The 110833-nt window shown below is 66.5% G+C and carries 113 protein-coding genes and 1 pseudogene (2 of these 114 running past the window's edge); 55 read left to right on the forward strand and 59 right to left on the reverse strand.

Going from position 1 to position 110833, the window contains the following annotated elements:
* A protein-coding gene (locus tag ACTJLD_RS05200) for a histidine-type phosphatase (protein WP_440658203.1) crosses the window boundary here: on the forward strand, positions 1-648 show its final stretch. The gene continues 972 nt to the left of window position 1, outside the view; the window shows 648 of its 1620 coding nt (coding positions 973-1620); its start codon lies beyond the left edge, outside the window; its stop codon occupies positions 646-648.
* 17 nt (positions 649-665) lie between these two features.
* Here ACTJLD_RS05200 and ACTJLD_RS05205 read toward each other — a convergent pair whose 3' ends face one another.
* The 3 genes from ACTJLD_RS05205 to ACTJLD_RS05215 all read right to left on the reverse strand — a co-directional run bounded on the left by ACTJLD_RS05205 (position 666) and on the right by ACTJLD_RS05215 (position 2473).
* Positions 666-908, reverse strand: a complete 243-nt coding sequence (locus ACTJLD_RS05205; protein WP_059695169.1) for an energy transducer TonB family protein — start codon at positions 906-908, stop codon at positions 666-668.
* A 79-nt stretch (positions 909-987) separates the two neighbouring features.
* Positions 988-1284 carry a transcriptional regulator gene (locus ACTJLD_RS05210; RefSeq protein WP_226128255.1) on the reverse strand — a complete coding sequence of 99 codons (297 nt, stop codon included), beginning with the start codon at positions 1282-1284 and terminating at the stop codon, positions 988-990.
* Positions 1285-1534: 250 nt separating this feature from the next.
* Positions 1535-2473 carry a sterol desaturase family protein gene (locus tag ACTJLD_RS05215; RefSeq protein ID WP_124673158.1) on the reverse strand — a complete coding sequence of 313 codons (939 nt, stop codon included), beginning with the start codon at positions 2471-2473 and terminating at the stop codon, positions 1535-1537.
* 95 nt (positions 2474-2568) lie between these two features.
* Here ACTJLD_RS05215 and ACTJLD_RS05220 point away from each other — a divergent pair, with 95 nt between their 5' ends.
* Positions 2569-3615: an AraC family transcriptional regulator gene (locus ACTJLD_RS05220; RefSeq protein WP_124533712.1), complete on the forward strand. Its 1047-nt coding sequence runs from the start codon at positions 2569-2571 to the stop codon at positions 3613-3615.
* Between the two features lie 74 nt (positions 3616-3689).
* The gene (locus tag ACTJLD_RS05225; RefSeq protein WP_091924890.1) at positions 3690-3995 is read left to right on the forward strand and encodes a hypothetical protein; all 306 of its coding nucleotides are present in this window, start codon (positions 3690-3692) and stop codon (positions 3993-3995) included.
* Between the two features lie 34 nt (positions 3996-4029).
* On the opposite strand, the gene ACTJLD_RS05230 is transcribed toward ACTJLD_RS05225, so the two are convergent.
* Together ACTJLD_RS05230 and ACTJLD_RS05235 are read right to left on the reverse strand one after the other, a co-directional pair.
* Complete coding sequence (locus tag ACTJLD_RS05230) at positions 4030-4326, reverse strand: hypothetical protein (RefSeq protein ID WP_027790034.1); 297 nt, start codon at positions 4324-4326, stop codon at positions 4030-4032.
* Between the two features lie 287 nt (positions 4327-4613).
* Positions 4614-4889 carry a hypothetical protein gene (locus ACTJLD_RS05235; RefSeq protein WP_162269108.1) on the reverse strand — a complete coding sequence of 92 codons (276 nt, stop codon included), beginning with the start codon at positions 4887-4889 and terminating at the stop codon, positions 4614-4616.
* Here ACTJLD_RS05235 and ACTJLD_RS05240 point away from each other — a divergent pair.
* Complete coding sequence (locus tag ACTJLD_RS05240; protein WP_222213354.1) at positions 4792-6360, forward strand: EAL domain-containing protein; 1569 nt, start codon at positions 4792-4794, stop codon at positions 6358-6360. The genes ACTJLD_RS05235 and ACTJLD_RS05240 overlap by 98 nt on opposite strands.
* Positions 6361-6451: 91 nt before the next feature.
* Here ACTJLD_RS05240 and ACTJLD_RS05245 read toward each other — a convergent pair whose 3' ends face one another.
* From ACTJLD_RS05245 to ACTJLD_RS05260, 4 genes are all read right to left on the reverse strand, one after another.
* A complete protein-coding gene (locus ACTJLD_RS05245; protein ID WP_440658206.1) occupies positions 6452-7372 on the reverse strand; it encodes a hypothetical protein in 921 nt (306 codons plus the stop codon).
* Positions 7369-7743 carry a hypothetical protein gene (locus tag ACTJLD_RS05250; protein WP_440658207.1) on the reverse strand — a complete coding sequence of 125 codons (375 nt, stop codon included), beginning with the start codon at positions 7741-7743 and terminating at the stop codon, positions 7369-7371. The genes ACTJLD_RS05245 and ACTJLD_RS05250 overlap by 4 nt, the downstream gene beginning before the upstream one ends.
* Before the next feature lie 317 nt (positions 7744-8060).
* Positions 8061-8558 (reverse strand): hypothetical protein, encoded by a 498-nt coding sequence (locus tag ACTJLD_RS05255; protein WP_124533708.1) that lies wholly within the window; start codon positions 8556-8558, stop codon positions 8061-8063.
* Between the two features lie 256 nt (positions 8559-8814).
* Positions 8815-9189, reverse strand: coding sequence for a nuclear transport factor 2 family protein (locus ACTJLD_RS05260; RefSeq protein WP_059489619.1), 375 nt, complete (start codon positions 9187-9189; stop codon positions 8815-8817).
* Positions 9190-9292: 103 nt separating this feature from the next.
* Between ACTJLD_RS05260 and ACTJLD_RS05265 the strand changes: the two genes are divergently transcribed.
* From ACTJLD_RS05265 to ACTJLD_RS05280, 4 genes are all read left to right on the forward strand, one after another.
* Entirely contained in the window at positions 9293-10273 is a 981-nt protein-coding gene (locus ACTJLD_RS05265; RefSeq protein ID WP_440658209.1) for a LysR family transcriptional regulator, read from the forward strand.
* A gap of 120 nt (positions 10274-10393) precedes the next feature.
* Positions 10394-12790 (forward strand): DNA polymerase II, encoded by a 2397-nt coding sequence (locus ACTJLD_RS05270; RefSeq protein ID WP_440658210.1) that lies wholly within the window; start codon positions 10394-10396, stop codon positions 12788-12790.
* A gap of 155 nt (positions 12791-12945) precedes the next feature.
* Complete coding sequence (locus ACTJLD_RS05275) at positions 12946-13269, forward strand: DUF4148 domain-containing protein (RefSeq protein WP_027790041.1); 324 nt, start codon at positions 12946-12948, stop codon at positions 13267-13269.
* 108 nt (positions 13270-13377) lie between these two features.
* Entirely contained in the window at positions 13378-14505 is a 1128-nt protein-coding gene (locus ACTJLD_RS05280; RefSeq protein WP_440658212.1) for a J domain-containing protein, read from the forward strand.
* A gap of 68 nt (positions 14506-14573) precedes the next feature.
* Here ACTJLD_RS05280 and ACTJLD_RS05285 read toward each other — a convergent pair whose 3' ends face one another.
* Both ACTJLD_RS05285 and plcR read right to left on the reverse strand, forming a co-directional pair.
* Entirely contained in the window at positions 14574-15950 is a 1377-nt protein-coding gene (locus tag ACTJLD_RS05285; RefSeq protein WP_027790043.1) for a pectin acetylesterase-family hydrolase, read from the reverse strand.
* Positions 15951-16016: 66 nt separating this feature from the next.
* Positions 16017-16736 carry a phospholipase C accessory protein PlcR gene (plcR, locus tag ACTJLD_RS05290; protein ID WP_440658213.1) on the reverse strand — a complete coding sequence of 240 codons (720 nt, stop codon included), beginning with the start codon at positions 16734-16736 and terminating at the stop codon, positions 16017-16019.
* Positions 16737-17166: 430 nt separating this feature from the next.
* Here plcR and ACTJLD_RS05295 point away from each other — a divergent pair, with 430 nt between their 5' ends.
* The 5 genes from ACTJLD_RS05295 (at position 17167) to ACTJLD_RS05315 (ending at position 23509) form a co-directional block, all read left to right on the forward strand.
* Complete coding sequence (locus ACTJLD_RS05295; RefSeq protein ID WP_440658215.1) at positions 17167-18393, forward strand: amino acid deaminase/aldolase; 1227 nt, start codon at positions 17167-17169, stop codon at positions 18391-18393.
* Positions 18394-18458: 65 nt separating this feature from the next.
* Entirely contained in the window at positions 18459-19871 is a 1413-nt protein-coding gene (locus tag ACTJLD_RS05300) for a D-arabinono-1,4-lactone oxidase (RefSeq protein ID WP_247039937.1), read from the forward strand.
* The gene (locus ACTJLD_RS05305) at positions 19868-21052 is read left to right on the forward strand and encodes an MFS transporter (RefSeq protein ID WP_440658216.1); all 1185 of its coding nucleotides are present in this window, start codon (positions 19868-19870) and stop codon (positions 21050-21052) included. The genes ACTJLD_RS05300 and ACTJLD_RS05305 overlap by 4 nt, the downstream gene beginning before the upstream one ends.
* Positions 21053-21189: 137 nt before the next feature.
* Complete coding sequence (locus tag ACTJLD_RS05310; protein ID WP_021158030.1) at positions 21190-22386, forward strand: porin; 1197 nt, start codon at positions 21190-21192, stop codon at positions 22384-22386.
* Between the two features lie 100 nt (positions 22387-22486).
* Positions 22487-23509, forward strand: a complete 1023-nt coding sequence (locus tag ACTJLD_RS05315) for an AraC family transcriptional regulator (protein ID WP_027790048.1) — start codon at positions 22487-22489, stop codon at positions 23507-23509.
* Between the two features lie 82 nt (positions 23510-23591).
* Here ACTJLD_RS05315 and ACTJLD_RS05320 read toward each other — a convergent pair whose 3' ends face one another.
* From ACTJLD_RS05320 to ACTJLD_RS05330, 3 genes are all read right to left on the reverse strand, one after another.
* Positions 23592-29081, reverse strand: coding sequence for an AAA domain-containing protein (locus ACTJLD_RS05320; protein ID WP_440658217.1), 5490 nt, complete (start codon positions 29079-29081; stop codon positions 23592-23594).
* Positions 29078-30274 (reverse strand): M48 family metalloprotease, encoded by a 1197-nt coding sequence (locus ACTJLD_RS05325; RefSeq protein WP_060172404.1) that lies wholly within the window; start codon positions 30272-30274, stop codon positions 29078-29080. The genes ACTJLD_RS05320 and ACTJLD_RS05325 overlap by 4 nt, the downstream gene beginning before the upstream one ends.
* Before the next feature lie 198 nt (positions 30275-30472).
* Positions 30473-31198 (reverse strand): GntR family transcriptional regulator, encoded by a 726-nt coding sequence (locus tag ACTJLD_RS05330; protein ID WP_060172406.1) that lies wholly within the window; start codon positions 31196-31198, stop codon positions 30473-30475.
* Between the two features lie 183 nt (positions 31199-31381).
* On the opposite strand from ACTJLD_RS05330, the gene ACTJLD_RS05335 reads away from it, so the two are divergent.
* The 4 genes from ACTJLD_RS05335 to ACTJLD_RS05350 all read left to right on the forward strand — a co-directional run bounded on the left by ACTJLD_RS05335 (position 31382) and on the right by ACTJLD_RS05350 (position 37972).
* The gene (locus tag ACTJLD_RS05335; RefSeq protein ID WP_060083029.1) at positions 31382-32602 is read left to right on the forward strand and encodes a pyridoxal-phosphate-dependent aminotransferase family protein; all 1221 of its coding nucleotides are present in this window, start codon (positions 31382-31384) and stop codon (positions 32600-32602) included.
* Between the two features lie 196 nt (positions 32603-32798).
* Positions 32799-34073, forward strand: a complete 1275-nt coding sequence (locus ACTJLD_RS05340) for an MFS transporter (protein WP_440658218.1) — start codon at positions 32799-32801, stop codon at positions 34071-34073.
* Between the two features lie 52 nt (positions 34074-34125).
* Positions 34126-34887: a 2-keto-4-pentenoate hydratase gene (locus ACTJLD_RS05345; protein WP_440658219.1), complete on the forward strand. Its 762-nt coding sequence runs from the start codon at positions 34126-34128 to the stop codon at positions 34885-34887.
* Positions 34888-34939: 52 nt separating this feature from the next.
* Positions 34940-37972, forward strand: coding sequence for an FAD-binding and (Fe-S)-binding domain-containing protein (locus ACTJLD_RS05350; protein WP_440658220.1), 3033 nt, complete (start codon positions 34940-34942; stop codon positions 37970-37972).
* A 17-nt stretch (positions 37973-37989) separates the two neighbouring features.
* Here ACTJLD_RS05350 and ACTJLD_RS05355 read toward each other — a convergent pair whose 3' ends face one another.
* From ACTJLD_RS05355 to ACTJLD_RS05380, 6 genes are all read right to left on the reverse strand, one after another.
* Positions 37990-38895 (reverse strand): LysR family transcriptional regulator, encoded by a 906-nt coding sequence (locus tag ACTJLD_RS05355; RefSeq protein ID WP_027790054.1) that lies wholly within the window; start codon positions 38893-38895, stop codon positions 37990-37992.
* A gap of 76 nt (positions 38896-38971) precedes the next feature.
* A complete protein-coding gene (locus ACTJLD_RS05360; RefSeq protein ID WP_119338677.1) occupies positions 38972-40216 on the reverse strand; it encodes an acyl-CoA dehydrogenase family protein in 1245 nt (414 codons plus the stop codon).
* A gap of 33 nt (positions 40217-40249) precedes the next feature.
* Positions 40250-41008, reverse strand: coding sequence for an SDR family NAD(P)-dependent oxidoreductase (locus ACTJLD_RS05365; RefSeq protein WP_059684867.1), 759 nt, complete (start codon positions 41006-41008; stop codon positions 40250-40252).
* A 7-nt stretch (positions 41009-41015) separates the two neighbouring features.
* Positions 41016-41780 carry an SDR family oxidoreductase gene (locus ACTJLD_RS05370; RefSeq protein ID WP_440658221.1) on the reverse strand — a complete coding sequence of 255 codons (765 nt, stop codon included), beginning with the start codon at positions 41778-41780 and terminating at the stop codon, positions 41016-41018.
* 43 nt (positions 41781-41823) lie between these two features.
* The gene (locus ACTJLD_RS05375; RefSeq protein WP_060318355.1) at positions 41824-42855 is read right to left on the reverse strand and encodes a phosphotransferase; all 1032 of its coding nucleotides are present in this window, start codon (positions 42853-42855) and stop codon (positions 41824-41826) included.
* A gap of 19 nt (positions 42856-42874) precedes the next feature.
* The gene (locus ACTJLD_RS05380) at positions 42875-43549 is read right to left on the reverse strand and encodes a histidine phosphatase family protein (RefSeq protein WP_440658222.1); all 675 of its coding nucleotides are present in this window, start codon (positions 43547-43549) and stop codon (positions 42875-42877) included.
* 200 nt (positions 43550-43749) lie between these two features.
* On the opposite strand from ACTJLD_RS05380, the gene ACTJLD_RS05385 reads away from it, so the two are divergent.
* On the forward strand, positions 43750-43905 hold the full coding sequence (locus tag ACTJLD_RS05385; RefSeq protein ID WP_021158044.1) for a DUF3309 family protein: 156 nt from the start codon (positions 43750-43752) through the stop codon (positions 43903-43905).
* A 184-nt stretch (positions 43906-44089) separates the two neighbouring features.
* Here ACTJLD_RS05385 and ACTJLD_RS05390 read toward each other — a convergent pair whose 3' ends face one another.
* The 3 genes from ACTJLD_RS05390 to ACTJLD_RS05400 all read right to left on the reverse strand — a co-directional run bounded on the left by ACTJLD_RS05390 (position 44090) and on the right by ACTJLD_RS05400 (position 47007).
* Entirely contained in the window at positions 44090-44905 is an 816-nt protein-coding gene (locus ACTJLD_RS05390; RefSeq protein WP_060172422.1) for an alpha/beta hydrolase, read from the reverse strand.
* Between the two features lie 13 nt (positions 44906-44918).
* Complete coding sequence (locus ACTJLD_RS05395) at positions 44919-46211, reverse strand: MASE1 domain-containing protein (protein ID WP_027790065.1); 1293 nt, start codon at positions 46209-46211, stop codon at positions 44919-44921.
* Positions 46212-46506: 295 nt separating this feature from the next.
* Positions 46507-47007, reverse strand: coding sequence for a lipocalin-like domain-containing protein (locus ACTJLD_RS05400; RefSeq protein ID WP_440658223.1), 501 nt, complete (start codon positions 47005-47007; stop codon positions 46507-46509).
* Positions 47008-47169: 162 nt separating this feature from the next.
* Here ACTJLD_RS05400 and ACTJLD_RS05405 point away from each other — a divergent pair, with 162 nt between their 5' ends.
* Together ACTJLD_RS05405 and ACTJLD_RS05410 are read left to right on the forward strand one after the other, a co-directional pair.
* Positions 47170-48075, forward strand: coding sequence for a LysR substrate-binding domain-containing protein (locus tag ACTJLD_RS05405; protein ID WP_060318348.1), 906 nt, complete (start codon positions 47170-47172; stop codon positions 48073-48075).
* Positions 48076-48205: 130 nt separating this feature from the next.
* Positions 48206-48643 (forward strand): GNAT family N-acetyltransferase, encoded by a 438-nt coding sequence (locus ACTJLD_RS05410; RefSeq protein ID WP_371142631.1) that lies wholly within the window; start codon positions 48206-48208, stop codon positions 48641-48643.
* Positions 48644-48668: 25 nt separating this feature from the next.
* Here ACTJLD_RS05410 and ACTJLD_RS05415 read toward each other — a convergent pair whose 3' ends face one another.
* The 3 genes from ACTJLD_RS05415 to ACTJLD_RS05425 all read right to left on the reverse strand — a co-directional run bounded on the left by ACTJLD_RS05415 (position 48669) and on the right by ACTJLD_RS05425 (position 53629).
* Entirely contained in the window at positions 48669-49508 is an 840-nt protein-coding gene (locus tag ACTJLD_RS05415; protein ID WP_027790068.1) for a peptidylprolyl isomerase, read from the reverse strand.
* A 341-nt stretch (positions 49509-49849) separates the two neighbouring features.
* Positions 49850-51784: an SMP-30/gluconolactonase/LRE family protein gene (locus tag ACTJLD_RS05420; RefSeq protein ID WP_440658225.1), complete on the reverse strand. Its 1935-nt coding sequence runs from the start codon at positions 51782-51784 to the stop codon at positions 49850-49852.
* 540 nt (positions 51785-52324) lie between these two features.
* Positions 52325-53629 (reverse strand): dicarboxylate/amino acid:cation symporter, encoded by a 1305-nt coding sequence (locus ACTJLD_RS05425; RefSeq protein ID WP_060083017.1) that lies wholly within the window; start codon positions 53627-53629, stop codon positions 52325-52327.
* 639 nt (positions 53630-54268) lie between these two features.
* Between ACTJLD_RS05425 and ACTJLD_RS05430 the strand changes: the two genes are divergently transcribed.
* From ACTJLD_RS05430 to ACTJLD_RS05440, 3 genes are read left to right on the forward strand one after another with little or no spacing between them, the layout of a single operon-like run.
* Complete coding sequence (locus tag ACTJLD_RS05430) at positions 54269-55414, forward strand: glycosyltransferase (protein ID WP_060172432.1); 1146 nt, start codon at positions 54269-54271, stop codon at positions 55412-55414.
* Positions 55414-55980 carry a hypothetical protein gene (locus tag ACTJLD_RS05435; protein ID WP_226113248.1) on the forward strand — a complete coding sequence of 189 codons (567 nt, stop codon included), beginning with the start codon at positions 55414-55416 and terminating at the stop codon, positions 55978-55980. The genes ACTJLD_RS05430 and ACTJLD_RS05435 overlap by 1 nt, the downstream gene beginning before the upstream one ends.
* A gap of 23 nt (positions 55981-56003) precedes the next feature.
* Positions 56004-56738: a polysaccharide deacetylase family protein gene (locus tag ACTJLD_RS05440; protein ID WP_136470042.1), complete on the forward strand. Its 735-nt coding sequence runs from the start codon at positions 56004-56006 to the stop codon at positions 56736-56738.
* Positions 56739-56764: 26 nt separating this feature from the next.
* On the opposite strand, the gene ACTJLD_RS05445 is transcribed toward ACTJLD_RS05440, so the two are convergent.
* From ACTJLD_RS05445 to ACTJLD_RS05460, 4 genes are all read right to left on the reverse strand, one after another.
* Entirely contained in the window at positions 56765-58000 is a 1236-nt protein-coding gene (locus ACTJLD_RS05445) for an MFS transporter (RefSeq protein ID WP_440658226.1), read from the reverse strand.
* A 363-nt stretch (positions 58001-58363) separates the two neighbouring features.
* Positions 58364-59302: an alpha/beta hydrolase gene (locus ACTJLD_RS05450; RefSeq protein WP_440658227.1), complete on the reverse strand. Its 939-nt coding sequence runs from the start codon at positions 59300-59302 to the stop codon at positions 58364-58366.
* Between the two features lie 2 nt (positions 59303-59304).
* Positions 59305-60189: an alpha/beta fold hydrolase gene (locus tag ACTJLD_RS05455; RefSeq protein ID WP_440658228.1), complete on the reverse strand. Its 885-nt coding sequence runs from the start codon at positions 60187-60189 to the stop codon at positions 59305-59307.
* A 32-nt stretch (positions 60190-60221) separates the two neighbouring features.
* The gene (locus ACTJLD_RS05460; RefSeq protein WP_440658273.1) at positions 60222-61277 is read right to left on the reverse strand and encodes a sugar phosphate isomerase/epimerase family protein; all 1056 of its coding nucleotides are present in this window, start codon (positions 61275-61277) and stop codon (positions 60222-60224) included.
* 110 nt (positions 61278-61387) lie between these two features.
* Here ACTJLD_RS05460 and ACTJLD_RS05465 point away from each other — a divergent pair, with 110 nt between their 5' ends.
* The 5 genes from ACTJLD_RS05465 (at position 61388) to ACTJLD_RS05485 (ending at position 65097) form a co-directional block, all read left to right on the forward strand.
* The gene (locus tag ACTJLD_RS05465) at positions 61388-61993 is read left to right on the forward strand and encodes a TetR/AcrR family transcriptional regulator (protein WP_027790077.1); all 606 of its coding nucleotides are present in this window, start codon (positions 61388-61390) and stop codon (positions 61991-61993) included.
* A gap of 100 nt (positions 61994-62093) precedes the next feature.
* A complete protein-coding gene (locus tag ACTJLD_RS05470; protein WP_440658229.1) occupies positions 62094-62294 on the forward strand; it encodes a hypothetical protein in 201 nt (66 codons plus the stop codon).
* Between the two features lie 226 nt (positions 62295-62520).
* The gene (locus tag ACTJLD_RS05475; RefSeq protein ID WP_027790078.1) at positions 62521-63498 is read left to right on the forward strand and encodes a chromate resistance protein ChrB domain-containing protein; all 978 of its coding nucleotides are present in this window, start codon (positions 62521-62523) and stop codon (positions 63496-63498) included.
* Positions 63495-64673 carry a chromate transporter gene (locus tag ACTJLD_RS05480; RefSeq protein WP_060172438.1) on the forward strand — a complete coding sequence of 393 codons (1179 nt, stop codon included), beginning with the start codon at positions 63495-63497 and terminating at the stop codon, positions 64671-64673. Before ACTJLD_RS05475 ends, ACTJLD_RS05480 begins: the two co-directional genes overlap by 4 nt.
* Before the next feature lie 22 nt (positions 64674-64695).
* The gene (locus ACTJLD_RS05485) at positions 64696-65097 is read left to right on the forward strand and encodes a hypothetical protein (RefSeq protein ID WP_440658230.1); all 402 of its coding nucleotides are present in this window, start codon (positions 64696-64698) and stop codon (positions 65095-65097) included.
* Positions 65098-65253: 156 nt separating this feature from the next.
* Here the strand turns inward: ACTJLD_RS05485 and ACTJLD_RS05490 are convergent, their stop codons facing one another.
* The 6 genes and pseudogenes from ACTJLD_RS05490 to ACTJLD_RS05515 form a co-directional block, all read right to left on the reverse strand.
* Positions 65254-66153: an MBL fold metallo-hydrolase gene (locus ACTJLD_RS05490; protein WP_440658231.1), complete on the reverse strand. Its 900-nt coding sequence runs from the start codon at positions 66151-66153 to the stop codon at positions 65254-65256.
* Between the two features lie 15 nt (positions 66154-66168).
* Positions 66169-66276, reverse strand: a complete 108-nt coding sequence (locus ACTJLD_RS05495) for a hypothetical protein (RefSeq protein WP_319001180.1) — start codon at positions 66274-66276, stop codon at positions 66169-66171.
* Between the two features lie 155 nt (positions 66277-66431).
* On the reverse strand, positions 66432-66740 hold the full coding sequence (locus ACTJLD_RS05500) for a transposase domain-containing protein (protein ID WP_440658233.1): 309 nt from the start codon (positions 66738-66740) through the stop codon (positions 66432-66434).
* On the reverse strand, positions 66740-67651 hold the full coding sequence (locus ACTJLD_RS05505) for a LysR family transcriptional regulator (protein ID WP_440658234.1): 912 nt from the start codon (positions 67649-67651) through the stop codon (positions 66740-66742). The genes ACTJLD_RS05500 and ACTJLD_RS05505 overlap by 1 nt, the downstream gene beginning before the upstream one ends.
* 129 nt (positions 67652-67780) lie before the next feature.
* A complete protein-coding gene (locus tag ACTJLD_RS05510) occupies positions 67781-68476 on the reverse strand; it encodes a PqiC family protein (RefSeq protein ID WP_440658235.1) in 696 nt (231 codons plus the stop codon).
* Positions 68473-69180, reverse strand: a pseudogene (locus tag ACTJLD_RS05515) (MlaD family protein); the annotation flags it as partial. The pseudogene ACTJLD_RS05515 and the gene ACTJLD_RS05510, both read right to left, overlap by 4 nt.
* A 77-nt stretch (positions 69181-69257) precedes the next feature.
* Between ACTJLD_RS05515 and ACTJLD_RS05520 the strand changes: the two are divergent.
* Complete coding sequence (locus ACTJLD_RS05520; RefSeq protein ID WP_166742277.1) at positions 69258-69413, forward strand: hypothetical protein; 156 nt, start codon at positions 69258-69260, stop codon at positions 69411-69413.
* Positions 69414-69542: 129 nt separating this feature from the next.
* Complete coding sequence (locus ACTJLD_RS05525) at positions 69543-69827, forward strand: hypothetical protein (RefSeq protein ID WP_230942819.1); 285 nt, start codon at positions 69543-69545, stop codon at positions 69825-69827.
* Between the two features lie 222 nt (positions 69828-70049).
* Here the strand turns inward: ACTJLD_RS05525 and ACTJLD_RS05530 are convergent, their stop codons facing one another.
* Both ACTJLD_RS05530 and infA read right to left on the reverse strand, forming a co-directional pair.
* Positions 70050-70334 (reverse strand): hypothetical protein, encoded by a 285-nt coding sequence (locus ACTJLD_RS05530; protein ID WP_027790082.1) that lies wholly within the window; start codon positions 70332-70334, stop codon positions 70050-70052.
* Between the two features lie 73 nt (positions 70335-70407).
* Complete coding sequence (gene infA / locus ACTJLD_RS05535) at positions 70408-70674, reverse strand: translation initiation factor IF-1 (protein ID WP_027790083.1); 267 nt, start codon at positions 70672-70674, stop codon at positions 70408-70410.
* A 158-nt stretch (positions 70675-70832) separates the two neighbouring features.
* Between infA and ACTJLD_RS05540 the strand changes: the two genes are divergently transcribed.
* Positions 70833-70988, forward strand: a complete 156-nt coding sequence (locus ACTJLD_RS05540; RefSeq protein ID WP_175898571.1) for a hypothetical protein — start codon at positions 70833-70835, stop codon at positions 70986-70988.
* A 230-nt stretch (positions 70989-71218) separates the two neighbouring features.
* Here ACTJLD_RS05540 and ACTJLD_RS05545 read toward each other — a convergent pair whose 3' ends face one another.
* Entirely contained in the window at positions 71219-71422 is a 204-nt protein-coding gene (locus ACTJLD_RS05545) for a cold-shock protein (RefSeq protein WP_011548695.1), read from the reverse strand.
* Positions 71423-72146: 724 nt separating this feature from the next.
* Between ACTJLD_RS05545 and ACTJLD_RS05550 the strand changes: the two genes are divergently transcribed.
* Together ACTJLD_RS05550 and ACTJLD_RS05555 are read left to right on the forward strand one after the other, a co-directional pair.
* Positions 72147-72386 carry a hypothetical protein gene (locus ACTJLD_RS05550; RefSeq protein WP_440658237.1) on the forward strand — a complete coding sequence of 80 codons (240 nt, stop codon included), beginning with the start codon at positions 72147-72149 and terminating at the stop codon, positions 72384-72386.
* A 68-nt stretch (positions 72387-72454) separates the two neighbouring features.
* The gene (locus tag ACTJLD_RS05555) at positions 72455-72694 is read left to right on the forward strand and encodes a hypothetical protein (RefSeq protein WP_059699232.1); all 240 of its coding nucleotides are present in this window, start codon (positions 72455-72457) and stop codon (positions 72692-72694) included.
* A gap of 271 nt (positions 72695-72965) precedes the next feature.
* Here ACTJLD_RS05555 and ACTJLD_RS05560 read toward each other — a convergent pair whose 3' ends face one another.
* Both ACTJLD_RS05560 and ACTJLD_RS05565 read right to left on the reverse strand, forming a co-directional pair.
* Positions 72966-73226 carry a transcriptional regulator gene (locus ACTJLD_RS05560; protein ID WP_440658274.1) on the reverse strand — a complete coding sequence of 87 codons (261 nt, stop codon included), beginning with the start codon at positions 73224-73226 and terminating at the stop codon, positions 72966-72968.
* A gap of 147 nt (positions 73227-73373) precedes the next feature.
* Entirely contained in the window at positions 73374-73691 is a 318-nt protein-coding gene (locus ACTJLD_RS05565) for a hypothetical protein (RefSeq protein WP_060083184.1), read from the reverse strand.
* Positions 73692-74229: 538 nt separating this feature from the next.
* On the opposite strand from ACTJLD_RS05565, the gene ACTJLD_RS05570 reads away from it, so the two are divergent.
* The 4 genes from ACTJLD_RS05570 to ACTJLD_RS05585 all read left to right on the forward strand — a co-directional run bounded on the left by ACTJLD_RS05570 (position 74230) and on the right by ACTJLD_RS05585 (position 75460).
* The gene (locus tag ACTJLD_RS05570; RefSeq protein WP_059685030.1) at positions 74230-74427 is read left to right on the forward strand and encodes a hypothetical protein; all 198 of its coding nucleotides are present in this window, start codon (positions 74230-74232) and stop codon (positions 74425-74427) included.
* 62 nt (positions 74428-74489) lie between these two features.
* Positions 74490-74762: a hypothetical protein gene (locus ACTJLD_RS05575; RefSeq protein WP_027790088.1), complete on the forward strand. Its 273-nt coding sequence runs from the start codon at positions 74490-74492 to the stop codon at positions 74760-74762.
* 48 nt (positions 74763-74810) lie between these two features.
* A complete protein-coding gene (locus ACTJLD_RS05580) occupies positions 74811-75098 on the forward strand; it encodes a hypothetical protein (RefSeq protein ID WP_027790089.1) in 288 nt (95 codons plus the stop codon).
* A 77-nt stretch (positions 75099-75175) separates the two neighbouring features.
* Entirely contained in the window at positions 75176-75460 is a 285-nt protein-coding gene (locus ACTJLD_RS05585) for a hypothetical protein (protein WP_059699230.1), read from the forward strand.
* A 533-nt stretch (positions 75461-75993) separates the two neighbouring features.
* Here the strand turns inward: ACTJLD_RS05585 and ACTJLD_RS05590 are convergent.
* The 3 genes from ACTJLD_RS05590 to ACTJLD_RS05600 form a co-directional block, all read right to left on the reverse strand.
* Positions 75994-76203 carry a hypothetical protein gene (locus tag ACTJLD_RS05590; protein WP_226150733.1) on the reverse strand — a complete coding sequence of 70 codons (210 nt, stop codon included), beginning with the start codon at positions 76201-76203 and terminating at the stop codon, positions 75994-75996.
* 391 nt (positions 76204-76594) lie between these two features.
* Complete coding sequence (locus tag ACTJLD_RS05595) at positions 76595-76861, reverse strand: DUF1488 domain-containing protein (RefSeq protein WP_059684822.1); 267 nt, start codon at positions 76859-76861, stop codon at positions 76595-76597.
* A complete protein-coding gene (locus ACTJLD_RS05600) occupies positions 76862-77047 on the reverse strand; it encodes a hypothetical protein (protein WP_027790092.1) in 186 nt (61 codons plus the stop codon).
* 457 nt (positions 77048-77504) lie between these two features.
* Here ACTJLD_RS05600 and ACTJLD_RS05605 point away from each other — a divergent pair, with 457 nt between their 5' ends.
* Together ACTJLD_RS05605 and ACTJLD_RS05610 are read left to right on the forward strand one after the other, a co-directional pair.
* On the forward strand, positions 77505-78122 hold the full coding sequence (locus tag ACTJLD_RS05605) for a LysE family translocator (RefSeq protein WP_048021269.1): 618 nt from the start codon (positions 77505-77507) through the stop codon (positions 78120-78122).
* Between the two features lie 107 nt (positions 78123-78229).
* Positions 78230-78478, forward strand: coding sequence for a hypothetical protein (locus ACTJLD_RS05610; protein WP_027790093.1), 249 nt, complete (start codon positions 78230-78232; stop codon positions 78476-78478).
* A 59-nt stretch (positions 78479-78537) separates the two neighbouring features.
* On the opposite strand, the gene ACTJLD_RS05615 is transcribed toward ACTJLD_RS05610, so the two are convergent.
* From ACTJLD_RS05615 to pobA, 7 genes are all read right to left on the reverse strand, one after another.
* A complete protein-coding gene (locus ACTJLD_RS05615; RefSeq protein ID WP_060083163.1) occupies positions 78538-79896 on the reverse strand; it encodes an MFS transporter in 1359 nt (452 codons plus the stop codon).
* Positions 79897-80195: 299 nt separating this feature from the next.
* Positions 80196-80582 (reverse strand): 4-carboxymuconolactone decarboxylase, encoded by a 387-nt coding sequence (gene pcaC / locus ACTJLD_RS05620; protein ID WP_021157590.1) that lies wholly within the window; start codon positions 80580-80582, stop codon positions 80196-80198.
* 10 nt (positions 80583-80592) lie between these two features.
* On the reverse strand, positions 80593-81378 hold the full coding sequence (pcaD, locus tag ACTJLD_RS05625) for a 3-oxoadipate enol-lactonase (protein ID WP_027790095.1): 786 nt from the start codon (positions 81376-81378) through the stop codon (positions 80593-80595).
* 14 nt (positions 81379-81392) lie between these two features.
* Positions 81393-82751, reverse strand: a complete 1359-nt coding sequence (locus ACTJLD_RS05630) for a 3-carboxy-cis,cis-muconate cycloisomerase (RefSeq protein ID WP_222214361.1) — start codon at positions 82749-82751, stop codon at positions 81393-81395.
* 88 nt (positions 82752-82839) lie between these two features.
* A complete protein-coding gene (locus tag ACTJLD_RS05635) occupies positions 82840-83496 on the reverse strand; it encodes a CoA transferase subunit B (protein WP_006482308.1) in 657 nt (218 codons plus the stop codon).
* Between the two features lie 13 nt (positions 83497-83509).
* Positions 83510-84226, reverse strand: a complete 717-nt coding sequence (locus tag ACTJLD_RS05640) for a 3-oxoacid CoA-transferase subunit A (RefSeq protein WP_021157587.1) — start codon at positions 84224-84226, stop codon at positions 83510-83512.
* Positions 84227-84369: 143 nt separating this feature from the next.
* Positions 84370-85602: a 4-hydroxybenzoate 3-monooxygenase gene (gene pobA / locus ACTJLD_RS05645; protein ID WP_440658240.1), complete on the reverse strand. Its 1233-nt coding sequence runs from the start codon at positions 85600-85602 to the stop codon at positions 84370-84372.
* Positions 85603-85718: 116 nt separating this feature from the next.
* Here pobA and ACTJLD_RS05650 point away from each other — a divergent pair, with 116 nt between their 5' ends.
* The 3 genes from ACTJLD_RS05650 (at position 85719) to ACTJLD_RS05660 (ending at position 88170) form a co-directional block, all read left to right on the forward strand.
* Positions 85719-86645 carry a LysR family transcriptional regulator gene (locus ACTJLD_RS05650; protein ID WP_059489708.1) on the forward strand — a complete coding sequence of 309 codons (927 nt, stop codon included), beginning with the start codon at positions 85719-85721 and terminating at the stop codon, positions 86643-86645.
* An 89-nt stretch (positions 86646-86734) separates the two neighbouring features.
* Positions 86735-87367 (forward strand): GTP cyclohydrolase I FolE, encoded by a 633-nt coding sequence (gene folE / locus ACTJLD_RS05655; RefSeq protein WP_021157584.1) that lies wholly within the window; start codon positions 86735-86737, stop codon positions 87365-87367.
* Complete coding sequence (locus ACTJLD_RS05660) at positions 87367-88170, forward strand: SDR family oxidoreductase (protein WP_060318624.1); 804 nt, start codon at positions 87367-87369, stop codon at positions 88168-88170. The genes folE and ACTJLD_RS05660 overlap by 1 nt, the downstream gene beginning before the upstream one ends.
* 35 nt (positions 88171-88205) lie before the next feature.
* On the opposite strand, the gene epsC is transcribed toward ACTJLD_RS05660, so the two are convergent.
* Together epsC and ACTJLD_RS05670 are read right to left on the reverse strand one after the other, a co-directional pair.
* A complete protein-coding gene (gene epsC / locus ACTJLD_RS05665) occupies positions 88206-89126 on the reverse strand; it encodes a serine O-acetyltransferase EpsC (RefSeq protein WP_021157582.1) in 921 nt (306 codons plus the stop codon).
* A gap of 137 nt (positions 89127-89263) precedes the next feature.
* Positions 89264-89497 carry a hypothetical protein gene (locus ACTJLD_RS05670; RefSeq protein WP_011356723.1) on the reverse strand — a complete coding sequence of 78 codons (234 nt, stop codon included), beginning with the start codon at positions 89495-89497 and terminating at the stop codon, positions 89264-89266.
* 278 nt (positions 89498-89775) lie between these two features.
* Here ACTJLD_RS05670 and ACTJLD_RS05675 point away from each other — a divergent pair, with 278 nt between their 5' ends.
* The 3 genes from ACTJLD_RS05675 (at position 89776) to fnr (ending at position 92086) form a co-directional block, all read left to right on the forward strand.
* Positions 89776-90186 carry a DUF3005 domain-containing protein gene (locus ACTJLD_RS05675; protein ID WP_059684808.1) on the forward strand — a complete coding sequence of 137 codons (411 nt, stop codon included), beginning with the start codon at positions 89776-89778 and terminating at the stop codon, positions 90184-90186.
* A 582-nt stretch (positions 90187-90768) separates the two neighbouring features.
* The gene (locus ACTJLD_RS05680) at positions 90769-91236 is read left to right on the forward strand and encodes a universal stress protein (RefSeq protein ID WP_059699216.1); all 468 of its coding nucleotides are present in this window, start codon (positions 90769-90771) and stop codon (positions 91234-91236) included.
* Positions 91237-91339: 103 nt separating this feature from the next.
* Positions 91340-92086 (forward strand): fumarate/nitrate reduction transcriptional regulator Fnr, encoded by a 747-nt coding sequence (fnr, locus tag ACTJLD_RS05685; RefSeq protein WP_059523493.1) that lies wholly within the window; start codon positions 91340-91342, stop codon positions 92084-92086.
* Between the two features lie 56 nt (positions 92087-92142).
* Here fnr and ACTJLD_RS05690 read toward each other — a convergent pair whose 3' ends face one another.
* Positions 92143-93036, reverse strand: coding sequence for a LysR family transcriptional regulator ArgP (locus tag ACTJLD_RS05690; RefSeq protein WP_440658241.1), 894 nt, complete (start codon positions 93034-93036; stop codon positions 92143-92145).
* 110 nt (positions 93037-93146) lie between these two features.
* Between ACTJLD_RS05690 and ACTJLD_RS05695 the strand changes: the two genes are divergently transcribed.
* Positions 93147-93767: a LysE/ArgO family amino acid transporter gene (locus ACTJLD_RS05695; protein ID WP_440658242.1), complete on the forward strand. Its 621-nt coding sequence runs from the start codon at positions 93147-93149 to the stop codon at positions 93765-93767.
* A 63-nt stretch (positions 93768-93830) separates the two neighbouring features.
* On the opposite strand, the gene ACTJLD_RS05700 is transcribed toward ACTJLD_RS05695, so the two are convergent.
* From ACTJLD_RS05700 to ACTJLD_RS05715, 4 genes are read right to left on the reverse strand one after another with little or no spacing between them, the layout of a single operon-like run.
* The gene (locus ACTJLD_RS05700; protein ID WP_226150728.1) at positions 93831-95555 is read right to left on the reverse strand and encodes a T6SS phospholipase effector Tle1-like catalytic domain-containing protein; all 1725 of its coding nucleotides are present in this window, start codon (positions 95553-95555) and stop codon (positions 93831-93833) included.
* A 36-nt stretch (positions 95556-95591) separates the two neighbouring features.
* Positions 95592-96269, reverse strand: a complete 678-nt coding sequence (locus tag ACTJLD_RS05705) for a DUF3304 domain-containing protein (RefSeq protein ID WP_440658243.1) — start codon at positions 96267-96269, stop codon at positions 95592-95594.
* 56 nt (positions 96270-96325) lie between these two features.
* A complete protein-coding gene (locus ACTJLD_RS05710; RefSeq protein WP_060371766.1) occupies positions 96326-97228 on the reverse strand; it encodes a DUF4123 domain-containing protein in 903 nt (300 codons plus the stop codon).
* A gap of 13 nt (positions 97229-97241) precedes the next feature.
* Complete coding sequence (locus ACTJLD_RS05715; RefSeq protein ID WP_440658244.1) at positions 97242-99692, reverse strand: type VI secretion system Vgr family protein; 2451 nt, start codon at positions 99690-99692, stop codon at positions 97242-97244.
* 409 nt (positions 99693-100101) lie between these two features.
* Between ACTJLD_RS05715 and ACTJLD_RS05720 the strand changes: the two genes are divergently transcribed.
* The 4 genes from ACTJLD_RS05720 (at position 100102) to ACTJLD_RS05735 (ending at position 104953) form a co-directional block, all read left to right on the forward strand.
* On the forward strand, positions 100102-101049 hold the full coding sequence (locus ACTJLD_RS05720) for an aldo/keto reductase (RefSeq protein WP_124535758.1): 948 nt from the start codon (positions 100102-100104) through the stop codon (positions 101047-101049).
* Between the two features lie 220 nt (positions 101050-101269).
* On the forward strand, positions 101270-102058 hold the full coding sequence (locus ACTJLD_RS05725) for a hypothetical protein (protein WP_440658245.1): 789 nt from the start codon (positions 101270-101272) through the stop codon (positions 102056-102058).
* Between the two features lie 203 nt (positions 102059-102261).
* Positions 102262-103242: a helix-turn-helix domain-containing protein gene (locus ACTJLD_RS05730; protein WP_027790110.1), complete on the forward strand. Its 981-nt coding sequence runs from the start codon at positions 102262-102264 to the stop codon at positions 103240-103242.
* A gap of 145 nt (positions 103243-103387) precedes the next feature.
* Positions 103388-104953 carry a GMC family oxidoreductase gene (locus tag ACTJLD_RS05735; RefSeq protein WP_440658246.1) on the forward strand — a complete coding sequence of 522 codons (1566 nt, stop codon included), beginning with the start codon at positions 103388-103390 and terminating at the stop codon, positions 104951-104953.
* 91 nt (positions 104954-105044) lie between these two features.
* Here ACTJLD_RS05735 and ACTJLD_RS05740 read toward each other — a convergent pair whose 3' ends face one another.
* On the reverse strand, positions 105045-106025 hold the full coding sequence (locus ACTJLD_RS05740; RefSeq protein WP_021157569.1) for a helix-turn-helix domain-containing protein: 981 nt from the start codon (positions 106023-106025) through the stop codon (positions 105045-105047).
* Between the two features lie 184 nt (positions 106026-106209).
* On the opposite strand from ACTJLD_RS05740, the gene ACTJLD_RS05745 reads away from it, so the two are divergent.
* From ACTJLD_RS05745 to ACTJLD_RS05765, 5 genes are all read left to right on the forward strand, one after another.
* A complete protein-coding gene (locus ACTJLD_RS05745) occupies positions 106210-106743 on the forward strand; it encodes a 2,4'-dihydroxyacetophenone dioxygenase family protein (RefSeq protein WP_021157568.1) in 534 nt (177 codons plus the stop codon).
* 18 nt (positions 106744-106761) lie between these two features.
* The gene (locus tag ACTJLD_RS05750) at positions 106762-108066 is read left to right on the forward strand and encodes an MFS transporter (protein WP_440658247.1); all 1305 of its coding nucleotides are present in this window, start codon (positions 106762-106764) and stop codon (positions 108064-108066) included.
* Between the two features lies 1 nt (position 108067).
* Positions 108068-109189, forward strand: coding sequence for a 2,3-butanediol dehydrogenase (locus ACTJLD_RS05755; RefSeq protein ID WP_027790115.1), 1122 nt, complete (start codon positions 108068-108070; stop codon positions 109187-109189).
* Complete coding sequence (locus ACTJLD_RS05760; RefSeq protein WP_440658249.1) at positions 109167-109889, forward strand: SDR family NAD(P)-dependent oxidoreductase; 723 nt, start codon at positions 109167-109169, stop codon at positions 109887-109889. Before ACTJLD_RS05755 ends, ACTJLD_RS05760 begins: the two co-directional genes overlap by 23 nt.
* 194 nt (positions 109890-110083) lie before the next feature.
* Positions 110084-110833: the 5' portion of a porin gene (locus tag ACTJLD_RS05765; RefSeq protein ID WP_440658251.1), read on the forward strand. The gene runs 342 nt beyond the window's last position; the window shows 750 of its 1092 coding nt (coding positions 1-750); its start codon is at positions 110084-110086; its stop codon lies off the right edge, out of view.

The following is a 110833-nucleotide window of genomic DNA, read 5'->3' on the forward strand; positions in this document are numbered from 1 at the left end:
GCGTTCACGTCGTCGGACGGCAAGTTCACCAACACGCTGAAGGGCGACGGCAAGACGAAGATCGCGACGGCTGTCGATGCGGTGAACGTGCTGTACAACCTGTTGCAGGTCGCGCCCGCGATGACGGCGGAAACGGGCGGCGTCACGATGGAGAAGTACATCGGCGCGGAGCAGGCGCAGTATCTCGCGTATCTGCAGGATGCCGAGGACTACTACCAGAAGGGGCCCGGCATCCAGGAAGCGAACCCCGTCACGTACCGGATGGCGAAGGTGCTGCAGGACGATTTCTTCGGCGAAGTCGATGCGATCGCGCGCGGCGACCTGACCCGCGCCGCGAAGCTGCGCTTCACGCATGCGGAGATCATGATTCCGTTCGCGTCGATCATGAACCTGAAGAACGTGTTCGTGCCGACGCCGCAAGCGCAGACGTACACGTACGCGAACAACCCGTGGCGCGGCGATCAGGTGTCGCCGATGGCCGCGAACATGCAGTGGGATGTCTATCGCAACGGATCGCGGCTCATCGTGAAGATGCTGTACAACGAGCGCGAAACGGATTTCCAGGCTGCGTGCGATGGCGCGAAGCTCGCGCCGGGCAGTCACTTCTATGACTACGTGGGGTTGAAGCGGTGTTACGGGTATCCGTGACGGACAGCGGCGCGCCGTCAGTCCACCGGATAGTTGAGATCGTGCCAGCGCTTGGCGGATTTCCCGCCGGAGCCGAGGTGACCGGCGGGGAAGCGCATCACGGCAATCGCGTGGAGCGCTTTCTCGTCGAGCGCGGAATCGCCGCAGCTGCGCCGGACCTTCAGATCGCGCACGCGTCCCTGTTCGTCGAGCCACACGCGCACAGTCACCTGCCTTCGCGACGAGGTGTTCGGCACGCCACGTGACAACAAGCGATCCATGAGCGACACGATGTTCTCCGTAACCGTCGAATGCTGCGATTATCACCGAGCGCGCGGCAGTGCGGCGCGCGGCGCGGCGTCAATGCTTCGACACTTCAGGCCGCACGACCGTACCCGTGCGTACCGCCCGTACGCGCTGCGGATTCGCGGCGGTTTTCCGTTTCGGGTCGGTACGCCCCGCCTCCTGAGGCCTCCGCACCTTGGCCGCAGCCGGCTGCGACTTGGCGGCAGGCTTCGCGTCGGCATGCGCGGCGACCGGGCCGGTCGCGCGCGAGCGAACGGGCTGCCGAACCGGCTTTGCGGCTGTCGCACTGCTCGCCGCCACGGCCGGATGCTTGACCTGCCGCGCGTATTCCTTCACGTCGCCGTCGCTCATCCACGCCTCCGTGTAGACCGCTGACGCAGGATGTGCAAGATTGAGATAGGCGAACGAGGCCACGAGAAATGCACGCACGTGTGTGCGACGAGTCGATGCGGTAATGACGAATGCTCCTTGCGATCTGGCTCGACGCCCCTGTGTCGGGGCCGTCGTGGCGGCACAATAAAGGAGGGCCATGCACATCGCAAGCATCCAACCGGCGATCCAAACTATTCTTAACGTTTGGATCGCCCCGCCGGCCCGAATCTCATTCCCGTCCGTCGTCACCCTTGCGTTCGACGCTCCACGTATGGATCGGCCGATGCCCCGGCCGCTCCCATTCGGGCGGCATCCACAGATGCTTCAGCCGCTGCAGGATCGGCCCCGGCGCGAATACGTCACGCCACATGTCGACGAATTCGTGCAGGTTCAGCACCAGGAAGTTGTACGAACGAATCTGCTGCGTGATCCCGTAGTCGACCGGCTCCGTTTCCTCGACATAGGTGCCGAACAGGCGATCGAAGACGATCAGCACGCCGCCGTAGTTCCTGTCGATATAGCGCGGATTGCGGCCGTGATGCGCGCGATGGTTCGACGGCGTGTCGAACACGTACTCGAACCAGCGCGGCAGCCGCCCGATCGCTTCGGTATGCACGAAGTACTGGTACACGAGATCGACCGCGAGCAGGAACAGCACGACCGCTGGCGGGATGCCGAGCCAGACTGGCGGCAGGTAGAACAGGAACACGCCGACGAACGCGTTCAGCAGCGACTGCCGCATCGCTGTCGTGAAGTTCATCACTTCACCGCTGTGATGCGGCACGTGCGCGGCCCAGAACCAGCGCACGCGGTGCGACGTGCGATGAAACCAGTAGTAGCAGCATTCCACGACGACGAAGATCGGCACGATCGTGAGGCCGTTCACCGGCACGTCGAACAGCCGGTGCCGGTAGACCCACGCGAAGATCGCACCGGTGAACAGGAGCCCCATCACGGTCTCGGCCACCTGATAGCCGGCGCCGAGCGACAGGTTCGCGACGATCTCCTTCCAGCGAAACGGCTCACGGCGCCCGCGCCCGGTCATCACCGCGTATTCGATCGCGAACGCGATCAGGAAGACCGGCGTCATGCCGATCAGCAACACCTGCTTCCAGTCCACGTCGTTACCCAGGAACGCATGGAGCCACGTCATCAACTCGGTCGGCATGTTCGCATGCCTCGATCAGGAACTGGCCGGCAGTATGGTCGCGCGCGGGCCGCTCCGCGTTGACACTTGCCGACGATTACTTGACACTTTCCGCCATGCCCGCCGCCTCCCCGCTTTCGACGCAGCGCGTCTACTACTCGAGCACCTACGTGCGGCTGCTGTTCGACTATCTGTCCGAGCAGGGCAAGGATGCCGCGCGCGTGCTGGGCGAGGCGCGGCCGCCCGAGGACGACCGCGGGCTCACGCTGTACGCGAGCGCGCACTGGCGGCGCCTGCTCGAATGCGCGGTACACGTGCTCGACGATCCGCTGCTCGGCCTGCACGTCGGCCAGCGGATCACGCCCGCCCATCTCGGCGCGCTCGGCTATGCGCTGCATGCGTGCCGCGATGCCGGCGCCGCACTCGCGCGCTGGCAGCAATACGAGCACCTGATCGCGAACGTCGCGCGCATGGAAGTGCGCGTCGAGGCGGCGTCGGTCGCGATCGAATGGCACGATGCGCCCGAGCCGCTCGGCCCGCTCGTCGACGAAGTCGCGCTCACGGCCATCGTCCAGTTCGCACGCAACATCACCGGCACGCGTGACGGGCCCGACGAAGTCTGCTTCGTGCACCCGTCGCCCGGCGACGATCGGCCCTACGTCGATTATTTCGGCTGCCCGGTGCGGTTCGGCCAGCCGGTGAACCGCCTCGCGTTCCCGCTGCACCTGCTCACACAGCCGCTGCGCCAACCGGACGACGCACTGCTGCGGATGATGGAACGCCAGGCAAGCGCGCTGCTGGCCGAGCTGCGGCAGACGGACGATCTCGAACAGTCGGTGCGCGAAGCCGTCGCGCGCCTGCTGACGCAAGGCAAAGCGAGCATCGAACAGATCGCGTCGGACCTGCATGTGTCGTCGCGCACGCTGCATCGGCGGCTTGCCGAACTCGGGCTCAACTTCCGGACACTGCGCGAGGACACGCGGCGGCGGCTCGCGATCGACCACCTGAACGATCCACGGCTGACCCTCGCGGAAGTCGCGTGGCTGCTCGGGTATTCGGAACACAGCGCATTTACGCGCGCCTTTCGGCGCTGGGCCGGCGAATCGCCGCAGCAGTGGCGCAGCCGGCAACCGGCGCGGGCGGCGAGCGTCGCGCGCGGCTGAGCGCGGTGCGCAACCGCGCCGCCGACGAACTCGCGTCCGCCCGCGCGGTCGAACGAGCATCGCCGGAGAATCCCATGAAACGCGTTGCCGCTGTCGCTGTCCTGACCCTGCTTGCCGCCGTCAGCTTGCCGGCAGCCGCCGGTGCAACATCCGGCAGCGCCGGGCCGGCGCCCGTTCAAGCGCACGCGAACAACTGCGTGCCGTCCCGCAATGCCACGCCCGACGCGCGCTCGCCGTCGAAGGCGCCGCCGATCCGCGTATGCGTCGGCGATTCCAATACGCAACTGAACCTGCCGTGGTTCCTGACTGACGTCCTCACCGCCGTGGACACGCATCAGTCGGGCGGTGACCTGCTACGCAAGATGCGCGACGATTTCTGAACGCGGCCCGCGCGACGCGCGGGCACCGCATCGTTCACTCATCTTCGGACGCCTGCAGCACCTGCGTGAACGTACCGACCATGTCGGCCCACATCGCGGGGTCGGCAATGCTGCGCAGCAGCGCAAGCACTTCCTTTCGTTCGCCTTTCGAAAGCGGACCCTGTGCGCCGCTGATGGTGTTGTAGCGCGGCGTGCCGCGCGAAGCGAGCGCGCGATCGAGCACGTAATTGCGGGCCTGCCCGTTTACGTCGATCCGGATCCACAGCGAACCGCCGTCGGCTGCGGCTGCACCATCGATCACGATGACCGTGGGCACGGTATTTTCTTCCATCCCGAAGCTCCGGCGAGACGTGCGACCGTATCGCGCGGCGACCGAACGCAGGCCGTCGGCAGGTCGGCAAAGACAGCATCCCGAAAGAATGTTTCCTGTCGAGACACAATGACAAAATTACACCAATTGTTGAATAACAATATTTCGTAATCTCTCGTCACATCTTATACTTGCCGCGCACCATCCTCGTGCCAAGAGACGGTGTTTTTTCGTCCCGGCCGCAAGACCATGCGGCCGGGGATTTTTTCGGTACGTTCCGCCAATTCATATGCGCCGGATGCGCATGTTCATGGAGGCAAGCCTCGGAATGAACGGCCAATTGCGACGAGGCTGTCACGGATGTCCGTCGCGACCGTAGAATCGATCGCATCGAGATGGCGGCGCGCATGACGCAGGCGTGCCGTCGATGTATCGACCGGTTCGACTTGCCTCTCCCAACACACAACACCAAAGGCGACCGCGGGAATGTCGGCGTTCACGCCAGGCTCGAAACCAGTTTTCCAGCGCAGCGGCGCCTGGCCGCGGGTCGTCTTGTTCGTCGCCGTTATCGTTTGCGTACTCATGCCGGCATTCGCGATCGCGCTTGCCGACCGCTATGCGCGCGATACCGTCATCGAACATGAACGCGTCGTGGCGAACGACATCGTGGCATCGGTCGACCGCATCCTGGACGGCGCGCGCCTGCGGCATGTGGATGAACTCACCGCACTCGTCGGGCGGCCATGCGCGACGGTATTCCGGACGCTCGCCGAGATAGGCACGCGCCTGCGCTACCTGCGCGCCGTCGCGCTGGTGTACGACGGCCGTGTCATGTGCTCGTCGGCGCTGGGGGCAATCGACTTGCCGCTGGGCGCGTATACGCACGAGCCGGAGCCGGGTTCGACGCTCGTCACGCTGCTGCGCCAGACGCCGTTCCAGCAGGGCATCCCGGTGCTGCCCGTGTTTTACGCCACCGCGCCCGGCGCGGGCGTGCTCTACCTGGTCGAAGGCGACTACGTGGCCGACGCACTCGCGCACGGTGCCCGCTACGGGACGGAAACCGCGACGCTGTCGATCGCGGGTTCGGGCCATCTCGATCAGTACGGGAAGTTTGCGCCGGAATCGGCCGCGGAACCCGCAGGCGGCAGCACGATCGTGTCGCCCCGCTGGCCGTTCACGGTGTCGGTTGCGGCATCCCCTCACTACGCGTCGCAGGTTCGGCACCACTATCGGCTGATCGGCATCACGATCGTGCTGCTGGCGGATGGCCTTGTGATGGCGGCCTACCTGCTGGCGATGGCACCGCGCCGGCTGCTGCTGAAGGCCGTGCGCAACGCGCTCAGGCGCGACGAACTCCATGTCGTGTACCAGCCGATCGTCGAGGTCGGGACGCGCAGGACCGTCGGCGTCGAGGCGCTGCTGCGCTGGCAGCATCCGAAGTGGGGGGCCATCAGCCCGGCGGTGTTCATCCCGCAGGTCGAATCGAGCGCGGTGCTGCCGAAAGTGACCGAATTCGTGCTGCGGACCGCCGTGTCGGAACTCTCCGCACTGACGCCGTCAATGCCGCTGCGCATCGCCGTCAACATCGCGCCGAAGGATCTCGAGCGCACGCGGTTCGTGTCCATCGTCGAGAATGCGATTCGCGCACTGCCGCCCGGCTTTACGCTGGTGCTCGAAGTCACCGAGCGCATCCTGCTCGAGAAGAACGCGCGGACCACCGCGATCTTCCATGCGCTGAGAGCGAAAGGCGCGAAATTCGCGATCGACGATTTCGGCACGCATCACAGCAATCTCGACATGCTGTCGCGTTTTCCGTTCGACTACGTGAAGATCGATCGCCAGTTCGTCTCGCAACTGAACGGCGGCAGCGCGGGATTGATCGAGGGAATCGCGTCCGTCGCGCATCACTACGACCTGAAGATCATCGCGGAGGGCGTGGAAACGGAAGCGCAGCATCGCGCGCTGCAAACGGTCGGGATTCAGTATGCGCAGGGATATCTGTATCAGCGGCCGCAACGGGCAGAGCACTTGAAGCAGGATGTCGCGTGGGTGTAGGGCGCCGGTGCGTGCGCCGATGCGCACGCTGCCGAATCGCCGCGGGTCGTCTTGTCGTGCACGCGGATCACGCCATATCCGCTTGCGGGTTTCACGACGTCGGCATGCCTTGCGACGGTCCAGCGGTCTCGCCACGCGCAGCGGCATAGAACACGCGGAACCACACCCAGTAGGCCGCGCCGGTTGCGGCGAGAACGACGACCGGCATGATGCCGGACATCAGGCTGGCTATTCCGAGCACGTCGCCCACGAGGCGCAGCACCGCATAAGCCAGCAGCAGGACCGATGCCATCGACGCAAGCGACGCCCCCAGCAGACGCCGGACGTGAAGTCGACCGAGATCGCGAGGCAGGCCGAGCATCGCGCCTGCGAAGACGATCGCGGCGGGAACGACGATCCCCCCGACGTAGTTCAGCATCACGAGCTTGAGATCGTCGTCGAAATAGTCGAGCAGGATCATCACGGCCTGCGTCATGAAGAGCAGCAATACGCTGGCAAACAACCAGGCCGCGAGACCCGCAATGCGCCGCCGCGCATTGCCGCGCGGCGCCCCTTGCAACGCGTCGTTGCGAAACAGGTGGGTGACGAACCACCACGCAAGCCAGGCGACGAGCGCATAGAGGACGGCATTCACCGGCGCGATGAGCGTCACGATGTGCGTCAGGCTGAGGGAACCGCCGCGCAACATGCCCACGAGCGCCTGGAATACCAGTACCTGCGCGGCCTGCCAGACCAGCAGGCACAACGCAAAGGCCGTCAGCGGCAACGCGGGGCGACGGAATGCAAGCTGGTCCCGATACTCTCCGTGCCAGCGGACGATCAGGAACACCAGGCCGCTTCGAAACACCAGGCTCCCGATGAAAGTGGACAGTTGCACGGCCAGCATATTCACGGACGGCGAAGACTTCGTCGACCACACGTAGAGGCCGATCAGAAATTGCGCCGTGGTAATGACCGCCGCGAAGAGCGCGGCGATACCGGGTAAAGAAATTTGCCGGGAGGAGGCGTTCATGGGGAGTCCGGGGTAAATGGGTTCATCGGCAATGCGTGCGGCGCCGCACTTCCAGGCAAACCGAACAGCCGCGCCATCCCCGCAGCAACAGGACGGCCGGGCATCCGCCGGGAAAATGCGCGTGTGCGTTTCGTGCGGTGCTTCCGGGCAGCGACCCACGGCCCCGACCGGGGCGACACACCGGTTGCGACCGTTTCCGGCGCACCGGCTGTCCGGCCAAGACCCTCGAGCGTGTCGCGGAGAAGGGCCCGCCCCGGCAGCCCGAGGACGAGCGACAGCGAGTCGAATGCAAGCGGGATCAGTGGATGCGTGCGGTTCTGCGGTCGATTGCCTTCGCTCAGGTCGAGCGACAGGCCGGTCGACTGCGGCATGGAGGCTTTCACCAGCGGCGACTGGAAACGAGGCAGGCGAAGTCAGGTCGGCATGCGTCATGCGCTCCCACGCAGCTTGCGCGATGTGTCGGCACGTCATCGCGACCGATGCAGGGCTGCCCGGCCCTGCGGTGGGGAATCGGAGCACGATTGCCAAGCCGGGAATGGAACGCGACAAGCAATGCTTGCCGAGCCGGCCGTTCCGCAATTGCTTCCATCATGCGGTGCGCATTCATGGCGCCTCTCTCAGAATGATGTTGTTCTTGACCGGCGATTCTACGAATGATGATTCCGTGACGTCAATCGGGCCGGATTCGTCAGCATGCCGGTGGATGATCGGGATCGGACAGGCATGTGTCCCGATAGGCGTCGTCGACGGCACGCAGAAACGCCTTCCGTCCGTTCTCCAATGCCGTGGCCGTGTGCGCGTCCGGCGAGACAGGCATCACGCGGCCGTCAGGCGACATCGAATATCCGAGATCGACGAACGCATCGTCCGGCGCGCGCTTCGTTCCGATCCAGTAGCCGATCGAAACCGAGCCGGCGACGCCGGTCGCGCCGTTGTAACCCACTTCGAATCGTCCGGCCTTGAAGATGCGCGGCCTCATTTTTTCCGCATAGGCCAGCACTTCGGCAACCGTTGCGCCATCTTTTGTCCGATGCTGCCTGACCGCCTGTATCCAGTTGGCTTCCGTGGTCGCCGGCAATGCCTTCACTTTCGGGGAAGCGCATATCGCCCGCCCGCTTCCACACAGGCAGGCCGCAACGACGACGCAGCCGGCAACACGTGCGACGCGATCAATCGCGAGTTTCATTCAATGATCCTTGATGGGTTCAATCGAGCCCGAATCTTACGATCATCGGCCCGGATGCCGGAACGGTATCGCGCACCCCGTCTCGGCACTGCCCCGCCCAAGCGATGAAATCGGCCGCCCGGGCATCCACGACGAGCGGGCGTCTCGACAACGTTCGAGCAGGGTCCCATATGGATTCACCCCGTCGATGCCGCGACACCGCATTTCGTCGGCGCAAAAAACCCGGGAACCCGATGCGCATCTGCCGCGCGGCGCTTCAGTCGAACGTACGCACCACGGCGGACGCCTTGGTTGCGATCAACCAGCTGCCATCCACCTTGTGCATGACGAAGTGATCGTTGAACAACCGGTTGCCGATCCGCACCCGCACCGTCGCCGTTGAAAGGCCATCCGACACATGCGCCATCGAGAGGATCGCCTCGTCCCTGGGCGCGCCGGTCGATCGCGGACTCGGCCTCCCGTTGATGAGCGCCGCATACTCGTGCGACGCCAGCGTGCGAAACCGGCCTTCATCGAGCCACTGAATCACGCAGCTCGGGTGAAAAACCTTGTCGAAGTCGCGGCTCTTCGGCTCATAAGCCAAATTGAAGTAGTCGTCGATCAACGCGACTACGGCCTGGGTCTGGGTCATGGCTGGCTTTCCTCGATAGTGAACCGCTCGTATAGTGAGCGATCGCCCCCGCCCTCGGCTACGGCGACCCGGTTATCGCTGCCATTACAGGAACACATGGATCATGGAAGACCTCGACGGAGGACTGGTAAGCGGCTTGCTTGTCCTTGCGGCCCTGGCCGAATCCGGGAGCTTCGGTCGAGCGGCCTCCCGCCTGGGTAAGACTCAGCCCGCGGTCAGTCGCGCGATCCAGCGGCTGGAGGATCGCCTGCGCGCGAAGCTCGTGCATCGCACCAGCCGGCACGTCGAAGTGACGGACGCGGGCCACGACCTGTTGTCGAAGGTGCTGCCGTTACTGCAGGGGATCGAGGAGGCGACCGCCGGCACGTCCGGCCAGGCCTCGGTCGCCAGCGGCACGCTCCGTGTGGCGTGCGATGCCGCATTCGCCCGCCTTGTGCTCGCGCCGGAGCTGGCCCGGTTCATGAAGGAACACCCCGCTCTGCACCTGAAGCTGGAGACCCGGAACGACCTCTCGGACCTCGTCAGCGACGGCTTCGATCTCGCCATCCGCTTCGGCCCCCCATCCGTTTCCACCTTGGTCTGTCGAAGGCTGTACAGCCCGCGGGTGCTGACGGTGGCCGCGCCGTCCTACCTGGAGCGACGCGGCCGGCCGAGGTCGCCGCAGGATCTGGTCGACGACGGCCACGAATGCATCCTGGCCATCGACCCGGCTACCGGCCGCCCCTTCGACTGGGAGTTCTGGCGTGACGGCGAAAAAATCAAAGTGGCCGTAACCGGCAGCCTGACCGTCACGGATGCGGGCACCAAGATCGGCGCCTGCGTTGCAGGCTTCGGGATCGCCCAGGTGATCGACCTCGGAATCGACATGCACCTGCGTGCCGGCACACTGGAGCCGGTGCTGACGGACTGGTGCGACGAGACGTTCCCGCTTTATGTCTACTACCCCAGCCGGAACCACGTTCCGGCCAAGGTGAGAACGTTCATCGACTTCGTCGTCGGCATGATGCCCAAGCTGCAGTCCAATGGCTACGGCGCGTGCCAGCGACCGCCAACCACCTTGCTCGAAACGCTGCGGCGCGAGTAGTCGCCTTCTTTCCGTCGCGCGCCGGCTTCCTGCCACCTGTTGCCACGCGCGCCCCCGTCGGCACGGCCGCCATTCAAGCGCTAAAATCCGCCGCCTGGGCATTCACGACGAGCAAGCGTTTTGACGGCGTTCGAGCAGGGTTTCATCCTCACCCGCCACTGGCGGGACACCGCATCCGGCATCGAGATCGAGTTCTGGCTGGCAACCGAACACGGTCCGCGCCGCGTGCGCCTGCGCCCGCAGGAAGCCGTCGCGTTCATCCCCGCCGAACAGCAGGCGCTCGCCGAACGCGCGCTGGCGGGCGAGCACGACGCCGAGTTGCGCCCGCTCGCGCTGCGCGATTTCCGGCAGCGCCCCGTCGTCGGCCTCTATTGCAAGCGCTATCGCCATCTGTCCGGGCTGCAAAAGCGCCTCGCCGCAGCGGGCGTCGACGTCTACGAAGCCGACGTGCAACCGCCCGACCGCTACGCGATGGAACGCTTCATCACGGCATGCGTGCAGTTTCGCGGCCGGGCCGGCCGCGACGGCACGCTGACCGGCACCGAGCTGAAATCCGCGACCGGCTATCGTCCGGCCCTGCGCTGCGTGTCGCTCGACATCGAAACCAGCGTCCACGGCGAACTGTATTCGATCGCGCTCGAAGGCTGCGGGCAGCGGCAGGTCTACATGCTCGGCCCGCCGAACGGCGATGCAAGCAGCGAAGCAGGCAGCGACGCGGGCACGCGGGACTTCGCCCTCGACTATTGCGACAGCCGCGCCGCGATACTCACGCGGCTCAACGACTGGTTCGAGACATACGATCCCGATGCCGTGATCGGCTGGAACCTCGTGCAGTTCGACCTGCGCATCCTGCATGCGCATTCGGAGCAGTACGGCGTGCCGCTGAAGCTCGGGCGCGGCGGCAGCGTGCTCGACTGGCGCGCGCACGGCCAGCAGCCCGACCACTTCTTCGCGGGCGCGGCCGGCCGGCTGATCCTCGACGGCATCGACATGCTGAAATCCGCGACGTGGACGTTCCCGTCGTTCAGCCTCGAATACGTGTCGCAGGCACTGCTCGGCGAAGGCAAGTCGATCGACAATCCGTACCAGCGGATGGACGAGATCCAGCGCCGCTTCGATCACGACAAGCCGGCGCTCGCGCGCTACAACCTGAAGGACTGCGAGCTCGTCACGCGCATCTTCGACAAGGCGGACCTGCTGTCCTTCGCGCTCGAACGCGCGAGCGTGACGGGCCTCGCGGCCGATCGCACCGGCGGGTCGGTCGCGGCCTTCACGCACCTGTACCTGCCCCGCATGCACCGGCTCGGCTACGTCGCGCCGAACCTCGGCGACGTGACGGGGCAAAACAGCCCCGGCGGCTTCGTGATGGATTCGCGCCCCGGGCTGTACGACTCGGTGCTCGTGTTCGACTACAAGAGCCTCTATCCGTCGATCATCCGCACGTTCCTGATCGATCCGGTCGGGCTGATCGAAGGGCTCGCGAATCCCGGCGACGACGCATCGGTGCCCGGCTTTCTCGGCGCGCGCTTCTCGCGTACCGCACACTGCCTGCCCGATATCGTGCGCCGCGTGTGGGAAGGCCGCGACGATGCGAAGCGGCAGCGCAACGCGCCGCTGTCGCAGGCGCTGAAGATCATCATGAATTCGTTCTACGGCGTGCTCGGCTCGACGGGCTGCCGCTTCTTCGACCCGCGCCTCGCGTCGTCGATCACGATGCGCGGGCACGAGATCATGCACCGCACGCGCGAGCTGATCGAAGCGCAGGGCTACGAAGTGATCTATGGCGATACCGATTCGACGTTCGTGTGGCTCGGCCGTGCGCACGACGACGATGAAGCCGGCGCCAAGGGCCGCGCGCTCGTCGAACACGTGAACCGCTGGTGGCACGCGCACCTGCGCGACCACTTCGGGCTCGAGAGCGCGCTGGAGCTGCAGTACGAGCGGCACTACCGCCGCTTCCTGATGCCGACCGTGCGCGGTGCGGAAGAAGGCAGCAAGAAGCGTTACGCGGGCCTCGCCGCGGCGGCCGACGGCGGCGAGGATCTCGTGTTCAAGGGGCTCGAAACGGTGCGCACCGACTGGACGCCGCTCGCGCAGCAGTTCCAGCGCGAGCTGTATCGACGCGTGTTCAGCCGCGAGCCCTACCAGGATTTCATTCGCGACTACGTGCAGCGCACGCTGGCCGGCGAATTCGACGACCAGCTCGTCTACCGCAAGCGCGTGCGCCGGCCGCTGCGCGAATACGAGCGCAACGTGCCGCCGCACGTGCGCGCGGCGCGGATCGCCGACGAGTTCAACCACGCGCAGGGCCGGCCGTTGCAATATCAGCGCGGCGGCTGGATCAGCTACGTGATGACGACGGCCGGCCCCGAGCCGCTCGAGACGATGCGCTCGCCGATCGACTACGCGTTCTACCTGAGCCGCCAGTTGCAGCCCGTGGCCGACGCGATCCTGCCGTTCCTGCGCGACGATTTCGAACGCGTGATCTCCGGGCAGGGGCAGTTGTTCGGCGATTGACGACGTGGCGGCACCGCGGCATGGCACGCCTGTCGCCCACTGTGGCGCATTCCGGAAACACAGTTCACCCGGAATCGGCATTTATCCGGCCGGCACGGATTCCTAAACTTGCTTCGTCGGTTCGCTGAACCGCCACGCAACCGTCTGAGGAAATCATGAAATCGATCATCGCCACCGTCGTCGTCGCCACCGCTGCCGCGACTGCCCTGCTCGCCGCGCCGGCCGTGTCGTACGCGCAGTCGTCGCACTCGACGCTCACGCGTGCGCAGGTACGCCAGGAACTGTTCGACCTCGAAGCCGTCGGCTACGACCCGGTCGCCAGCAACGGGGACAACTATCCGGGCGACATCGTCGCCGCGCAGGAGCGCCTGACCGCCAAGCGTCTCGCGGCACGCAACAACGCCGCTGCCGCCTATGGGCCGGGCGGCACGCCGGGCACGGATGCGGGCGCACCGGCGGTCGCGGCGCCGCGGCCGTAACGCGCAGCCGGAAGCGCCGGCGAAGCAGGCCGTTGCGCGCCGCCGGCCGCACATCCGGCTAGAATACCGGCCTGCTGCGCGTCCTGCCGCGGCCGGAGGACATTCATCATGACCGCACGACGCGGTGCCGCGGTCGTCATTGCGCCCGGCCACGAGACAGCCAGCCTGTCGAAAGCCCATAAGACGTTCAATACGCTCGTCCAGCAGATCGAAACACGGCGCGAACGCCTCGGCGCATGGGACGCCGTGACGCCGGCCTTCCACAAGAAATTCGTCGACGGGCTGCTGCCGCTCGAGCAGGCGGCGACGGCGTTGCGGATCAGCCTGCTCAACCGGCTCGACGACGCGTTCCTGCAAAAGGGCTTGAGCAAGGCCGAGCAGCGCACGCTGTCCGACGTGATCGCGAACATGGCGCGCGACCTGCTCGACGTCAGCGACGACGCGCAGTTGAAGATCATCTACAACCGGCACCGCGCATCCGGCGACGACGACCGTACGGCAGCCGATCGCGCACGGCCGAAGCAGGCACCGGAGCCTGCGCCCGCCCCCGCGCCGGAAAACGATCTCGACACGCTGTCGCCCGACGAACTCGCCGAGCGCATGCAAGCCGAGCTGGACGAACAGTTCAGGCGCGACATGGCCGAGCACGAGGCCCGCGAGGCGCAGCGCGCGAAGCGCAAGAAAGCGCCCCGGCAATCGGCGGCGCAAGCGAGGCGCGAAGCCGAGCAGGCCGAATCGAGCAAGTCGATCCGCGACGTTTATCGCAAGCTCGCGAGCGTGCTGCATCCCGATCGCGAAACCGATCCGAAGGAACAGGAACGCAAGACCGTGCTGATGCAGCGGGTCAACCACGCGTATGCGAAAGGCAACCTGCTGCAGCTGCTGGAACTGCAGCTGGAGATCGAGCAGATCGACCGTCGCGCGATCGACGGCCTCGGCGAAGACCGGCTGATGCGCTACAACGGCATCCTGGAGGAACAGGTGCGCGAGCTGGACCAGGAGATCCGGCACGTCGAAACCCACTTCCGCCGAACCTACGGCATCGCATCGTCCGTCAAGATCGCGCCCGATACGGTCATGCGGATACTGACGCGCGACATTGCCGGCATGCAGCGCAGCAACCAGGATCTGGCCATCGCGGTGCGCGAATTCGACGACCCGGACAACGTCAGGGAATGGCTGAAGGAGATGAAGCGCCGGCCGGCATCGTCCCGCTTCGACGACGATTCGTACTGAACGCGCACGCCCGGCGCAACGTCGGCGCAGTGCAGCGCACCGCGCCGCGCCGCGCCTCCGTCACCCGTTCACGCCCGGTGCCCCGAGATCGGCCCCGCTTCGCCGGTCAGGTTGAACACGCTGTCGATCCACGCGAGAAACGTCGAGAACGTGAAATCCGACCACTGCTGCGTGCGGAACGCCTTCATCACCGGCGTCTCGGCCGGGTCCTGCTGGTTCAGCAGGTTGTCGACGAACGTGCCGATATCCGCGTCGGTGCCGTTCTCGTGGATCCCCGACCCGGTGAAGCTGACCGCCGTCACCTGATGGTTGGCGATGAAGTCGTTGCGCGCCCACGGCATGAAATAGCCGAAGTTCGGCAGCGGGTTCAGCGTCTGCTTCAGCCCGTCCAGCTCCTTCCCGAACATCGCGAGCGACAGCGCATCCTTCGTCGCGTCGTCCGGCGCCGCGATCACGGCCGGCACGAACGCGCGATAGTGATACGCGGCGATGATCTTGTCGCGCTGGTAGCTGGAAAAACCGAAGCGATCATGCGGAAAGGTCGCCGACAGCGCCGCGTACGCGCTCCCCATGTTGCCGGGGTCGAACCGGCTGGTCAGGCGGCTGTTCACGGTGATCATCCCGTCGGGGCCCGTCATCCCCCACTCGGTGCGCACGCGGTCGTACAGGCCGACCGACGGATGCGTGGCCGCGTCCGCATCGAACGGCGTGTTGAACACCGTGCCGGCGTCGTCGAGCAGCGAACTGTGCGCCTGCGGCTGCAGCGTGTTGCGCAGCGTCGCGTAGTTCGCGAGCGTGCCGTAGCCGCCCGCGCTCATCCCGTACACGAGCAGCCGGTTCGGCTTGCCGAAGCCGTGCGACGTCAGCCACTGCGCGACGGCCTGGATGTTCTTCAGCCCGCTGTAGTGCTGCAGGCGCCAGTCGCCGGACGGCGACGTGTAGTTGCGCACCGCGCTGCCCATGTGGATATCTCCGGTGCAATAGGGCACGAAAACCTGTGTCCATTGCTGCGTTTCGACCTTCGGCTCGCCGACGAGAATGTGCGCGAGATCCATGCGCGTCAGCAGCGGCGACAGGAACGACGACAGCAGGCTCTCGTTCGCGGTGCCGTTCATGTAGTTGTGCGGGATGCCGTCCGGATTGAAGCCGCCGAGGCCGGCCTCGGCACCGGTCGACGTCTGCGTGCAGGTGCCGTAGTCCCAGCACGCGCCGCCCGGCTCCATCATGTACAGCAGGTTGTCCGACTGCGCGCGATTGATGTAGAAGCGCATCGGCGTGCCGTTGCCGCACGATGCACCGGTGCTCTCCGGCAACGTCACTTCGTACCACGAATAATAAGGAACCGACGGATCCGGCATCGTCGTATCGGCCGCGTGACCGTTCAGTGCCGCGCAACCGAGCAGCGCGGCAACGGCCGCGCGCAGCAGGCATCGTGCTGTGGACATCTCCCCTCCTTGTCGATGGACATGACGCGGCCGCCGGGCGCCGCCCCGGCCGCGCGGATTCGGCGCTCAGTGCACGCCGCACGGTGAAGCGCCGTCGAACAGCTGGACGCGCAGCGCCTGCAGGCGTTGCGCGATGACGGCTTGCTGCTGGTCGGGATCGGGAATGCTCGCCTGAACCTGCCGGACGACGTCGCGGCTCTGCTGTTCGTACGAGAGATAGCTCGGGTCCTGCGCCGGCGACGGGCCGACCGTCCGCTGCGCATAGGTGTCCCATTGCGCGCGCATCGACCGGATCGCCGCACTGCGCGTCGCGGGGTCGGCCTCGGTGTCGGTCAGCAGCGCCGCGCTCAGCGCTTCGGCCTGCACGGGCACGATCTCGTTGCGCGCGACGTGGTCGGGAAGTTCGTCGAGAATCCGGCGCGCGAGCGCGTCGCGCTCGGTTGGCGGCAGGCTGTTGCGGCGATCGCCGTAAGCGGCGACCTCGTCGCGGAAGCGCGCGAATGCGACGATGCGCTTCACTTCCGCGTCCGCATCGGGGCGCCCGGCAAGGCTGCGGCGCAGCGCGTCGACATCGAGCCGCCGCTCCTCGGGGCCCGGTGTCGCGGCGCCGGTGCCGGTGCCGAACGTATCGGCCGCGCCGGACCGTGTGCCCGCCGTCGCGACCGGCGTGCCGGACGACGCGGCTTGCGCCGGTGTCGCCGCTTCGTATCGCCAGATCGCGACGACGGCCACGCCGATCGCCGCGATCGCGCCCGTGCGTCGCCAGAGTGCCCTGTTCTTCTTCACGTCGCCTCCTCGTCACGTCATGCCGTTCTTCGCCGGTGCATCCGCGAGTAGGTTCTAGGTCGAATCCGGCATGCAGTCAAAAGCGGCACTAGAACGCGGGCACTAAACCTGCGCGCGTCGGCGATGGCCGGCAAGACGTTTGAAACGCATTTCGTTGTCGCATCGGCACGCGCGTGATGTCGAGCGTCGTGCCCGTCCGGCGGTGGTTCGCGCCGGCACACGCGATGTGCGCCGCGACACCAAGCAAGCAACGATCCACCTTCACGGGGCGCGACGCTCACGCTTGCGCGTGGCCGATACGGATGGCCGGATAAGACCCGTCGAACGACCCGCTGAGCGCTTGGTCGTCATTTTGGCCGGCCCTATGCTGGTTTCCGACACGCGCCGAACGGTCGGCGCGGCACACACCCCACCCAGCCGAGCCCGTTCCATGAGCCGTGCAGACCTTCCGCATCGCGCACCCGCCGCCGTCCACGACTATCCGACCTACCGCGACGCGCTCGCGGGCCGCCGCCTTCCCGCCGCATTCGTCGATCTCGACTGCCTCGACGCGAACCTCGCCGACCTGAAGCACCGCGCGCGCGGCCTGCCGATCCGGCTCGCGACGAAATCGGTACGCTCGCGCGAACTGATCGGCGCGGTGCTCGCCGCCGGCCCGTTCATGCAGGGGCTGCTGTGCTATTCGGCCGCGGAAGCCGCGTGGCTTGCGGACGGCGGGTTCGACGACATCGTCGTCGCCTATCCGACCGTCGAGACCGACGACCTTCGCGCGGTGGCCGCGCAGTTCGGGCGGGGCCGCTCGATCACGCTGATGGTCGACGATGCCGCCCAGGTCGACGCGATCGACCGCCTCGCACGCGCGGAAGGCGTGACGATCCCGCTCGCGATCGATCTCGACATGTCGTCCGCGTATCCGGGCCTGTATTTCGGCATGTACCGCTCGCCGGTGCGCGACGTGGCCGCTGCACTCGCCCTCGCGAACCGCATCGGCGAGCGGCAGCACGTGCGGCTCGACGGGCTGATGGGTTACGAAGGACAGATCGCCGGCGTGGCCGACACGGAGCCGGGCAGCGGCGCGCGCAACGCGCTGGTGCGCCACCTGAAGCGCCGCTCGGCGCGCGAGATCAACGCGCGCCGCCACGCGGCCGTGCAGGCGCTCGCGGCGGCGGGCCACACGTTGCGCTTCGTGAACGGCGGCGGCACCGGCAGCTTCGAAAGCACGCTGGGCGACGCATCGGTCACCGAGCTCGCCGCCGGCTCCGGCCTCTACGCGCCGGCGCTGTTCGATCACTATGCGGCGTTTCATGCGCAACCCGCCGCCGGCTTCGCGCTGCCGGTCGTGCGGATTCCGCAGCCGGGCATCGTGACCTGCTCGGGCGGCGGCTATATCGCGTCGGGCCCGGCCGGCAAGAGCCGGCTGCCCCGCCCGTGGCTGCCGGCCGGCTGCACGCTGATCGACAACGAAGGCGCGGGCGAGGTGCAGACGCCCGTGCGCGTGCCGCGCGGCGTCGCACCGGCGATCGGCGATCCGATCCTGTTCCGTCACGCGAAGGCTGGCGAACTGTGCGAACGCTTCAACACGCTGCTGCTGATCCGCGGCGGCCGCGTGGTCGGCGAGGCGCCCACCTATCGCGGCGAAGGCAAGAGCTTTTTCTAGCGGGCCGCGCGGCCCGTCGCTCAGACCGTTCAACTCATTCGATCGACAACCACGGAGACAATGCCATGTGGCGTAACTGGTCGGGATATGTCTGCAGTCCTGATGCAACCGTGTCGACGCCCGCGTCGCACGCCGCGCTCGCGGCGGTGCTGCGCGACGCGGCGGCAGCCGGCGCCACCGTGCGCGCGGCCGGCGCCGGGCACTCGTTCTCGCCGCTCGTGCAGACCGACGACGTGATCCTGTCGCTCGACGCGATGCAGGGCGTGATCGACGTCGACCGCGACCGGCGCGTCGCGCGCGTACATGCCGGCACGCGGCTGTGGGCGCTGGGCCCGGCGCTCGCCGCGCACGGCCTCGCGATGGAGAACCTCGGCGACATCAACGTGCAGTCGATCGCCGGCGCGACCAGCACCGGCACGCACGGCACCGGCATCACGCTCGGCAACCTGGCGACGCAGATCGACAGCCTGACCTTCATGTGCGCGGACGGCAGCGAGATTCGCGCGAGCGCCGACACGCATCCCGAACTGTTCGCCGGCGGCCGGATCGGGCTCGGCGCGCTCGGCGTGCTGACCGAGATCGGCCTGCGCCTCGTGCCCGCGTTCAAGCTGCGCCTCGAGCGCGGCGGCATGCGGCTCGACGATTGCCTCGCTCAGGCGGACACGCTGATCGCCAAGCATCGCTCGTTCGAGTTCTACTGGTTCCCGCACACGGACACCGTGCTGACCAAGGCGTGGGACATGACCGACGAGCCGGCCGACGCAGTGCACTGGGCGAGCCGCGCGTCCGAGTCGTTCCTCGAGAACACGGTGTTCGGCGCGCTGTGCGGGCTCGGCCGGCGCGTGCCGGCGCTGTGCCCGGCGCTGAGCCGGCTGTGCGCATCGACCGTGTCGGCCGGCCGGCACGTGGATGCGAGCTACGCGATGCTGTCGACGGTGCGCCGCGTGCGCTTCAACGAAATGGAGTGGTCGGTGCCGGCCGACCGCGGCGCCGACGCGCTGCGCGAAATCCGCGCATTCATCGCGCGCCGCAGCTTCCCGCTGATGTTCCCGCTCGAATACCGCTGGGTGCGCGGCGACGACATCTGGCTGAGCCCCGACTACGGGCGCGACAGCGTACGCATCTCGGCGCACCAGTATCGCGGGATGCCGTTCGACGCGTATTTCTCGGGCGTGCAGGCCATCTGCCGCAATCACGGCGGGCGGCCGCACTGGGGCAAGGTGCACGCGATGAAGGCCGCCGAGCTGGCGGCGTGCTACCCGCACTGGGACGATTTCCTCGCGCTGCGTGAGCGGATGGACCCGCACGGCCGCTTCCTGACGCCGTACCTGCGTACGCTGTTCGGCCTGCCGCAAAGCGCAGGCGCAAACGCAAGCGCCACCGCTCGCGCCACGCCGGCCCACCGGGGGACACACCCGATGCACGAAACGGCCGGCGCCGCGCAAGATCGGCCGCGATCCAGCCAGGAGGCCTCATGAGCACAGCCACGCTGCACGCGGCCGCGCCGTCGCGTCCCGATCCGTCGACCGGCGCCGTCGTCCGCCTTGCGCTCGCGTTCGCGGCCGCCACCAACGGCCTGATCCTGTCGCCGTTCCTCGTCGCGGCGGTGATGACGCGCTTCCGGCTCGACGAAGGCACCGCGACCGCGCTCGTCAGCGCCGAGATCCTCGGCATCGCGATCAGTTGCGCGCTGCTGTCGCACCGGATCGCGCGCGCCGCGCGGCCGTTCACGCTGGCCGGCCTGATCGGCACGATCGCCGGCCAGGCCCTCGGCGCGGTCGCGCCCGGCATCGTGTCGGCGGCGCTCGCACGCGGGATGACGGGGCTGTTCGAGGGGATGCTGTTCGTCGTCGTCGCGTCCGGCGTGTCGCAACGCGCATCGACCGACCGCCTGTGGGGGCAAATCAACCTGCTCGCGGGCGTCGTCAACGGCGGCATCCTCGTGCTGATCTCCGCGCTGCCGGCCGCGTGGCTCGGGCGCTGGGTGTTCGCGCTGCTGGCCGCCGTCGTCGCCGTGCTGGCGCCCGCGATCCGCGGCATCGACGCGTTCGCGAGCGCGCCCGCGCAGGCCCGCTTGCGCGCCGGCACGCTGCCGTGGCGGCCGGTGATCGCGATCTGGGTCGTGACGGCGCTCGTCTATGGCGTGCAGGCATCGCAATGGGCGATCGCCGGTTTCGTCGGCGAGCGTGCCGGGCTGTCGCCCACGACGATCGGCGTGCTGCTGTCGGTGTCGTCCCTGCTCGGCTTCGTCGGCGCGGCGATTCCGTCGCATCCGGCCAGCCACCGGCACCGCCTCGCGCTGATCTGGGCCGCGCAGCTCGCGATGATCGCGTCGATCGAATGGTTCTTCGGCGCGCGCGGCGGCAGCGCGTACTTCCTGAGCCAGTTCGTGCTGAACAGTGCGTTCTTCGTGATCGTGCCGTTCCTCTCCGGCATGCTGTCCGACGTCGACCCGGACGGCTCGCTGGTCGCGCGCACGCTCGTCATCACGTTCTTCGCGGCCGGCATCGGCACCGCGCTGTCGGGCGCGCTGCTCGGCCGCTTCGGCGGCACGCGCGTCGCCCACGTGCTGTGCGTGGCCGTGCTGGCCGCCGCCCCGTTCGTGCGGCTGGCGCTGCGCCGCGCGGCACCCGCTGCCGTGGCCGGCGCGGCGCCCTGACCGCAGTGCGCCATGCCGTGGCCGCGACGCACCACGAGAATGGCCGCCGCGGCCTTGGCTCGCGCAAATTTGGCTTTCTACAGTCGTTCCCGACGGCACGAGCCGTCCGTCCCCAGTTCGATGCGGAGTCCAGAAGAATGAATCGTCACGATAGCGTTCGCGCCGCGTGCTGCGCGATGATGGTCCTGGCCGGTACCGGTGCGCACGCGCAAGGCAACGTGACGCTGTACGGCGTGATCGATGCGGGCATCCGCTACGAAACGCACGGCGTGTCCTACGGCGCCGACGGCACACCGGTGTCGACGGGCCGCAAGATCTCGATGGCCGACGGGGGCGGCCTGACGGAAAGCTACTGGGGGCTCAAGGGCAATGAAGATCTGGGCGGCGGGTTGTCCGCGCAGTTCAACGTCGAAAGCCACTTCGGCCCCAACAGCGGCGCCATCGTGCCGGCCGGCTCGCCGAATTTCTTCCAGGTCGCGTACGTGGGGCTGACGTCCACTACGCTTGGCCAGCTCTCGCTCGGGCGCCAGTACAACGTGCCGTTCGAGATGGCGTCGCTGACCTTCGGCTCGAACCTGTGGGCCGGCCCGCAGGACCCGTACTTCAACCTGTTCAAGCCGGAGCAGACGATGCTCGCGGGCGCGCGCACCAGCAACATGATCCAGTACGGCGCGCAGCTCGGCAGCTTCTACCTGCTCGCGCAATACGCGCCGGGCGGCCACGCGGGCGGCGGCGTGCGCGGCGGCCAGCTCGGCGCGGCCGCCGCGTATGCGCCGGACAAGGGGCCGTTCACGGTCGGCGCATCGTTCATGCGCAGCTGGGACGACGTCACGCACGGGAAATTCGACATCTACACGGGCGGCGGCTCGGTGACGATCGGCAACGCGACCGTCAACGCCGGCTACATCGAGAACGCACGCGACAATGACTTCACGTCGTTCGAGAACGGCCCGTTCAGCCCGACCGATCTGGCGGGGCTCGGGATCATCTCGCCCGCGCAGGTCGTCGACCCGACCGTGCCCGGCGGGTTCCGCCGCCGCAAGATGGCGCTCGCGGGGCTGACCTACCGCTTCACGTCGGCGTTCACGGCGGCCGTCAACGCGTGGTGGACGCAGCAGTCCGGCTATACGGCTGATTTCGACGGCCGTGCGCGCCAGTTCCAGGTGATCGCCGGCTACAGCCTGTCGAAGCGCAGCATGCTCTATGCGGAAGTCGACTACGCGATCTACCGCGGCGGGCTGGTCGGCGCGCAATTGGTCGGCGTGAACGGGCAGGCGCCGAGCACCGGCACCACGCAGCTCGGTGCGACGGTCGGCCTGCGTCACTACTTCTGAAGCGGGGCCGCGCGGGATGTGGGCGATCGCGGCCGGGGCGGCGCCGGGTCTCCGGCCGGGCGGGACGAGTACAATCCATGGAAAAAAATACGGAGCATCCATGGACGATACCGACCGTTATACGACGGCGAATCTGCCGGTCCATCTGTTGCGGTGCCTCGCGGAGACAAGCAAGGAACTGGGCATCGACCCCACGCGGCTGTGCCTCGGGCTCGGCTTCGACGTCGCCGACCTGTCGAATCCGTCGTGCCGGATTTCATTGCGCCAGGCGAGCACGATGATCCGCCGCGCGCTCGAGATGGCGCCGGGGCGGGCGCTCGGCCTCGAACTCGGCACGAGCGAGACGATCGCGTCGATCGGGCTGGTCGGCTATGCGATGCTGACGAGCCCGACGCTGAAGGACGCGATCGTGACCGGTATCGGGCTGCAGCGCCACACGGGGCCGCTGATGCGCTTCGACGTGATGTCGGATGCGCGCACGCTGTCGGTTCGCGCCACCAACGTCTTCCTCGAGCCCGACATCGAGGCGTTCCTCGTCGAGGAGGCGTTCGGCAGCTTCATGAAGATCGGGCGCTCGCTCGTCGGCCCCGCGTTCCAGCCGAAGGTCGTCGATCTCAGCTACCCGCCGCCGGCCTATGCGGAGCAATACGCCCGCGTGTTCCCGTGCCCGGTGCGGTTCGAACAGGAGCAGAACCTGTTTTCGTGCGACGCCGCGCTCGGCAACCGCCCGATCGCGACCCACGATCCGCTCGCGCATCGCCAGGTGCTCGAATTCCTGCAGGACGCGCTGCCGCCCGAACCCGAAGGCACCGAATTTCTCGAATCGATCGAACGGATCATGCGGCGCGACCTGCGGCATGCGCCGTCGCTCGCCGAGATCGCCGCGCAGCTGTGCATGAGCGAGCGCACCCTGCGACGGCGGCTCGCCGACCAGGGCGTGTCGTACCAGACGGTGATCGACACGATCCGCCGCAAGCGCGCGTTCACGCTGCTGAGCAATCCGCGGCTGTCGATCGAGGATGTTGCACACGAAGTCGGGTTCAGCGACGCGCACAACTTCCGCCGTGCGTTCAAGCGGTGGACGGGGCACGGGCCGAGAGAGGGGCAGCGGGCGGCGATGTAGCGGCGCGGCCTGCCGCGGGGCCGCGCCGCCTCATTCGGCCGGGTCAGACGGCCACTCGTGCCCTGCGAGCGTGCGCCGGCTGTCACCCGGCCGGGTCTTCGACATAACCCTTGCGCAGTTTCTCCGCCACCAGCTTGTCCATTTCGCGGCGCGCGCGTTCGACGCTTTCGAATTGCTTCAGGTTGACTTGCCCGTTCGTGCCGATACGACCGTACGTCACGCTCAACTCGGTACCGCGCAGGCTGGCGCGCCAGAACTTGCTGGACGCGCCCTGCATGTATCGCAGCGACCGCACCCGCTCCGTCGGCGCACTGGCCGCTGCCACCGCTTCCTCGTCGACCGCGGCGGCCTCCCGGGCCGGGGTCCGGACGGGAAGCACCGGGAGCTCGATTTCCTGGTCCAGCGCGCGATCTTCCCCGTCCGCGAGCATCGCCTCGATGCGTGCAAGCACCCCCGCCGAGTCATCCAGCCAGTCCTTTCCGGGAATGTCGAGCACACGCCAGCCGAATGCGCGCAGAATGCCGGTCCGGAACACGTAGCGCTCCGCGGTATCGGCCACGATGCTGGACGGGTTGTCGAGCAGGATCGCCAGCGAATAGCCCTGCTTCGTCGCATCGACGATCGCCAGGTCGCAGCGGAATTGCGATCGACCGACGTCGACGTCGACCCGATGGCCGCGTGCGCGCAGCGCGTCGGCCAGTGCGTCGCGAATGGCGTCGGGCGAGGTCCGCCGCGTGAAGGCATCGCGCGCGCCCTGATTCAACGCACCGAGCACCGCCTGCGCACGATCGAACTGGCCCGTGGCACTGGCCTGGGCAAACTGCAGGAACGCTCGCAACGCGGCCGCGCCATCGTTGTGCACGTTGGTGATCGCGTCGGCTTGGATCGTCGACACCACGGCCATCCGATGCCTCGCGCGGCTAAAGATGACATTGAGGCGCTTCTCTCCCCCGCGCTGGTTGATCGGCCCGAAATTCATCAGCATCCTGCCGTCGGGACCCGGTGCGTAACAGATGCTGAGGATGATCACGTCGCGCTCGTCACCCTGGACGTTTTCCAGGTTCTTGACGAACAGGCCATTGAACTGGTCGTCGTCTTCGCGCACGTACTCGCGCTCGAGTCGCGCGGCAAAGTCGGCGTCCTCGGCAGCCAGCGCCTCCAGCGCCGCTTCGATCGCGCTCTGCTGCGCCTCGGAGAACGCGACGATACCCAGGCTCAGGCCGCCCTCCCGGCGCAGGAGCTCGCGCACGACCCGCGCGATATAGCGCGCTTCGGGCACGTTTCCGCGCTCGACGTATACGCCGTCGTCGAGCCGGTGAAAACTGATCGGCCGCGCCAGCAGCGCATCGGCACCGACGACGCCTGCATCGTCCTGATCCGATCGCAACGACTGCACGCCGTCCTCGTTTTGCTCGAGCACGCGATCGGGAATCGTGACGAGGCGGCCATCGTAGAACGCCGCATTGGAAAAGCTGATCAACGCTTCGTGTCGGCTGCGGTAGTGCCATGCGAGCAGCGTCGCGGGCAAATTGCGCGCCGCCTGATTCAGCAGGCTGTCGGAGTCGAGACTGATTGCGATGCGCTCGCCCTCTTCCTCGATCACGATCTCGTCCTCGCCTTCCGCGCCCGCCGCCGTGAAGAAACTCGTGGGCGGCAGCTGCATTTCGTCGCCCACGACCACGACCTGCCGGGCGCGGCTGAGCGCCGGTACGGATTCCTCGGTGGGAATCTGGCTGGCCTCGTCGAAGATCACCACGTCGAACAGGTCGGGCGACAGCGGCAGCGTATCCGACACGGAGAGCGGGCTCATCAGCCAGATCGGCTTCAGGTCGTTGACGACCATGCCCGTTTCGTCGTCGGCGAGATCGCGAATCGAGCGGTGCCGCATGCTCTTGCCGAATTCGTGTTCGAGCTCGCGCCGGCCGGTCGCGTAGCGCTTCTTGAAGGTCTTGCCGTCCGCATCGAGCTGCGTGGCCGACAACGAAGACTGTCGTACGTGCTCGGCGAACTGCCGGTGCAACGTCGAGCTCACCACCTGCGCGTTCACGGCCAGCAGTTCGCGCTGAATCCGGGCGGCGGCGCGCGCGGCCTGGGCAAGCGCCGCACCGCCAAACCGTGCGAGCACCGGGTTCTCGCGCTCGAGCCGGCGCAACGCCTCGTCGGCAATCAGCGCCTCCAGCTCGGCAGGCGCATGATCGGCAGACTGAAGCGTGGCCGCATACGCGGGATCGGCCGCGTGCACCGCGCGCAACAGCGGCAACAGGTCGGGCAAGTCGTCCAGGCCTTCCCGCAGATCGCGCAGCGATTCGGCGATATCGCCCAGCGACGCGTCGTCGCTCATCACGAGGTTCTCGCGGATGCGCCCCGCCAGCTTGTCAAGCGCCTCGCGGGCGCCGGCCTCGACACGTGCGGCAGCAAGCGGATCGACGGCCCGGCGCAGATGAGCGATCCGTTCGCGCAAATCATCGTCCGATGCCAGACGTGCTTCCAGCTCGGCCAACGCGCGCAGGAAGGCGCCCATTTCGCTCACGCCGTAGCGCTTGCGGCATTCGACATCGGCCGAGTCGAGCGCAGCGGCAGCCGCCTGCTCCGCGGCCAGCTGCTCCAGGACCTTGACGTAACCAGGATGCACCGCATGCTGCCCGAAGTCGTAGCGACGCCGGAGTTCGCCGCGCAGCCGCCACCATGCCGGCTGCAGCCATCGCAGCGCCGACGTCTCGAACCGGCGCGCGAGCGCCAGGGCGGACGCCGTATCGCCCGGCGACAGCTTGTCTCGCCAGTGCACGGTCGCGGCCTGCGCGGCCGTCAGCGCGTCGGCATGTGCAGCCAGTGCGTCGCGGTCGTCGCGCAGCGCCGCCTGAGCGGACGATGCCGGGTCGAGCACGTCGAGGTGCGCGGCGAGGCCGGTGTCGACCAGCCACTGGCAGTCGGTCGCGATCGTGCGGGCGCGCGCCAGTGCGGTTTCGTGTCCGATCGACGCCGCCGTGTTGTCGAGCACCGGATCGAGCGCGTCGAACAGCGCGTCGGCGTCCCGGCACAGCTGCTCGGCCCGTCCGAATGCGCGTTCGTCGGCCAGCAGCCCTGCCGACAGCCGTGCGAACGGTTGCGAAGCGAGACTGTCCGCGCCGAACCGTTCGCGCATCGCGCGATGCACGCGCTGGGTCAGCTCGCCATGCCGATCCCAGACAGCGAGCGCCGGCAATCGCTCGCGCAACGCGAAACCCGCTTCCGGTGCGACCGGCAGCGCGACCAGACGGCGCAACAGTGTGCGTACGCTCGCACCCAGCGCGTCGGGCGCCGCGGCCATCGCCGCTTCGAACGCGTCGATGCGCTGCTGGTGCAGGTCGAGCGCATCGATCAGTGCCGCCCGCCGTGCGTGCAACGATTCGCTGTCGTGCGATTGCGCGATCCAGCGCTCGTAACAGGTCTTCAGATCGGCAATGAACGCCCTCTTGTCGGTCTGAGAATCGTGGATCAGGCAACACAGTGCGTCCAGCCCGCTCTGCTTGAGCCGATGGAACACCACGTCCAGCGCCGCGCGCTTCTCGCACACGAACAGCACGCGCTTGCCGCGCCCCGCGTAATCCGCGATGAGGTTGGTGATGGTCTGTGACTTGCCCGTGCCGGGCGGCCCTTGAATGATGAAGCTGCGCTGGCTGCGAGCCAGACTCACCGACGCATTCTGGGTCGCATCGGACGCCACCACGTTCCACTGTTCTCCCGCCGGCAGCGGAGCAGGGGCGATCGTTTCCACCTCGCGCGGCTCGATCGAGAACACCCTGTCGAACGCAGGGTTCGCGCCGGTTTCGTCCAGCAGTTGCGCGTAATCGCGCACCAGCGACATCTTCCGGTAGTTGAAGTTGGCCAGCGTGACCTGCGTCAGGTCGAGATCCCACGCATAGCGATGGCCCTCCGCCTCCTGCAGCACGTAACCTTGCCGCTCGTCGACGCGCTCGGCCGCCGTGTCCGCCATCTGCGGACGACGCAGGCTGGCACCCGGTGCGGCACCCGCCTCGAAGCGCTGCGGCAGCTCGCTCGGCCGCACCCATTCCTCGAACAGCGCGCGGCCGAGCGGGCGATAGTCATCCTGGCTGTAGCTGAACGACGGCAGCCGGCTGCCGCGCGACTCGCCCGCGCGCGCCGCGGGCTTGCGGCGCCGGTACTGCTGCATGCGCTGCAGCGCCTTCTGACGCACCAGCCGAACGGACGCCTTGTCGACGAGCCGTAGCTCGACCGCCGGTTCGGAGCGCCGGATCTGCGCGAGGATATCCGCGTGAATCTCGGCCAGCGTGATCTTGCCCAGATCGACCGTCTCGGGCAGCCGGATGTCGTAGAGCTGACTCAGGTGGTGCCGCAACACCGGATTGAATTCGGCGTCGCCGCCCGTGCACTGGATCACGTACTGATCGCGCACGCCCTTGCGCTTGACGAGTTCGACCGGCAACCAGAGCAGCGGCGACACGATGCGGTCGTCGGGTGTCTCTTTCAGATTGTGCCAACGCAGGAACGCGACCACGAGACGCAGGTTGCTGAAGCCGAACTCCGCACGTTCGCGGCGCGTATCGGCAATCAGCCGGTCCAGCGACGCCGGCAAGTAGGGCTGGTCGTCGAAGCGCAGCCATTGCTGCAGCGGCACGGCCTTGCCGGCCACCAGGTCGGCCGCGAACGGTCCGCCCCACGTGCAGATGTGTTCCGGACGCACGCTTTCGATCTGCAGCATCAACGGCACGCTGGCCACGGTCAGGTTGACGGTCGCGGCGGTCGGGCGGAAATGCAGCAGCCGGTTGCGACGCGACAAATCGAACAGGCGGTCGCGCAGATGCGTCAGCACGGCGCCGCGACGCGATGCCGCGCCGGTCGTCCCCGCCAGCGCGCGCTCGACGTCGAGGCCGAGCGGTTGCTCGCGCCACGTGCGCAAGCGCATCGCGAGCGCCGCCACGTCGGTCGCGCGGTCGTGGCGATTCACTTCGGTCATCTCGACGATCACCGCAGCGACGATCGGATGCAGCCGTTCGTGAAGCACGAACAGATTGCGCCGATGCGCGACGAACCCGTTCAGGTCGCTCCCGGTCTCGAAGTTCAACCCGCATGCGAGGCTGGCGAGCACCATGCCCAGCAGGAAAACGTCTGTGATCTCGTCATGATGGCCGAGCGATCGCTCCCAGCTCGCATACCCGGGCAAATAGACGGGGCGCTCGATGGGGGCTGCCGCATCCGTCTGCAGCGCGAGGTCGGTCTGATCGTGGCGGCCATCCGGTGTGTGTTCCAGCCGCAGCGCGCCGACGATGTTCAGGCCCGAAGCAGGGTGCGGCTGCACGCGATGCACGGCGCCGATGTCCATCTGCGGCGTTTCGCCCTCGGGGTGTCGCAGCGCCAGCCCGCCCTCTTCGCCGATCACGATGCTGTCGGCGTCGAGCCGGGCCACCTTGCCCCGAGCATGCAGCGCGGCCACCTGTCCGAACAGCGGCAGCACCAGCACGAGTACGTCGTCGGTCGGCAGTGCCGCGCCGGCCTGCGCGGCGATCAGTGTGCGCAGCGTGCGCGGCGCACCGTCGTCGATCGTGTCGTTCATGCGTCCTTCTCCCCGGTCAGTTGCCGCTTGTAGCGTTCGAGATCGCGCTTGCCGAGGCCCGCGTCGCGCCGAAGGTTGAGTTGCAGTGCGTCGAGGCTGCCGAGCGACCGGGCGACCTGCCCGGCGCGCAGCAACGCCACGTCGCGCTGATCGGGGTCCGCCAGTGCAAGATCCATCATCAGCGCGTTGAGATAGCCGCGCACACTGTCGTCGACGCCTGCCGCCGCGAATGCGTCGGGGCCGACGACGGGCTCGTCGTCACACCAGTCCGGAAACAGCATGCGCACCTGGGCCAGCACGGCGTCGCTCGCCAGCGACGCGCCGTCGAGATAGTGCGCAATGAACCCGCGCGTCAGCGCCTGCAGACGCGCCTGGCCGGGCAGGTCGAGACGCTCGAGCGAAAGCGGGCCGTGCAGGCGCGCGTCGATCCAGTCGTCGAGACCGGCCTCGCCGTCCCACCACAGAGCAAGCGCACGTGCGCGGATGAAGGTCTCGGGATGGCTCAATGCGGCACTGGCGCCGGACTCGTTCGATTCGATTTCAGCGGCCTGACGCAGATACGCGGCGGCATCGACCGTGCTGATACCCGTCTGCACCTTCACGAGCGTCGATACGGCGGGCGCCACCGCGCCGGCCGCGATGGCGCCGCCCCGATCCGCGAAGAGTTCGGTATGCAGCGCGTAACGCCGAAAAGTCTCGCGATGACTGTCGGCTCCGGCCGGGTTGGCCACCGCGTCGTTGAGAATCCGGTCCGCCGTCAGGAAGCGGCCGTCGGCGCGCGACCACAGCAGATGGTGCGCGAGTTCGTGCCCGAGGATCGCCAGCAGTTCCTGCGAAGACAATCGCTCCAGTACGGATCCTTGCAACAGGATGTGGATCTCGCCCGGCACGAAAACGAGCGACGCATTCATCTGGTTGCCCGGCGACTGGTAGAGCGTGGCCGGTATATCGACGATACCGAGTCGCTCCATGGCCAGTGCCAATGCGGCATGGACATCGCCGTGCGCGTCGGCGTCGATCCGGTAGGTTTCGCGCAACAGCGACGCGCGCAGCGATTCGAGCTGTTCGGTGTACGTTTCGCGCTCGCCGGTCCAGCGCCAGACGTCCGGCTCATGCCGGCACAAATAATCCGCTACGGCTTCGTGGTAGACGAGGGGCGCCAGCGCGCCGCGGTTCGGGGCGTGAGAGTCCATGCGAGGCACTCCGGTTGGGAAGTGCCGATTCTACCGACGGAATACGGCGCCGCAACTGTCGAAAAGAGGCCGTCGCGACCATCCGTTCGGGACTTCGGGACAGGACGCTCGTCGAGTCGACTCGACGGCGAGCGTCACGCATGACACCGGGCCGCATCCGGCGTCCCGGCGTGTGTCCCGGCGCCCGGACCGTCGGCGTTACGCCGGTTCGTGGCCGGTGTGCGGCGCTGCCTCCCCCTGCTGCAACAACACCGCGTCGCGCTTCTCCAGCAGATGCCGCCGCAGGATCGCCGCGAGCGCCTTGCCGTCGCGCGCCTCCAGCGCCTTGATCATCTCCTCGTGATCGTGCACCGCGCGATCCCATTTCTCGACGTGCTGGTTCGAGCGGAACCGCATCGACATGATCCGGCGATTGATCGACTGGTACGTGGCACGCAGCGCCGAGTTGCGCGCGGCCTCGTTGATGCGGTCGTGGATTTCCTGGTTGCGGCTGTAGTAGCCGGGCAGGTCGTTCTGCAGCCGGCACGCGAGCATCGAGTAATGCAGCGCCTTGATCTCCGCGAGCTCCGCTTGCGTGATGCGCTCGCAGGCCAGCTCGCCTGAAAACGCCTCCAGCCCCGACATCAGCTCGAACGTCTCGCGGATCTCCGATTCGCTCATCCGGTACACGCTCGCGCCGCGATTCGGCGACAGCACCAGCAGCCCCTCGGCCGCCAGCACCTTGAACGCCTCGCGCAGCGGCGTGCGCGAGATGCCGAGCGTCTCGCACAGCTCGCGCTCGTTCAGCCGCATGCCCGGCGCGAGCACGCCTTCGACGATGAATTTGCGCAGGTGCTCGACGACCGTGTCGTGCAGCCGCTGCCGCTCCAGTTTCGGCAGTGCCGGCGCGCCGCCGGCCTGCTCCAGATCATTCAAATCTTGCATGCAAAATCCTTCCTTCTTGCTTCACGCGATTCTACTTCAACTCGCCCGACCCGAATATCTCCCCGCCAACGCCGGGTAAACACCGGCATTTTCGGCGAAATCAGTCCTTGGGTTTGCCGTGGCCACTCTGCTAAAGTATTTTGCATGCAAAATTCAAAATGCAACCAAGGAGACAGAACAATCATGCTGCAACTCGACTTTCATCCGTCCGGCCGCCATTTCCTGCAGATTCCGGGGCCGAGCCCGGTACCCGACCGCATCCTGCGGGCGATGAGCTATCCGACCATCGACCACCGTGGCCCCGAATTCGGCGCGCTCGGCCTCAAGGTGCTCGCCGGCATCAGGAAGATCTTCAAGACCACGCAGCCGGTGATCATCTATCCGGCGTCGGGTACCGGCGCATGGGAGGCCGCGCTGACCAACACGCTGAGCGCCGGCGACACCGTGCTGATGTACGAGACCGGCCACTTCGCGACGCTGTGGAAGAAGATGGCCGACGCGCTCGGCCTGAAGCCCGAATTCCTCGGGCTGCCGGGCATCGAAGGCTGGCGCCGCGGCGTGCAGCCCGACATGATCGAGGCGCGCCTGCGCGCCGATACCACGCACGCCATCAAGGCGGTGTGCGTGGTGCACAACGAAACCTCCACCGGCGTCACCTCCGACATCGCGGCCGTGCGCCGCGCGATCGACGCGGCCGGCCACCCGGCGCTGCTGATGGTCGACACGATCTCGGGGCTCGCGTCCGCCGACTACCGCCATGACGAATGGGGCGTCGACGTGACGGTGTCGGGTTCGCAGAAAGGGCTGATGCTGCCGCCCGGCATCAGCTTCAACGCGGTGTCGCCGAAGGCGCTCGCGGCGAGCGGGCACGCGACGCTGCCGCGCGCGTTCTGGGGCTGGCACGAGATCATCGAGGCGAACAGGAACGGCTACTGGCCGTACACGCCGAACACCAACCTGCTGTACGGGCTCGCCGAAGCGCTCGACATGATCCTCGGCGAAGGGCTCGACGCGGTGTTCGCGCGCCACCAGCGGCTCGCGGAAGCCACGCGCCGCGCGGTGCGCGCGTGGGGCCTCGAGATCCAGTGCGCGGACCCGGCCGTCTACAGCCCCGTGCTGACCGGCGTGATGATGCCCGACGGCGTCGACGCGGACGCCGTGCGCAAGCTGATCTACGAACGCTTCGACATGTCGCTCGGGCAGGCGCTCGGCAAGATGCGCGGCAAGATGTTCCGCATCGGCCATCTCGGCGACTGCAACGACCTCACGCTGATGGCCACGCTCGCCGGCTGCGAGATGGGGCTGAAGCTCGCCGGCGTGCCGGTTGCCGCGAGCGGCGTCGTCGCGGCGATGGACACCCTCGCATCGAACACGCACGCCCCCGCGCTGCGCGCGGCGGCCTGAGCGCCGGCGGGCGGCGCGCATGTTTCCCGCACGCCGCCTGACGCGCCCTTTCCGCTTCACGGGCGGCCGCGCGCGGTCGTCGCGACACGCACCGGCCGCTGCCGGCGCCCGCCCCGCTTCATCGGCACGACCCATCTCGATGCCGGCCTCGACGCCGGCACGGGCAGCAAGCCAGACAACATCCAGGAGACGAAACATGAAGCTGTTCCGAGCGACCGGCATCGTGCTGGTGATGCTGTGCGTGATGTACTTCATCACGTACCTCGATCGCGTGAACGTGAGCACGGCCGCTGCCGGGTTCGGCAAGGAATTCGGGCTGAACAGGACGGAGATCGGCCTCGTGTTCTCCGCGTTCGCGTATCCGTATCTCGTATTCCAGATCATCGGCGGCTGGGTCAGCGACCGCTTCGGCGCGCGCCGCACGCTGCTCGCCTGCGGGCTGCTGTGGGCCGTCGCGACGCTGCTCACCGGGATGGCCGGCGGCCTCGCGTCGCTGCTCGCCGCGCGCCTGCTGCTCGGGCTCGGCGAAGGCGCGACGTTCCCGGCGGCCACGTCGGCGATGTCGCGCTGGGTGCCGCGCGAGAAACGCGGCTTCGCGCAGGGCATCACGCATGCGTTCTCGCGCGTCGGCAACGCGGTCGCGCCGGCCGCCGTCGTCGCGGTGATGGCCGTGTACGGGTGGCGCGAATCGTTCTACATCTGCGGCGTGATCAGCATCGTGTGGGTCGCGGTGTGGGCGCTCGTCTATACCGAACACCCGAAGGACCACCCGCGCATCACGCAGGCCGAACTCGACGCGCTGCCGCAACCGAAGCCGAAACCCGCCGCCGTGCCCTGGGGCCCGTTGTTCCGCCGGATGATGCCCGTCACGATCGTGTACTTCTGCTACGGCTGGACGCTGTGGCTGTTCCTGAGCTGGATTCCGCAGTATTTCCTGCACAGCTACGACCTCGACCTGAAGAAATCGGCGGTGTTCGCGTCGGCGGTGTTCTTCGCGGGCGTGATCGGCGACACGCTCGGCGGGATCGTCACCGACCGCATCCTCGCGCGCACCGGCAGCCTCAAGCGCGCACGCAGCCGGATGGTGTCGATCTGCATGCTGCTCACGCTGCTGTCGCTGTTGCCGCTGCTGTTCACGCATCACCTGTACGTGTCGATGGCGTGCCTCGCGGCCGGCTTCTTCTTCGCCGAAATGACGATCGGCCCGATGTGGGCCGTGCCGATGGACATCGCGCCGGAATACTCGGGCACCGCGAGCGGGATGATGAATTCCGGCTCCGCGCTCGCGGCGATCCTGTCGCCCGTGATCTCCGGCTTCGTGATCGACCGCTTCGGCAGCTGGGAGCTGCCGTTCATCGGCAGCATGGTGCTGATGGGCGTGGGCGTGCTGCTCGCGTTCCGCATGCAGCCGGAAAGCCGCTTCGCCGACGCACCCGCCGAACAACCGGCCGCCAATCGCTCGCCGGCCTGATGCCAACGGGGCGCTGCCGCCCGCGGCGCCCGCCTTTTCCCCGACTGCAACGATGACCCAGGCTACTCACGACCTCGCCGTCCGGCTCGCCGCCGGCTGGCAACACGGCATCGCGTTCGCCGCGCTGCCTTCGGCCCTCGTCCCCGCCGATGCCGACGCCGCCTATGCGGTGCAGGCGCAACTGCTCGCCGAGCGCCGCGCCGCGATCGGCGCGTGGAAGGTCGGCGCGAAACAGCCCGACGGGCCGATCCAGGGCGCACCGCTGCCGGACGACTGCTGCCATGCGAGCGGCGTCACGCTGCCGCGCGGCGCGTTCCGGCCGCTCGGCCTCGAACTGGAGATCGCGTTCCGCTTCGGCCGCGACTTCGCGCCGCATGCGCCCGCCTATGCCGACGATGAAGTGTTCGACGGTATCGCGCAGATGGGCGCCGCGATCGAGATCGTCGCGAGCCGCTTCCGCGAATGGCCGGACGTCGCGCCTGCCGCCCAGCTCGCCGACCTGCAGAACCACGGTGCGCTCGTGCTGGGCGAGATGACCGGCTATCGCGCCGATTTCCCGTTCGCCGCGCCGGCCCCGGCGTTCACGTTCGACGGGCACGACATCGCCGGCACAGCACCTGGCACCAACCCGGCCGGCGACCCGCGCCGCCTGCTGCCGTGGCTCGTGAATCACGCGGCGCGACGCGGCATCGCGCTGCCGGCCGGCACCGTCGTCACGACCGGCTCGTACACGGGCATGCATTTTCCGCAGGCCGCGGGCACGGCCGTCGGCCGCATCGCGGGGCTGCCGCCCGTCAGCGTCACGCTCGCCTGATCCCTCATCCGATCCTCGCCCGATCCGTTCCCATCCGATACCGACCGCCGCCATGACATCCGCCGTCTCGCCTTCGCTGGTTCGCCCTGTCCATCTCGTGCCCTCGCAAGGCGCCGCGCTGTCGCCGCTGTTCGAGCGGCTGCGGCGCGAAATGCGCGGCGACGTCTACGCCGATCGCGCGAGCCGCGGTCGTTATGCGACCGACGCGTCGATCTACCAGATCATGCCGCTCGGCGTGGTCGTGCCGCGCGACCAGGACGACCTGCGGATCGCGCTCGACATCGCGCGCGACCGCAAGATTCCCGTGCTCGCGCGCGGCGCCGGCACCAGCCAGTGCGGGCAGACGGTCGGCGAGGCGCTCGTCGTCGACACCAGCAAATGGCTGAACCGGATCGTCGCATTCGATGCGCAGGCGCGCACCGTCACCGTCGAGCCCGGCATCGTGCTCGATCACCTGAACGCGTGGCTGAAGCCGCACGGGCTGTGGTTTCCGGTCGACGTGTCGACGGCCGCGCAATGCACGATCGGCGGGATGGCCGGCAACAACTCGTGCGGGTCGCGCTCGATCGAGTACGGCAACATGGTGCACAACGTGCTCGCGATCGACGCGATCCTTGCCGACGGCAGCGAATGCCGGTTCGGTTCGCTCGCGCAGCCCGTCACCGATCGCCGCACGCTCGACCTGCTGCACGGCGTCGAACGCATCGCGAAGCGCGAGCGCGACGAGATCGTCGAGCGCGTGCCGAAGGTGCTGCGCCGCGTGGCCGGCTACAACCTCGACCTGTTCGACTGCCAGAACCCGCGCGCTTACACCGACGACGGTCACGCGAATCTCGCGCACCTGCTCGTCGGCTCGGAAGGCACGCTCGCCTACAGCCGGCAGATCACGCTGAAGCTCGCGCCGCTGCCCGCGCACAAGACGCTCGGCGTCGTGAACTTCCCGACCTTCTACCAGGCGATGGACACCGCGCAGCACATCGTGAAGCTGAAGCCGGTGGCCGTCGAGCTGGTCGATCGCACGATGATCGACCTGTCGATGGAGAACCCGGCGTTCCGGCCCGTGATCGAACGGGCGCTGGTCGGCCGGCCGCAGGCGATCCTGCTCGTCGAGTTCGCGGGCGAATCGCGCGACGCGCAACACGCGCAGCTCGACCGGCTCGCCGAACTGATGGCCGATCTCGGCCTGCCCGGCAGCGTCGTGAAGATGACCGATGCCGGCGCGCAGAAGGCGCTGTGGGAGGTGCGCAAGGCCGGGCTGAACATCATGATGAGCATGAAGGGCGACGGCAAACCGGTGTCGTTCATCGAGGATTGCGCGGTGCCGCTCGAACATCTCGCCGAATACACGCGCCGCCTGACCGACGTGTTCCACAGGCACGAGACCGAAGGCACGTGGTACGCGCACGCGAGCGTCGGCACGCTGCACGTGCGGCCGATCCTCGACATGCGGCGCGACGGCGCGACGCGCATGCGCGAGATCGCCGAAGAGGCGGCGGCACTCGTGCGCGAGTACAAGGGCGCGTATTCGGGCGAACACGGCGACGGGCTGTGCCGCGGCGAATGGGTCGCGTGGCAGTACGGCCCGCGCCTGAATGCGGCGTTCGCGGAGATCAAGAAGCTGTTCGATCCCGACAACCGCTTCAACCCGGACAAGATCGTCAATCCGCCGAAGATGGATGCGCGCGAGCATTTCCGTTTCGCGCCCGGCTATGCGGCGCTGCCGCTGCGGCCCGCGCTCGACTGGTCGGCATGGAACGTCGCGCGCAATCCGCTGACCGGCGAAGAAACCGCCCCCGGCTCGGGCACCGACATCACGCACGGGCTCGCATCGGCCGTCGAGATGTGCAACAACAACGGCCACTGCCGCAAGTTCGACGCGGGCACGATGTGCCCGAGCTACCGCGTGACGCGCGACGAACAGCACGTGACGCGCGGCCGGGCGAACACGCTGCGGCTCGCGGTGACGGGCCAGCTCGGCGCCGACGGCCTCGCCGGCGACGACGTGAAGGCCGCGCTCGACCTGTGCGTGTCGTGCAAGGGCTGCAAACGCGACTGTCCGACGGGCGTCGACATGGCGCGCTTCAAGATCGAGGCGCGGCATGCGTGGAACCGCAAGCACGGCACGACGCTGCGTGAACGGCTCGTCGCGTATCTGCCGCGTTATGCGCCGTGGGCCGCGCGCATGCGCGGCGCGATCGCGTTCGTCAATGGCGTGCCGGTCGTCGCGTCGTCGATCAAGCGATGGATCGGCCTCGCGCCGCAGCGTGCGCTGCCCGGGTTCGCGCGGCCGTTTCTGGCGGATACGGGTGCGGGTGCATCAACGCCCACGCAAACCGGATCAGCCACCCGCGAAGTGCTGCTGTTCGTCGATACGTTCAGCAACTACCAGGAGCCGGACAACGCGCGCGCCGCGCAGGCCGTGCTCGAAGCGGCCGGCTACACCGTGCATTTCAACGTGCGCGCAGGCGCGCGGCCACTGTGCTGCGGCCGCACGTTCCTCGCGGCCGGGCTCGTCGACGAAGCGAAGTCCGAGGCCAGGCGCACGCTCGATGCGCTGCGGCCATACCTCGAACGCGGTATCGCAATCGTCGGGCTGGAGCCTTCGTGCCTGCTGTCGATGCGCGACGAGTTTCTTGCCTACGGTTACGGCGACGAAGCCACACGGCTCGCGAGCCACGCGTTCCTGTTCGAGGAGTTTCTCGTGCGCGAACACGAGGCCGGCCGGTTGTCGCTGCCGCTGCACGCGATCGATGCGAACGAAGCGCTCGTGCACGGCCACTGCCATCAGAAGGCGTTCGGCGCGTTCACGCCGGTGCAGACGGTGCTGCGCTGGATCCCGGGGCTGAAGATAACGCCGGTCGAATCGTCGTGCTGCGGGATGGCCGGCAGCTTCGGCTATGAAGCCGAGCATTACGCCGCGTCGCAGGCCATGGCCGAGCTGTCGCTGCTGCCGGCCGTGCGTGCGCGGGCGGAAGGCGCGATCGTCGTCGCGGACGGCACGAGTTGCCGGCATCAGATTCAGGACGGCGCGCAAGTGCAGGCCGTGCATGTGGCGAAGGTGCTGGCGCGGGCATTGCGAAGCTGACCGTCGCCGCGTGCGCATCACCGCGGTTCGCCGATCCCGCCCATCAGCGTCACCAGTTGCTCGCGCAGCCACCGGCTGCCCTGATCCTGATCCGCGCTGCGATGCCAGTAGCAGAAGTATTCGAGCGCCGGCATCTCGAACGGCAGTTCGAGAATCCGCGCCGGATAACGCTGCAGCAGCCGCAGCGGTGCCGTCAGCGCCAGGTCGCCGCGCATCGCGATCAGCGGCGCGACCATGTAGTGCTGCACGCGCATCTGGATGGTGCGGCGCAACCCGAGGCGCGTCAGCTCCGCGTCGACGTGCCCGCTGCCCTTGCGGCGGCTCGACACGTGGATGTGCCCCATCGACAGGTAGTCGTCCATGGTGAGCGTGTCGCCCTTGAACGGGTGATCGTCGCGGATCATGCACGCATAGCGGTCGCGCACGAGCAGCGCCTGATGCAGGTGCGGATCGCCGATCAGCGGCGCGTCGATCGCGATGTCGACGGAGCCGTTCGCGAGCGCGGTCGCGACTTCACGGCGATCCATCGTGTAGCTGCGCACGTGCATGCCGGGCGCATGCTTCTGCAGCAGTTCGCCGAGCGCGGGCAGCAGCAGCGCTTCGGTCAGGTCGCTCATGCTCATCCGGAACACGCGCGTCGACGACGCCGGATCGAACACGTCGCCTTCGTGCGCGCTCGAATCGAGCAGCTGCATCGCCTCGCGCACACGGCCGACGATGTTCTCGGCCAGCGGCGTCGGCATCATCCCGGCCGGCGTGCTGACGAACAGCGGATCGTTCAGGGTCTTGCGCAGCCGCGCCAGCGCGTTGCTGACGGCCGGCTGCGTGAGATTCAGCACCTCGGCCGCGCGCGTCAGGTTGCGCTTGGTGTAGATCGCGTCGAATACGACGAACAGGTTCAGGTCAATCTTCGAAAGGCGCATCGCCGGATCTCCTTGCCGGCATCTTACGGCGTGCGCCACCCGCTCGTCCACGGCCCTGCGCATCCCGGCGCGACGCTCAGGCGCGCAGCGGCGGCGTCAGGTACGGCGCCGTCGAACCCGGCTCGCCGTCCTTGATTTCCATCCGCGCGATCGCCTGCAGGTGCACCTCGTCCGGGCCGTCGGCGAAGCGCAGCGCGCGGCCCCAGGTCCAGAGGTCGGCGAGCGGCGTATCGGGGCTCAACCCCGCCGCGCCGAACACCTGCATCGCGCGGTCGCAGACGTTCGCGTACACGGTCGGCACCAGCGCCTTGATCATCGCGATTTCCTTGCGCGCGGCCTTCGCGCCGACCTTGTCGATCATCCACGCGGCCTTCAGCACGAGCAGGCGCGCCTGCTCGATCTCGATGCGCGAGCGCGCGATCCATTCGCCGACCGTGCCGTGCCGGTTCAGCGGCTTGCCGAACGCGACGCGCGACTGCGCGCGGTCGACCATCAGCTCCAGCGCGAGCTCGGCCGCGCCGATCGACCGCATGCAGTGGTGGATGCGGCCCGGCCCGAGGCGGGCCTGCGCGAGCGCGAAGCCGCTGCCTTCCTCGCCGAGCAGGTTGCTCGCCGGCACGCGCACGTTGTCGAACGTGATCTCGCAGTGCCCTTCCGGTGCGTAGTGATTGACCACCGTAATGTTGCGCACGACCGTCACGCCCGGCGTGTCGCGCGGCACGAGAATCATGCTCTGCTGCCGGTGCGACTCGGCCTCGGGATCGGTCTTGCCCATCACGATGAAGATCTTGCAGTTCGGATGCGCGGCGTTGGTGATGAACCACTTGCGGCCGTTGATCACGTACTCGTCGCCCACGCGCTCGATGCGCGTCGTGATGTTCGTCGCATCCGACGATGCGACATCGGGCTCCGTCATCGCGAACGCCGAACGGATCTCGCCGCGCAGCAGCGGCTTCAGCCACTGCTCGCGCTGCCCGGGCGTCGCGAACATGTGCAGCAGCTCCATGTTGCCGGTGTCCGGCGCGTTGCAGTTGAACACTTCAGATGCCCAGCCCACGCGGCCCATGATCTCGGCGAGCGGTGCGTATTCGAGGTTCGTCAGGCCCGTGCCGGGCTCGTCGTCCTTCAGGTGCGGCAGGAACAGGTTCCACAGCCCTTCCGCCTTCGCGCGCTCCTTCAGTTCCTCCATGAACGACACGGGATACTGGCCCGCGTGCACTTCCTCGTTCCACTGGCGGATGCGCGGCACGATGTGTGCATCCATGAATGCGCGCACGCGGCTGCGCAGTTCTTCCACTTTCGGGGTGTAGCCAAAGTCCATGATCGACTCCTCGATTCCGTTCGTTCGGTTCCGTCAGAAGGCCGAGACACCGCCGTCGACGGCGACGGCCTGCCCGGTCAGATAAGTGTTTTCCTTCGCGCACAGCGTCAGCATCGTCGCGACGATTTCCTCGGGCCGGCCGAGCCGCTTCATCGGCGAGCCCTGCGCGAGAAAATCCTGGCGGTCGCCGATATCGCTGTCGGTGACCATCGGCGTCGTGCTGTAGAACGGGCACACCGCATTCACGCGAATGCCGTGGCGCGCGTATTCGATGGCCGCCGTCTTCGTGAGCCCGACCACCGCATGCTTCGACGCCGCGTAGGCGGCCAGCTTCGGCGCGCCGCCGAGCCCGGCCATCGACGCGACGTTCAGGATCACGCCTTCGCGCTGCGCGAGCATCTGGCGGATCTGGTGCTTCATCCCGAAGAACACGCCCTTCGCGTTCACCGCGAAGCTCAGGTCGAGATCGGCTTCGTCGGTGTCGATCAGCGCCTTCATCGGCGGCGCGATGCCCGCGTTGTTGATGCCCACGTCGAGCCGGCCGAAACGCTCGGCCGCCGCATGCACCAGCGCGGCGACGTCCGCTTCGACACGCACGTCGCAGCGCCGCGCGATCACGTCGGCGCCGGCCGCGCGCAGCGGCGCGGCCACGCGTTCGAGCGCCTCGCCGTTCAGGTCGCCGAGCGCCAGCCGCGCGCCCATCGCGGCGAGCTCGCTCGCGAGCAACGCGCCGAAGCCGCTCGCGGCGCCGGTGATCATCACGGCCTGCCCGGCGTAGCTGTCGATCTTCATCGCGCGCTCAGATCGTCAGGCCGCCGTCGACGACGATGCATTCGCCGTTCGTGTAGCTCGCCGCGTCCGACACGAGGTACAGCACGGTGCCGGCCATTTCGCGCGGTTCCGCGTGGCGGCGCAGCGGGATCTTCGCCTTCCACATCTCGTAGATGTCCTTGTCGGCGAACAGCGCGCCCGCGAACTTCGTCTTCGTGAGCCCCGGCAGCAGCGCGTTCACGCGGATGCCGAACGGCCCGCATTCCTTCGCGAACGCCTTCGTCATGTTGACGACGGCCGCCTTCGTGATCGAGTAGATGCCCTGCCGGTCGCCCGGCTGCAGCGCATTCACCGACGCCGTGTTGACGATCGCGCCGCCGCCGTGTTCCTTCATCAGCTTGCCGGCCTCGACCGACATGAAGAAGTAGCCGCGGATGTTCACGTCGACCGTCTTGTCGTAAGCGGCGAGATCGGTATCGAGGATGTGCCCGAAATACGGGTTCGCGGCCGCGTTGTTCACGAGGATGTCGAGCCGCCCGTGCTTGCCGCGGATATGCTCGAACGTCGCGGCGATGTCTTCCAGGCGCCCGACGTGGCAGGCCAGCGCCTCTGCGCGGCCGCCCGCCGCGACGATCGCGTCGGCCACGGCCTGGCAGTCGTCGAGCTTGCGGCTCGACACGATCACGTGCGCGCCCTGCTCCGCGAGCAGTTTCGCGATTTCCTCGCCGATGCCGCGGCTCGCGCCCGTCACCAGTGCGATCTTGCCCGTCAGGTCGAACAGATTCGTTGCCATGTTGCTGTGCTCCTCCATTGATGTGGTGTCGTGCCCGGCGATGTCAGCGCTGCGCGTCGATCACGCCGACGGCCATCTCGGCGAGACGCCCGGCCATCGCGCCGACGCGCAGCGCCTGCTCGCTCGATGCGTTGCCCTGCAGCGCGCGCGCCTTCACGCCCTGCGCGATCGCCGCGAGCCGGAAGAAACTGAATGCGAGGTAGAAATGCCAGTCGCGGATCGGCTCGATGCCGCGCAGCTCGCAATAGCGCGCAACGATCGCCGCTTCGTCGGGAATACCGAGTTCCGCGCGGTCCTGGCCCGCGAGCCCGCGCACCTGCCCGCCCGACGGCAGCCGCAGGCACATGCAGAAGTACGCGAGATCGGCGAGCGGGTTGCCAAGCGTCGACAGTTCCCAGTCGAGCACGGCCTGCACGCGATAGCTGTCGCGCGCGAACATCAGGTTGTCGATCCGGAAATCGCCATGCACCAGCGTCGGCCGGCCCGTGTCGGCCGGGCACGCCTTCGGCAGCCAGTCGATCAGCGTTTCCATCGCGTCGAGGCGCTCCGTTTCCGCCGCGCGGTACTGCTTCGTCCAGACGCCGATCTGGCGCTCGAAGTAGTTGCCGGGGCGGCCGTAGTCGGCGAGGCCCACCGCGTCGACATCGACGTCGTGCAACGCGGCCATCGTCTGCAGCAAGGCGTCGTAGCACACCGCGCGATCGGCCTTCGGCAGTTCCGGCAGCGCGGGATCCCAGAAGATCCGGCCGTCCTCGAAGCTCATCACGTAGAACAGGCTGCCGATCACGTCGCGGTCTTCGCAGAGGTGATACGGATGCGCGACCGGCACCGCGGTGCCCGACAGCGCGCTCAGCACGCGGAATTCGCGGTCGACCGCGTGCGCGGATTTCAGCAGTTCGCCCGGCGGCTGGCGGCGCAGCACGTAGCGGCCGCTCTTCGCATGCAGCAGGAAAGTCGGATTCGACTGGCCGCCGGCAAACTTCTCCGTGTCGACCGGGCCTTCGAAACCCGGCACGTGCGCTTCCAGATAGCGCGTGAGGCGGGCTACGTCGAGTTGCTGGGTAGGATTCGTCATCGTCGCGATCGTTCGTGGGTCAGCCGTAGGTTCGCAGCGCGTGTCGTTCGGGATCCTCCAGATGCGGGATGCCGTTGAACGACGCGAGGTGGAATGCATCGGCGTTGAAAAAAAACTGCGAAAGGCTGCTGTTGCGGATCTGCAGGTTCAGCGCGATCGCGCTCGACGGCGGGGCGGCCAGCACCTGCTGCACGGTGACCGCGATCGGGCCGCCGGAGCTCACCGTCAGCACGCGCTGGCCGCCGCCGTGGCGGATGGCCGCGCGGGCATCGGCCACGCGCTGCTGGAAGTGCGACCAGGTCTCGGGGGCCGAATCGCCGAGCTTGTCTTCCGACCAGAGCTGCAGCACCTGCCGCAGCGCGCGGAAATGCTCCTTCATCGAGCCGGCCGCGAGGCGGGCGATGTCCGGGTAGTCGTGCGCGGCGGCGGCGAACAGGCCGTGGAAGTCGTATTCGTTCAGGCCGGGATGGCGGTCGATCTCCGCGCCCTCGCGGCCCATCCCGCGCAGGATCGCGTCGACCGTCTGCGCGTGGCGGTTCATCGTGCCGCAGATCACGCGGTCGAACGCCAGGCCTTGCTGCGCAAAGTATTCGCCGAGCCAGACGCCCTGCCGCTCGCCCGCCGGGGAAAGCCGGTCGTAGTCGTCCGTGCCGAAGGACGCCTGCCCGTGCCGTACCAGAAAAAGTTCAGCCATCGCATGCCCGCCAGATCAGAAGGATTCAGCATAGGGGGCGGGGATGCATTTTCAAACTTTATTTTCTGAATCGGCGGGTATTCATCGGGTGAATTTCAGGCATTCCAACCGTGCGCTTGCGCCGGCTTTCGCCCGCCCTCGCCGCGGCACACGAATTGCGGCGGGAGGCACCGTCCATTCACGACGTCAGGAGGGGTGCGATGCTCGGTACGATCCTCATCATCATTCTGATTCTGCTGCTCATCGGGGCATTTCCGGCGTGGCCGCACAGCCGAAGCTGGGGCTACTGGCCGTCGGGCTCGGTCGGGTTGATCGTCGTCATCGTCGTGATACTCGTGCTGCTGGGTCATATCTGAGTCCGGCGACGCGTGCCGGACCGGCACGCGTCGCTGGATGCCGGCGCCGTAGCTTCTTTACAAACGCAGGCAAGGGCGGGACATCCGTCGGCCGGGCAAATTGGCGAGGGTACAGCCACGTGTCTTGCGTCGCCCGAGATCCGGGCGCGGATCGCGCATCCCCCGGAAGCGGCGTAAGCGTTCGTCACGGCGCCATCCGCCCCATCCTGCGCGCCATCGCCGGGCTGACCGCATGCACCGGATCGAACCCGAAGAATTCGAGCACGTGGCGCGCGACGTCGTCGCGATCGTTGTCCGCGCAGATCATGTGGTAGCTGTTCTCGAGCACGATCCCGCGCGCGTCGGGCATCTTCGCGAGCAGGAAATCCGCCGAGCGCAGGCTCGTCAGTTCGTCCTCGCGCGCATGCAGCACGAGCGTCGCGCACGGCGTGCCGGCTGCCGCCTCGAGCGCCCAGTTACGCATCCGGTCGACCTGGCGCACGCACGCGAGCGGCACCCACGCATAGTGGAAACTGTCCTCGCGCTCGAACTTCTTCTTCACGATCGCGCGGATCGTCGCGTTCTTGATGCCGAACGGATCGCCTTCCTCGACGCGCATCCGCTCCGCGACACCCGGCACGCGATACAGCACATGCCGCAACGCCCGATACCACGGCGTCGACCAGCCGTCAATGAACACCGGCGTGGCCAGCAGCGCGAGCCGGCCGCGCGCATGCTGCACGCGGTGGCACAGCAGCAGCGCGACCAGCGCGCCCATGCACATGCCCGCGACATGCACGGTGTCGTACTCGTTCTCCAGCGCGCGATACTGCTCGGTCACCGCGTCGAGCCATGCCTCCGCGCGCACGCCGACCAGATCCTCGGGGCGCGTGCCGTGCCCCGGCAGCGTGATCATGTGCGTATCGCCGCCCGCGCGCCGCACCGCCTTGTGCAGCGAACCGAGATCGTATTGCGTGCCGCCGAGCCCGTGGATCAGCAGGACGCCCGTGCGGCCCGTCATGACGCGTCCCCGCTCATTCGTCCGCCGGCCACACGCGCTCGAGCTGCCAGACGCCTGCCACCACCGTCACGTCGACATTCGAGTCGAGCAACGGTGCGCCGTGATCGGTGATCGTCTGCGTGCCGCCGTCGCGCTGCACGATACGCAGCGACAGCGACGCACGATCCTCGCCGGCGATCTCCGCGTTCCAGTAGTCGCTCAACGCATCGCGGTCGCCCGGCTGCACACGTTCGAGCACGAGCGACACGCTTGCGATCTGCGCCGCGTCGACGCCGACACCAAACACGCGCTCGACGTCGCCGCTCCACTCGATCCGCCCCGATTCCGGATCGAGCACGTACGCGATCTGGCCGGCGCTCGCGAGCGCGAGCTCCATGTTGTTCTGCAGGACCGCCGCATGCTCGTGCACGCGCTCGCGCGTCGTCTTCAGCGTGCTCACCGTCAGCACCAGCAGCGACGCGACCGCCAGGTAAAGCTGCGCCTCGAGCAGCGAACTGCCGTAGTGCTCATGGAACGACGCGAACGGGCCGTCGCCCTGCGCGGTCTGCTCGATCACGATCAGCGCGAGCACCAGCACCGACGACGAACCCGCACGGCCGCCGAGCAGCAGCGTCACGGCGACGGTCAGGAACAGCGGGATATACGTCAGCGCAAAGCCGGCGCCCGTGCCGAATTTCTTCGACGTGTCGCCGTCGAAGATCACGAGTGCGCCGATCACGAGCAGCGCGAACGCGACGATGCCGAGTACCAGGTCGAAGCGCTCGTGGTCGCCCGAGCGGTGCGCGCGAAAGCGCGACCATGACGCGAGCACCGGCGTGACCAGCAGCACGCCGACGAAATCGGACGCGGCCCACACCGACCACACGTCGAGGAACGGCGCGCCCTTGACCGCCGTGTACCACGCCGCGCCGCCGATCGCGCCGATCACGCCCGCGATCAGGCCGGCGAGGATCACCGAGCGCAGGAAATACAGCCCTTCCAGCGAGAACCGCACGCGCTGGACGAGCCACACCGCGAGCGCGGCGGCGCCGACCTCGTCGACCGTGAACAGCACCGCGTTGACCAGACTGCCGTGTTCGATGCCGGTCAGCGCGAGCTGCCCGGCCAGGAACGCGCCGGCCAGCGTCAGCCATTCGCGCATCGGCCGCAGCATGAACGCGCCGACCGTCACGCCGGCCGGCAGCCAGATGTAGCCCGTCAGCCGGACGGGGCCGTTGAACTCGTGCGAGATATAGCCGGTCGCGAGATACAGCGCCGCCCAGAGCAGCGCGGCGACGAGGCCCGGCCGCGATCGTTTGGTGTCCATCGAGAATCCCTGTGTGCTGCGCCGTGCAGGCAGACGCACCGCCGCGTCGGAAGCGGCGGCGCCTGCGGCCGGCAGGTGCGCGATGTGCGCATGATATGCGGACAGGGCTGACGGAGGAATACCGGTGGGGGAGGCACGGGAAGCCGCGGCCTCTGATCCGGCTCGCCGGGCCGGCGGCTGCGGCTTGCGCGGGCCGGCGGAAACGGCGTGTGGCGCCGGCTACCCGGCGCGTGCCGGAACGGCCGCGATCACGGCCTCACGGCCGCATGCGTCACGTATCGAACGGCCTCCCGGTTCAATCCTTTCGCCGCCACACCGAGATCGGAATGTCGCCGTTGGCACGCGGCGGAACGCGGTAGCTCAGCTCGCCGTCCTTCAATTGATAGGTGCGCGTCTGCGTTTGCCCGGCCCAGTTCGGGTACGACGCATTGCTGATGTGAAACGCCAGCGTGTGGTTCGCGGGATCGACGCTCAGCGTGCCGTAGTGGGTACTCGAGCCGAGCACGGCGTCACGGAATTCCTCCGGCGTGCCGGTCGCCTTGTCGTTCGACGCGAAGCGCGGGCGTTCCGACTTGAAGATCTGCAGCGAGTAGTTCCCGTGCGCGTCGATCAGCAGCAGGCCCGTCGGATCGGCACCGTAGTCGCGGCCGATCGTGCCGTCGGGATGTTGTACGTCCGCCGCGACCAGCGTCCACGTCCCCGCGAGCGACGGCGCGGCCGATGCGTCACCGGGAATCATCGACGCGGCCAGCAGCATGCCGGGAAAGCCTAGGCGGAATATCGAGCCGATTTTCATTCAATGTCCTTGTCGGAAAGAAGGGAAGCAATCTCACGGACATCCGCAGCCGCGTATCGCGCGCATCCCCGTGAACCGAATCGACCGGTTCACTTGATGGTAGCGACGGGAATCTGCAATAAATACGATAATTCGAAACTAACTTATAAGAAAAACCGAATCATGACGCTTCCGAATCTCGACATGGATGCGCTGCGCACGCTGATTGCCGCGGATCGGCTCGGCAGCCTCAACCGCGCCGCCGACCGGATCGGCCGCTCGCAGTCGGCGGTCAGCCAGCAGATGCGCAAGCTCGAAACGCAGATCGGCCAGCCGCTGTTTCGCCGCCAGGGGCGCGGCCTCGTGCCGACCGAAGCCGGCGAGCTGATGCTGTCCTATGCGCGCCGCATTCTCGAACTGAACGACGAGGCGGTCGGCGCGATCCGCGGCGCGGCGATCGACGGCGCCGTGCGATTCGGGTTGCCCGGCGATTTCGCCGAATCGTGGCTGCCGGTCGCGCTCGGCCGGTTCAAGCGCACGCATCCGGGCGTGCGCGTCGACATCGTCGTCGACGGCAACGGCGCGTTGCTCGACCGGCTCGATGGCGGCGAACTCGACATCGTGCTCGCGATGGGTCGCGGGCATCGCGCCGACGCCGAACACCTGGTCACGCTGCCGATGGCGTGGATCGGGCCGCAAGGCATCGACGTGCGTCCGCGTGCCGGCGCACCGCTCGATCTTGCGCTGTACAAGCCGCCGTGCCTGTTCCGCAAGGCGGGTACCGACGCGCTCGACAAGGCCGGCATCCCGTGGCGGCTCGCCTACACGACCGGCAGCCTGCAAAGCCTGTGGGCCGGCGTCGCCGGCGGCCTGGGCATTACATCGAGAACGATGGCGGGTGTGCCGCCGGCGCTGCGGCAGCTCGGCGAGCGCGACGGCCTGCCGCCGCTGCCGTCCGTCGACGTGTGCCTTCATGCGGGCGGAGGCGATGCGCCTTCGGCGCTCGTGAGCCTGAAGCGCGTCGTGATCGACACGCTGATCGCCAATCTCGCCGATGTGCGCCCGCACTCGGGCCGGCGCGCCGGATGATCGGCCACGCATGCGCGCCGGATTCGGCGTTGCGTCCTTTGACCGGCTTCCCGCCATCGCGGATGATGCGCTGCGGGGTTCGACCTTTCCGTCGGCGCTCCCGTCCCGAACGAACGTACGAGTCCGCACGATGACACACGCAATCCGCCTGCGCCCGGCATGCGCCGCCGACCTGCCGTTCCTGCTGACCCTGCGTCGGCTCACGATGACCGTGCACCTGCAACGCGTCGGCGCGCCCACCGACGACGCAGCGCACGACCGTCGCATTCGCGCGAACTTCGACGATGCGATGATCGTCTGCGACGCCGACGACGCAATCGGCTTGCTGAAGGTGACACGCGCCGCCGACGAGTGGCACGTTCACCAGATCCAGATCCTCCCCGATCACCAGGGCCGGGGCATCGGCGAAGCCGTGCTGAACGCGTTGCTGGCCGACGCGGCGCGCGCGCACGTGCCGGTATCGCTCAGCGTGCTGCACGGCAACCCGGCGCGGCGGCTCTACGAACGGCTCGGCTTTCGCGTCGCGTCGGAAACCGACACGAGCGCGAGCATGATCTGGCGCGCGTGACGCGCGGCGTTTCGACGCCGCCGCGTTACTGCGTGATCTTCGCGTCCTTCAGCAGGTTGCCGATCATCTGCGCGCTCGCCTTCTCCACGGCGGCCGCCTGCAGTTGCTGCTGCAGCGCCGGCTTCGCGGTCGCGAAACCCGGCACCTGCGTCGGCCGCTTCGCATCCAGCTTCACGATCGCCCGCACGCCGTCGACCGGGATCGAATCCTTCGTCGCGGCACCGACCGTCAGTTTCTCGAGCGCCTGCGCGACCGGCAGCGGCAAGCCGGACGTCTTGCCTTCCGCCGCCGGCGTGTGGAAGCTCACCCACGGCAACTCGCCGCCGCTGTCGCGGCTCGGCGCGATGCTGTACTGGCGCGCCAGCCCGTCGAACGACTTGCCCGCCTTCAGTTCGCTCAGCACTGTCGCGGCCGTCACCGGATCCTGGACGATGATCAGGCGCGGCTTGTACTCGTTCTTGCCGAGCGACGCCACGAGCTCGTCGTAGCGCGCCTTGACCTGCTCGTCGGTCACCGGCTCGGGCTTCACGTTGTCGCGCAGGTAAAGCTGCACTTCGGCATTCGCTTTCGCCTGCTGCACCGCCGCCTTGACCTCGGGCTTGTCGGCGTAGTTCGCCTTCTCGGCGGCCTGCTGGACCAGCACGCGCGTAATCAGCTGATTCTTGATCGCCTGGCGGACCTGCGGCGAGTCGGGTTGCCCGGACGCGCGCAGCAACGTGTCGACGTCGGCCTGCGTGATCGGCGTGCCGTTGACCGTCGCAACGGTCGCGGCGGCCGCCGGCGTCTCTGCGTGGACTGGGCCGCTCATCGCGCCGGCCAGGGCGGCGATCAGAAACAGGCGGTTCGGTGTCGTTTTCATCTTCATTGTTTCGTCACTTCGGCATAAAAAACGCGGCATGGGGCATGCCGCGCGAGTTCACCGGCGCTGCAATGCGCCGGCGCAACCCGTCAGTCGATCCGGTTCATCGTCGTGGGCACGCGCAGTGCCTGCCGGTGCCGCTGTCATTGTGCCCGGAACCGCTTTTCCGCGTCGTGAGGTTTGGAACGGCCGCCCGGCGGGCGGTGAGGCGCGCGTTGCGCACGCCGCTCATTACGAACGCGTGATGTGGAAATTGCGTGGATGCGCGGTGGAAATCCCGCGAAATCGCGACGAATACGATGAGGCGTTCGCGAGCCCGGCCGCCGGTCGAGGCGGCCGCGCGTTCATCAAGGCGTCCACCGGTACACGGTGATGCTGTTGCCTTTCACGTTGTTCTTCATCACCACGTACTCGCCGTTCGACCGGCGGTATGCGCGAATGCTGTACATCGCATCGATCGCGCTGCTGGTATCCACGGTCGCGGGGCTCGCGTTGACCAGCGTCGTATCGAGAGTGCCGGTCGTCAGGTTGAACGCGTCGACGTTCGGCCACAGCGGCCCGCTGCTGCTGAACCAGTAGCCGACGAACAGATGGTTGCCCACCGCGTCGATCGATTTCGCGCCGCTGTGCGGCAGCGTGATCACCGGGTCCGGCTTCGTCGTATTGCCCGCGCTCCAGCCGTGATACACCTCGATGCGCGTGCCGATCGACGTCCAGTCGTTGGTCCCGATCGCGCCTTGCGCGAGCACCATCGTGTCGCTGTCCGCGAGATAGACGATGCGCGTGAGCGGCTGGATGCTGTCGGGCACGCGGGTCGCGACACCCGGCCCCCACGACGGCTTGCCGCTCGCATCGAAGCCGGTCAGCGGGTAGTGGGTAATCGCGCCGGTCTTGTCGAGACCGGCCCACACGCCGCCCTTGCTGTCGACGCTGAAACCGCCCGTCACGCGCCGCGTCGTGTTGAACGCGGGGCCCGGGATCGAGCCGTCCGGAATCGCGACATAGCCGTTCGCCGCGTTGAAGTGGAAGAAGTAGAAGACCGGCGGGTTCTGGCCGGCCGCGACGAGAATCCGGTTCGCGCCCACCGACGTGAGCAGACCGAAATGCTCGTCGCGCTGCGTGTCGTTCATGTCGATGCGCGGATCGGCCGGGTACGTGAACGGATCGACCGTGTTCGCGATGAACCTGCCGCCCGCGCTGCCGCCGTACACGTGCGTGCCGCCGTAGAACAGCGCACCGTCCGTGACCGGGTCCGGCGCGGCGATGCCTTCGAAGTTCAGCGACTGCAGCGTCCACCGCAGGCTGCCGGTGCTGCTGTACGCATGAATGTCGGTCGCGCCGTTGCGGCCGAGATCCCAGCTGCCGCCCCATGGATTGTTGAGCACGTAGAGATTGCCGCCGGTGTCCTTGCCGATCCCGACGATGCGCGTGAAGCGCTGCGCACCGACCTGCCCCTTGATGCCCGTCGTCGTGTCGAGATAGCCGCCGCGCACGCCGAAGGTGCCGGCCAGCGCGGGCCGGCCCGACACCGTATAGCGCTTGATGTTCTGGTCCGGGCCTTCGTCGCCCACCAGCAGCTGCCCGGCCGCCGCATCGAAATACAGCGCCGACGGCTGCGACCCGGACGGCATCCGGATCGTGTTCAGCAGCGCACCGGCCGGGCTGAAGCCGACGATCGAGCCTGCGCGCTTCTGCGCCACCCACACGTTGCCCGCTGCGTCCAGCGCGAGCGCGCCCGGCTCCGATACGCCGATATCCCGCTGCCACACGCCGTCGGTGGTGAACACGCGCACGCGATTGCCGTAGAAGTCGCTCGCATAAAGCAGCGAGCCGGCCGTCGCGAGCCCGGTGACGACGTCGATGCGCGGCTGGTTGGTGGCCGCGCTGACCTGGATCACGCGGTCGCGATACTTCGTCGAACGGATGTAGCGCCCCACCGCGCCGCTGCCGTACGTCTTGCCGGGCTGCAGCGCGACGAACAGCGAGGTCGCGTTGCCCGTGATCGCGCTGCCCTGGAACTCCGAGTGCGTGCCGATCGAGCCGACGCTCTTGCCGTTCTGGTAAATCGCGACACCGCCTTCGTCCTCGTCCCACATCGACGCCGTATAGATCACGCCTTCAGGCGCGACCCACATCGCACGCGCGACGTTGCCGACGTGGGCCGCAAGCGTGCCGTACGTGTTTGCCAGCCAGTCGGTGGTGTTGCGTGCGTGAACGGGCGGGGTAATCGCGGCGATCGCCGCGGCGAGCAGCGCGGCCTGAAACCGTTGTCTGGCGACCATGACGGATGCGCTCCTGAATGGTGCGAACACTCATATGAAGGGCCGGCCGGATGGCTTGAAAGCCGCAATACGTCAATTCTTCCGCTGAAGCATCCGGCGCAGTCGGTATTACGTACGGCATGCGTTCGATCATGCGCAGCGCGAGAATAGCGTTATATAAATCGAAAAAAATTGCGGATCGCGCGCGTCATTGCGCTTTTCGCGGGAACGGCTTCGACGGCATCGCCCGTGGCGCCCCTGCGCGCCGGCGGCAAGCATGACTGCGCGACAGTGAATGGTCACTTGCGCATCGAATCGGGGATCGGGAAATTCAGGCTCGTGCCTGCGGGAATATCGCCGCGGGTTCAGCGACGATCGATTGAAACGGCGAGTGCCTGTTTCGGAGAATCGGGAAAAGCCACGGCATTCAACGCGGATTCATTGCACCCGACAAATCGCCGGCCTGAATCCATTGCGAATCCAGGCCGGCGATCGTCCGTTACCGCGGGGCAGGCAACGCGCCACTAACGCCGCACTGCTGCACTGCCGCACCGCCACGCATCAAGCCGATGCCGAGGTCTCCGGCACCTTCACCTTCATGACGCGTCCGTTGTCCGGATCGTCGTCGTCGCGCGGGGCATCGAGCTGCCCTTCCCACTTCGCGACCACGGCAGCCGCGATCGAGTTGCCGACGGCGTTGGTGGCCGAGCGCCCCATGTCGAGGAACATGTCGACGCCCATGATCAGCAGCAACCCGGCTTCGGGCATGTTGAACTGGTTGAGCGTCGCCGCGATCACGACCAGCGACGCGCGCGGCACGCCCGCCATCCCCTTCGACGTGACCATCAGCATCAGCAGCATCGTGATCTGCGTGCCCAGCGGCAGATGGATGCCGTACACCTGCGCGATGAACAGCACCGCGAACGTGCAGTACATCATCGAGCCGTCGAGGTTGAACGAATAGCCGATCGGCAGCACGAAGCTCGAGATCTTGCGGTTTACGCCGAAGCGGTCGAGCGCATCCAGCAGCTTCGGGTAGGCGGCCTCGGAACTCGCCGTCGCGAACGACAGCAGGAACGGCTCGCGGATCAGCCGGATCAGCGTGAACGCGCGCTTGCCGAGGAACGTCACGCCGGCGAGCGTCAGCACGCCCCACAGCAACGCCAGTGCCAGGTAGAAGCTCGCCATGAACTTCGCGAACGTGAGCAGGATGCCGAGCCCCTGGGTGGTGATCGTCGACGCCAGCGCCGCGAACACCGCGACCGGCGCGAACCACATCACGGCGCCCGTGACCTTCAGCATCACCTGCGCGAGATCGTCGATCACGCCGGTCAGGCGCTTGCCCGATTCGCCGAGCGCCGACAGCGCGGTGCCGAAGAAGATCGAGAAGATGACGATCTGCAGGATTTCGTTGTTCGCCATTGCTTCCGCGATCGACTTCGGCACCAGGTGGACCACGAAATCCTTCAGCGTGAAGGCGCCCGTCTTCAGGTTGAGGGCTGCATCGGATGCCGGCAGCGGCAGGCTCAGGTGGCTGCCCGGTTGCAGGATCGTTGCGGTCAGCAGGCCGAGCAGCAACGACGTAAACGAAGCGATGAAGAACCAGCCGAACGCCTTGACGCCGACGCGGCCTACCGCGCTGCCGTCGCCCATCTGCGCGATGCCGACGGTCAGCGTCGCAAATACCAGCGGCGCGATGATCATCTTGATCAGGCGCAGGAACACGTCGGACAGCAACGACACGTACCCGGCGACCTCCTTCGCCATGGCCGGGTCGGGAAATGCGCTATGGCAGGCGTAACCCACGGCGATACCAAGAATCATCGCGACAACGATGTACTTGGTGATGTTGTGCTTCTTCTTCATTAGTAATCCAAATCACAAAGCGTATGTTGCTAACGGCTGGCTAACTTTCGCGCCCGGCTACGAATCGAAACCCACGTCTCTCTGGGTGCGACGAGTCCGCCTTTGGCGGTCGCCATGGCGGACAGGGGGGGCATTCTAACGCAAATGGCCCCCCGGCTTTCAAATCTGAAAGTCGGACGGGTTGATTTGCGTCCGGATGTCGTCGAAAAACCGGGTTTTGTCGCGATCCTGCCCGCTTCCTGATTGCTTCCTGCTCGCTTCGGGCCTGTTTTTCCGGCCCGGTCGGCGAGGGTAATCGGGCCACGCCACTGTTCGCGCCGGAATCGCCACGGTTCACATGCCGTCGGCAGGAAACCGCGCCGCCGGGATTCCCCCCTCCCCCACCGCGGCATCGCACGATGTGACGACACTGCAATCGATCGCGACACATCCTCACAAAGATGCGCAGACCTCGACACTACGGCACGTAATGCGTCTGTAATATTTCGAAACGTTTCGCGGTGCCCCCATCCGGGCATCGGTGCGCAATCACGCATCGGCAATGCGGAACCGGGTTCGAGTCATTGCTTTCAACACGTTGAGGCATTCATTTTCTCAGCAGTCCTGCCAAATGAATGATCGAGGAAAGGCAGCATCGTGATGAACATTCTGTATACCAACTTCCACGGCGACTACGGCGGCGGCCAGGACACCTACGTCCGCGACCTCGCCGCCGCGATGAGCCGGCACCATCGCGTGACCGTCGCGTCGCCGGAAGGCAGCCGCCTGTCGCGACTGCTGAAGGACAGTCCCGACGTGGCGATCTTCGACATGGAATTCAAGCCGCGCTGGAACCGGCTGTGCCAGGAAATCGTCCGGCTGCGCCAGCGGATCCGCGCCGAGCGCTTCGACATCATCCACGTCAACGGGTCCGCCGATCACCGGCAGGTGATGCTCGCGCTGCTCGGCTGCCGGTACCGGCCCGCGGTCGTGCTCACCAAGCACAACACCTATCGCGCCGACAGCTTCGGCAACGTGCTGCGCGCCCGGCTGGCAACCGACCACACCATCGCGGTCAGCGACTACGTGGCGAGCATGCTTGCGCTCCGGTCGCCGTACGGCAACGTCACGGTCGTCAAGCACGGCGTGCGCCGGCAGGCCGCGGAACAGCTGGCCGGCGACGAAATCCGCCGCCGCAAGATCGCGCTGTTCGGGCCGTCCGGCGCGGATGCGATCGTGCTGGGCAGCAGCGCCGGCACCGCGCCGGAGAAAGGCTGGATGGACCTGATCGCGGCGCTGGGCCGCCTGCCCGAACACGAGCGCGAGCGGTTTCGCGTGCTGCTGGTCGGCGCGGAACCGTCCGGCGAGCAACGCGAGCAGATCGAGCGGCACCACATGGCGTCGCGCACCGCTTTCACTGGGCGCGTCGACGATGTGCGCGCGCCGTTCTCGATCATCGACGTGTCGTTCGTGCTGTCGTACCACGAGAGCCTGTCGTATGCGTGCCGCGAGGCGATGTCGCTCGGCTGCCCCGCGATCGTGACGCGCGTGGGCGGGCTGCCCGAGAACGTCGAGCCGGGCGTGGACGGCTGGGTCGTCCCGCCGCGCGAGCCCGAGGCGATCGAGGCCATCCTGCGCGCGATCGTGCGCGAGCCCGCGTGCGTGCGGGCGATGGGACGCAGCGCGCGGCTGAAGGGCAAGCGCGAGTTCTCGTTCGACCGGTTCGTCGATGCGACGTTGTCCGTCTATCAGAAATCGATTCGACACAACCCCTATCGTTGGGTGACATCCATGAGGTCCGTTTAATGGCAATGAACATCTGGAAGAAGTACTGGGACCTGCGCACGCAGGAGTGCCCGTGCGACGTGCACTTCGTCGAATGGCTGGAATCCGCTCGTCTCAACGGCATCCGCATCTATCACTTCGGCACCGGCGGCCACCACCACGTCGGCGTGGAATGCGCCCGGCCGCACCTGAACAACACCGTCTTCGGCGTGACGGCGTCGCCGAAGGAATACAAGTCGTACGTCGATCTCGTCACGCGGCAACCGGAGGTGAGCAAGACCTACCTGGCCTATTTCGGCGACATCTATACGAGCAATACGGACCTGCTGCCGGCGTTCGACGTCGTCACGCTGTTCCATCTGTGCGAATTCCGCGACGAAACGAACAGCCGCTACGGCGCGAAGACCGACGCCGAAGTGCTCGACCTGTTCGCACGCCATACCGCGCGCGACGGCCACCTGCTGTTCTACAAGGGCTCGTCGGCGTACCGGAAGGCCGAGCCGATCATCGAGCAATGGGCAGCGAATGCCGATTTCACCGAAGTCGGCGACTTCAAGACCTTGCGGATTTTCCGCAAGGCCGCGTAATTCCCCGTTCCCGCGACCCGCTCATGCTGCTGTCCGCCACGCGCTACCCGATCCTGATGTATCACCAGATCCGCACGCTGCCGCCGCCGTCCGACCGGCTGCGCAGCCTGAGCGTCGCCCCCGACGCGTTCCGCCGCCAGATGATGCTGTTCAGGCGGCTCGGCTACCGCGGCCTGAGCGTGCGCGAACTGCAGCCGTACCTGCGCGGCGAGCGCAGCGGGAAGGTCTTCGGCATTTCGTTCGACGACGGCTTTCTCAACGTGCTCACGCATGCGATGCCCGTGCTGGACGCGCTCGGCTTCACCGCGACCTGCTACTTCGTCGCCGGCCGGTTCGGCGGCGAGAACGACTGGGATGCGGGGGCCGATACGGCGCGCTCGCCACTCATGACGTGCGCGGACATGCTCGCTTGGCGCGATCGCGGCCACGAAATCGGCTCGCATACGCTCGATCACGTCGCGCTGTCGCACGTGCCGGCCCACGTGTCGGAAGTCCAGATCATCGAATCGAAGCGGCGGCTCGAAGCGTTGAGCGGCCAGCCTGTCGAATCGTTCTGCTACCCGTACGGCGATCTCGACCCGCGCGTGCGCGACCAGGTCGCCGCCGCCGGCTACCGCAACGCGACGACGACCCGGCGCGGCTGCGCCGGGGCGTCCGACGATGCGTTCCTGTTGCCGCGAGTTCCGGTGGCGGGCGGGGTCGGTGCGATGCGGCTTTGGTTCAAGTGTGTGAAGGCGCGGGTTCGGAGGCGCGGGTAGGTCGCGCTGGTCGACTGCATTGATGGCTATTGTGGCCACCGGCTGCGGAAGGCGAGCAGGCCGGTCAGTGCGATCACCATGAACATGACCCATCCCGGCGCGAGCGCCGTCCAGCGTGCGGCTGCGCTGCCGATGAAGTTGCCCAGCACCCCGCCGATCGCCCACGAAATCGCCGACGCACCGAAATAACGGCCGGCGTTGCCGTCCGTCGTCAGGCCTGCGAGCGCGATGTTCGACGCGGGAAGAATCAGGCTTTCGCCAAACGTGAATACGATCGCGAACACGATCAGGATCGCGAGCGACGCATCTGCGCCCCGATCGCGGGCGACCAGCCATGCCGCAAGCGCAAAACAGCCGCACAACGACGCATGCCCGATCACCATCATCGATCGCCAGCCCGTACGCTGAAACCAGCCCATGCCGAGCCAGGCGGTGGCGATTCCCATCAGCGCATTCGTGATGTAGAACGGCCTCACGCCGTTGTAGCCGTGTGCGCCATGCGAAAAGGTCAACGGGATGAATACGTAAATCTGCGTATACACGGTCCAGAACGGGACAAGCGACCAACATAGCCGGCGAAACCGCCGGTCGCCAAACGCGACCAGCACGCCACGCAGCGGATGCGCGTCGACTATGTCGTGCCTGCTTCGCCCCGCGATCCACGGTGCAACCAGCGCGAGCGCCGTGAAGACCGCACCGCTCACCAGAAACGGCAGCGCCCCGTTCGTGTTCGGCACGACAATCAGCAGCGCCGGACCGATCAACGCACCGAGATTCAGCGCCAGGTTGTTCAGCGCGAACACCTTGGGACGCATGGCGCCATCGAGCGAGCCGAAGATCGAATACGCGGTCGTTTCGTAAAGCGCGGCGCCAAGCCCGGACAGACACGCCCACATCAACAGGCCCGGAAGCGATCGCGCAAATGCGAATCCTGCAAACCCGGCCGCACGGCAAAGCAGACCGAGCGTGGTCAGCACGCGGCTGCTGAAGCGATCCGCCGACGCACCCAGCAGCAGCGGCAACAGCCGGCTCGCCAGCAGATTCACCGTCAGCACGCTGGCGACGCTGCTCGCGTCCAGATGGCGCTCCATGTCCAGGAACGCGGCAAGCAGCGGCAGCGACCCGAACACCGACAGATTCACCAGGAACTGGAAGACCAGCAGGATCCGCGTCGACGCCGGCACGCCTTCCACGAATCCGGTGAGCCATGCGGCCGGGCTGTTGTCCTTCTGGCGAAACGGGTCGACTCTGTCGCCGGACACTCGGCGATCGCAATCATCCATCATGTTCTCCGCTGACGTTCGATGCCGGCCAGACGGAGCATGAAAAAAGCCCCGTCCGTTTCCGGCGGGGCTTGGGGTGGGTTCGACACACCGACCTACGACGCGCAACCTCCTCCCGGCCCGCCATTGGCGGTCGTGGTGGTGGTCGTAGTCGTGACGAAAAGTGCCTTCATGCGAAGAATCTAGTCAACCTGCTGTCGGCCGTCAATACGGCAGCCGTGTGACCGATCAAACAGGCAATCCGTCGAAACCACAGAAATCACTCAACCATTCCCGATATCGCGCGGCCGCCGAACCCTACAACCCTCCACGCACCTCGCGCCGCCCCCTTCGGCCATACGCTCACCGCTGGAAAGCCTTGCGCATCTGCGCGCCGGCCACGTCGAACACCTGGCGGGCTGCCGACGTCACGCCGGCCATATGGATGCACGCATGGATCATCCCCGGCAGCACGACGAAATCGGCCGCCACACTGGCCTCCCGCAATCGCTCCGCATACGCGTGCGCGTCGTCGCGCACCGGATCGTACTCGCAGGCCAGCAACGTGGCCGGTGGCAAACCCTCGAGCGAAACCGCCTGCAGCGGCGACACGCAGGGTGACCGGCCGTCGGCCGGATCGGTCAGGTACATGTCGAAGCAATACCGCATGACATCTTGCGTCAGGTAGTAGCCCTGCCCGCAAGTCCGATAGGACGTCGTGCTCATCGACGCATCCAGCGGCGGATACAGCAACAGCTGATGCGCGATCGACGGGCCGCCCCGCCCACGTGCGACCAGACACGCAGCCGCCGCAAGGTTTCCTCCCGCACTGTCGCCGCCGACGGCGATGCGCGCCGGGTCCAGCCCCAGGCCGGCCGCCTCGCGCACCACCCAGTCCAGCGCATCGCAGAAATCCTCCAGCGGCACCGGAAACCGGTGCTCCGGCGCAAGCCGGTAATCGACAGACAGCACGACGCATTGCGTCGCATTGGCCAGCGCGCGGCATGGACTGTCGTATAGCTCGAGCGTGCCGAGGCACCACCCGCCGCCGTGCGCATAAACGAGCGCCGGCCGGCGTGCCGCGCTTTCCGAAGCGACCGATGGCCAATAAGCCCGCACGCGAATCTGCTGCCCGTCGCGCGTGGGCACCGCGAAGGTTTCCGTATGGTCGACCGCTTCCAGCGGTCCATGCCAGCCCCGCAGTGTCGTATCGGTCGCCCGTCGCAACGCGTCCAGCGACGCGGGCGCCTCGGTCACGGCCAGTCGCTCCAGCAGTGATGCGATGTCGGTGTCGATCGGCATGATCAGCGGCTCCGCTCCAGGAAAGGCAGCAGATGGCCGATGAATGCGTCGGGTGCCTCTTCCATGATGAAGTGGCCGCAAGCCGGGACCACCGCGCCCTGCAGATCGGTCGCGTTGTCGCGCATCGTAACCAGCGGCGCATCGCCGGTGGCATGTTCGGCACCGATGGCGAGCACCGGCATCGTCAGCTTGCGCTGCGCCCGCGCCTGGTTCTGCCGGATCGTCTCCGGAATCGCACGGTAATAGGAGAAGCCGCCGCGCAAGCCGCCCGGTGCCGCATAGGCATCGATATACACATCGACGGCCACACGATCGCGCCGGAACGACCAGCGGTTGAACATGAACTCCAGATACGCCCGCTCACGGCCCGCAATCAGCGTCTCGGGCAGGTCGGCCAGCTGGTTGAACATGAAATGCCACAGGAAGATGTTTTCTTCCGGCGGGGCGAAGATCGACGGCGCGGGCGCCAGCCCGGGGATCACCGCCTCCGTGAGCGCCAGCGACTTCACGGCGTCGGGCCGGTCGCTCGCCAGCGCATAGGCCACCCACATGCCGACGTCGTGGCCGGCCACCTGGTAAACATCGAAGCCGAGCTGCGCAATCACGCGATGCAACGTCGCCGCCGTGTGCCCCGTGTCGTAACCCGCATGCGGCCGATCGGAATAGCCGGTACCTGGCGGATCGACCGCGACGGCCATGAAGCCGCGCGCGGCGAGCGCCTGCATCACGTGACGCCACGCGTACCAGGTTTGCGGCCATCCCGGAATCAGCAGGACCGGGGTACCGGCGCCGGCCGTGACGCAATGGATACGCTGGCCGTCGATGCGTACGTATTGGTGAGCAAAGCCTTGAGCGTCGGCAGACGACGACTGAAGTTGAGCGGACATATCGATGATTCCTGGCAGTGGGGGGAAACGGCTCAAGCGATGCCGAGCATGTCGTGGATTTGCCGTTGATCGACCGCGGCACCGGCGAAGTCGTCGAAGATGCGCTCCGTCACCCGGATGATGTGGTCATTGATGAACGCGACGCCTTCGCGCGCGCCGTCCTCCTGATTCTTCAGGCAGCACTCCCATTCGAGGGTGGCCCATCCTGTGTAGTCATACTGAGCAAATTTCGAAAAAATCGCCTTGAAGTCGACCTGACCGTCGCCAAGCGAACGGAAACGGCCGGCGCGCTCCAGCCACGAACTGTAGCCGCCGTAGATGCCCTGGCGCCCCGAAGGCAGGAACTCCGCGTCCTTCACATGGAACATGCGGATGTGGTCGCGGTAGATATCGATGTACGCCAGATAGTCCAGTTGCTGCAGCACGAAATGGCTGGGATCGAACAGCATCTTGCAGCGCGCGTGCTGGCCGACCAGCGCATGGAAGCGCTCGAAACTGACGCCGTCGTGCAGGTCTTCGCTGGGGTGAATCTCGTAGCAGAGGTTGACGCCGTTTTCGTCGCACGCGTCGAGAATCGGCCGCCAGCGACGCGCCAGCTCGTCGAAGGCCGTCTCGATCAGGCCGGCGGGCCGTTGCGGGAACGGAAACAGGTAAGGCCACGCGAACGAGCCCGAAAAGGTGCCCATGTCGGTCAGCCCCAGGCGGCGTGAAGCCCGTGCCGCCAGCTCGAGCCGATCCAGCGCCCATGCGGTGCGCGCGACCGGGTTGCCGCGCACGGCCTCGGGCGCGAAGTTGTCGCACATGGCGTCGTAAGCCGGATGCACGGCAACCAGCTGCCCGAAGATATGCGTGGTCAGTTCGCTGATCTCCAGCCCATGTTCGGCCAGCATGCCCTTCATGTCATCGCAATAGGCCTGGCTGTCCGCGGCGGTCTCCACGTCGAACAGCCGACCGTCCCACGCGGGAATCTGCAGCGCCTTGAAGCCGACGCCGGCCGCCCATCGCGCGATATTCGGCAGGCTGTCGAACGGCGCCGCATCGTCGGCGAACTGCGCGAGATGAAGACTGGGGCCCTTGAGAGTACGCATGATCGATCCCAATTGTTTGTCGATTGACAAAGAATAGAGTGCTGGAACGGCGCGTGTCAACACGGCGCGCGATAAAATCCGTGCACGATGTGACGACGGGCGAAAGGGATATGGCGGGACGACCGAGAGAATTTGATCGCGACATGGCGCTGAAACGCGCGATGCTTGCGTTCTGGCGGCGCGGCTACGAAGGCACGTCGATGTCCGACCTGGTCGAAGCGATGGGCATCGCGTCAGCGCGCATCTATGCCGCGTTCGGCAGCAAGGAAGCCCTGTTCCACGAGGCCGTGGCACTCTACGAGCAAGGCGAAGGCGGCTTCGCCGATCGTGCGCTCGGCGAGGAAACCGATGTCCGCGCGGCCGTCGAACGGATGCTGCGCGATGCCGTCGCCGCTTATACCAGGCGCGGCCAGCCGCACGGCTGCATGGTGGTGTCCGCCGCGACCAACTACTCGGCCGAAAACGAAGGTGTCATGGAATGGCTGGCCGCCCACCGGCGCGCACGCACGCAATCGATCGCCGAACGCTTGCAGCTCGCGGCCGAGCAGGGGCAGCTCGCGCGAGGCACCGACATCAAGGCGCTGGCCGATTTCTATGCGACGCAGTTGCACGGCATTTCCGTTCAATCCCGCGACGGGGTATCGAAAGAGCGCCTGCTCGCGTCCATCGGGCCGGCGATGATGCCGCTCGTGACGGCTGTGCGTGACGGCGCGTAACCCGGCCCGGTCAACCGACAGGACGGCCGTTTCAAGCTCGGGCAGATCGACCGGAAAAGCAACTCGACGGACGACGCGACGCCCGTCGACAATCCGGTGCATGACCGCACCGAACTATGAGCTCGTCGTCTTCAGGACAGATCTCCCCGACGATGCGCTCCCTGTCGGCAAAGGACAGGGGATGGAGCACACCCTGAAAACAATCGGGGAAGCGGAAGATATCGCGCCTGGCCACGACGCGCTGATCTGCAACAAGCCGGCCCGCTCTATGAAGCGGGGATGCAGACGGCACTTGTCGTGACGCCGTAGATCGTTCCGCCGGACTGAAATCCGGCCCGAAGCACCCGGGCGTCGTCCACCTCGTTCCGCATTACGCGATCACCCATCCCACGCTCACCCGAGCGAGGCGCGGCGCTTTCCTGGCGCGCCTCGTGCGAGCGGCTACCTGCCGGGAGGGCGTACGGGACTACACGCGATCGTTCAAATAAATTTTGTAGAAACAGCAACTGAGACGTAGACTTCGCTACATGAAATCTATTTCTACATGGTCGCTGCTTGTTCTGACCCTTCCGACGGAAAACGCGACGGCCCGCATGCGGTTCTGGCGCGCGCTCAAGGCGAAAGGCTGTGCGGTGCTGCGCGACGGCGTTTACCTGCTGCCCCACACCGAAGCGCATGAAGAGACGCTGCGTGAACTCGCGGGCGCGATTGCCGAAAGCGGCGGCGCAGCTCACCTGTTGCGCGCACCGAGTCTCGACCGGTCCCAGGAACAGGAATTCCGGGCGCTGTTCGACCGGGCCGACGATTACGCCACCTTCACACGCGCGCTCGCCGACGTGCGCAAGACGCTTGACGGGCAATCAGCCGCCGAGCTCACTCGCCTGTTGCGTCGCGCGCGCAAGGATCTCGACGCCATCCGGGCGATCGACTATTTCCCGGGCGATTCGGCCACCCGCGCCGAAGTCGCCCTGCAGGATTTCGGTGCGCTGGTCGACACGGTGCTGTCGCCGGGCGAGCCGCATGCCGCGGACCGCGTCATTCGTCCGCTCGCGATCGGCGAGTACCAGGGCCGCGCCTGGGCGACGCGGCAGCGGATGTGGGTCGATCGCGTCGCCAGTGCGTGGCTGATCCGCCGGTTCATCGACGCGCAAGCGCGCTTCATCTGGCTCGCGTCGCCGGCGGATTGCCCGGCTGACGCGCTGGGCTTCGATTTCGACGGCGCGACTTTTACGCACGTGGGCGAGCGCGTGACATTCGAAGTTCTGCTGGCCAGCTTCGGACTCGACAAGGACCCGGCCCTGATGCGTCTCGGCGAGATCGTGCACGCGCTCGATGTGGGCGGTTCCGCCGCGCCTGAAGCAGTGGGCTTCGAGGCCGTGATGGCCGGCACGCGCCAACGGACGGAGAACGACGATCAGTTGCTCGAGCAGATGGGCGCCGTACTCGACTCCCTGTATGCGCACTTCACATCGGACGGCAAGAGCGAAACCCCGGCCAAATCATGACGACAACCATCGCCACGACCGAACCGACCTACTCGCTTGGCGAGCTGGTCGCCTACATGCTGCGTCTCGGTACGTTCGGTTTCGGCGGACCGGTCGCGCTCGCAGGCTATATGCGTCGCGACCTGGTCGAGCGACGCGGCTGGATAACCGAGGCCGACTACAAGGAAGGGCTCACGCTGGCCCAGCTCGCACCGGGGCCGATGGCGGCCCAGCTCGCGATCTATCTCGGGTTCGTCCACTACCGCCTTCTCGGGGCGACACTCGTCGGGATCGCGTTCGTGCTGCCGTCGTTCCTGATGGTGCTCGCGCTCGGGTTCGCTTACGCGCATTTTGGCGGGCTGTCGTGGATGCAGGCCGTCTTCTACGGCGTCGGTGCCGCGGTGGTCGGCATCATCGCGATGAGCGCTTACAAGCTCACGACCAAGACCGTCGGCAACGACAAGCTCCTCTGGGCGATCTTCCTGACGCTGGCTGCCGTGACCTTCGTCACGGAATCGGAAATCGCATGGCTTTTCGTTGCCGCAGGCCTGATCGGCTGGCTGTGGCGCGCGCCGCCCAGGTGGCTGCAACGGGGCGGGCTGAATGCGGTTGCCGCCGCCAACTTGCCGGCAGCCAGCGGGCTATTGAGTGGCATCGACCTGCCGCAGCTCGTCCAGATCGGTGCGTTCTTCATGAAGGCCGGCGCGTTCGTGTTCGGCTCCGGACTCGCGATCGTGCCGTTCCTCTATGGCGGCGTCGTTACCGAACATCACTGGCTGAACGACAAGCAGTTCGTGGATGCCGTCGCGGTCGCGATGATCACGCCCGGCCCGGTCGTGATCACCGTCGGCTTTATCGGGTACCTCGTGGCGGGCCTGCCTGGCGCATGCGTCGCCGCGCTCGGCACATTCCTGCCGTGTTACCTGTTCACGGTCATTCCCGCGCCCTACGTGAAGAAGTATGGGCACCGTCCAGGCGTCAAGGCATTCGTCGATGGCATTACGGCTGCGGCAGTCGGCGCGATCACGGGCTCCGTCCTCGTCATCGCGAAGCGATCGATCGTCGACGTCCCGACCGCCCTGCTCGCCGTCACGACCGTGCTGCTGCTGTGGCGCTTCAAGAAGCTCCAGGAACCGGTGATCGTGACGGCGGCCGCCGTCATCGGACTCGTGGTTTTCCCGCTTCTCCGCCACTGACTCGCGTCACCGGGAAACGAACATGACGTACCAGGCCAGGACGTTGCCGTGCGATCGTCGTTCTCATGTTCGAGAGGACGACGCGAGCGACCGGGCAAGGAGCAAGCGATGCGAACGTGTTGCGTGGATTGCGCTGGCGATCGCGCTGTCCGTCGCGCTGCCCGGTTGCGACAAGACTGCGCCCGATCAGGTGGCCGGCGAGATCGTGACGCTCGAGCACGCGCCGGAGGCGGTGAGAGCAATGATCGAGCGTCAACGGCAAGGCGGCAATGTCGGCGTGATTCAGCGGCGTGTGAAGAACGGCAAGGCACGTTATGTCGTCACCATCGTGCAGGGTGGCCAGGAGCAACGCCTGAGCCTGACCGAGGACGGCCGGCTCATCAGCAGCCGCCCCGCTGGCGACGACGAAGAGGACGACGACTGACCTCGACGCGGCCAAGCACCGTACCTTGTTCGCGCATCATGCCCACGATGCTGCGGCTGCCGGCCGGCTTCGGCCTTCAATGAACCACGCGTGCACGCGACTGCGTAGTGCCATCCGCTCACGGTCGACATGCGTTGCATTTCATCGGTGACCTGCTCACCTTGCGTCGAAGTGAGCGTGCGGGTCAGCGGAAATGGCCTTGTCCGATTCCTGCAACGCCAGTTCCGCCGCAACGGCATTCGCCCCGGCCTTGATGAACACGTCGAGATCGGCCGTGGGCAGGAAGCGCTTCATGATCGCCTCCAGTTCGGCCTTTCCGGCATCGTCCAGGCTGCGAGTGCCGTTGGCGAGGCGGGCCACCGCCGCGCGATAGCACCCGATATAAGCACGCTGTGCGGCAATCATGTCGAGCGGCTTGCCCGCCTGACCGTGGCCCGTATAGAACAGTGCGATGTCGCCGGACCGACGTTCGAGCGCATCGAGGCTGCGCAGCCAGTCCGCCGTATGGCCGTCGTTCATGAAGGAATGGACGCCGTTGAACACCATGTCGCCGACGAAGGCGACACGCTGGTGGTTTCCCACGGCCCAGACCAGATCCCAGTTCGATTCGCCAGGGCCGAACTCTCTTGCCTCGAACGGCACGCCATCGAAATGCAGCACGTCGCCGTCATGCACGAGGCGATTCGGGAAGGTGCGCCGTGCCGGCCAATCGTCGCCGAACACCGACTGCCACTGGACTGCCTTGGCATCGTCGACACGGCGCATCGCCTCGTCGACGCCCCGCGTCGTGATGACCGGCACATCATCAAGATCGCGGATCAGCTCGCCGATGCCGTTATAGTGATCGGGATTCCCGTGCGTGATCAGCACCGCGAGCAAGGGTTTGCGCAATGCATCCAGCCGGTGACGCACCTCGCGCGCATCCGATACGGTCATCATGGCGTCGATGGCCACGACCCCGTTCGGCAATTCGACCAGAAAGGCGTTGGTGAGAAAGGTGCGTGCACCGGACGTGCACGTCACCACATTGATTTCAGGCCCGTTGAAATCGATCATTTGAAAGTGCTCTCGTCAAGAAGCTTTTGCTTTGTATTGGTCGGCCGCTCCGGCCCATACCGCGTATGCGGTTCCCAAAGGCAGGATCTTCAATGTGACGCTCATTCGCCACACGCTCGGCACGGCCGCCGCGATGGATATCGCGCCAGACAGTATCTTTGTGTCGCGCCCGGAACACAACTCCCGGTAATCCGGAAGCAAGAGCGATCGATCACGCCGCAAGCGGACTGGAGATGGCAAGCATGCGCGTTGCCTTCATTGGAAGCAGGCTGCAACGCTTACGCTTCGGTCGATTCGTGAGGATTGGAGCGCATATTCCAGGGTAGTAGCCTGGTGTAACCGTCGACCGTCTGCGCGAGCGGGAGACATTGAGGCAACCGGATCAGATGGTTGCACGGGCCGATCCCGTTCGCCTTGCAGGTCTCGACGAGCGAGCAGAGGTTGGCGCTGGTGTGCCGATGCTGCGCCTGGTCAGAAAGTGGATGCGTGACACACGCGACCGGAGCGGGTCGGGCGTAACGCCGGTCGACCGCGGTGAAGCCCGGAATCCGGATACGCCGTCGTCTCGGCATCGAGCGACGTCGCATCAATTGCCGGAATCCTCGATCGCCTCTTCGAATACGGCCTTGAACCAATCGATGAAAGTACGCAGCTTGTTCGGCATATGGCGGCTCGGGTAATACACGATGCTCACCGGCTTCGCTTCCGCAACGCTGCCTCGCATGATCTCCGTGAGCGACCCGTCGTCAAGATACGAACGGAGCGCAAAGCGGTAGCCCGAGATGATGCCCAGCCCCGCTAAAGCGCATGAAATGACCGCATCCGCGTCGTTCGCCATGACCCGGTTCCTCATCGCGACCGGCGCGGCCTTGCCGCCGACATGGATCTCCCAGGGTTTCAGTCCGGTCCCGTCATCCCATGCGGCTGCCACGGTCACATGGCCTTTCAGTTCTGCGAGCGTATGGGGTTCGCCGTAGCGTGCCAGATAGGCGGGCGACGCAACCATGATTCGATCGATCCACCCCACGCCCTTTGCGATCACGCTGTTCTCCCGCACGGTACCGATGTGGATCGTGCAATCAACCGCGTCCTTTGCGAAATCGAACGGGTTGTCGGAGATCGCCATCTCCACATCGAGTTTCGGGAATGCATCAAGCAACGACGGCAGCGCGGGAATCAGCACGCTCCGCGCAATCGCGGAGGACAGCCCGACCTTGATCCGCCCCTCCGGCGCGCGCCCGGCGCTCGCTGCCTCCGCGTTCATGTTGTCGATCTGTTCCAGCACGCGAACGCAGGCATCGTAGTAGGCACGACCCTCTTCAGTCGGACTGACGGTGCGCGTGCTTCGATTCAGCAGGCGCACGTTGGCCTGCTTCTCGAGGTACTGAACGAGGCGCGACACGGTGGCGGGCGCGAGATGCAGATGCCTGGCCGCTGCGGTGAAGCTCAAACAGTCGACCACGCGAACAAAGGCCTTCATCGCCACCAGGCGGTCCATAACGTCATCCTTTTACGATTGCATCGCCCGGTGGATGGACGGTACCTTCATCGCGTCATGGTCCCGTGCCACGCCTGCTTGTCGTCGATAGCCTGGGCAGACTGTGCGACGTCGGCCCGATAGCCGCGTTCATCGCGGCAAATTGAGGCAAGGCACAGTCGAAGCCAGTGACACGTTCGCTGCCCCGGATTGTCCCGATGCAGCCGCCTTCACGAATCGAATCCGCGATGCCTCCATCGCCTCGACACCTCCCGTGATCTGGCTCGCCAGTTCGGCAAGTGCGCGCCGGTGGCCGACCACGAGCGCGTCGTAGCCGTCGGCGACCGGTTCGGCGACGCTCGTGCGGCAGGTCATCAGTGCCTGCGTGCCGAGCGCGCGCACGCTCCACACGGCATCGACCGCCGCGCGTTTGCCCGGCCATGACTCGAAGCGCTGCACGTTCACGCTGATGCGATACACGGGCACGCCGGGCGGATAGGCGGAATTCGCGACGTCGATCGTGCCGAGCCGCGCGGTGAGATCGTCCGACAGCGCACGGCGGATCTCGTCGGCGGGCGGCGACGCCCAGCGTTCCTGCTCGAGCACGTCGACCTGCGCGGCGTTCTTCTGCACGACCAGCTGGTTCCTCGAGACCTGCTCGGGCACGCCGACCGACGGCACCTCGATCAGGAACGCCGGGTTGGCCGGCGCGGTGCGCAGCGGCGCCGCGGCGTCGGCCGGGCTGAGCGTGTAGAACCGCGCGGGCGGCGAACTGCACGCGGCGAGCGCGAGCGCGGCGAAGGCAGCCGCAGCACCGCTCGCGAAACCGTTCACGCGTGTCGTCATGGTTGATCTCCTGGCTTGCCCTTGAGCAGCGATTCGGGGTGACGCTCGAGATAGTCGGCGAGCATGTTGAGCGACTGCAGCGTGTGCGTCAGCTCCTTCAACGCGCCGCGCACGTCGGACTGCAGCGGCGAATCCTGCTGCAGCGTCGCTTCGGCGGCGGTGAAGGTCTGCTTCGCCGCCGACAAGGTGTCGCGCGCCTGTGGCGCGACCTGCGTGTCGAGCTGCTTGAACAGCTTGTCGGCATTCGACAGCGCGCTGTTCAGGTTCGCGCCGATCTGGTCGAACGGCACCTTGTCGAGTTTCTTCGCGATGTCGGCCACCTGGGACTGCAGCTCGTCGAGCGTGTTCGGCACGGTCGGCAGTTCAACCGTCTCATGACTGACATCGAGTTTCACTACCGGCGCCGTCGGGAAGAAATCGAGTGCGACGTAGAGCTGACTCGTCAGCAGGTTTCCGGTGCGCAACTGGCCGCGCAGCCCGTGCTCGACGAGTCGCTGCAGGATCTGTCGACGCTCCGGTTCGCCCTTGCTGCGAATCGCGTCCCGGAAACTCTTGCCGAGCCGTTCCGGATACAGATTCATCGTCACCGGCATCTTGAAGTTCTTCGCCTTCGCGTCGTAGTCGATGCCGATGTTGGTCACTTCGCCGAGCACGATGCCGCGGAAGTCGACCGGCGCACCCACGGCGAGTCCGCGCAGCGTGGCGCAAAACTTGTGAATCCTTCCCCCAAGACGCCTAGAATTCAATCATGGCTGCATTCCACATCCACAAGGAGGCTGTCATGACTCAGTCGATGATTGGTTGGGTGGTTGGTCTTGCGGTGGTCGCGGTGGTTGCAGTCGCGTTGGCGCGCCGTTACCAGAGCGAACATTCAAGTAAGGAAGTCGTTCAGTGGCTGGACTCCCATCACTTGGGGTGGATGCACCGCAAACATTGACCTCTCGGCGCTGGCGGCGATAAACCCCGCCTTGCCGAAGTTTACCGAGGGCCAAACACACGGATGCAGGCAGGCGGGTGAAGTCTGCCATGTCGTTGTCTCGCCAGGGGTCCTGGCAAGGAAGGCATCATGGATGATGAAGTGTGTACGACCCACACGCACGTGGCACGCCTTCGCGTAATGCAGACCACGTCTGGGCGCTACCGCGGAATCGTCCACTTGCACCGCATCGGAGAGGATCCCGGCACCTCTGAGCAACACGATACCGAAGGGGATTTTGCATCGGACGTGGAGGCGCGTGACGCCGCACGAACGCTCGCCCGCCGATTGCTCGAAGAGCAAATCCAGGGGCACGAAAAGGCGCGAGGCATCGATCGAATCTGCGTCGGCGGCCTGGTCGTTACGCAACGTTGATCGGCAACGCGACGTCCATCAGCGCGTAGCGCGCCAGTCGCACGATGCGGCCGCTCGTCCGTTGATCTGCCTTGAGAACACGGGACAGAAAGGAATGTCGGTGTTACGACGCGAGTTTCCCGCTGACCGGCAGCATGGCTTCGGCTCGCGCAATTTCAGATCGGGACGCGTGTCTCCGATTGATGCGCGCTCCGATGCGTTGCTGTTCAACAGCGAGCCGTGTCAAAGAACTGCGCCGAACATCCCATGTTCGCCTCGGTTCTGATCGATGATGTCTTCTGCGTAACGTTGCGAAGCCCGGCGTGCGTCACCGGCACTGGCAAACGGCGAACCGTCGACAAGCTTGAAGGTCTGGCTCCGGGTCAGCGTGGCGTCAGTGCCGCGCAGGCAAACCTTGACCGCCGCGTCGAAACCGGCTTCGTAGTTGTGAGCACGGCCAGAGCCTGTGTGAAAGTGAGGATAAATCAGCGGATATATTTCGAATCCGCGATAGGTACGCATGCTCATGATGAACTCCTGGTGATTGATGGCGACGAATTGCGTAGACGAGCGCAATCAATCCTGTATCGGCGCTACATGGTTAACGTCGAACAAATCGGTTCCGAGGCACACCGGGCGAAGCCCGTTCGTCTTTGTGCCGAAAATTGATACGTCCTTTGGTGAGGTCATAGACCGACAATTCCAGCTTGACCCGGTCGCCGGCGAGAATACGGATGCGGTGTTTGCGCATGCGGCCCGATGCGTACGCCGCAACGACCGCGCCGTTTTCCAGGGTGACGCGAAACCTGCTGTCCGGAAGCACCTCATCCACGACGCCGTCCAATTCCAGCAATTCTTCCTTTGCCAAATCAATTTCTCCAATCAATGTGACGCGCCGCAATCGCAGCGGCGTGCGGATATCCGGTCCCCGACAGGGAGCGGTTTCCGTGCAAATATCGAAAACGCCCATGCGTGGGGGGCGCGTGCCAACGCGACATGCGGGCCGCGCCTCGTCCGGGCGTTAACGTGTCGCGTTATCGCGTCTCGGTGGAGCGCTTCTTGCCGCTCGATTTGATGGGCGCAGAGGGTGCATTCGGCGGCACCCAGTTCAGCGCCGTGCCGAGCACCGGCAAATCCCTGGCGCGCCGTGGTCTCGCGAGTGATCTTTTGTTGCGCGATTGACTCTTGGTCAAAGTTACCTCTGTATGCGTCGATCGCGATCTCACGATGAATGAGCCGTCCGATCGTTCGCCACTGGATGCGCGGCATCCCCCACTTTCTTCCTTGGGGTGTACGTCTCGAGGCGAAACGGTAGCCTCAGCAGGACTGTGGGCGCCTGCGCGCGGATGCGAAAGATCCCCGACGTTGACTGCGCGGCCAATCCTGCACACGGGACCGACGAATGATGTGGATTACTGAGGAACGATGTTCGAGGCCTGCAGCCCCTTGGGCCCGTTCTTCGTCTCGTAGCTGACCTTTTGACCTTCGGCCAGCGTCTTGAAGCCGTCGCCGCGAATCTCCGAGAAGTGCGCGAACAGGTCATCGCCGCCGCTGTCAGGCGTGATGAAGCCAAAACCCTTGTTGTCGTTGAACCACTTGACGGTACCGGTATCCATGGAAATTCTCCTGATATTGGACAAATGTATGCGCCCCGATAGGGGAGCACGAAAAAGGATCAAGGAGGGAGAGGACAACGAATACCGCGTTCCGCGGTCAGTGATGAGCAGCAATCGCGCTTCTTGAAGGCTTCGGACACCCACCCTACGCGGGGCCCAACACCGTGTCAAGCTGTTTCAGTCGGAGCATTTCGGGTGGCGTCGCAAGAACACGCCGCGACCGGCAAGGCTCGCCCCGGTTGTATACCCTTGGCGCCGTGGCTTCGATTTGCTTCGAATGTCTAATTGAAATTTCGATGATACCGTCGTGGCCCCATCTCCCCGCGTATCGGCGATTGTTCACACGCAGCTGAGCCGGTCCGTCCCGCGCCCGATCGGGGCGGCATGCCAAGCGGCGGTTCGCGCAGAACTTTCGCTGTACAAGTTCGCCAATGGGCGTAGGATGGGGTCGTTGACTGACTCACTACCGATTCCCGCGCCACTCAAGGCGCCCTCCCTCCGAACGTGATTGGGCCTCTCATCTAAACCGCGCAATGCGGACGAGCGCGCCGCGTATCGGCTGCGTATGCGAAGCGCCTGATCGATGCCTGTCTACAGGACACGAGCGTGTTGGATAACGCGTCCTGATCCCTTCCTCGGTCCATCCTGTTTCTGCGTCCGCGGCGCCGCCACAGACTCAAACACGCCTGGCGCATGGTGCGCCGGCAACGTCGGGAGGCTGGATATGAACAGGAATGACCTGCTGAAGTGGATTCGGCGCGATGGTTCCGGTGTCATCGAACAGTTCCTGCCGTATGACGCTCGCGCCGAGATGGATGGCGTCATTCTCGATCATCGTCATGAAATCGATGAGGATGCCTTCCCGATGTTTTTCTCGATCCGCGCGCTGTTGCGCAAAGGCGGAACGGTGAGCCGCGAACCGGACCAGAAAGCAGGCCGGATCATGGCACGCCTCAAGCTTTGACTGTTCTGGTCGCGACGATACGCTTCGCGGTGGCCACGGGCCCCGCGGCAACTGAAGGAGGAAGGAAAATGCAACTCGACTCAACCCGATTCCATATCGACCCGACACCGCGCAGGGCCGACGGGGAATACATGGCACACGCGCGGATCAGCATCGATCGTGCAGACGGCAGTAAGTGCGACGTTCAACTGAGCGGAGATCTGGCTGGCTTCGACGTGCGCGAGGATGCGATTGCCTTCGCGAAAAACTGGGCGCACGAATGGCTCGACGCGCATTTGGCCGACGATCTCCCCGCGTTGACGAATTGAAATTCGGGTGGCACGCCAGCCGCCCGAGCAATCAGGGCGTCGCCGGGATCGAAGCCGACGGCAATACATGCTGCTGCCAAGGCAGGTTGACGCGGTGTCGAAGGTCGGTCGAGAGGATGGCCATCCCTGGAGGGCCGCAGACCAAGGCAGCAAGCACGCCCTCCAACGGATTCATCACCGCCAGATCGGGCCGCATGCGTTCCGCATCCTCGAAGTCCGCGACTCTCGTGAGCCGAACTTCCTCCCAAGTGCGGCACGTCGCGTCGGGATATCATTCCAGCCCGTCGAAGGCACCCGCTTCGAGATCTTTCCTGAAATGCTGTAGCCAGTCGCTTTCGTCGCCGATCACGTATTCCTTCGTAATCTGCGTCGAGAGCCTGGTGATGGTGACATAGCCCTGCAGACCGAGGTTCTCGTCACCCTTCGGGTCGGTCGTATCCGTTTCCTGAAGATCGAAATCGCCCTCTGCCAAGCCATGACGCTCCAAGGTCGCCAGAAAGTCTCTGTGTTCATCCGGTTCGATCAGCCGCATATCCGGCCCCCTCGTGTTCAGCGGAGATGCCGCGAGGCCGACGGCACGCGTTCGAGCGTCGAAATCATGCACACCGAACTCATGCGGAATACCTCACGATCCCCCACATACGGCGCTACCGGGAAACAGGCGTCATCGCCTGCAATTTTATCGTCTGGGTCCTTTCATGCTTTCCGACTCCATGGCCGCATTCCACTCCTCGCTCGCCTCGATAGGGTCCATCGCTTCGTCAACCGAAGCCGTTGCGCGCTCGGCGGCCGCTTTGGTTTCGTCCTCCGCGGAGTCGACATCGCTGTTGCCGTCACCCGGGGGTAGCAGCATGTCCTTGAGCATCGCGCTCAGCTCCGGCGTGTCCCATGGCAGGCCACGCCGGGTTCGGACCTTTATGTAGTGTTTCACTTCCGCGTCCTGCTCCGCGGTTAGCGGCAGGCCCCGGAAGGTGCTTTGGGGGTCGGAGTCTGTCATCGCTGTCTCCTACTGCTATAGCGTCTTCAGTGTAGTCCCATTGCGACCATGAGAGTCGTGGCCGAAGCGCTCATTCGTCGAATCAAATGCCGTGCGTCGCCGCGGCAGGCAACAGCCGGCCATCGGCTGTCGTTGGCTGCCTACGTCACCATGACATTTGACCGGTTGAATCCACCTCAGTCAAAGCACATTCCGCCCGTCCATGATCGACTTATCATGCAGGAATACGAATTGATATGACCATGCACTCGGAAGATATTGGAGCGGAGCTGACCAGCGACGGCCCATGGCTGCAACTGACCGACGCGGTTCACGGGATGCATCGGCGATGCGGGCGATGACATGGCGCACGCAGGCCTTAAACGATCCATACGTGCGTAGCATGTTGACGTCAACGGAACAGGACGCCAGGTCGAACCGCTACTGGCCAGCTTCAGCTCGTTGCTGCGGGCACGCCGGAGAGCGAACATCGAGCGTGCGAAGGAGTAAGGGCAGACGCCACCGATCGCCTATGCTGGAAGCTCACGAGGAGCCGACTATGACGCCACATGACGTGATGATGATTTTCGAGCGGAGGAGCGCAGAGGGAAAGGCGGCCGCCGATCTGGATCATGCTTGTGCCGGATTCGCCGGCTGGTTGGCGGAGGCATGGAGTCGATTGAGTGAGGATGAGATCGCAGTTCTGACGTCGATCGGCGCCTCGCTGTATCGCGAGGGGTATGCGAGGCGGTACTAGGCAGGCTCGGGGCCAGCGCGAATATATGGGCGGAGCGGACCGAAAGGGCGTATAAAGTTCGAATGACTATCCCCTCCGTTACCGCCGAGTCGGTCCTGGGCCTGTTCCGGCTCATTGCCGGGAGGGAGGAGCGCCGGACTTCCGGCGAATCGGCAAGGATGGCGGCGCTCCAGGCTCTTGCCGAGCAGCTTGCACGCAACCATCAGGCAATGACGGAAGACAGTTGGGATGCAGCCGTCCGTGTTGGCGGTCTGCTGTTGCGAGCGGAAATGATCAACAACGACGCTGACACGGTGGCGCTTGACCTGCTAAGCCGGCTGCGGCGGCGGAAATGAAAAGCTCGTTCGAGCGTATAGCAAGTCGCCCCCTGCGGAGTGGCCATCATGTCGACACACCTGCTTCTTCTCTACAAGGGGTACGAACTTCATCCCCTCGTCTTCGCCCGTACATTCAGTCGCTTTGACGGGCATTCCCGTTACGCCGAAGGGTATGACATCGCGGTACGGATATGCCGCCCGGGCGCGATAGCGACCTCCGCCGCGAGCCGTATTTTCAGGCTGGGCCAACCGCATACATACTCCGACTTTGGTATGGCAAGGCGTGCCGCCCGGCAGCAGGGAAAGGACATCATCGACGGAAAGGTGAGTGGAGCTTCGGTCATCGACATGTAGTTCGGTCAAACGCAGCGGTCGGCCACGACGACACGAGAAGCTGAACGCACGCATTCTTCCTCACCGGTATCGCCACCATGCAAAGTGATCGCAATGCGATTCCGTACTACCTCGTCTTACGGACTGACTGCCCACCGTATGTTCTGAACGCTGACCGCCTCGTGCTGCGCCGCGCGGCAAGCCCTCTCCTGCGAGCGTTCGCGAGAGCCCGCGGCGCGCCGACCTCGATCGCGGACGACGCATGGAGCGACTTTTCCGGCTCGGAATCCATTTCGCTCCTTGAGCGCACGGAGATGCGGGCCTACGCACTGGTTCGCGGGGCCGAAAGCGAACATCAACTCCGGATACTGGCTACTCTCTGACTGCACCAACGTGCGCATTCCTTGCAGACGGCGAGCTCAGCAGCCTATTCGAAACGAGGTCTGTTTGCGAAGGCATTCAGTCCGAAAAATCGTCGATGGCGGTGACATCGCTTTGCTCCGCGTAGCGGCACCAATTTTGCATCTGGAGGTTCATTGATATCGCCCGGCCGACGTCTTCGGTGCTGGTCTTGCCATGCCTCCCCAAGCAGCTCGTCGAAAAGATCGATGCAGTGGCGAAATCGCGCCATATGAGCCGCGAAGCGTTGGTGGCCGAGTGTACGGAAGGAATTGGCCACCCAGCGTTGCGGTCCTCCTGCCACGAACCTGTGTTGGCGTAGCTGCCGAACGCGACTCGGCGAATTCATCTGCCCGGGTTGCGTCGCTTCACCGATGCGGGACAGTGATGCATGCGCCGTTTGTCGTCACGAGCGACACGCCAAAGTAAAAAGCCGGCGCTTGGCCGGCTTCGAGTTCCGCCTTGCTGGGGCGGCTCCACGTTCTGTTTGAGAGCGGGGAGTTTTGCTACACATACGCTACAGGTTCGGCAGAAAACCCATGCCCAGACGCTTCCTTGCATCGGAAATACGCTGCCTGGGTGTAACGGCTTTCCACGAATGGGCACGGCTTCTCTGCCGCTCCGGGTGAACCACGGGCATGCCATCGTCGGTCGCGCGTGCCTCCGCCTGTTCTTGTTGCTCGTCCTTCGCGTTTTTTTCCCATTTCGGGCAATCGTTCATCAACATGCTCCCTCCACAACCCCGGTTTCGTCATTGATTGGCTCGCGCCGCCCGAGTCGAGATAAAACTGCGCAAGCGATACGGATCGCGACGGCCCACTTCGATCGCAGCGTTTACATCTCGATGAAGTCTGCGGCCGATCTGCAGTCCGTGCGTCATGTGTCAGCTTGCGCGTGCGAGCGTCCGAAGTCGGTACGCTGCCGTACGGGCGGGATGGCATGGATGCGGGTCCGGCAGGAGCGTAGAAGTCGAGACGGTGCTTGTTGCGTTCGTGATAATCAAGCAGCGCATCCTTCGACCGATCCATGCCCCCTCAGCCCCGGAATACCCGCACACGCGGCGAGTGCAGGTCAGAAAGAAGACGCACGTAGGGTACACGTGCAAACGGGGGCCGACCTCACGAGATCGTGTACCGGTTCTGGGGTCCCCCCTTGTAAAGGTCTCGGGCGAGTCCCAGAATCCGGTCGCGATTGCGGTCGAAGGCCGCAAGCAAGGCGGGCTCGCCAGAATCCATGTCGGAGTTCAGTTTCGCCAGCATCGCATCGTCGACCAGAAAGGTAATCTCGCGAGAATTGTCGTAGCCCCAGAAACACACACAGTGTCTGGAAGCGTCGTAGGAGCGACTGGGGTTCGGAAAGTTGAGCGTCACGGTGCTATTCGCCATCTAACTCTCCTGACAGATATAACGCCACTTGCTCGCGTTGACATCGATGCGGGCGTCATTTTCGCGCCGCTTCTCGGCACGCTCGCTGTCCGCGCGCTTCAGTGCCAAGGCACGCGCCTTTTTCACGTCAACGTAATCGCTGTGGCTGGCGGGCGTGGCTGGCTTCAGTGCGGTTTGCTTAGGCATGCCGGTTCCCAAAAGAGAATTTCAAATTTCAGGACCGTCGCGGTGACTGAATTTCATCGTCGGCCGCCCTATACGAGGACCGGACGACGACCCGCAGGCTTGCCGCCGACGGCATCTCTCGCGCACGGAACTGGCGGATCAGACCTCGGAGGGAGGCTCGGTTGACGCGCGAAGTTCGCAGCTTCGACGTTCGCGCGCAGGATCGTCGTGGTGAGCCTTCTGCTTAGCTGTGCGGACAGGGGGAAGCGTAAGGAGTCAGAGCAAAACCATCGGTCACGCACATCGAACGTCACGAGAATGCGCCCTATACCACGGCCATGCAAGCGCTATCTCGCGTCAGCGCACGGGCGATCAAATCCCGTACCGGCAATCGTCAATCAAACTGTACCGGTACTGTACAGAAAACCGTCGCTAAACTGACCTCCATCCCAGTCCAGAACAGAATGGAGAATCCGCGATGGAATTCCTCACCCTGAGCGCGCTGCCCGCCGGCATGCTGTTTGCGCTCGTCACGTCGATCACGCCCGGCCCGAACAACACGATGCTGCTCGCGTCCGGCGTCAATTTCGGTTTCCGCCGCACCGTGCCGCACCTGTTCGGCATCAGCACCGGCGTTGCGATCCTGATGCTCTGTGTCGGCTTCGGCCTCGGCGAAGCATTCAAGCGCCTGCCGCTGCTTTATACGATCCTCGAAGTCGCGAGCGTCGCGTACCTGCTGTACCTCGCGTGGCGCATCGGCACGTCGGGCGAAGTGAAGGCGCACGGCGGCAAGCCGCGGCCGATGACGTTCATCGAAGCCGCCGCTTTCCAGTGGATCAATCCGAAGGCATGGATGATGGTGCTGACCGCCGCGACGACGGTCCGCCTGTCCGGCGACTACGGGATGAACGCCGCGTGGATGGCCGTCGTATTCATTCTGATCGGCTTTCCGTGCATCAGCCTGTGGGCCGCGTTCGGGCTCGGCCTGCGCCGCTTCCTGTCGAATCCCCGCGCGCTGCGCCTCTTCAACGTGACGATGGCCGTGCTGCTGATCCTGTCGCTGTACCCCCTGATCGCGCACCTGCTGCCGCAGTGAGCGCTCACGGCGCGCCCGTTGAGATTCGTGCCATGCAGGCGTACCCTTTTGGTACGGGCGCGCGCAACCGCTTCGCCGGTTGCGCCGCTGCTGCCGGGAGAGTGCCGATGAAGCCACTGCTGAGGGCGGGTGAACACATCGAGGGGATGCACTGGATCGCCGAGTATCGCCCGCTCACGCACGAGATTCGTGTGTTGCGCGAAGACATCGAGATCGGCATCTATTGCGCGCCGCCGACGATGTTCGGCGAAGAGGAAGACATGGGCGCCGCGAACCTCTCCGATCATCGCAGCCGGGAGGCTGCGCTGCGCGCGTATCTGCGCAACTTCGTGAAGGAACACGACGCGGAAGAATAACCGACGGCCCGACGGCCGCCGTTCGGCGGGCCGGCGCATCGCACCGGCCCGCGCTTCGCTCAATGCCCGAGCGATTCGATCTTGCCTGCCGGCTGCGTCACGCCATGCGGCCGCGCCATCTGCTTGATCAGCAGCGCGACACACGCGAGCAAGCCCGCGACGGCGATCGTCGCGAACACGCCCGCGAACGAGAAATGCCGGCGCGTCAGCTCGGCGACGAGGAACGATCCCGCAATCCCGCCGAAGCGGCCGACGCCGAGCATCCACGCGACACCCGTGCCGCGCCCCTCGGTCGGATAGAACGCGGCGGCGAGCGCCGGCATCGACGATTGCGCGGTGTTCATCAGCACGCCGGCCACGAACACGACCAGCACGAGCAGCCCGACGTTGCCGGCCGCCTGCCCGATCGCATACACGCTGACGGCCGTCAGCGCGTAGCACACGGCGATCACGCGGTTCGCGTTGAAGCGGTCCATCAGCACGCCGCACAGCACGGCACCCACACCGCCGAGCGGGAACAGCGCGGAGATCAGCGTCGCGCTCTTCGGTGTCAGCCCGGCATCCTTCAGCAGGATCGGCATCCAGTTGATCGACGCGTAGAAGATCACGAGCCCCATGAAGTACGCGAGCCAGAGCATCACCGAGCCGACGATGTACGAGCGCGACAGCACGACGCCGAGGCCCTTGCTGCCGGTCTGCGGCGCGGCTTCGGTCATCGCGAACGAACCGGCGTTCAGCGCTTCGCGCGAAATGCGCGCAAGCGTTGCGCGGATCTTGTCGACATGCTGGCCGCTCGCGACCATGAAGCGCACCGATTCCGGCATCTTCAGCAGCAACAGCACGCCGAGCAGCAACGGCGTCACGCCGCCGAGGATCAGCACGCTGCGCCAGCCGAAATGCGGAATCATCCACGCGGCCAGGAAACCGCCGAACGCGGCGCCGAGCGGGAAGCCGCAGAACATCAGGTTGATCACGGTCGCGCGGCGCTTGTCCGGGCAGAACTCGCCCATCATCGTGACCGCGTTCGGCATCGCCGCGCCCAGCCCGACGCCGGTGATGAAACGCAGGATCGTCAGATGCCCGATGGTCGTCGAGAATGCGGACATCAGGCATGCAACGCCGAACAGGAATACCGAGCCGAGCAGCAGCGAACGGCGGCCGAGCCGGTCGGACAGCGGGCCCGACACGAGCGCGCCGCACGCGAGGCCGAACAGCGCGGCGCTGAGTACCGGTGCGAGATCGGGCTTGGTGAGGTTCCATTCGCCGAGCAGCGACGGCGCGATGAAGCCGATCGCGGCCGTATCGAAGCCGTCGAGCAGCACGATCACGAAACACATGAGGAACACGAGCCATTGAAAGCCGCCGAACGGCTGCTCGTTGATGAAGGTCTGGACATCGACCACGGGTGCGCGATTCATCGCTAGTCTCCTGTGTCGATCCAAGTTGGCGCCTTGGCGCCTACCTGGATCCCATGCGTCGTGGTCGACCGGCGTTGGCGCGTCAGCGCTTACTCCGGTCCCAAGCAACGCTAATAATGTATGAGCAATACGGCATGGCAGCCGCGCCCTTCCTTTGTTCGTCCACCAATCATCCGGTGTGCCGTGCGCCGATGCTCTGCCGGCGCGTTCATCGATCCCGTCGTCGACGGCCCGCTTGCGACAGCGGGCCACGCGATCGGTTGCGGCCGCCCTCAACCGGCCGCGCCTGACCGACCGTCTTACGCGGCCGCGTCCTGTTCCTTGAAGATCTTGTCCGCGAGATGGAACGCGGAATTCGCGGCCGGCACGCCGCAATAGATCGCGGTCTGCAGCAGCACTTCCTTGATCTCGTCGCGGGTCACGCCGTTGTTGCGCGCGGCGCGCAGATGGAGCGCAAGCTCCTCGCCGCGATTGAGCGCCACCATCATCGCGATGGTCAGCAGGCTGCGCGTATGGCGCGGCAGGCCGTCGCGCGTCCAGATCTCGCCCCATGCATAACGCGTGATCAGGTTCTGGAATTCGTCGGTCACCTCGGTACGGTTCTCGATCGAACGATCGACGTGCGCGTCGCCGAGCACCGCCCGACGCACCGTCATCCCTGCTTCGTAACGTTCCTGGTCATTCATCGCCGGTGCCTCACGCGGTCAGGAAATCGAGCAGCGCGCGGTTGAAGCCGTCGGTGCACTCGATGTTCGAAATATGCGCGGCGTCGAATTCGACGTGCTGCGCACCCGGAATCGCGGCGGCGAGCGCGCGGCCCTGGTCGGGCGGCGTCGACATGTCCTTCGCGCCGGTCACGACGAGCACCGGCAGCGCGATGCCTTTCACCTCTTCGCGCAGGTCGGCGGCATTCAGCGCGTCGCAGTTCGCCGCATAACCGTCCTTGTCGGTATGGACGAAGGTGTCGCGGATCGCATCGAACAGGCGCGGCTCACGCTCGACGAATGCGTCGGTGAACCAGCGCGGCAGCACGGCGTCGGCGAGCGCGGCCATCCCTTCGGCGCGTGCCTTCTGCGCGCGCGGCGCCCACACTTCCGGCGAACCGATCTTTGCCGCGGTGTTCGACAGCACCGCGCGCACGATGCGCGACGGGAAGCGTGCGGCCAGCGCCGCGCCCGTCAGCCCGCCCATCGAGATCCCGCAGAAATGCGCGCGATCGATGCCGACGTGGTCGAGCAGGCCGATCACGTCGCCGGCGAGCTGCTCGATCGTGTACGAACCGGCCGGTGCATCGGAATGGCCGTGGCCGCGCGTGTCGTAGCGCAGGATGTTGAAGTGCTGCGTGAGCGGACGGATCTGCGGTGCCCACATCTGCAGGTCGGCGCCGAGCGAATTCGAGAAGACGAGCCACGGCGCGTCGTCGCGCGCGGCACGGTCGATCCGGTAATGCAGTTTCACGCCGTTGACAGTGGCGAAAGGCATCGAGGTTCTCCTGGTTATTGCGTGCCCGCGTGCAGCGCGAGCACGGCGTCGACGCAGGCCTGCGCCTCGCCGACGTAATGAGCGGGATCAAGCAGCCGCGCGAGCGCGTCGCGCGACAGGTGCGCCGACACGGTCGCATCGGCGGCGAGCACATCGAACAGCGTCGAGCCCGTGCGCACGGCTTCCTTCGACGCATGCTCGACGACGTGATGCGCGTCGAGCCGGCCGATCTTGTCGCCGAGCGCGAGCATCACCGCTTCGCCGAGAATCAGCCCGCGCGTCAGTTCGAGATTCGCGGCAAGGCGTTCGGTGTTCACGTCGAGGCCCGCGACGATCTGGGCGATCTGCGCAAGCGCGCCGCCGGTCAGGCGCGCGAGATCGGGCAGCGCGTCCCATTCGGCCTGCCAGCCGCCGAGCGCACGTTCATGTTCCTGGACCATGCCCGCGAACACCGTCGCGACGAGGTTCGGTGCGCGCACCGCGGCGGTAAGCACCGCCGCGCAACCGACCGGGTTGCGCTTGTGCGGCATCGTCGACGAGCCGCCCTTGCCGGCGGCGGCCGGTTCGCCGAGCTCGCCGACTTCGGTCTGCATCTGCAGCGACACGTCGCGCGCGATCTTGCCGAGCGTACCCGTCAGCATCCCGAAGCAGGACGCGGCTTCCGCGATGCGGTCGCGCTGCGTGTGCCACGGCACGGCCGGTGCGGCGAGCTTCAGGTCCGCCGCCAGCGCGGCCGTGACGCCGGCCGCGTGCTCGCGCAGGCTCGCGAGCGTGCCGGCCGCGCCGCCGAACTGCAGCACGAGCGCGCGTTCGCGCAATTCGGCGAAACGCGCGCGATGGCGCAGCAGCGCGTCGAGCCATTGCGCGAATTTCAGGCCGAGCGTGATCGGCAGCGCCTGCTGCAGCCACGTGCGGCCGATCATCGGCGTCGCGCGATGCGTGCGCGCGAGCGACGCGAGCGACGCACACGCTTCGTCGAGCATCGGCTCGAGCACGTCGAGCGTGTCGCGCAGCTGCAGCACGGTGGCGGTATCGATGATGTCCTGGCTCGTCGCCCCCCAGTGCACGAACTTCGCGGCCTCGGGGTCGTCGGCCTTCACCTGCGCGGTGAGCTGCTTGACGAGCGGAATCGCGAGATTGCCGCCGAGCGCCGCGCCGTGCGCGAGCGCGTCGGCGTCGAGCCGGCTTGCGTCGCACGCGCGCTCGATCGGCGCGACCGCGGCGGCGGGAATCACCTGCTGCGCGGCGAGCGCACGCGCGAGCGCGGCCTCGACGTCGAGCATCCGCTGGATCGTCGCGCGGGGCGACCAGATCCGGTTGAGCGGCTCGGTGCCGCAGATGAGGGAGGTCAGGCGGGCGCTGTCTTCGAGCATGGCATCAGATTGGGGAAACGGCGTGCGCCTATTGTCCACCCAAGCGTGCCGGCATGCGCGCAAGCGCACGTGCCGGCACGCCTGCGGTTCAGGCAGCCGCCTTTTGCGTCGCGTCGATCAGCGGCACGCCGGTCAGCTTCTGCAGTTCGTCGAACGACAGGTCGGTGAAGATCTCGCTCACGGCCAGCCCGTCGGCCGTCACGTCGAGCACGGCGAGATCCGTATAGATGCGGCTCACGCACTGCACGCCGGTGACCGGATATGAGCACTGCGCGACGATCTTGCTCTCGCCCTGCTTCGTCAGGTGCTCCATCATCACGAACACCTGCTTCGCGCCGATCGCGAGGTCCATCGCGCCGCCGACCGCCGGAATCGCATCGGGCGCCCCCGTATGCCAGTTCGCGAGGTCGCCGTTCGCCGATACCTGGAACGCGCCGAGCACGCAGTAATCGAGGTGGCCGCCGCGCATCATCGCGAACGAATCCGAATGGTGGAAATATGCGCCGCCGGTGAGCAGCGTCACGTGCTGCTTGCCGGCGTTGATCAGTTCGTCGTCTTCCTCGCCCGGCGCGGGCGCGGGGCCCATGCCGAGCAGGCCGTTCTCGCTGTGCAGGAAGATTTCCTTGCTCGGGTCGAGGTGGTTCGCCACCAGCGTCGGCACGCCGATGCCGAGGTTCACGTACGCGCCTTCGGGGATGTCCTGGGCGACGCGCTTGGCCATTTCATCGCGGGTCAGTCGTTTCATCTGAATATCTCCCTCAAGCGGCTTGCGATGCAGCATGTTCGGCAGCCAGCTCGGCCGCATGCGCGGCCTGCGGCACCTCGACGACGCGCTGGACGAAAATGCCCGGCGTCACGATGTGTTCCGGGTTCAGCGCGCCGAGCGGCACGACTTCCGACACCTGCACGATCGCGACCTTCGCGGCGCTGGCCATGATCGGCCCGAAGTTGCGCGCGGTCTTGCGATAGACGAGATTGCCCCAGCGATCGCCCTTGTACGCCTTCACGAGCGCGAAATCGGCGTGGATCGGCGTCTCGAACACATACGGCTTGCCGTCGATCACGCGCGTTTCCTTGCCTTCCGCGAGCTTGGTGCCGTAACCCGTCGGCGTGAAGAAGCCGCCGATGCCGGCGCCCGCCGCGCGGATACGCTCCGCGAGGTTGCCCTGCGGCACGAGTTCCAGCTCGATCTCGCCGGCGCGGTACAGCCCGTCGAACACCTGCGAATCGCTCTGGCGCGGGAACGAGCAGATGATCTTGCGCACCTGCTTCGCCTTCAGCAGCGCCGCGAGGCCCGTCTCGCCGTTGCCCGCGTTGTTGTTGACGATCGTCAGGTCGCGCGCGCCCTGTTCGATCAGCGCGTCGATCAGCTCGGACGGCATGCCGGCCGTGCCGAAGCCGCCGATCATGATTGTCGCGCCGTCGTGGATGTCGGCCACCGCCGACTGAAGCGATTCGAAAATCTTGTTGACCATGTCTCTTCCTGATACGAACCCGCGGCTCGATGCGCGGCCTGTCGAGGGGACACGCGCGTGCCGCGTGTCGCGCCGGGGCCGATCTCGATCCCGGTATTTGTTCGCTAATCGAACCTAGATTCGATTAGCGAACGATGGGCCGATCATAGAGTCGCGCACAGCGCGTTGTCAAGGCGGGTTCCCTCGGGGGGCGTCGCGTCGTCGAACGGCAGCCCGACGTAGTTTTCGGCGAGCGACTGCGCGGCGGCCCGCGAGCGCGTCACGTATTTCAGCTCGGCAAACTTCAGGCGATTGACGAACGGCGAGTCTTCCGGCGACGAGTGCAGCATGTTCGTCATGAAGTACGAGAAGTGCTCGGCGCGCCACACGCGTTCGAGGCAGGTCGCCGAATACGTGTCGAGCAGCGTCGCGTCGCCGTTGCGGTAGCGCGCGCCGAGCGCGCGGGACAGCGCGCGGACGTCGGCCACCGCCAGGTTCATCCCCTTCGCACCGGTCGGCGGCACGATGTGCGCGGCGTCGCCGGCGAGGAAGAGGCGCCCGTGCTGCATCGTCTCCGACACGAAGCTGCGCATCGGGGTCACGCTTTTCTGCGTGATCCGGCCCTCGGTCGGCGTCCAGCCCGTGTCGTTCGAGAAGCGCGTGTGCAGTTCGTCCCAGATCCGCGCATCGGACCATTCGGTGAGGTCCTCGTCGGGCTTGCACTGCAGGTACAGGCGCGTGACCATCGGCGAGCGCATCGAGAACAGCGCGAAACCGTTGTCGTGATGCGCGTAGACGAGCTCGTCGAGCGACGGTGCCGCGTCGGCGAGGATGCCGAGCCACGCGAACGGATACACGCGTTCGAACGTGTTCAGCCGCTCGGCCGGGATCGTCTGGCGCGCGATGCCGTGGAAGCCGTCGCAGCCGGCGATGTAGTCGCAGTCGATGCGGTCTTCGCGGCCGTCCGCATGCTTGAACGTGACGAACGGGTGTTCGCCTTCGACGTCGTGCAGCGCGACGTCGCTGACTTCGAAATGCATCTGGTGGCCATGCTCGACGCCCGCCGCGATCAGGTCGCGCACGACTTCATGCTGGCTGTAGACGGTGATTGCGCGCCCGCCGGTCAATTCGGACAGGTCGATGCGATGGCGCTGGCCCGAGAACAGCAGCTCGATGCCGTGATGTTCGAGCCCCTCGCGGCGCATCCGGTCGCCGAGGCCGGCCTCGTTCAGCGTGTCGACCGTGCCCTGTTCCAGCACGCCGGCGCGGATGCGGTTCTCGCAGTATTCGCGCGAACGCGCTTCGACGAGGATGGAATCGACGCCTTGCAGGCGCAGCAGATGGGAAAGCAAAAGGCCGGACGGGCCGGCGCCGATGATGGCGACCTGGGTGCGCATTGTTCGTCTCCTGAACATTAATTCGAATCGTCGAACACATTTGAGCGCTTTCCCGACTATGCGGCAACGCGATTCAGGAGATATGTTGTATACGTTTTCAAGATACTGGCCCGGCGATGGAAGCGCTCGATCTGAACCTCATTCCCTACCTCGTCGCGCTCGACGACACGCGCAACGTGAGCCGTGCCGGCGACCTGCTCGGCGTCAGCCAGCCGCGCGTGAGCACGGCGCTCGGCCGGCTGCGCGAGTACTTCGGCGATCCGCTGTTCGTGCGCACGTCGCGCGGGATGGAACCGACGCCGCGCGCGCTCGCGCTGCTGCCGGCCGCCCGCGACGCGCTCGCGCAGATCGAGCGCGGCCTCGTCGCGCCGCACGACTTCGACCCGGCCGCGAGCACGCATACGTTCTCGATCGCGCTGTCGGACGTGGGCGAGATCGTGTTCCTGCCGAAGCTGCTGCAGGCGTTCGCGATGCGGGCGCCGCACGCGAACCTGCGCTCCGTCTCGCTCGCGCACGACGAAGTCGGTCGCGGCCTCGAAGCCGGGTCGATCGATCTCGCGGTCGGCTACTTCCCCGATCTCGACGGCAACAACTTCTTCCAGCAGCGGCTGTTCACGCACCGGTTCGTCTGCCTGATGCGGCGCGGCCATCCGTTCGAACAGGCGCCGCCGTTCACGGTCGAACAGTTCCTCACCTGCGGGCACGCGGTAGTGCGTGCCGAAGGGCGCAGCCAGGAGGTGCTCGAGAAATATCTCGCGAAGCAGCGCATGCAGCGCCGCGCGGTGCTCGAGACGCCGCATTTCATGAGCCTGCCGTTCATCCTGAGCCGCACCGACCTGATCGCGACGGTGCCGCATGCGATCGGCTATGCGTATGCAGCCGAGCACGCGTTCATCGTGCCCGTCGAGCCGCCGCTCGCCCTGCCGCGCTTCGACCTGAAGCAGCACTGGCATCGCAAGTACCACAACGATCCGCGCACGGCGTGGCTGCGCGGCGTCGTCGCGTCGCTGTTCAACGACGAGCAGGACGAATGGCCGAAGTGAGTGCCGGGCCGCGCACGCGACCTGCGAAAGCATGAAACAATGCCCGGATTCCGCGCCGCCCCGGCGGCGGCATTCGATGGAGCAGATAGATGGCTAAAAAGAAGTCCGCGCGGCCCGAGCCGGCCGCATCCCGTCCGAGCCGCGAAGAAGCGGAAGACGCCGTTCGCGTGCTGTTGCGCTGGGCCGGCGACGATCCCGCACGCGAAGGCCTGATCGACACGCCCGCGCGCGTCGTGCGCGCCTACGAGCAGTTCTTCGCCGGTTACGCGCTGGAGCCGCGCGACATCCTCGCGCGCACGTTCAGCGAAGTCGACGGCTACGACGAAATGATCGTGCTGAAGGACATCCGCTTCGAGAGCTACTGCGAGCACCACATGGTGCCGATCATCGGCCGCGCGCACGTCGCGTATCTGCCGAACCATCGTGTGGTCGGCATCTCGAAACTCGCGCGCCTCGTCGACGCGTTCGCGAAGCGCCTGCAGATCCAGGAAAAGATGACCGTGCAGATCGCCGACACGCTGTTCGACGTGCTGCAGCCGAAGGGCGTCGGCGTGATCCTCGAAGCCGCGCACCAGTGCATCTCGACGCGCGGCGTGCACAAGCCGGGCGTCGAGATGGTGACGTCGCGCATGCTCGGCACGTTCCGCACCGATCCGTCGACGCGGCGCGAATTCCTGTCGATCGTCGCGAATCCTTCTTCAGTCAACCTGACGAATACGTAATGGAGTCGACGAAGCAAACGGCGCACGCGCCCGTCGTGCTCGTGACCGGCGCCGCGCGCCGGGCCGGGCGCGCGTTCGCCGAGTATTTCGCCGCGCACGGCTATCGCACCGCGGTGCACTACGACCGTTCGGCCGATGCGGCGCAGGCCGCGTCCCGCGCGATCGCCGAACGCGGGCATGATTCGGTTGCGTTGCAGGCTGACCTGTCGGATGCCGAACAGATCACCGCGCTGATCGACCAGGTGTATGCGCGCTTCGGGCGCCTCGACGTGCTCGTCAACAACGCGTCGGTATTCTGGCAGGATCATTTCCCGAGCTTCGACCTCGCGGCGTTCGACCAGGCGTGGGCCGTCAACTGCCGCGCGCCGATCCTGCTCACGCGCGCGTTCTACGAACGGGCCCGCGCGGCCGGCACGCAGGGTGTCGTCGTGAACGTGGTCGACCAGAAGATCAAGGAAAACTTTCACCGCGACCATTTCAGCTATACGGTCGCGAAGGCCGCGCTCGGCAACCTCACGCAGATGCTCGCGCTGTCGTCCGCGCCGGTGCTGCGCGTGAACGCGGTGTTCCCCGGGCTGATGCTGCCGAGCGACGACCAGACGCAGGCCGACTTCGAACACGCGAGCCGCGCATCGACGCCGCTCGCGCGCATCGCGGGCCCCGACGACGTCGCGAGCGCGATCCTGATGCTGACGGGCAACGCGTACAACGGCGTGGATTTCGTCGTCGATGCGGGGCAGAACCTGATCCGCGTCGACCAGGACGTGCTGTACAAGCACCGCGCGCCCGACAGCAAGCACTGACCGACGCGCGCGGCGGCCGGCGCCCGCGCGCCGCGTTACGGCTTCTCGGTGCTCCCGCCCTCGCGAACCTTGCCCTGCGCGACGCTCGTGCCGGGCGGCACGCTGTGCGTGAGCCACACGTTGCCGCCGATCACCGAACCGCGCCCGATCGTCACGCGGCCGAGAATCGTCGCGCCCGCGTAGATCACCACGTCGTCCTCGACGATCGGGTGCCGTGCGTTGCCCTTGACCAGCGCACCGTCGCCATCGGCCGGGAAGCTTTTCGCGCCGAGCGTGACGGCCTGGTACACGCGCACGCGCTCGCCGATGATCGCCGTCTCGCCGATCACGACACCCGTGCCGTGGTCGATGAAGAAGCTCGGGCCGATCTGCGCACCCGGGTGGATGTCGATGCCGGTGGCCGAGTGCGCGATTTCATTGATGAATCGCGCAAGCAGCGGTACGCCAAGCTGGTGCAGCGCGTGTGCGAGCCGGTGGTGCATCATCGCCAGCACGCCGGGGTAGCACAGCAGGATCTCAGTGATGTGCTGCGCGGCAGGATCGCCCGCATAGGCGGCCTGGATATCGCTGACGAGCAGCGCGCGGACCGCCGGCAACTGCCGGCCAAATTCGCGCGCGATCTCGAACGCGCGTTCGTCGAGCTCGGCGAACGGCGTATCGGCATGCTCAGGCAGGAACGGCAGCGCGCGGCGGATCTGTTCGGACAGGATGCGCAGCGTGCTTTCGAGCGTGTGGCCGACGTAGAAATCGACGCTTTCGTCGGTCAGATCCGGTGCGCCGTAGTGCGTCGGAAACATCGACGCGCGCAGGCCGGTCACAATCTTGCAGATCGCATCGCGTGACGGCAGTTCGCGGATGCCGCGCGGATGGCGCGTGCGATGGAGTTCCTCGCGCGACTCACGCAAGCCGGCGACGATTTCTTCCAGGCCCCACTGACGGGCGGGTGATGTCGACATATATCAATGCAGGCGGCCGCGCTCGGTCGCACGGCCGCTAATAAAGTGACGGGTTCCGCAAGATTACCGCGTTTTGTGCCCGGCGGCGGCACGCCGGGGATCGGCCGGACGGCCGAGGGCACCGAATCGCGGCGGCGTCAGATCGTGATGCTGCTGGCGTCGATCCATCGCACGGCCCAGTCGCGCGCGTGCGCGATCGCGTCGCCTTCGTCGTTGAACTGGAGCTCGATCGGGAAAAAGCGGTTCGCAACGAGCTCCCCGTCGCTCGATCGGGAGATCACGACGTAGGGCTTGAACGAACCGTCGCTGGCACGCGCGGGCGCACAGTTCAACAGATAACCGCGGTGCGTGAAGGCAGTAGTCGCTTGCATGAATCCGCCACCTCTAGTCCCTTGCTTTGTTGTTCACTACCCGTCTTTAAGGGTGCTGCAGCGCCCCGGCGCGGGCAGAGGCGGCGCGACTCAATCCCCTGTCGCCGCTTCGCAGGAAAAGAATCATACTCTGTAGAAAACGCGTCTTCTAGCTGAAATAAATCACGACAAATCAGTGCGCGTCGCGCGACCGCGGCGATCGCCCGCGCGCCTTTTCCCGTCATGTCCGGAACGGGATTTGCTTCGATCCGGAACGCTTCGCCGCGAGGAGAGCCGCGATGGAATCATCCGGTCAAACCGAGCGCTTGCGCCCGCGCAGCATCGAGCTCGACAACGACGACACGCACGACAGCACGGTCGACACCGACGGCAAGAACCGCGAGGCGTCGCGTCTCGCCGGCGGCGGGCCGATCTCGCCCGACCAGATCACGCGCAGCAACGCGTCGCTCGTCAATGCGATGCCGGAAGCCGGCGACGGCTTCGCCGGGTTCGACAGCCGCCCCGGCGGCAACCATCCGGCGTTCGCGCTGCGTGCCGGATACATGGTGATCGAGAAAGGCTTCGACGCACCGCCGGCGATGAGCGATGCGCCGTTCGGCCCCGTCCACCGGATGTACGGCAGCACGTACTGGCCCGGCCACCAGCGGCGGCCGGAGCGCGTATTCGAGCTGACGGCCGTCCCGAGATAGCCGGCGCGGCGTTTGAATCGATCGTTCGTTTGCCAACCGGTATCGGCCGACAGCCGATGGCCGAGGATCGGCGCACGCGACAGTGCGCCGACCATGGGCCGGCAACCGCGCGATGCAGGAACGAACGATTCCGCGCGACGGCGCCGGCGGTCTCATGCACGCCGTGAATCGCGCCGATGCAGATGCGTTGATCGAGGTCATGTCGAAACGGCGCGATTGCGATTGAATGGCGATGCGGGCGATGCATCCGCGTGACCGTCGCGTCGTGTCGCTTTGATCGGCGCGCGTGGCGATGCACATGCATGCGCATGTGCCGCGCGCGACAACGCTGCCCGCGCATGCGTTTCCACCGACGATGCGGACGACGGCGGCGGCCACGCCGCACGACACGTCCCGCACGTCACTGCATGCACCCCGTGCATGGCATGCGCCGCAAATCGGAGGCGGCACCGCCGCGCGGCACGACCGGCACCTCGCTGCAAAGTCCCGGCCATTGGTTTACCCTGCCTCGCAGCATCGCGCATCGCCCAGCCCGATCGGCCATCCGGCCGACTTCGTTTCAACCCGCCACTCGGAGACACTATGTACAAGCGTATTCTGGTTGCCGTCGACGGCAGCGACACGTCCCGCCATGCGTTCGATGCCGCGCTGGCGCTCGCGAAATCGCACGGCGCCGAGCTGCAACCGTTCTACGTCGTCGAGAACGCCGCGATCTACTACAACGTCCCCGGCTACGATCCGTCCGTGCTGCGCGACCAGCTCGTCGCGCAGGGCGACGCACTCGCGAAGGATTTCGCGACGCTGATGCAGGCAGCGGGCGTGAAGGGCGAGACGCGTCGGAGCGAAGCGACGTCGCTCAACGACGTATCGTCGCTGATCCTGGACGGCGCGAAAGCGTTCGGCGCCGATCTGCTGGTGCTCGGCACGCACGGCCGCCGCGGGTTCCGCCGTCTCGTGCTCGGCAGCATCGCCGAGCAATGCGTGCGCCACGCGACGCTGCCCGTGCTGCTGATCCCGGCGGCCGCCAACGTCGACGAGCCGGCCGCGTGAACGGCGTTCGGCATACGCGGCCGGTCGCGACGTTTTGTCACCCGACAGCGGCAAGTTGCGGTGGGACAATGATTCCGTCGATTCAACGCCGGAGTAAACGATCATGCTGACGCCCGTCGCCACACGTCCCGCCGCCACGCCTCATGCCGGTAGCTGGGCGCCTCGCCAGGCCGCCCACTGCTCGACGTGCGCGATGCGGCACCTGTGCATGCCGCAGGGGCTGGCGCCCGAAGCGCTCAGTCGCCTCGAATCGGTCATCTGCGCGGCGCGTCCCGTCAAGCGCGGCGAAGCGTTGTTCCGCGAAGGCGACGCGTTCGACAACCTGTACGCGGTGCGCTCGGGTTCGCTGAAAACCGTCGCGACGCGCCACGACGGCCGCGAGCAGGTCACCGGCCTGCATCTCGCCGGCGAAGCGCTCGGCCTCGACGGCATCTGCGACGACACGCATCCGCGCACCGCAGTCGCGCTGGAAGACAGTTCCGTCTGCGTGATTCCGTACAGCGCGCTCAAGGCATTGTGCTCGGAAGCCGGTTCGATGCAGTTGCGCATGCACAAGCTGATGAGCGAACAGATCGTGCGCGAAACGTCGCAAACGATGCTGCTCGGTTCGCTGAACGCCGAAGAGCGCGTCGCCGCGTTCCTGCTCGACGTATCGTCGCGTTACCTGAAGCGCGGCTACTCGCCGTCGGAATTCAACCTGCGGATGACGCGCGAAGACATCGGCAGCTACCTCGGCATGACGCTCGAAACGGTCAGCCGCACGCTGTCGAAATTCCAGAAGCGCGGCCTGATCGAAATGCAGGGCCGCCACGTCCAGATCGTCGATTTCGACGGCCTGCACCACGTCTGACGTGATCCCGCACGGCGCGCATCTCGCGCGCCGCGCCGCCCGCGTCACGCGATCGGTCAATCGAGGAACAGCGCGGCGCGCGCCTTCAGCGCCGCGCTGAAATCGTCGAGCCAGCCGATCGACAAACGCCAGCTCTGCCAGTAAAGGTCGATATCGATCGTTCGCCCGCGCGACATGTCGACCAGTTCACCCGCCGCCAGCTGGCGATCGACCATCCGGTCCGGACACATCCCCCATCCCAATCCCGTCTCGCATGCGCGCAGATAGCCCGCGACGTGCGGTATCCAGTGCTGCGGCGGATCGAGATCCGCGCGCGTCACGCGCCGGATGAAACGCGCCTGCAGCCCGTCCTTCGGATTGAACATCACACACGGCGCGCGACGCAGCGCATCGCGGGTAATGCCCGCGCCGAAGTAGCGTTCGTAAAACGCCGGCGAGCATACCGCGCGATAGCGGATCCGCCCGAGCCGCTCCGATCGGCACCCCTGGATCGGTTCGGCCTGTGCGGTCACGGCGCCCTGCACGCTGCCGTCGCGAATACGCGAAGCCGTGTAATCCTGATCGTCGATCACGAGATCGAGCAACGTTTCGCGCTCCGTGCAGAACGGCCCGACCGCGTCGATGAACCACGTCGCGACGCTGTCGTCGTTGACGGCCACGCGCAACGTCGGCCATGTGCTCGCGATCTGGCCCGGCAGTGCCGGCATCCGCCCGCCCAGCTCGGCCTCGAGCAGCTGCACGCGCTCGGTGTGACGGCACAGCAGCGCACCCGACGTCGTCGCGACGCACGGCTGCCCGCGCTTGACGAGCACGCTGCCGACCCGCTCCTCCAGCAATTTCACGCGCTGCGACACGGCCGACGGCGTGACATTCAGCTCCTTGGCCGCACGCTCGAACGAACCGTGCCGGATCACCGCCGCGAGGGCATCGAGCAACGCGTAGTCGAGCATTAGATTTCCTTAATCTGCATTAGGTGATTTAGCTTCTCTTATTTTCATGCTGACCGCAGACTAGCGCTACCCGATTCATCCGTCTACTGCTTCTCCTGCTGTCATCCATCATGAACTGGCTCGTTTTTTCCCACGGCGCCGCGCTCTGCGGGTCGCTCATCGTCACCATCGGCGCACAGAACGCATTCGTGCTGCGGCAGGGCATCATGCGCTCGCATGTCGGCAAGATCGTGCTGCTGTGCGCACTGTCCGACATGATCCTGATCGGCGCAGGCGTCGGCGGCGCATCGGCGCTCGTCGAACGCTATCCGACCTTCGTCCATGCGGTGCTGTATGTGGGCCTCGCCTATCTCGCGTGGTTCGGCATCAACGCGCTGCGCCGCGCGTTCAAGCCGGGCCATGAAACGCTCGACGTGCGCGGCGATGCGGTCGCCCCGCCGCCGCAGAGCGGGCTCGCGATCGTGCTGATGACGCTCGCGTTCACGTGGCTCAACCCGCACGTGTATCTCGACACGTTCCTGCTGATCGGCACGGCCGGCGCGCGTGAACCGGAAGGCGCGCGGCTCGCGTTCGCGATCGGCGCGATGTCGGTCAGCGTCGTGTGGTTCCTCGGGCTCGGCTACGGGGCACGATTGCTCGCGCCGTGGTTCCGCAAGGCCGTTGCGTGGCGCGTGCTGGACGGCGCGATCGGCAGCATGGTGCTGTTTCTCGCGGCCGTGCAGTTGCGGTAGGGAGGGGAGCGTCGCGGCAGATGCGGTCTGCCGCGACGTGAGGTCAGCCGGTCGCGATCGGCGTCAGGCCGCCGATGTCGTGTCGGGCAGCGTGCCGCCGATGGGCTGGTTGCTGGCCAGTTGGGGTTCGTCGGCGGCCATCGGATCCTGCTGCTTGGCCGGATCGGCCTTGGCGAGTTGCGTGGCGGCCTGCTCGGCCTTGTCGCCCTCGTAGCGCCAGTACAGGAACTTCTTGCCGCGCTTGCCCATGAAGTACTGGCGGTTGACCGTCCAGCGGCTCAATTCCGCAGCGCCGACGTAGCCGTCTTCCATCTGCTTCTTGAAACCTGCAATCGAATCGTGCACATAGTGGTCGAAGAACTTGTCGAACGTCGCGCGCGTCGCTGGATCGAGGCTACCCAGCCAGTTGCCGGCAACCCGGACGGCCGCGTCGATGGCTTTTTCCTGTTCCGAAACAGAGACAGTCAGGTATCCGCCGTTTGCGTGACGCAAGCGATCCGTATCTTCATTCCACTCGCGATCGGTAATGACCATATGATCGTCCACGCCACCGGGTGGCTTCAGACGGCCGTCCTTCAGGCGTCGGCTTCTGCTGGCGCGCCACTGATAATAGCGGTTCATGTGCCAGATGACCTGCGCCTCGAGCCTGTCGCTGTTCGGCGCCACGCCCGCACCTTTGCCGCCCCCCTGACCCATGTAGACATTCCATGCGGCCTCCAGCTCCTTGGAAATCTCGAACTGTTGCCCGGCGTCCGCAAGCAGTTCCTTTGGTGAACGAAACGGGACGCCGGCCTTCCATGCTTCGATATAGAGATTGTTCAGCGCAACGTTGGCCAACTCGTTGGTTCGACCTTCCTGGTAGTTGTGCTCGTAACCACCGCCCACGTCCGAGTGCATGCCAGGGTAGTACACCTCGCGGCAGTTCGCGGGAATCTTCTGGTCTTCCCGCACCGAGTCACCGGGGAATTTTTCCCGCACCTCCTGCGATGCCACATAGTGAACACATTGCCGCACGTAGCCCGGAATGCGAATATCGTTCGCCCATTCCGCGTGACCGCCTTTGTCGATGTAGTAGAGGTAACCGCCGGCGAGCGGTCCGAAAAAAATGGTAGCGATGGCCGGTCCCGCAGCCTCGACGCGGCTGCCGCCGAAGCCCGTTGACGAAACCGTATCAAGAATTCCAAGGAAATAAACGACCACTTCGGGGCGATGCCCCTTCATGTTCTTCTTGTTCCACCAAAGCCTCCCGCCGATATTCTCGGCGAGTTGCTCGGTCAGCATGCGAACGAAGGCACGCGCTTCCGTCGCGCCCCGCGAGAAACCGAATACGGCCAGGTTGATCTGGCTCACAGCGGGCATGTGACCGGTGACATGCCTGTCGAGTTCGTTGAGCATCCATCGGATGCGCAACTCGCCTTTTCTCGCGGCAGCCATACCGAGTGCGTTGTCGAGACCTTTTCCGGTATCTCCTACTTTGTCGCACGGCGTGCCGACACCTTCGACATAGCGTGCAACAGTCCGGGGGAACGCGTTGTCTTCAGCATGCGCAAACCGCCAGAGCTTCGCGATATTGCTGTACTTGGTCAGCTTGACATCCTTCAAACCACGGCCGTCCAGGTCGAAGTTGTTGCCCGTTCCGTCGAAGAATGCCGTGAACCACACGGGCTTCGGGCACTCCTTGCATTGCTCGATCAGCAGCGGATCAAGAATTTCTCGCTGGGCACTGCGGATGGCGTCCTCGGCGGGGGTGAGATCCGAGATGCGTCTGACAATGGGGGGATTGCTCACGGCAGTTTCGCTCCTGTTTCGGCAATGTGCCCAGCGTCAGTTCCATTGGGCCGGCTTCTTGCGCCCATAGAACGGATTGGGAATTTCCTTCAGGCAGGCACGACCGGTCAGCTTGCGCTGCTCGTCGCGCATTGAAAGCGCCACCTTCGGGGCTGGGCCATCGACGTGGAAGTCCATATCACCTTCCACACGGCCATCGGGGAAGAAGTGCAACACGATACCGCCGCTCTTGCCCTTCACGGGCGGGCGCGTGATCGTGATCTCGCCTTCACACCATGCCATCCCGGGTCGGGTTTCTCGATGCGTGTACTCGTCGTAATCGGGGGACGAAGCTTCCAATGCGCGCTTGTCGACCACGCGCTCCCACCACACTTTGAACTTGCGAGGCGTGGTCCATCGCAAATCCCATGCGAGGCTCGGTCTTTGCCCGCCGCCGCCTGTCCAGCGTGTCGCGCTCCGCGGCGTGGCGCTCTTCCCATCGGCGCTCGCCGCATCGTCGAGGCTGTTCTTGTCCGGCGGCAGGAGGTAAACGCCGTAGATATCGTAATCCGTATAGTTGAAAGACCCCGCCGTTATGACGTCGTAATTCGGGTCATTCCACTTGCTCGCGTCGCCGGGGGCCAGGCTTTCCTTTTCAGCATCGCCCGTGGTTTTGCTGCACGCAGCCGTGGAAAAGACCATCACGGACAGCAAGCTGATCCAGCAGCGGTTCATATTGAACTTCCTTCTCTTCCAGTCGATTTCATTCGAGTCGCGTCGCGCACGCGCCATCACGCGGCCGCTTCCTGCATGCGCCGCCAGTCTTCCGCCGGCACCAGCGCCAGCGCCTCCGGAAACGCCTGCCCCTGCGCCACCGCGTCGAACACGGCGGCCATCGCCGGATCCTCGTCGAAGCGCGCGCCGTACCGCAACGCCAGTTCGCAATAGATCAGCAGCGACGCCGCGCTGTCGGCGCCGTGCGCGCGGCAGCGCGCCAGTTGATCGCGCACGAAGCCGTAGTGCTGTGCGGCCGGCAACGACGCGAGCAGCGCGGGCTTTTCGGTACGCAGCCGCTCGAGCATCGTGTACGGATAGCAGGCGGCGAGCAGATCGTCTTCCTGAGCCTGGGTCAACTGCAGCGGAAATTCGGCGGCCTGCCTGACGTTGGCGGGCGCGGCGATGTCCGCCGTCCGGAGCTGCAGCGAGGTATCGCGGTGAATCCAGTGCCGCACGCCCTGCGCCAGATACGCGCGATGCGCGGCGGGCAGCATGTCGAGCCAGAACGGCAGCACGCGCGGATCGAAGAAGCGCATCAGCATCACGCTCTCCATCTGCTCGAGCTGGACGTCCACCATCGGCGCCAGATGCGCGGCCAGTCGCTCGAGCGACAGCGGCGACACGAGCACGCTCGCTGCCGGCCACGGAATGCTGCGCGGCTCGATCGCGTCCGCGGCATCGGCACCGTCGGCGCCGGGCTGCCATTCGAACAGCAGCGGCCCGACGATTCTCGCCTCGTCGTCGGCGTCGTCGAGCAGCGAGGCCGCGACGAACGCGGGCCACGACGCCTTGTCATCGTCCGGCAAGGTATCGAGCAATGCGCCATCGATCAGAACGTAAGCGCGCAGCCCGTCCTGCGACGACAGCGCCGCCTGCAGCGCGTCGGCCGCCTGCGCGGCAATCAGGTCATTCGTCATGCGCTGCCCTGCCTCACGCCTTGGCCGCGAACGGCGACGCCATCGATGCCGCGTTGACCATGCACGGCGCGCACGCCGTGCCCGGGAACGCGCGCGCGGGCACCGGCAGGCTGTCCGGCCCCATGAACGTATGCGACGCGGCATGCGCGGTGAATTCGCCCTTGGTCCCGTGCACGATGCCGCTGCCGTTCCAGCGCGTATAGCTGGTGCCGCCGTTGATCAGGACTTCTTCCTTCGCGGTGATGGTGATGCGGTTCGCATCGACCTTCACGTCCAGCTTGGCCAGCACGTTGATGCTGTCCTTCAGCGCCTGGATGTCGATGTCGGCGGCGGCGGCCACGAGCCGGATGCCTTTTTCGAACGCGGCGACGCGCACGGCCTCCTGCGCGCTGACCAGCATGCTCTTGCCCGCGCCGATGCTCGTATGGGCGCCGCTCGTCAACGCGACGTGCTGGTCGCTCGCGACATGGGTCGACCCCGTCGTCGTGGCCAGGATCCCGGCCGGGCTGGCGAGCGCGAGAAACGGCTGCGCGAACTCCGGAAACTCGCCTTGCTGAGGATTGCCGCCGGTGCCTCTCAGGCCGTCGTTCTGCGTGCGGAGCGCCTGATGGACGGCATCCTGGTCGCCGGACTCCTGCGCCTTCACGTCGTGCGCGGAACCCGACAACGATTCGTGCAGGTCGTGCGCCTTGTCGAGGCGCGCGACGGTTTCGTCGATGTCCGTCGCATGGGCGCGCGCGTCGTAGCGCGCTTCGCTGGTCACCAACAGGCCCTTGGCCGCCCGAACCGCACCGTGCGCGTCGGTCCGCAACTCGAACCCGCGCGCGCGCTGATCGGTGCGCCCCTGCGTATTGTCGATGCGGACGTTGTGTCCCAGGGTCAGTTCGCTGGCGTCGGTATCGCTGCGCAGCTTCAACTGGAGCTGCTGCGGCGTGTCGTCGAGCAGCACGTGGTTCGAGCGGCCGCCCGCCGCGTTACCGGCGTCGCCCGACAGCTCGCGGCTGCGCAGCCCCGTCAACACCTGCTGGTCGGGCAGCGCCCATGGCGGCATCCGTTCCGCGTTGTATGTGGTACCCGCCACGATCGGCCGGTCGGGATTGCCGTCGAGGCACATCACGACCACCTCGCTGCCCACGCGGGGATGCGCGATCATGCCCTTCTCGCCGCCGGCCCAGCCGGCAGCCACGCGAATCCGTGCGCTGGTCTGCGCTGCACGATCCCAGTGGTAGACGATGCAGACCCGACCGTATTCGTCGACGTCAACGCTGCCGGAGCCCTTCGCGCCCGCGACGGTCGCGGTTTGCGGCGCCAGCACGCGCACGGGCTCGCTGTTGAAGCCACGGCCCGGGCGCCAGGGCGTATGCCGATGGCCCGCGACGAAGCGGTTGCGATACTCGGGCTTGCCGTCCGCCTGCAGGTAGTTGTTCGCTGCTTCGTGACGGGCTTCGAGAATCAGGTACTCGTGATCCTGCGGGCTGCCCGACGCCGCGCTGAAGTGATCGGACAGCTGGAACCAGCGTCCGGGCAGGATGCCGTGATGGTTGCCGGCCGCGTCGAAACGCGTCGCGGCCGCCTCGATCTCCTCCATCCGCACGCGTGCGAGCGCATCGCCGGCGCGCGTCTGTTTCGCGAAACCGTAGTGCCCCACGTATTCGTGATGCTCGACCTGCGGCGCGACGCCCGGCGGATGCAGCGTCGGAATCTGCGCATTGGCCGCATGCGGCGCCTTGAAATCGAACGCGGTCGCGCTGTAACTGCCGGCGGACAGCAACCGCACCGCGGACCATTGCGAAATGGCGTCGGCGGCCATCGGACCGTCGTGCGTCTGGAAACGGATCACGGGCGAGCGACCGTCGACGGCCGGGCACTGCACCGTGCTGTCGTCGCCGACGATCAGCTTCAGGCCTTTCTCGTCGTGCTCCCACCAGTACAGGCACCCGACGGCTTCCAGATGGCGGACGATGTAGTTCCAGTCGCTTTCGCCGAGCCCACCGCCCTGGACGTTCATCGTGCGCGCGGGATCGTCGCCGCGCACGCGCCACTCCCACGACGGCGCGAGCCCCTGGTAATCGGCGAGCAGCGTGCCGATCTGCTGCTGAAGCGATTGGCCGAGGAACAGGCGGTTGTTCACGCGGGTCCGCAGGAAATGGCTCCACGGACGCAGCACCGCGCGATATTCCGCAACCGAATCGTCGTTGCGGACCAGCGAAAACTCGGTGCAGTAACCGGTGAAATAACGCAGGCCGCCATCGGGGCGCACCATCGACACCGCGAGCAGCTTGCCCAGCATGTCGTCCAGCGTGACGCCGGCCTCGCCGGACAGCAGCGTCAGTTCGAACGTGAAGTCGATCCCGAGCCCCTCGTGCGCGACGAGCCGCTCCACAACCAGCCGCGCCGGACGATGCCGGCCGTACGAGTCGGTGACCGAAGGCGCGTCGTCGTGGGGGAAAGACAGCGTGAGCAAGCGCTTGTCTTGCAGGAAAAACGGAGGGCGAATAAATGCTGCAAGGTCAGCCATGACCGCCTCAGAATGATCTTTCGTTCGAATGGCAGCGGCGCGCTGCCTCCCTATTTTTGGGATGAAAGGATATCGTAGAGCGCGACCAGCGACAACGCTGACACGACCCGGTAATTTCTTCGCCTCTCGCAAGAAATCGGTAACAAATACAATATCTTGCGGCGTACCGGGCGACGCTCGAACGGATGGCGCATCCATGATGATGCCGCTTGATCCGGCATCCCGACACACGGCCTCCGAACACGTCGATTTGCGTGCTGCAGGAGGAACCTCGTGCTGCGCTTCGCCGTCTCAACGCGACCGGCTTCATCTCCCGCAGTCCAATCCCCTGATCCCGCAGCACCCGGAGAGAAACATGGCACACCGCCCCCTCGGCACATCGAACATCCAGGTTTCGCCGCTCGCGTTCGGCGGCAACGTCTTCGGCTGGACCGTCGACGAGAACACGTCGTTTGCGCTGCTCGACGCGCTCGCCGACACCGGCATCAACTTCATCGACACGGCCGATGTCTACTCGGCCTGGGCCCCCGGCAACAGCGGCGGCGAGTCGGAAACGATCATCGGCAAGTGGCTCAAGCGCTCCGGCAAGCGCGAACAGGTCGTGATCTCGACCAAGGTCGGCCTGCTGGCCGCGCGCGCGGGGCTGACGAAAGACAACATCCTGAAAGCCGCCGACGATTCGCTGCGCCGCCTGCAGACCGACTACATCGACCTGTATTTCTCGCACAGGGATCTCGCCGACACGGCCCCGCTCGAGGAAACGCTCGGCGCGTATCAAACGCTGATCGAAGCGGGCAAGGTGCGGATCATCGGCGCATCGAACTACAGCGGCGCGCGGCTGCGCGAAGCCGCCGACATCAGCCAGCGCGACGGCCTGCCCGCGTACCAGGTCATCCAGCCCGAATACAACCTGCTCGACCGCGCCGACTACGAACGCGATCTCGAACCGGTCGTGCGCGACCTGAAGCTCGGTGTCGTCAATTACTACGCGCTCGCGAGCGGCTTCCTGTCGGGCAAGTACCGCAGCGAGGCCGACCTGAAGAAGAGCGTGCGCGGCGACCGCGTCGCCGGCTACCTGAATGAACGCGGGCTGCGCATCCTCGCGGCACTCGATGCGGTAGCCGCGAAACACGGCACGCAGCCGGCCGCGATCGCGCTCGCCTGGCAGATCGCGCGGCCGACGATCACCGCACCGATCGCAAGCGCGACGTCGCTGGCGCAGCTGGAATCGCTCGGCGACGCAATCCGCGTCACGCTCGATCAGGACGACATCCGCCGGATCGACGAGGCCAGCGCGGCCTGAAGTCGTCGGCAGCAGGCCGGTCGACCGGATCGCGCGGCCTGCGCGGTTCCGCGACCGGCCCGTGTCGCGTGCGCGTCCTTGTCACCGCATGCGCGGAGGCGGGGCATTCGGGTGAGGCGGATGGATACAATGGCGGCGCACGGGCGGCCCGCCGCACGGCTCGACACGGCCGGACCGATATCCGTGACGCCCGGACCCACACCACGCACAAAAAGCGCCCATGCCCCGGAACACCCGTCGCGCCCGCTACGCCTGCCCGTTCGCCGCCATGCTCGCCGTGCCGTTCGCCTGCGCGCCGGCCGCGTCTTATGCAGGCTGGTACGAAGTCGTCAACTACACCGGCACGATCGGCACCGCGCCGGTCCACGTGTCGCTGCAGACCTACGACGCAATCAACCGCAACGACGCGGGCCGCTGGCGCGTCGACGGCAGCTACTACTACGATGCGCATCGCAAGCCGATCCCGTTGCAGGGCCGCCGTGAGCCCGATGGCCGCATGACGCTGTGCGAAGCATCGCCGCCGGCATCGAACGCCGACTCGCCGGTCGTGCCCGCCGCATCGCCGTCGCGGCCGAAGCCCTGCCCGATCGCGCTGAACGTCGCCGGTCAAACGGCAACCGGCACCTGGGACGACGGCCGCAAGACATTGCCGATCACGCTGAATGAAGTCGGGCGACTGAACGACAACGATAAGGATCACATCCGGCTCGACGGCACCGTCGATATTCCGATGTGGTATCGCACGAAGACGCACATGCTGGTCGGCGTCTATGCGCTGTCCGACAAGTGCGGCCTCGCGATGCAGTCGCTGCGGGCCGTGAACATCGCGACGGGCCGCATCGACCGCACGATCGCGCTCGACTGCGACGCCGGAATGGTGATGACGTCGATCTACGCGAACGTCACCGACGCGCGGCGGGCCGGCTACGTCAGTGTCGAGTACCGCGGCGGCAAGATGGGCTACGAGCAGGACGTGTCGCTCGGGCTGCCGTCGTCTTCGTCGAAGTAACCCGGCACGACCTAACCCGAAATCGCACACGTGTCTTGACTCACGCGGCCGCTTCCCTTGACTCGGCCGGACATCGATCGCGCCTGCGCCCGCCATGCCCCGCTGCAAGGGCGTCACAGGCGTGTCCCGGGTCTTTCACGGATTGACCACGCGCTCCGACGTACCCGAGACTGCGCCGCTCAGGCGGTCATCGGGAGAACGTCATGCCGGACACCAGCACGGAGATCGCCACGATCTCGACGCGCGCCGTGCGCGGCCACGAACGCGTCGACTTCTGGGTCGACCATGTCGCGCGCACGCTCGTGCGGATCGAATGCAGCGGCAAGTCGTCCGAAGGCATCGACGCGACGCTGCGCAAGCGCGATCTCGGGCTGTTCGGCGCCTGCGACATCGTCGCGAACCGGCACGCGGTCGTGCGCACGCCGCACAACATCCATGCGGACCAGCGCGATGCCGTGTTCATCTGCCTGATGCACGCAGGGCAAGGCTATACGTTCCAGGACGTCGACTGCATGCAGCACGGGCCCGGCGACCTCGTGCTCTACGACACGTCGATGCCGTACGGCCACGGTTTTCCCGCCGACATGGCGATGACCGTGCTCGACGTGCCGCGCGACGTGTTCGAGGCGCGCGTCGGCCCGTGGCGCTACCGCAGCCTCGTCAAGATCGACCGTGACGACGGCGTCGCATCGTGGGCCGTGCGGCAGGTGTATGCGCTGCTCGCCGCGCCGCAGGAGCCGACGCCCGGCGCGCGCGAACGGCGCGCCGCCGCGATCCTCGATCTCGTGCAGTCGATGCTGCGGCTGCGCGACGGCGACGCGTCGCCGACCAAGTCGACCGTCCACACGCTGTCGCGCGCAAAAGCGTTCATCGACAGCCATCTCGCCGACGACGATCTCGACAGCCAGTCGGTGAGCCGCGCGATCAACCTGTCGCCGCGCCAGCTCGCGCGCGTCTTCGAGATCGAAGGAACGCCGCTCACGCGCTACATCCTTGCGCGGCGGCTCGAACGCTGCCGCGCCGACTTGCGCGACCGGTCGCTGAAGCACCTGACGGTCAGCGAAATCGCGTTCCGCTGGGGCTTCAACAACAGCGCGCACTTCAGCCGCAGCTATCGCGCGCGCTTCGGCGAGACGCCGAGCGAGTCGCGCGCGTCGGCACCGGCGCCGGCCGACGCGCGGTAGCCCGCCACCGTCCACCCGCCGCCGCGTCCCTGCGAGGCAAACACCCCGTCCGTCCCGGTCAAACGGGGCCGCATGGCGGCCGCTAAGCTGGCTTCCTGCGCGGCGGCACTCGTTTCGCCGCCCGACAGCAAGGAGAAGAAGCAGGATGGAGACGTACGACCATATCGTCGTCGGCGGCGGCTCGGCCGGCTGCACGGTCGCGCACCGGCTGGTGAAGGCCGGCAGGCGCGTGCTGCTGCTCGAGGACGGCCCGAAGGACGACAGCCTGTTCATCCGGATACCGGCGACGTTCATCCGCGTACTCGGCACGCGCCGCACGGTCACGTTCGAGAGCGAGCCGCAAGCCGGTGCGGCGGGACGCAGGACCTACGTGCCGCAGGGCCGCACGCTCGGGGGCGGCAGTTCGGTCAACGCGATGCTGTACGTGCGCGGCACGCGCGACGACTACGACGACTGGGCCGCGCTCGGCTGCACGGGCTGGGGCTGGGACGACGTGCTGCCCGTGTTCAGGCGCGCCGAATCGCACCTGCGCCTCTCCGAGCCGTTTCACGGCACCGACGGGCCGCTGAAGGTCGGCGACACGCGCTTCAGGCATCCGTTGAGCCTCGCCTTCGTGAAAGCCGCGCAGGAAACCGGCATCGCCTACAACGACGATTTCAACGGCGCCGCGCAACAGGGCGTCGGGTTCTACCACACGACGATCTTCGACGGCCGGCGCGGCAGTACCGCGGCCACCTATCTCGCCGACGCGCTGCGGCATCCGAACCTGCGCGTGCTGACCGGCTGCCGCGTGACGCGCATCCTGTTCGACGGCCGGCGTGCGACCGGCGTCGAATGGCGGACGGCAAGCGGCGCGACGGGTTCGGCCGCCTCGCGCGCCGACGTCGTGCTCGCAGCCGGTGCGCTGAGCACGCCGAAGCTGCTGATGCTGTCGGGCATCGGGCTCGGCGCGCACCTGCACGCGCACGGCATCGACGTGCTGCACGACAGCCGCGACGTCGGCGCGAATTACCAGGATCATCTCGAAGTCTCGATCTACGGCCGCAGCCACGCACCCGTGAGCCTGCTGGGCGAGGATCGCGGGCTGAAGGCATTGCGGCACGGGCTGCAGTGGATGCTGTGCCGCACGGGCCTGCTGACGTCGAACGTCGTCGAATCCGGCGCGTTCGTCGACACGACCGGCAGCGGCCGCCCGGACATCCAGTTCCACGTGCTGCCGACGCTCGTCGGCGACGTCGATCGCGAGCCGCTGCCCGGCCACGGCCTGTCGATCAACCCGTGCCTGCTCAGGCCGCGCTCGCGCGGCTCGGTGCAACTGCGCGGCAACGATCCGGCCGCGCCGATCCTGTTCGACAGCGGCGCGCTGTCCGACCCGGCCGATGTCGACGGTCTCGTGCGCGGCGTCGCGCTCGCGCGGCAAATCATCCGCGCGCCGTCGCTCGCGCGCATCGTGCGCGAAGCCGAGACGCTGGCCGATACGGCACTCGCCGACTACGTGCGGCGCCGCGCGAAAACCGTCTATCACCCGGCCGGCACCTGCCGCATGGGCAACGACGAACACGCGGTCGTGACGCCGCGCCTCTCGGTGCAGGGCGTCGACGGCCTGCGGATCTGCGATGCGTCGGTGATGCCGCGAATCGTGTCCGGCAACACGAACGCGCCGACGATCATGATCGCGGAGCGCTGCGCCGAATTCATGCTGGCGGAATGACACGGCGCGGCGCATCTGCGCCGTCGTTCGCTGCACGAAAAAACGGCGCGTGGGACACGCGCCGCCGCTCCATCCGTATCGGCTGCCGGTATCAGCGGCCGGCCGCGTGCGCCGCGTCGCGCAATGCCATCGGCGACGCGCCGTAGCGCTCGCGAATCGCCCGGCTGAAATGCGCCTGGCTCGAGAAACCCCAGCGAAACGCGATCTCGCCGATGCTCGTCTTGCGCAGCCGCGCATCGGTCAGCTCGCGATGCGCGTGCGCCAGCCGCTCCGACCAGATGTGCTGCGTGATCGACTCGCCTTCGGCCGCAAAGAGCCGGCTCAGGTGGCGCAGCGACAGCCCGACCGCGTCGGCAACCGCCTGCGGCCCGAGTTCCGGGTCGCCCAGGTGCGTCGCGACGTACTGCTTCGCGGTCAGCAGGTACGACAGCGACGCGCGCGACGCGCCCGCGCCGTTCACTTCCGCGTCGACGAGTTCCGCGATCAGCGTGCGCGTGTGCTCGGCGAATCGCGCGGCATCGCGCTCGACCGGGTCCTTCATGAACCGCTCGACGCTCGCGCGCAACGTTGCGCCGAGCATCGCGCCCGCGCCCGGCTTCGGCGCGATCCGCAGCGGCAGCGCCGCCAGTTCCGCGTCGAGCCGGTCGTCGAGCGTCGTGACCGGGATATCGATCAGCAACTGCCGCATCGGTGTCAGGAATCCGAACAGATAAGGCACACGCGTGTCGTAGACGACGACATCGCCGGCTTCCGCGAGCAGGCACCGGTCGTGCTGGATGAAATACGCACGCCCGCTCAGGATCTGGCACGCGAACAACGACTCCTTCGGCAACTGGCGCACCAGCGCGGGGCTGCGTTCGATCACGTGATCCTGGCCGCTGATGTCGGCGATGCCGAGGCCCGGCAGCGCGATGTCGGTCTTCTCGACCTCGAGCCCGGCCGGCGACAGCGACGAGCAGCGCAGGCCGACCAGCGTCTCTGCGTTGAACGCGTCCCAGTACGCCATCCGGTCGCGCACCGGCACGTCGGCCGTCGAGCCTCGCGTGCGTGAAAAAACGGTCGAATTCGTCACGTCGCCTCCTGCTGGCGCCCGTCGTGCGGAGCGCCATGCAATGCGAAATTGGGGGATGGATCGTTTAAACGTCGTGCGGTGCGATGTCCGGCCCGATCAAGCAATTCGTCCAGCCCAGTCAAGAGCGGCGCGCACCTGCTGGCTAAAGTCGAGCCCACGACATCCAAACACAAGGAGACGAACCGTGGTCGACCAAGCCGTAGCCGAATTCTGGCAAAACATCCCGCCGATTGCCAATCCGTTCAAGCCCGATGCGCTTCCGGAAGCCTACATCGCGAACGCGGCCACCGACGACGAGCGCTATTACGTTCCGTTCACCGAAACGGTTTCGTCGCGGCCGCTGTGGATCTCGCCGTCGCAGAACAAATGGTGCGACATCCTGATGGCGAAGGAAGCCGGGCTCGTGAACCGGCACTATCACCCGCACGAGGTGTTCGCTTACACGCTGTCGGGCAAGTGGGGTTACCTGGAACACGAATGGACCGCGACGCGCGGCGATTTCGTCTACGAGACGCCGGGCGAGGGCCACACGCTCGTCGCATTCGATCACCCCGAGCCGATGCGCGCGTTCTTCATCGTCAAGGGGCCGCTGATCTGGCTCGACGACGAAGGCCAACCCGACGGCTACTTCGACGTGCACTCGTACATCGCGATGTGCAAGGCGCACTACGAGAAGGTCGGCCTCGGCGCGCAAGCGATCGAGAAGCTGTTCCGCTGACGCGCGGCGAGGCTCACCATGACATCCCCTTCCTCCTCCAGGCCCGCCTGGACGTACGAGAACAGGCTGCTGCTGATCCTGTTCATGACGTTCGGCTTCGTGTTCTTCGACCGCCTCGCGCTGTCGTTCCTGTTCCCGTTCATGTCCGCCGAGCTGCACCTGACGAATGCGCAGCTCGGCATGGTGTCGTCCGCGCTCGCGCTCACGTGGGCGCTGTCGGGCGCCGCGACCGGCGCGTGGTCCGATGCGCGCGGCACGCGCAAGCCGCTGCTGATCGCCGCCGTGATCGGCTTTTCCGTGTGCTCGGCACTGTCGGGGCTCGTCGGCGGTTTCGCGAGCCTGATCGCGTTCCGCGCGCTGATGGGCATCGCCGAAGGCCCGGTGCTGCCGCTCTCGCAGTCGCTGATGGTCGAGAGTTCGACGCCGAGCCGCCGCGGGCTGAACATGGGCCTGCTGCAAGGCTCCGCCGCCGGCCTGCTCGGCGCGATGATCGGCCCGCCGGTCGTGATCGGCATCGCGACCGCGCACGGCTGGCGCCACGCGTTCTTCGTATCGTGCATTCCCGGCTTCCTGATCGCGTTCTGCATCTGGCGCTGGGTGCGCGAGGTGCCGCCCGGCGGCGCACGGCATGCGCAGGCCGACACCGTCGGCGCACCGGCCGCGGGCGGCGCGGAGATCAGCCGCTGGGCGCTGCTGAAGGAACGCAACATCCTGCTTTGCGTGCTGATCAGCTGCTTCTTCCTCACGTGGTTCATCGTGATCATCTCGTTCGCGCCGGTGTTCCTCGTCGACAGCCGCCACCTGTCCCCTGCCGACATGGGCGTCGTGATGACCTGCCTCGGCGCCGCGTGGGTGTTCTGGGGTTTCGCGGTGCCCGCGATCTCCGACCGGATCGGCCGCAAGCCGACGATGATCGTGTTCGCGCTGGTCGCCGCCGCGTGCCCCGTCGCGATGATTCACGCGAATTCGCTGTGGGCGCTCTGCGCGCTCGTGCTCGCGACCTACACGGGCCTCGGCTGTTTCACGCTGTTCATGGCGACGATCCCGGCGGAAACGGTGCCGCCGCGCGCGATCGCCAGCGCGCTCGGGCTGATCATGGGCGCCGGCGAGCTGATCGGCGGCTTCGTCGCGCCGACCGTCGCCGGCTTCGCCGCGGACAAGTACGGCCTGCAGTTCGCGATGTGGACGTCGGCCACCGGCGCGATCCTCGCGTGCGTGCTGTCGTTCGGCCTCGTCGAAACCGCGCCCGCCGTGCTGCGCAAGCGCGCGCTCGCCGGCACGGGCGCGACCCGTCTCGATACACAGAACCTCGGAGGACGCTGACATGCGTGCACTTCAATGGCATGGCCCGCGCGACGTCCGTCTCGTGGAAATCGATACGCCGCGCCCCGGGCCGGGCGAGGTGCGCATCGCGGTCGCGTATTGCGGCATCTGCGGCAGCGACCTGCACGAATACGCGGACGGCCCGCACGCGATTCCGGTCGACACGCCGCATCCGCTGTCGCGCCGTACCGCGCCGCTGACGCTCGGCCACGAATTCTGCGGCACCGTCGTCGAAGTCGGCGAAGGCGTGACGACGCTGAATCCGGGCGATTGTGTCGCCGTCGAGCCCGAATATCGCTGCCACCAGTGCGCGTACTGCCGCTCGGGGTCGTACAACCTGTGCGTGTCGATGGGCTTTGCCGGGCTGATGGGCGACGGCGGGATGGCCGACTTCGCGGTCGTGCCCGCCTACATGCTGCACCGGCTGCCCGACGGCGTGAGTCTCGAGCAGGCCGCCGTGATGGAACCCGCGGCCGTCGCGCTGCACGCGCTGCGCCGCGCCGAGCTCCGGCTCGGCGACACGTGCGCGGTATTCGGGCTCGGGCCGATCGGCCTGCTGCTGATCCAGCTCGCGAAGCTGCAGGGTGCGACGACCCTCGTCGCGGTCGACGTGTCGACCGAGCGTCTCGCGGCCGCCGCGCGCTTCGGCGCGACGCACACGTTCAATGCGCGCACGCTCGACGCGTCCGTGCTGCGCGATGCGATCCACGAGGCATCGGGCGGGCTCGGCGTCGACGCGAGCTTCGAGGCGGCCGGCTTGCCGGCCACGTTCGAGGCGGCGATGCAGGCGCTGCGCAAGGGCGGCCGCGTCGTGATGGTCGGCCTGATGCCGCAGGCGGGCTTCGACGCGTTCCGCGCGGTCAACGACGAGCTGACCTTCACGGCGAGCGTCGGCTACCGGCATGCGTACGAGGACCTGCTGCGCATCGTCGCGTCGGGCGCGCTCGATCTCACGTCGATCGTCACGCGTACCGTGTCGCTGGAGGACGCCGTCGCCGACGGCTTCGACGCGCTGCTCGCCGATCGTACGCAGATCAAGATCCTGGTTTCCCCCGCGCAGCGGCATGCGCGCTCCACCCACGCCGTCGAGAGTGTCGAACATGAGTCGCCAGTGGTTATTTGAGGGAAGGACCGTCGCGGTAACCGGCGGCACATCGGGCATCGGCGCAAGCACGGCGTGGCGTTTCGCGGAAGCCGGCGCATCGGTCGTTGCGCTCGGGCTCGAAGCTACCGGCCCGCACGCGCCGGTGCATCCGCGCGTCCGGTGCATGGAACTGGACGTGACCGACAGCGACGCACTGACGCGCACGATCGCCGCATTGCCGCGGCTCGACGTGCTCGTCAACGGCGTCGGCATCAGCCGGCACGCGGACGAATACCGGATGGACCAGTTCGAACTCGTGCTGAACGTGAACCTGACGTCGGTGATGCGCGCCTCCGACGCCGCGTTGCCGGCGCTGTCCGTACAAGGCGGCAGCATCGTCAACGTCGCATCGATGTACACGTACTTCGGCAGCAAGGACCGCCCCGCGTACAGCGCGAGCAAGGGCGGCATCGCACAGCTCACGCGCTCGCTCGCGCAGGCGTGGGCCGATCGCGGCATCCGCGTGAACGCGGTCGCGCCCGGCTGGATCGACACGCCGCTCAGCAGCGGCCTGATGGCCGACACGCAGGCGTCACGACGCATCCTCGAACGCACGCCGCTCGGGCGCTGGGGCACGGCCAACGAAGTCGCGGACGTGATCCTGTTCCTGTGCTCGCCCGCCGCGTCGTTCGTGACAGGTGCGGTCGTGCCGGTCGACGGCGGGTATTCGACGGTCTAGCGCGCGCTCGACAGGCATCGGCCGGCATCGGCGGGCACGCGGTTCCAGCCGATGCCGGCCGATGCCCGCCACACACCGGTTCGCTCCGGTTGCCACCGAACCGGCAATCGCCCGGCTCGGGTTTTTTCATATCAATCAGTAGTCCAATTAAAAATATCCGGCCTGACCGGAAACATGTGAGGAGCACATTGGAGATGACGAAAAAGACCCTTCTGGCGCTCGCGGCATGCGCCCTTCCCGCCGTGTCGTTCGCGCAGAGCAGCGTGACGATGTTCGGGCTGATGGATGCCGGCATCAGCTACGTCAGCAACGAAGGCGGCCACGGCAACGCGAAGTTCGACGACAACATCTTCTTTCCGAACCTGCTCGGTTTCGAAGGCAAGGAGGATCTCGGCGCGGGCACGCGCGCGATCTTCCGGCTCGTGAACCAGTATTCGCTCGGCAACGGCTCGATCATCGGCGGCGGGCTGTTCGCTCGGCAGGCCTACGTCGGGCTGGAGAACGACCGTTACGGCAAGCTCACGCTCGGCAACCAGTACGAGTTCATGGTCGATGCGCTCGCCGCCGGCGGCAACGAGATCGCGCAGGATCTCGTCGGCCTGTACGGCTTTCGCAACGGGCCGTTCGACAAGCTCGCCTTGCCGAACAACCCCACCGGCGCGTTCGACTGGGATCGCGTCGCGGGCAGCAATCGCGTCGCGAATTCCGTCAAGTACACGAGCCCGTCGCTGTCGGGCCTGACCTTCGGCGCGCTGTACGGCTTCGGGAACGTCGCGGGGTCGGTCGGTGCGAACAACACGGTCAGCGTCGGCGCGAGCTACGACAACGGCCCGTTCGGCGCGGGCGCGGCCTATACGAACCAGAAATACGGCGCGTCGGCGGGGCTCCCGCCGACCAGCGCGCGCAACTGGGGCGCAGGGGTGCACTACACGCTCGGCACGGTC

Source organism: Burkholderia sp. 22088 (assembly GCF_052045915.1).
Taxonomy (GTDB): domain Bacteria; phylum Pseudomonadota; class Gammaproteobacteria; order Burkholderiales; family Burkholderiaceae; genus Burkholderia; species Burkholderia cepacia.

Bases quoted from the DNA above. Each gene is read 5' to 3' on its own strand.
- ACTJLD_RS05255 (WP_124533708.1), bottom strand. From the start codon at position 8,558: ATGAAACTCGCGATTGATCGCGTCGCACGTGTTGCCGGCTGCGTCGTC.
- ACTJLD_RS05660 (WP_060318624.1), top strand. From the start codon at position 87,367: ATGGAGTCGACGAAGCAAACGGCGCACGCGCCCGTCGTGCTCGTGACC.
- ACTJLD_RS05630 (WP_222214361.1), bottom strand. From the start codon at position 82,751: ATGCTCGAAGACAGCGCCCGCCTGACCTCCCTCATCTGCGGCACCGAG.
- ACTJLD_RS05215 (WP_124673158.1), bottom strand. From the start codon at position 2,473: ATGCCGACCGAGTTGATGACGTGGCTCCATGCGTTCCTGGGTAACGAC.
- ACTJLD_RS05465 (WP_027790077.1), top strand. From the start codon at position 61,388: ATGGCGGGACGACCGAGAGAATTTGATCGCGACATGGCGCTGAAACGC.
- ACTJLD_RS05325 (WP_060172404.1), bottom strand. From the start codon at position 30,274: ATGGACTCTCACGCCCCGAACCGCGGCGCGCTGGCGCCCCTCGTCTAC.
- ACTJLD_RS05420 (WP_440658225.1), bottom strand. From the start codon at position 51,784: ATGGTCGCCAGACAACGGTTTCAGGCCGCGCTGCTCGCCGCGGCGATC.
- ACTJLD_RS05450 (WP_440658227.1), bottom strand. From the start codon at position 59,302: ATGCCGATCGACACCGACATCGCATCACTGCTGGAGCGACTGGCCGTG.
- ACTJLD_RS05285 (WP_027790043.1), bottom strand. From the start codon at position 15,950: ATGTCCACAGCACGATGCCTGCTGCGCGCGGCCGTTGCCGCGCTGCTC.
- ACTJLD_RS05610 (WP_027790093.1), top strand. From the start codon at position 78,230: ATGAAGCCACTGCTGAGGGCGGGTGAACACATCGAGGGGATGCACTGG.
- ACTJLD_RS05675 (WP_059684808.1), top strand. From the start codon at position 89,776: ATGGAATCATCCGGTCAAACCGAGCGCTTGCGCCCGCGCAGCATCGAG.
- ACTJLD_RS05565 (WP_060083184.1), bottom strand. From the start codon at position 73,691: ATGACAGACTCCGACCCCCAAAGCACCTTCCGGGGCCTGCCGCTAACC.
- ACTJLD_RS05510 (WP_440658235.1), bottom strand. From the start codon at position 68,476: ATGACGACACGCGTGAACGGTTTCGCGAGCGGTGCTGCGGCTGCCTTC.
- ACTJLD_RS05250 (WP_440658207.1), bottom strand. From the start codon at position 7,743: ATGCCGCAGTCGACCGGCCTGTCGCTCGACCTGAGCGAAGGCAATCGA.
- ACTJLD_RS05550 (WP_440658237.1), top strand. From the start codon at position 72,147: ATGAACAGGAATGACCTGCTGAAGTGGATTCGGCGCGATGGTTCCGGT.
- ACTJLD_RS05410 (WP_371142631.1), top strand. From the start codon at position 48,206: ATGACACACGCAATCCGCCTGCGCCCGGCATGCGCCGCCGACCTGCCG.
- ACTJLD_RS05210 (WP_226128255.1), bottom strand. From the start codon at position 1,284: ATGAGCGACGGCGACGTGAAGGAATACGCGCGGCAGGTCAAGCATCCG.
- ACTJLD_RS05460 (WP_440658273.1), bottom strand. From the start codon at position 61,277: ATGCGTACTCTCAAGGGCCCCAGTCTTCATCTCGCGCAGTTCGCCGAC.
- ACTJLD_RS05580 (WP_027790089.1), top strand. From the start codon at position 74,811: ATGTCGACACACCTGCTTCTTCTCTACAAGGGGTACGAACTTCATCCC.
- ACTJLD_RS05695 (WP_440658242.1), top strand. From the start codon at position 93,147: ATGAACTGGCTCGTTTTTTCCCACGGCGCCGCGCTCTGCGGGTCGCTC.
- ACTJLD_RS05480 (WP_060172438.1), top strand. From the start codon at position 63,495: ATGACGACAACCATCGCCACGACCGAACCGACCTACTCGCTTGGCGAG.
- ACTJLD_RS05635 (WP_006482308.1), bottom strand. From the start codon at position 83,496: ATGAAACGACTGACCCGCGATGAAATGGCCAAGCGCGTCGCCCAGGAC.
- ACTJLD_RS05585 (WP_059699230.1), top strand. From the start codon at position 75,176: ATGCAAAGTGATCGCAATGCGATTCCGTACTACCTCGTCTTACGGACT.
- ACTJLD_RS05390 (WP_060172422.1), bottom strand. From the start codon at position 44,905: ATGACGGGCCGCACGGGCGTCCTGCTGATCCACGGGCTCGGCGGCACG.
- ACTJLD_RS05575 (WP_027790088.1), top strand. From the start codon at position 74,490: ATGACTATCCCCTCCGTTACCGCCGAGTCGGTCCTGGGCCTGTTCCGG.
- folE (WP_021157584.1), top strand. From the start codon at position 86,735: ATGGCTAAAAAGAAGTCCGCGCGGCCCGAGCCGGCCGCATCCCGTCCG.
- ACTJLD_RS05350 (WP_440658220.1), top strand. From the start codon at position 34,940: ATGACATCCGCCGTCTCGCCTTCGCTGGTTCGCCCTGTCCATCTCGTG.
- ACTJLD_RS05470 (WP_440658229.1), top strand. From the start codon at position 62,094: ATGACCGCACCGAACTATGAGCTCGTCGTCTTCAGGACAGATCTCCCC.
- ACTJLD_RS05530 (WP_027790082.1), bottom strand. From the start codon at position 70,334: ATGAGCATGCGTACCTATCGCGGATTCGAAATATATCCGCTGATTTAT.
- pcaD (WP_027790095.1), bottom strand. From the start codon at position 81,378: ATGCCTTTCGCCACTGTCAACGGCGTGAAACTGCATTACCGGATCGAC.
- ACTJLD_RS05545 (WP_011548695.1), bottom strand. From the start codon at position 71,422: ATGGATACCGGTACCGTCAAGTGGTTCAACGACAACAAGGGTTTTGGC.
- ACTJLD_RS05600 (WP_027790092.1), bottom strand. From the start codon at position 77,047: ATGCCTAAGCAAACCGCACTGAAGCCAGCCACGCCCGCCAGCCACAGC.
- ACTJLD_RS05650 (WP_059489708.1), top strand. From the start codon at position 85,719: ATGGAAGCGCTCGATCTGAACCTCATTCCCTACCTCGTCGCGCTCGAC.
- ACTJLD_RS05500 (WP_440658233.1), bottom strand. From the start codon at position 66,740: ATGCGACGTCGCTCGATGCCGAGACGACGGCGTATCCGGATTCCGGGC.
- ACTJLD_RS05415 (WP_027790068.1), bottom strand. From the start codon at position 49,508: ATGAAGATGAAAACGACACCGAACCGCCTGTTTCTGATCGCCGCCCTG.
- ACTJLD_RS05400 (WP_440658223.1), bottom strand. From the start codon at position 47,007: ATGAAAATCGGCTCGATATTCCGCCTAGGCTTTCCCGGCATGCTGCTG.
- pobA (WP_440658240.1), bottom strand. From the start codon at position 85,602: ATGCGCACCCAGGTCGCCATCATCGGCGCCGGCCCGTCCGGCCTTTTG.
- ACTJLD_RS05590 (WP_226150733.1), bottom strand. From the start codon at position 76,203: ATGTTGATGAACGATTGCCCGAAATGGGAAAAAAACGCGAAGGACGAG.
- ACTJLD_RS05245 (WP_440658206.1), bottom strand. From the start codon at position 7,372: ATGAACGCCTCCTCCCGGCAAATTTCTTTACCCGGTATCGCCGCGCTC.
- ACTJLD_RS05730 (WP_027790110.1), top strand. From the start codon at position 102,262: ATGCCGGACACCAGCACGGAGATCGCCACGATCTCGACGCGCGCCGTG.
- ACTJLD_RS05225 (WP_091924890.1), top strand. From the start codon at position 3,690: ATGAAACGCGTTGCCGCTGTCGCTGTCCTGACCCTGCTTGCCGCCGTC.
- epsC (WP_021157582.1), bottom strand. From the start codon at position 89,126: ATGTCGACATCACCCGCCCGTCAGTGGGGCCTGGAAGAAATCGTCGCC.
- ACTJLD_RS05300 (WP_247039937.1), top strand. From the start codon at position 18,459: ATGTGGCGTAACTGGTCGGGATATGTCTGCAGTCCTGATGCAACCGTG.
- ACTJLD_RS05375 (WP_060318355.1), bottom strand. From the start codon at position 42,855: ATGACGAATCCTACCCAGCAACTCGACGTAGCCCGCCTCACGCGCTAT.
- ACTJLD_RS05280 (WP_440658212.1), top strand. From the start codon at position 13,378: ATGACCGCACGACGCGGTGCCGCGGTCGTCATTGCGCCCGGCCACGAG.
- ACTJLD_RS05720 (WP_124535758.1), top strand. From the start codon at position 100,102: ATGGCACACCGCCCCCTCGGCACATCGAACATCCAGGTTTCGCCGCTC.
- ACTJLD_RS05365 (WP_059684867.1), bottom strand. From the start codon at position 41,008: ATGAAGATCGACAGCTACGCCGGGCAGGCCGTGATGATCACCGGCGCC.
- ACTJLD_RS05235 (WP_162269108.1), bottom strand. From the start codon at position 4,889: ATGAGTACGCAAACGATAACGGCGACGAACAAGACGACCCGCGGCCAG.
- ACTJLD_RS05370 (WP_440658221.1), bottom strand. From the start codon at position 41,780: ATGGCAACGAATCTGTTCGACCTGACGGGCAAGATCGCACTGGTGACG.
- ACTJLD_RS05615 (WP_060083163.1), bottom strand. From the start codon at position 79,896: ATGAATCGCGCACCCGTGGTCGATGTCCAGACCTTCATCAACGAGCAG.
- ACTJLD_RS05385 (WP_021158044.1), top strand. From the start codon at position 43,750: ATGCTCGGTACGATCCTCATCATCATTCTGATTCTGCTGCTCATCGGG.
- ACTJLD_RS05750 (WP_440658247.1), top strand. From the start codon at position 106,762: ATGACATCCCCTTCCTCCTCCAGGCCCGCCTGGACGTACGAGAACAGG.
- ACTJLD_RS05680 (WP_059699216.1), top strand. From the start codon at position 90,769: ATGTACAAGCGTATTCTGGTTGCCGTCGACGGCAGCGACACGTCCCGC.
- ACTJLD_RS05690 (WP_440658241.1), bottom strand. From the start codon at position 93,036: ATGCTCGACTACGCGTTGCTCGATGCCCTCGCGGCGGTGATCCGGCAC.
- pcaC (WP_021157590.1), bottom strand. From the start codon at position 80,582: ATGAATGACCAGGAACGTTACGAAGCAGGGATGACGGTGCGTCGGGCG.
- ACTJLD_RS05330 (WP_060172406.1), bottom strand. From the start codon at position 31,198: ATGCAAGATTTGAATGATCTGGAGCAGGCCGGCGGCGCGCCGGCACTG.
- ACTJLD_RS05570 (WP_059685030.1), top strand. From the start codon at position 74,230: ATGACGCCACATGACGTGATGATGATTTTCGAGCGGAGGAGCGCAGAG.
- ACTJLD_RS05345 (WP_440658219.1), top strand. From the start codon at position 34,126: ATGACCCAGGCTACTCACGACCTCGCCGTCCGGCTCGCCGCCGGCTGG.
- ACTJLD_RS05485 (WP_440658230.1), top strand. From the start codon at position 64,696: ATGACGTACCAGGCCAGGACGTTGCCGTGCGATCGTCGTTCTCATGTT.
- ACTJLD_RS05525 (WP_230942819.1), top strand. From the start codon at position 69,543: ATGGATGATGAAGTGTGTACGACCCACACGCACGTGGCACGCCTTCGC.
- ACTJLD_RS05230 (WP_027790034.1), bottom strand. From the start codon at position 4,326: ATGGAAGAAAATACCGTGCCCACGGTCATCGTGATCGATGGTGCAGCC.
- ACTJLD_RS05455 (WP_440658228.1), bottom strand. From the start codon at position 60,189: ATGTCCGCTCAACTTCAGTCGTCGTCTGCCGACGCTCAAGGCTTTGCT.
- ACTJLD_RS05380 (WP_440658222.1), bottom strand. From the start codon at position 43,549: ATGGCTGAACTTTTTCTGGTACGGCACGGGCAGGCGTCCTTCGGCACG.
- ACTJLD_RS05360 (WP_119338677.1), bottom strand. From the start codon at position 40,216: ATGGACTTTGGCTACACCCCGAAAGTGGAAGAACTGCGCAGCCGCGTG.
- ACTJLD_RS05405 (WP_060318348.1), top strand. From the start codon at position 47,170: ATGACGCTTCCGAATCTCGACATGGATGCGCTGCGCACGCTGATTGCC.
- ACTJLD_RS05725 (WP_440658245.1), top strand. From the start codon at position 101,270: ATGCCCCGGAACACCCGTCGCGCCCGCTACGCCTGCCCGTTCGCCGCC.
- ACTJLD_RS05595 (WP_059684822.1), bottom strand. From the start codon at position 76,861: ATGGCGAATAGCACCGTGACGCTCAACTTTCCGAACCCCAGTCGCTCC.
- ACTJLD_RS05340 (WP_440658218.1), top strand. From the start codon at position 32,799: ATGAAGCTGTTCCGAGCGACCGGCATCGTGCTGGTGATGCTGTGCGTG.
- ACTJLD_RS05710 (WP_060371766.1), bottom strand. From the start codon at position 97,228: ATGACGAATGACCTGATTGCCGCGCAGGCGGCCGACGCGCTGCAGGCG.
- ACTJLD_RS05755 (WP_027790115.1), top strand. From the start codon at position 108,068: ATGCGTGCACTTCAATGGCATGGCCCGCGCGACGTCCGTCTCGTGGAA.
- ACTJLD_RS05305 (WP_440658216.1), top strand. From the start codon at position 19,868: ATGAGCACAGCCACGCTGCACGCGGCCGCGCCGTCGCGTCCCGATCCG.
- ACTJLD_RS05320 (WP_440658217.1), bottom strand. From the start codon at position 29,081: ATGAACGACACGATCGACGACGGTGCGCCGCGCACGCTGCGCACACTG.
- ACTJLD_RS05395 (WP_027790065.1), bottom strand. From the start codon at position 46,211: ATGGACACCAAACGATCGCGGCCGGGCCTCGTCGCCGCGCTGCTCTGG.
- ACTJLD_RS05425 (WP_060083017.1), bottom strand. From the start codon at position 53,629: ATGAAGAAGAAGCACAACATCACCAAGTACATCGTTGTCGCGATGATT.
- fnr (WP_059523493.1), top strand. From the start codon at position 91,340: ATGCTGACGCCCGTCGCCACACGTCCCGCCGCCACGCCTCATGCCGGT.
- ACTJLD_RS05205 (WP_059695169.1), bottom strand. From the start codon at position 908: ATGGATCGCTTGTTGTCACGTGGCGTGCCGAACACCTCGTCGCGAAGG.
- ACTJLD_RS05310 (WP_021158030.1), top strand. From the start codon at position 21,190: ATGAATCGTCACGATAGCGTTCGCGCCGCGTGCTGCGCGATGATGGTC.
- ACTJLD_RS05705 (WP_440658243.1), bottom strand. From the start codon at position 96,269: ATGAACCGCTGCTGGATCAGCTTGCTGTCCGTGATGGTCTTTTCCACG.
- ACTJLD_RS05640 (WP_021157587.1), bottom strand. From the start codon at position 84,226: ATGGTCAACAAGATTTTCGAATCGCTTCAGTCGGCGGTGGCCGACATC.
- ACTJLD_RS05260 (WP_059489619.1), bottom strand. From the start codon at position 9,189: ATGACCCAGACCCAGGCCGTAGTCGCGTTGATCGACGACTACTTCAAT.
- ACTJLD_RS05295 (WP_440658215.1), top strand. From the start codon at position 17,167: ATGAGCCGTGCAGACCTTCCGCATCGCGCACCCGCCGCCGTCCACGAC.
- ACTJLD_RS05430 (WP_060172432.1), top strand. From the start codon at position 54,269: ATGAACATTCTGTATACCAACTTCCACGGCGACTACGGCGGCGGCCAG.
- ACTJLD_RS05220 (WP_124533712.1), top strand. From the start codon at position 2,569: ATGCCCGCCGCCTCCCCGCTTTCGACGCAGCGCGTCTACTACTCGAGC.
- ACTJLD_RS05475 (WP_027790078.1), top strand. From the start codon at position 62,521: ATGAAATCTATTTCTACATGGTCGCTGCTTGTTCTGACCCTTCCGACG.
- ACTJLD_RS05760 (WP_440658249.1), top strand. From the start codon at position 109,167: ATGAGTCGCCAGTGGTTATTTGAGGGAAGGACCGTCGCGGTAACCGGC.
- ACTJLD_RS05275 (WP_027790041.1), top strand. From the start codon at position 12,946: ATGAAATCGATCATCGCCACCGTCGTCGTCGCCACCGCTGCCGCGACT.
- ACTJLD_RS05240 (WP_222213354.1), top strand. From the start codon at position 4,792: ATGTCGGCGTTCACGCCAGGCTCGAAACCAGTTTTCCAGCGCAGCGGC.
- ACTJLD_RS05670 (WP_011356723.1), bottom strand. From the start codon at position 89,497: ATGCAAGCGACTACTGCCTTCACGCACCGCGGTTATCTGTTGAACTGT.
- ACTJLD_RS05520 (WP_166742277.1), top strand. From the start codon at position 69,258: ATGACTCAGTCGATGATTGGTTGGGTGGTTGGTCTTGCGGTGGTCGCG.
- ACTJLD_RS05605 (WP_048021269.1), top strand. From the start codon at position 77,505: ATGGAATTCCTCACCCTGAGCGCGCTGCCCGCCGGCATGCTGTTTGCG.
- ACTJLD_RS05735 (WP_440658246.1), top strand. From the start codon at position 103,388: ATGGAGACGTACGACCATATCGTCGTCGGCGGCGGCTCGGCCGGCTGC.
- ACTJLD_RS05490 (WP_440658231.1), bottom strand. From the start codon at position 66,153: ATGATCGATTTCAACGGGCCTGAAATCAATGTGGTGACGTGCACGTCC.
- ACTJLD_RS05505 (WP_440658234.1), bottom strand. From the start codon at position 67,651: ATGGACCGCCTGGTGGCGATGAAGGCCTTTGTTCGCGTGGTCGACTGT.
- ACTJLD_RS05335 (WP_060083029.1), top strand. From the start codon at position 31,382: ATGCTGCAACTCGACTTTCATCCGTCCGGCCGCCATTTCCTGCAGATT.
- ACTJLD_RS05440 (WP_136470042.1), top strand. From the start codon at position 56,004: ATGCTGCTGTCCGCCACGCGCTACCCGATCCTGATGTATCACCAGATC.
- ACTJLD_RS05560 (WP_440658274.1), bottom strand. From the start codon at position 73,226: ATGCGGCTGATCGAACCGGATGAACACAGAGACTTTCTGGCGACCTTG.
- ACTJLD_RS05265 (WP_440658209.1), top strand. From the start codon at position 9,293: ATGGAAGACCTCGACGGAGGACTGGTAAGCGGCTTGCTTGTCCTTGCG.
- ACTJLD_RS05355 (WP_027790054.1), bottom strand. From the start codon at position 38,895: ATGCGCCTTTCGAAGATTGACCTGAACCTGTTCGTCGTATTCGACGCG.
- ACTJLD_RS05555 (WP_059699232.1), top strand. From the start codon at position 72,455: ATGCAACTCGACTCAACCCGATTCCATATCGACCCGACACCGCGCAGG.
- ACTJLD_RS05315 (WP_027790048.1), top strand. From the start codon at position 22,487: ATGGACGATACCGACCGTTATACGACGGCGAATCTGCCGGTCCATCTG.
- ACTJLD_RS05435 (WP_226113248.1), top strand. From the start codon at position 55,414: ATGGCAATGAACATCTGGAAGAAGTACTGGGACCTGCGCACGCAGGAG.